The organism is Lichenibacterium ramalinae (genome assembly GCF_004137085.1).
Taxonomy (GTDB): domain Bacteria; phylum Pseudomonadota; class Alphaproteobacteria; order Rhizobiales; family Beijerinckiaceae; genus Lichenihabitans; species Lichenihabitans ramalinae.
The window spans coordinates 55,411-167,444 of sequence record NZ_QYBC01000006.1; the positions used below are offsets into that span (position 1 = coordinate 55,411).

The following is a 112,034-nucleotide window of genomic DNA, read 5'->3' on the forward strand; positions in this document are numbered from 1 at the left end:
GCCGCCACCAAGGCCGACCACCTCCACCACACCAGCCACGACCGTCTGGAATCCATCCTCCGGCTCCTCGTCGCCCGGGCGATCGCCAAGGCCGAGGACGTCGGGGCCAAGATCGACGTCATCGCGCTCGCGGCCGTGCGGGCCACGCGCGAGGCCGCGGTGCGGGACGGACGCGACGCGCTTGACGCCATCGTGGGCACGCCCCTGCCCGGCGAGGTCATCGACGGCCAAACCTTCGACGGGCTGGCCGAGGCCGCGATCTTCCCGGGCGACCTGCCGGGCGACCCGAAGGCGGCCCTGCGCGGCGACGGGCTGGCCCTGGCCGAGGGCGAAAACGACTACCGCTTCGTGCGCTTCCGCCCGCCCGTGCCCGAGGCGGGGCCGGACGGCGCGGCCGTGCTGCCGCATATCCGGCTCGACCGGGCCCTGCAGTTCCTGCTCGGGGACAAGCTGTCATGACCGAGACCACCGACGCCCGGCGTCCCCGCCCCCGCGCCTTCCGGCTCGACCCCGCCGCGGAAGGCGGGCCCGCGCCCCCGGCGCACGCCCCGGCCCGGCCCGCCGTCGTGGTCGAAGCCCAGGAGGACGCCTATGCGCGGGAGGCCGCCCTCCAGGTCCTGCCGCCCGAGGAGGCAGCCGTCGAGGCCGCCCAGGCGCTCGGCATGGAGCGGCGCGGACGGCGAGGCTGGGGGACGCTGTTCGGCGCCGCGCTCGGCGGCCTCGTGTCGCTGTCGCTGTGGCTCTGGATCGACCAGCTCGTCGGCAACCTCTTCGCCCGCGCGCCCGCGCTCGGCTGGTTCGGGCTCGGCCTCCTGGCGCTGCTCGGCGTGGCCGCGCTGGCCCTGCTGGTGCGGGAAACCGTCGGGGTGCTGCGGCAGGCGCGGGTGGCGCGCCTGCATGCGGACCTCGCCGCCGCCCATCTCGCCGACGACCGGGACGCGGCCCGGCGGCTCGTGGCCGACGTCTCGGCCCTCTACGCGGGTCGCCCCGAGACGGCGCGCGGGCGCGCCGAGGTGGGGCGGGCGGCGCGCGAGATCGTCGACGGCCGCGACCTCATCGACATCGCCGAGAGCGCCCTGCTGCGCCCCATCGACCGGGCGGTGGCGGCCGACATCGCGGCGGCGGCGAAGCGCGTCTCGCTCGTCACCGCCATCAGCCCGCGCGCGATCCTCGACCTCCTGTTCGTGGCCGGCCAGATCGTCTGGCTCATCCGCCGCATCGCCGAGCGCTACAGCGGGCGGCCCGGGCTCCTGGGCTTCCTCAAGCTGGCCCGTTCGGTCGGGGCCCACCTCGCCGTCACGGGCGGCATGGCGGTGGGCGACAGCCTGGTGCAGCAGGTGGTGGGCCACGGCATCGCCGCCAAACTGTCGGCCCGGCTCGGCGAAGGGGTGCTCAACGGCATGCTGACGACGCGCGTCGGACTTTCCGCCATGGCGGTGTGCCGGCCCATGCCCTTCGCGGTCGAGAAGCCGCCCGGCGTCAAGGACGTCGCCCCCTTCCTGTTCCGGTCCGAGGGCTGAAGCGCCGCCGGCGCGCTCCCGTCCCCGCCCGGGAGCGCCGGCGCCGGAGGCTCAGAGCCACCCGATGCATCGCACCCTCGGCGACGGCCCCTGGCGTTCGGGGCCTCTCAGGCCGGCAGGCCGGAACCGATGCCCGTCATCTCGGACGACATGTCCCACAGGCGCCGGGCCACGGCGTCGTCCCGCCCGGCACGGCTGGGCTGCAGGGGCCGGCACTTGGCGTGATAGCCGCCGGTCGTTCCCTCGACCTCCGGCGACGTCGCCAGGTGGACCAGGGTCGCGGCGCCGGCCTCGGGCGAGATGGCGAAGAGCGCCTTGGCGAGGCCGAAGGCGCGACGGCCGAGGCCCCGGCCCGCATCGCCGAAACGCGAGGCGACGAAGCCCGGATGGAAGGCGTTCGCCGTCACGCCGGTCCCGGACAGGCGGCGCGCCAGTTCTCGGGTGAACAGGATGTTGCACAGCTTCGCCCGGCCATAGGCGCTGAATCCCCGGTAGCCGGCACGGCCGTGGAGGTCGGCGAGGTCGAGCGCGGCGAAGCGGTGCGCTTCGGACGACGTGGACACGATGCGGGACGGCGCGGCGGCGACCAGCGAGGGCAGGAGCGCGTCGGTCAGCACCATGTAGCTGAGGTGGTCGAGCGCGAAGGTCATCTCGAACCCGTCCTCGGTCTCGATCCGGTCGGGGAACCAGGCGCCGGCATTGTTGACCAGCACGTCCACCCGCGGCTCGGCGGCCGCGATCACGGCGCCGACGCGCCGCATCTCCGACAGCCGCGACAGGTCCGCGATGTGGATGCCGTGGCGGGCTTCGGGCGAGATGCGGCGGAGCTGGATCAGAGCGTCCTCGGCCCGGGCAGGATCGCGCGCCACCAGGACGAGGCGTGCCCCGCGGCGCGCCAACTCCAGCGCGCCCGCGAGCCCGATGCCCGAAGTTCCGCCCGTGATCACCACCGTCCTGCCGTGCATGGCCCGCCCCCGCATCGCTCGCTCCCTCCATGCGCGACGGCAGGGGTCGGGCGCAACGGCCGAATCAGAGCGGCTTCTCGAGCACCAGGAAGTGGAGGTCGTCGCGGTGCGGCAGTCCGAACCGCGTTTCGCCGTAGGGGAAGGGCTTGATGCGGCCCGTGGGGGCGTAGCCCCGACGCTGGTAGAAGGCGAGGAGTTCGGCCCGCCCGTGCAGCACCGTCATCTCGACGGCGACGCAGCCGGCCGCCCGGGCGCGCCGCTCCACCTCGCCGATGAGGAGCGCGCCGAAGCCCTGCCCCTGGCGCTCGGGGTGCACCGTCAGCATGGCGAGGTGGCAGAGCGGGCGTTCCGCTTCGTCCCGGAAGCGCTGCGTCATGACGCATCCGAGGATGGGGCCGTCGGCCGCCTCGCGCAGCAGCAGGACCGTGCTGGGATCGGGGGCGTCGAGTTCGTCGGCGAGCGACGCCGGATCGGTGCGCTGGCCGCCGAGCAGATCGGCCTCGTGCGTCCACCCCCGGCGCGCCGTCTCGCCCCGATAGGCGCCATTGACCATGGCGGCGAGGTCGTCGAGGTCGGCGCGGGTCGCCGGCATGATGACGGGGGACGTCATGGCGCGCCCCCGAGGATCTCGTCGACCCAGGCCGGCACGGCTTCGGTGGCGGGGCCGTAGAGGGCATCGTCGAACAGGCCGGCATTGTCGGCCGGGTCGAGGTTGATCTCCAGCGTCGGGGTGCCGCGGGAGCGGGCCTCCGCGACGAGGCCCGCCGCCGGATAGATGGCGCCCGACGTCCCGATGGCGGCGAAGAGGTCGGCGTGGGCGAGTTCGTCGGCGATGCGGTCGAGGCCCATGGGCACCTCGCCGAACCACACGATGTGCGGCCGCAGCCGGGCGGCGCCGCAGGTCGGGCAGTGCACGAAGACGCCCATGTCGTCGCGCCAGGGCGCAACCGCGCCGCAGGCGAGGCAGCGGGCCCGGCACGACTCGCCGTGCATGTGATGCACCTGCCGGGAGCCGGCCCGCTCGTGCAGGTCGTCGATGTTCTGCGTGCACAGGAACAGGGCGTCGCCCCGCGCCGCGAGCCCGCGCTCCAGCCGGGCCAGCGCCGCATGGGCGGCATTGGGCGCGGCGGCCAAGGCGTCGCGCCGGCGCATGTCGTAGAAGGCGTGGACGGCGACGGGGTCGGCCGCGAAGGCCTCGGGCGTGGCGAGCTTGGAGGGATCGAAGCGCGCCCACAGGCCGTCGCGGTCCCGGAAGGTCCCGAGCCCGCTCTCGGCCGAAACGCCGGCGCCGGTGAGGACGAAGACCCGCATCGTCGTGCCGCGCCTCAGGGCGCGGCGTCGGACACTTCCGCGCCGGACTTCAGGTTCTCCGACCGCGGCATGCCGACCGTGTTGTAGCCGCCGTCGACGAAGTGGATCTCGCCCGTGACGCCGTTCGACAGGTGCGACAGGAGATAGAGCGCCGAGCCGCCGACGTCCTCGATGGTGACGGGGCGGCGCAGCGGGGCGTGGGCGCGGTGGTAATTGTACATGAAGCGCGCATCCGTGATGCCGGCGCCCGCCAGCGTGCGGACCGGGCCGGCCGAGATGGCGTTGACGCGCAGGCCGATGGCGCCGTAATCGGCCGCGAGGTAGCGCACCGACGCCTCGAGCGCCGCCTTGGCGACGCCCATCACGTTGTAGTTCGGCGTGACACGGGTCGCACCCCCGAAGGTCAGCGTCAGCATGGCGCCGCCGGGCGTCATCAATGGCGCGACCCGGCGGGCGATCTCGGTGAAGGAGAAGGCCGAAATCACCATGGTGCGCACGAAGTTCTCGCGCGTCGTGTCGGCGTAGCGGCCCTTGAGCTCGTTCTTGTCCGAATAGGCGATGCCGTGCACGACGAAGTCGATCGTGCCGAAGCGGGCCTGCACGGCTTCGAGCGCGGCGTCGACGGTTTCGAGCTTCTCGACGTCGCAGGCCACGACGAGATCGGAGCCGAGGCTCTGCGCCAGCGGCTTCACCCGCCGCCCCAGGGCCTCGCCCTGGTAGGTGAAGGCGAGTTCGGCCCCCTCGGCCGCCAGGGCCCTGGCGATGCCCCAGGCGATCGAATGATCGTTGGCGACCCCCATGACGAGCCCGCGCTTGCCCCGCATCAGCCCGCCCGTGGCGGAGGCGGAGGTTCCCGTCGTCGTGTCCTGCGCCATGATCAGAGGTCCGGATGCTGGAAGACGAGGGACGCGTTGGTGCCGCCGAAGCCGAAGCCGTTGGACAGCACCGTGCCGAGCTTCACGCCGTCGCGGCGCTCGCGCAGGATGGGCATGTCGGCGAAGGCCGGGTCGATCGTCTCGATGTTGGCGCTCTCGCAGATGAAGTCGTTGTTCATCATCAGCAGCGAGAACACCGCCTCGATGGCCCCCGTCGCCCCCTGGGCGTGGCCGCTCAGGCTCTTGGTGGCGGCGATGGGCGGGCATTTGTCGGCGCCGCCGAAGACGTCGCGCAGGGCGTCGATCTCGGCCTCGTCGCCCTTGGGGGTCGAGGTGGCGTGGGGGTTGATGTAGTCGACCGGCGCCTTGACGCCGTCGAGCGCCATCGTCATGCAGCGCCGGGCTCCCTCGCCCGAGGGCGCCACCATGTCGTGGCCGTCGCTGGCGAGGCCGTAGCCGACGATCTCGCCGAGGATGCGGGCGCCGCGCGACACGGCGTGATCCCGGTCCTCGAGGGCGAGGATGCCGGCGCCGGCCGAGATGACGAAGCCGTCGCGGTCCCGGTCGAAGGCGCGCGACGCCACCGCCGGCCGGTCGTTGAAGTTCGACGACATGGCGCCCATCGCGTCGAACAGCACGGAAAGCGACCAGTCGAGTTCCTCGCAGCCGCCCGCGAACATCACGTCCTGCTTGCCGTACTTGATCGCCTCGTAGGCGTTGCCGATGCAATGGTTCGACGTCGCGCAGGCCGACGCGATGGAATAGTTGATGCCCTTGATCTTGAACCAGGTGGCGAGCGTCGCCGAGCCCGTGGACGACATGGCCTTCGGCACCGCGAAGGGGCCGACGCGCTTCGGCCCCTTGCTGCGGGCGATGTCGGCGGATTCGACGATGGTGCGGGTGGAGGGCCCGCCCGAGCCCACGATGATGCCGGTGCGGGGGTTCGACACGTCCTCGGGCTGAAGCCCGCTCTGCGCGATGGCCTGCTCCATGGCGACCTGCGCCCAGGCGCTGCCGCCGCCGTGGAAGCGCAGCGCCCGACGGTCCAGCACGGCCTCGGGGTCGAGGGCGGGGGCGCCGTGGACCTGGGAGCGGAAGCCGAGCTCGGCGTAGCGCTCGGCCCGCACGATGCCCGGGCGGGCGTTCCTCAGAGAGTCCAGGACCTCATCGGCGGTGCTGCCGATGGACGAGACGATGCCCATCCCGGTGACGACGACGCGACGCATTTCTCATCCACTCCTTGGAGCCGCGCGACGGCCGGTGCAGCCGATCCGCGGCTCGATGTCCCGAACGGGCGCCGGCACCGTCCGGCCCCGGCCCGTGTCCGCCCGTCAGGCCGGCTCGGGCTTGAACAGGCCGACGCGCAGGTCCTTGGCCTCATAGATGCGGCGGCCGTCGGCTTCGAGCCAGCCATCCGCGATGCCGAGCACCAGCCGGCCCCTGAACACGCGCTTGAGGTCGATGCCGTAGACGACGCGCTTCACCGTGGGGAGCACCTGGTCGGTGAACTTCACCTCGCCGACCCCGAGGGCCCGGCCCTTGCCGGGCAGGCCGAGCCAGCCGAGGTAGAAGCCGACGAGCTGCCAGAGCGCATCGAGCCCGAGGCAGCCCGGCATGACGGGGTCGCCCTGGAAGTGGCAGGCGAAGAACCAGAGGTCGGGCTTCACGTCGAACTCGGCGCGGATCACGCCCTTGCCGTTGGCGCCGCCCTCTTCCGCGATCTCGACGATGCGGTCGAACATCAGCATCGGCGGCAGGGGGAGCTGGGCATTGCCGGGGCCGAAGAGTTCGCCCCGGCCGCAGGCCAGGAGATCGTCGTGATCGAAGCTCGAGCGCTTGTCGCCCATGAAGCCCAAAACCTTCTTCGCCGCGCAACCGGGATCGGCACGGGTCTTTGAAGGCGTCTGGTAACACGGCATAAGGCGGGCCGGAAGCCTCGTCCCGCGCCGGGGCGACGCCCGCCGCCTTCCCAGCCGAGAGTCCCGCCGTGACGCTGAAGATCCTGACCGTCGTGGCCGTGGCCCTGGTGGACGCCGACGACCGCGTGCTCATCGCCCAGCGCCCGCCCGGCAAGGCGCTGGCGGGCCTGTGGGAGTTCCCCGGCGGCAAGCTCGACCCCGGCGAGCGGCCCGAGGCGGCGCTGATCCGCGAACTCGACGAGGAGCTCGGCATCGCCGTGAAGGAGGCCTGCCTGGCACCCCTCACCTTCGCCAGCCACGCCTATCCGGAGTTCCACCTGCTGATGCCGCTGTGGATCTGCCGGCGGTGGGAGGGCCATGCCGTGCCGCGCGAGGGCCAGGCGCTCAAATGGGTGCGGCCCGGCCAGCTGCGCGACTATCCCATGCCGCCGGCCGACGCGCCGCTCATCCCGCCGCTGATCGACCTGCTGGGGGTGTAGGGCGGGCCGGCCCGGCGGCCCGTCACTGCAGCCGGAACTCGGCCCCCACGAGGGCGATCTCGGCCGGCTTGATGAGGCCGGAATGGCCCACCCGCACCGAATGCAGCGCGCCGTCGAGCGTGTCGCGCCAGAAGGTCAGGAAGGCGGTGAGGGCCGGGAACAGCGGCGCGAGGTCGTAGGCCTGCCAGATGTAGCTCTGCAGCACCTTGGGGTGGTCGGGGAGGTGGTACAGGATCTCCGCCGTGGTCAGGCCGTAGCCGGCGAGCTGGCGGATGAAGTCGGGTGAAACCTCGCGTGCCTTGGCCATGATGGGTTCTCCGCGATGGAGCCGCGATCGTGCGTCGCGCCAGCGCCCGGAGCTTCGGAACTCTCGCCCGGGGATGTCGCGCCGCCGTCACATTGCGCCTCCGACAGGGTTAACGGACCGTGTACGGCCTTCGGAGCGCCCCGCTGCTTGCATCATATAACAATATCTTTATATCAGCATGTGAACCCATGGAGCACAGCATGAGCCAGGACATCGACGCCCTGTTCGCCGACGGCACGGGCCGCGTCCGGGAGGGCCGCCAGGACGGCGCCGAGATCCTCCGCGCGCTCACCGCCGCGGCGCGCGAGCGCATCCTGGTGCTCGACGGCGCCATGGGCACGCAGATCCAGGGGCTGGACTACGAGGAGAGCCACTTCCGCGGCCATCGGTTCCAGGCCTGCGAGTGCCACCTCAAGGGCAACAACGACCTCCTGACCCTGACCCAGCCCGACGCCATCGAGGCCATCCACTACGCCTATGCGGTGGCGGGCGCCGACATCGTCGAGACCAACACCTTCTCGTCCACCCGCATCGCCCAGGCCGACTACGGCATGGAAGAGGCCGTCTACGAGCTGAACCGCGACGGCGCGCGCCTCGCCAAGCGCGCCCTGCTGCGCGCCGAGCGCGAGGACGGCCGGCGCCGCTTCGTCGCCGGCGCCCTCGGGCCCACCAACCGCACCGCCTCGATCTCGCCCGACGTGAACGACCCGGGCTTCCGCGCCGTGACGTTCGACGAGCTGCGCGACGCCTATGCCGAGCAGGTGCGCGGCCTCATCGAGGGCGGCGCCGACATCATCCTGATCGAGACGATCTTCGACACGCTGAACGCCAAGGCGGCGTATTTCGCCACCCACGCGGTCTTCGACGAGACCGGCATCCACCTCCCCGTGATGATCTCCGGCACCATCACGGACCTGTCCGGCCGCACCCTGTCGGGCCAGACGCCGACGGCCTTCTGGAACGCCCTCAGCCACGCCCGGCCCTTCACCATCGGGCTCAACTGCGCGCTCGGTGCCGAAGCCATGCGGCCGCACCTCGCCGAACTCTCGGCCGCCGCCGACACCTTCGTGTGCGCCTATCCCAACGCCGGCCTGCCCAACGAATTCGGCCTCTACGACGAGACCCCCGAGATGATGGCGGCGCAGGTCGCGGGCTTCGCGGCGGACGGCCTCGTCAACGTGGTGGGGGGCTGCTGCGGCTCCACGCCCGAGCACATCCGCGCCATCGCCGAGGCCGTGAAGGGCAAGGCGCCGCGCGCCCTGCCGACGGTGGCGCCGATGATGCGGCTGTCGGGCCTCGAGCCTTTCGTGCTCACGCCCGACATCCCCTTCGTCAACGTCGGCGAGCGCACCAACGTCACGGGCTCGGCCCGCTTCCGCAAGCTGATCAAGGAGGGCGACCTCGTCGCCGCGCTCGATGTCGCGCGCGACCAGGTCGCCAACGGCGCCCAGATCATCGACGTCAACATGGACGAGGGCCTCATCGACTCCGAGAAGGCGATGATCGACTTCCTCAACCTCGTCGCCGCCGAGCCCGACATCGCCCGGGTGCCGGTGATGATCGACTCGTCGAAGTTCTCCGTCATCGAGGCCGGGCTGAAGCGCGTCCAGGGCAAGGCGCTGGTCAATTCCATCTCGATGAAGGAGGGCGAGGAGGCCTTCCTCAAGGCCGCCCGCCTGGTGCGGGCCTATGGCGCTGCCGTCGTCGTGATGGCCTTCGACGAGCAGGGCCAGGCCGACACGCTGGAGCGCAAGGTCGCGATCTGTTCCCGCGCCTACGCGCTGCTGGTCGCCGACGGCTTCCCGCCCGAGGACATCGTCTTCGACCCCAACGTCTTCGCCGTCGCGACCGGCATCGAGGAGCACGACGGCTACGGCGTCGCCTTCATCGAGGCGACGCGCGCCATCCGCACCACCCTGCCCCACGCCCACGTGTCGGGCGGCGTATCGAACCTCAGCTTCTCGTTCCGCGGCAACGAGCCCGTGCGCGAGGCCATGCATGCCGTGTTCCTGTACCACGCCATCCAGGCCGGCATGGACATGGGCATCGTCAACGCGGGCCAGCTCGCCATCTACGAGACGATCGACCCCGAGCTGCGCCAGGCCTGCGAGGACGTCGTGCTGAACCGCCGGCCGGACGGCACCGAGCGGCTGCTCGCCGTGGCGGAGCGCTACCGCGGCGTGAAGGGGCAGGAGGCCAAGGCGCAGGACCTGTCCTGGCGCGAGAAGCCCGTCGCCGAGCGGCTGAGCCACGCCCTCGTCAACGGCATCACCGACTATATCGAGGCCGACGTCGAGGAGGCGCGCCAGGCGGCCCAGCGGCCGCTGCACGTCATCGAAGGCCCGCTGATGGCGGGCATGAACGTGGTCGGCGACCTGTTCGGCTCGGGCAAGATGTTCCTGCCCCAGGTGGTGAAGTCGGCCCGCGTGATGAAGCAGGCCGTGGCGGTGCTGCTGCCCTTCATGGATGCCGAGAAGGCCGCCAACGGCGGCGGCGAGCGCGAGGCCGCCGGCCGCATCCTGATGGCGACGGTGAAGGGCGACGTCCACGACATCGGCAAGAACATCGTCGGCGTGGTGCTGGCCTGCAACAACTACGAGGTGATCGACCTCGGCGTCATGGTGCCGGCCACTAGGATCCTGGAGGTCGCGCGCGAGAAGAAGGTCGACATCATCGGCCTGTCGGGCCTCATCACGCCCTCGCTCGACGAGATGGTGCATGTGGCGGCCGAGATGGAGCGCCAGGGCTTCGACCTGCCGCTGCTGATCGGCGGCGCCACGACGAGCCGCGTGCACACGGCCGTGAAGGTCCACCCGCGCTACACCTCCGGCCAGGCCGTCTACGTCACGGATGCCAGCCGCGCCGTCGGCGTGGTGTCGAACCTGCTGTCGCCCGACAACCGCGGCGACTTCGTCGCCCGGACCCGGGCCGAATACCGCAAGGTCGCCGACGCCCATGCCAGGAGCGAGGCCGACAAGCAGCGCCTGCCGCTCGCCAAGGCCCGGGCCAACCGGCTGCAGGTCGACTGGAGCGGCTACGAGCCGCCGACCCCGAGCTTCCTCGGCACGCGCGTCTTCGAAACCTACGACCTCGCCGACCTCGCCCGCTTCATCGACTGGACGCCCTTCTTCTCCACCTGGGAGCTCAAGGGCCGCTACCCCGCCATCCTGGACCATGAGACGCAGGGGCCGGCGGCCCGGGCGCTGTTCGACGATGCCAAGGCGATGCTCGGCAAGATCATCGCCGAGGGCTGGTTCAAGCCCAAGGCCGTGGTGGGCTTCTGGCCGGCGGGCGCCGTCGGCGACGACATCCGGCTCTTCACCGACGAGGCGCGCGACGAGGAGGCCGCCACCTTCTACACCTTGCGCCAGCAGCTTTCGAAGGGCGGAGGCCGGGCGAGCCTCGCCCTCGCCGACTTCGTCGCCCCCCAGGACGGCGGCCTCGGCGACTACGTGGGCGCCTTCGTGGTGACGGCCGGCATGGAGGAGGAGGTCCTGTCGGAGCGCTTCTCCCGCGCCAACGACGATTATTCCTCCATCATGGTCAAGGCGCTGGCCGACCGCTTCGCCGAAGCCTTCGCCGAAGCGCTGCACCAGCGCGTCCGCAAGGAGCTCTGGGGCTACGCGCCGGGCGAGCAGTTCGGCCCGGACGAGCTGATCGGCGAGCCCTATCGCGGCATCCGGCCGGCGCCGGGCTACCCGTCCCAGCCGGACCACACCGAGAAGGCGACGCTGTTCCGCCTGCTCGACGCCGAGGCGCGGATCGGCGTCAAGCTGACCGAAAGCTTCGCCATGTGGCCGGGCTCGTCGGTGTCGGGCCTCTACCTCGCCCACCCCGACGCACATTACTTCGGGGTCGCCAAGGTGGAGCGCGACCAGGTGCTGGATTATGCGGCCCGCAAGGGCATGCCGGTGGACGAGGTGGAGCGCTGGCTCGGCCCCATCCTCAACTACGTGCCGGGCCCGGCCGCCGTGGCCGAAGCGGCGGAGTGATGCTCCGTGTCGCAGGCGGCGGCCGTCAGGGCCGCCGGCCGACCTCCAGGGCGGCGCCCGCGGCTTCGCCCGCCGTATAGGCGCCTTCGGCGATGACGCGCCGCGGGCCGCCCTGCCCTTCCACCATCACGAGGCCGAGCTGGGCGAAGGCCTCGTCGACCGCCGAGGTCTTCACGACGGCGAGGTCGCGGCCGGTGCCGCGGTGCCGGGCGTCGCGCGCCGCCTTGAGGGCATCGAGCTTGTCGCCGATGCCCGCCACCATGCCGAGCGTGAAGGAAGCGTTGACGAGGTGCCGGTCGCGCGTGTCGAAGCCCGCATAGGCGGGGCTCGTCTTGTAGCGGCCGAGTTCCGCCCGCACGGCGCCGTCGACGAGGTCGGCGAGATCCCGGGCCGCCGCGGCGTCCTCGGGCAGGCCGAAGAAGGCATGGGCGGTGCGGCCGCCGGCGTCCTTCTCGCGCCAGACGCGACAGTCGCAGAAGGCCGCGATGGCGCCGATGCAGCCGTCGAGCGGCACGCGCTTCTTGTGCCGCGACGCGAAGACGACCCGCTCGCAGGGCGATTCCCGGATCTCGACGTCGCTCATCGCCAGCGCGTGCCGGTCGAGCAGGTCCGCCACCTTGGCGGCGGCGGCCAGGGTCTCCGCCTCGGTGCAGCCGTTCGCGACCGTCTTGGCGAGGAGCGCCGCGATGCGGGCCTTCAGCTTGCCGCGTTCGCTCACGCCGCGCCCCGCCCCGCACCATTACAACCTTGTAACGATACCTTGCGGAACGCCTTCGCCCCCACTACCGTAGCATCAACGCCATCATGGTAGCCATCGCGGTCAGTCTTCGCCGCCATAGGCCGATGATGACGACCGAGAGTAGAGTGAAGGGACTGTGTCATTATCATGGAAGATGCCTGGGGTTCTCGGCTGATCGAACTCGCGACTGAAATCGTTTCGGCCTATGTGGCGCACAATGCGGTTCCGGCGAGCGATCTACCGACGCTGATGAAGACTATTCATACAGCCCTGGATCGCATGCAAGACGGCCCTGCACCTGAGCCGGTCGTCGAACCCCAGGCGCCGGCCGTGCCGATCCGGAAGTCGGTCACGGACGACTACATCGTCTGCCTCGAGGATGGCCGCAAGTTCAAGTCGCTGAAGCGCCATCTGCAGGCCGCCTACGGGCTGACGCCGGAGCAGTACCGGGCGAAATGGGACCTGCCGCGAGACTATCCGATGGTGGCGCCGGCCTATGCCAACAAGCGCTCGGAACTCGCCCGCAAGATCGGCCTCGGCCGCAAGGTCGAGGGCTGACGCCGGGCTGGAGCGCTTCCGCCTTCGGCGACCGCGCTCCAGCTCCGAAGTTCGCGCAATGTCTTCGGCCTGAAAGCGTCGAGGCGGTTCCGCGAAAGCCCATCCTGCTCCAGGCGCGGTCCCGGCCCTTCAGGGCCGGAGAAGCGCGTCGCTCAGCAGCGCCCAGCTGTCCCGGTCGGGCGCGCAGAGCAGGCCGCCCTCGTGCCGGGTCGCGGCGTAGGGCGAGCCGTCGAGGCAGGCCGAATAGCCGCCCGCCTCGCGGTGCAGCAGCCACCCCGCCGCGTGGTCCCAGGGCATGAGCTTCGAATAGAGCGCGAAATCGTAGAAGCCGCCGCAGAGCAGCCGGTACTGGTGGGCGGCGCAGCGGTAATCGCTGGCGTTGGCGACGCGCGGGAAGCGGGCCGGCACGCGAGACCGCTCGTCGCCGGGAAAGAACGTCCAGGACACCAGGCCGGCCATCTCGGCGAGCGACGGGGCGGGTGCCACGTGCAGGTCGTGGCGGCGCCCGTCGGCGCGTTGCAGCCAGGCCCCCTCGCCGCGCAGCGCGAGCGCCCAATCGTCCTCGGCGGGATCCAGGATCACGCCCGCCACGATCTCGCCGCGCCGGAGCACCGCCGCCATGACGCCGAACAGCGGCAGGCTGGAGGCGAAGTTCTTGGTGCCGTCGATCGGGTCGATGACGAAGGCGAGGTCGGGTTCGCCGAGCGCGTCGAGCAGCGCCGGATCGCGCTCCGTCGCCTCCTCGCCGACGACCGCGCACCCCGGAAAGGCCCGCAGCAACGCCGCCGTGATGGCGGCCTCGGCCGCCTCGTCGGCATCGGTGACGAGGTCCTGGCGCGACGTCTTCTCGCGCGTGCGCTTGGGAACGTCGCCGCGGAAGCGGGGCATGATCTCGGCGCGGGCCGCGTCGCGGAGGATCTCGACGACGGTGCCGAGGTCGGCGTGGGAGAAGGTCAACACGGTGATGGTCCCACGGGGGGTGAACGATGCCGGGTGCCTACAGCGGCACCGTGACGGCGGCAAGGCGGCCGGGCGGGACCGCGTCAGGGTCGGTCGCGACCCTGTGCCGGCGTGCTCCTCGGAAGCATCCGCGGGATGCCGTTTCGCCCTCGACGTGACGGCATCCCTCCGCGTCCCCTCAGGTGATGCGGGCCTCGACGGCGTCCCCGGCGGCGACGGGGCGGCTCAGGGCGGCGTTGAGCTGCCTGACGTCGAGCTCGCCCTCCCAGCGGCTGATCACCAGGGCGGCGACGCCGTTGCCGACGAGGTTGGTCAGCGCGCGGCATTCGCTCATGAACTTGTCGATGCCGACCAGGATGGCGACGGAGGCGAGCGGGATCTCGGGGACGATCTCCAGCGTCGCCGCGAGGGTGATGAAGCCCGCCCCCGTGACGCCGGAGGCGCCCTTCGAGGTCAGCGCCGCGATGAGCAGGATCTTCAGCTCCTGGCCGAGGCTGAGGTCGGTGTTGGTGGCCTGGGCGAGGAACAGCACCGCCAGCGTCATGTAGATGTTGGTGCCGTCGAGGTTGAAGCTGTAGCCGGTCGGGATGACCAGCCCCACCACGGGCTTGGACGCCCCGAGCGCCTGCATCTTGCGGATCATGTTGGGCAGCACCGTCTCGGAGGAGGAGGTGCCGAGCACGATGAGCAGCTCGTCCTTGATGTAGACGAGGTAGCGCCAGATGGAGAAGCCCGCCGCCCGGGCGATGAGCCCCAGCACCACGAAGACGAAGAGCAGGCTGGTGCCGTAGAAGGTGGCGATGAGGGCGCCGAGATAGGCGAGGCTCTTGAAGCCGAAGGCCCCGACCGTGAACGCCATGGCGCCGAAGGCGCCGATCGGCGCGAAATGCACGATGATGCCGATGATGCGGAAGAACACCTTGCCGGCGGCGTCGATGCCGGCCGCCACCCGCTCGCCCGTCTCGCCGAGCCGGGAGATAGCGATGCCGGTGAGGATGGCGACGAGCAGCACCTGCAGCAGGTCGCCCTTGGCGAAGACGTCGCCGTAGCTCGACGGGATGATGGCCAGCAGATGCGCCGTGACGCTGTCGCCCTTGGCGGCCGACACGTAGGTGGAGACGGACGCGGGGTCGAGCGTCTTGGGATCGATGTTGAAGCCGGCGCCGGGCCGGACCACGTCGGCGACGATGAGGCCGATGGCCAGGGCCAGGGTCGACACGACCTCGAAATACACCAGGGCCTTGACGCCGACGCGGCCGACGCGCTTCAGGTCCCCCATCGTGGCGATGCCGTGCACGACCGTGCAGAAGATGACCGGCGCGATCATCATCCTGATGAGGTTCACGAAGGCGTCGCCGAACGGCTTCATGTTGGCGGCGAGGCCGGTCTTGCCCGGGAAGGCGACGCCCAGCAGCGCCCCGATCACGATGGCGACCAGCACCTGCACGTAGAGCAGCCTGTACCAGGGCCGGCGCGGCTGCACCGTCAGGACGCGCGGGTCTTCCGCATTCATGGCTGGCCATCTCCCTCGATTTTGCAGGACCGTAGCGACGCTGCGGCAGGGTGGAAAGGGGTTTTCCCGACCCGGCCGCGGTCCTCCCCCGATAACCGGGGGAGGGTCGGCCGTCACTCGTCGCTGCCGGCCTCGGCGGCGGCCAGCGCCGTCATGTTGACGATGCCGCGCGCCGTCACCTTCTGCACCAGCACGTGCAGGGGCTTCTGCAGGCCGAGCAGCATCGGGCCGACCTGGAGTCCGCTGGCCGAGGCGCCGAGCAGCGTCAGGCCGATGTTGGCGGCATCGAGGTTGGGCATGACGAGGAGGTTGGCGGCCCCCTCCAACGGGCTGTCGGCGACCAGCCGGTCGCGCAGGGGGGGGCTCAGCGCGGCATCGGCGTGCATCTCGCCGTCCACCTCGAGGTCGGGCGCCTGCGCCCGGATGAGGGCCAGGGCGCGGCGCATCTTGCGGGCCGAGGGCGAGTTCGAGGCGCCGAAGCTCGAATGGCTGAGCAGCGCCGCCTTGGGTGCCACGCCGAAGCGCCGCACCTCCTCGGCCGCCAGCAGCGTCATCTCGGCGATCTGCTCGGCGCTGGGCTCGTGGTTGACGTGGGTGTCGCAGATGAACAGGGCGCCGCTCTGCAGGATCAGCCCCGACAGCGCGTAGACGCGCCCGCCCTCGACTTCGCTGCGCACGATCGGCAGCGCGTAGGCGAGGTGGCGCGACCAGTCGCCGGTGCCGCCGACCAGCGCGGCGTCGGCCTGCCCCGACTGGAGCAGCATGGCGGCCGGGATGGACAGGCGCGTCCGCATGCGCCGGGCGGCGGCGTCGGGCGGCACGCCGCGGCGGTCGACGAGCTTCTGGTATTCCCGAGTGAGCGGGCCGAAGACGGCCTCGTCCTCCTTGGGATCCAGCACCGTGACGCCGGCGCCGGCGCGGAGCCTCAGCCCCAGCGCCGCCGCCTTGCGGTCGACCACGTCGCGGCTGCCGATGAGGATCGGCTCCGCCAGCTTCTCGTCGATCACGGTCTGCACGGCCCTGAGCACGCGCTCGTCCTCGCCTTCGGCATAGACGACGCGCTGCAGCTTGCGGCGCGCGGCCTCGAAGACCGGGCGCATGAGCTGCCCCGAGCGGAACACGAAGCGCTCGAGGTCGCGCGCATAGGCGTCGAAATCCGCGATGGGGCGGAGCGCCACGCCGGACTGCATGGCGGCCCTGGCGACGGCCGGCGCCACCTGCAGGATCAGGCGCGGGTCGAAGGGCTTGGGGATGATGTATTCGGGCCCGAAGACCGGCGCGTGGCCGCCGTAGGCCGAGGCCACGACGTCGCTGGCCTCGATGCGGGCCAGCTCCGCGATGGCGTCGACGGCGGCGATCTTCATCGCCTCGTTGATCTCCGTCGCGCCGACGTCAAGCGCGCCGCGGAAGATGAAGGGGAAGCACAGGACGTTGTTGACCTGGTTCGGGTAGTCCGACCGGCCCGTGGCGATGATGGCGTCGGGCCGGGCCTCGCGGGCGAGTTCGGGGGTGATCTCCGGGTCGGGGTTGGCGAGCGCCAGGACGAAGGGCTTCGCCGCCATGGTCTTCAGCCATTCGGGCTTGAGCACGCGCGGCGCCGACAGGCCGAGGAAGACGTCGGCGCCCGGCAGGGCGTCGGCGAGGGTGCGGGCCTCGGTGTCGCGGGCATAGCGCGCCATGTTGGGCGCCATCTCGTCGCCGCGGTCCCGGTGGACCACGCCCTTGATGTCGGTGAGGGTGACGTTCTCGATCCTGAGCCCCATCGAGACCAGCAGGTCGACGCAGGCGAGGGCGGCGGCGCCGGCGCCCGACGTGACGAGCCGCACGTCCGAGAGCCGCTTGTCCTGGAGCTTCAGGCCGTTGACCAGGGCCGCCGCGCAGACGATCGCGGTGCCGTGCTGGTCGTCGTGGAACACCGGGATATTCATGCGCTCGCGCAGGCGGCGCTCGATCTCGAAACACTCGGGCGCCTTGATGTCCTCGAGGTTCACGGCCCCGAAGGTCGGCTCCAGCGCCGCCACCACGTCGATGAAGCGCTCCGGGTCCTGCGCGTCCACCTCGATGTCGAAGACGTCGATGCCGGCGAACTTCTTGAAAAGGACCGCCTTGCCCTCCATCACGGGCTTGCCCGCCAGCGCGCCGATGTTGCCGAGCCCGAGCACGGCGGTGCCGTTGGAGATGACGGCGACGAGGTTGCCGCGGGCCGTGAGGTCCCGCGCGGCCTCCGGATCGGCCACGATGGCCTTGCAGGCGGCCGCGACGCCGGGCGAATAGGCCAGCGCGAGGTCGCGCTGCGTCGCCATGCGTTTCGTGGGCTCGACCGACAGCTTACCCGGGGTCGGGAAGCGGTGGTAGTCGAGCGCCGCCTTGTCGAAATCCTCGGCCAAAGTCGCGTCTCCCCTCGTATCCGGGGCGGCTGCTGCCGCGCCTCCGGCACCCGGCGCCACCATGCCACGTCCGACACCGAGGGTGAACCCGGGGCCGGTCGCCGGCCCGGCCGTCACTCGAGGACGAGCGGGTTCGGCAGTTCGGCTTCGAGAGAACCCGCGTCGCCCGTTCCGGCCCGCCGGTCCCGCAGCGGCCGCTCCTCCATGAGGATCAGGAAAGTCCAGGCGAGGCCGAGGCCGAGGCAGGCCGCCCAGAACACCCACCGGAACGTGCCGGCGAGATGGGCGGCGTCCGACCCGCGGATCAGCGCCTCCATGTCATGCACGGCACCGGCATTGCCGGCCGTGCCGCCCAGCACGATCGTGCCGAAGGCCGCCACGATCAGGGCGCCGCCGAGCGAGCGGAAGAAGTTCATCGACGCGGTCGCGATGCCGAGCTCGTGCAGCTCCACGGTGTTCTGAATCGCGATGGTGGACAGCGGCAGGATGGTGCCGAGCCCGATCGACAGGAACAGGAACAGCACCTCCATGAGCGGGAAGGGCAACGCCCGGCCATAGGCGGCGATGAGGGCGCAGCAGGCGACGCTCACCCCCATCATGGCCATGGGCACGCGCTTGTAGCGCTTGAAATAGAGCATCGAGCGGCCCGACAGGGTGGCGCCCGTGACGGTGCCGATCATCAGGGGGACCAGGGCGAGGCCGGACTGGCTCGCCGACAGCCCGAGCACGCCCTCGAAGAAGATCGGCACGTAGATGGTGAGGCCGATGAAGGTGCCCATGGCGAAGCAGGCGGCGAGCGTCGCGCTGTAGACCACCTGGTCCTTGAGGACGTTGGTCGGGATCAGCGGTTCGGCCGCGGTGGCGAGCCGCGCCGCGAAGCCCGTGCCGAGCAGGGCGGCGGCGGCGAGCAGCGACAGCACCACCGTGGAGGTCCAGGGAAAGCGCACCCCGCCCCAGCTCAGGGCCAGCAGCAGGCTGGTCGAGCCGAGGACGAGCAGCGAGGCGCCCGGCCAGTCGAGCCGGTGGCGGCGCTCGTGGCGCGGCAGCAGCTTGAGCTTGCCGTTGGTGAGGGCGAAGGCCAGGAAGCCGATCGGCAGGTTGATCCAGAAGATGTAGGACCAGTGCAGGTGCTGGGCGAAGAAGCCGCCGAGCAGCGGCCCCGCCACGGAGGCGGCGACGAAGACGCCTGCGATGTAGACCTGGTAGCGGGCGCGCTCCTTCGGCGACATGATGTCGCCGATGATGGTCTGCGACAGGGCGATGAGGCCGCCGCCGCCGATGCCCTGCAGCCCGCGCGCCAGGGCCAGCGTCACCATGGTGGGCGCCACGGCGCAGACCAGCGAGCCCAGGCTGAAGGTCGTGATGGCGATCAGCAGCATGATGCGCCGGCCGTGGATGTCGCTGAGCTTGCCGTAGAGCGGCGTCACGGCCGTGGAGGCCAGCAGGTAGGCGGTGACGATCCAGGGCAGGTTGACGGCATCGCCGAGGTCGAGGCCGATGGTCGGCATGGCGGTCGCCACGATCGTCTGGTCGAGGGCGGCGAGCAGCATCGCCGTCATGAGGCCGATCACGATCGACTTGATCTCGGCGTCGTCGAGGCGGCGATGGAGCGTGGCAGCCGGTTGCGGCGCGTTCATGGACTGGCTCCCCCGGCCGTTCCGCGCGGCCCGCTGCAGCGGCACCGGCCGGGCGGCGGCGCGCGGTCCTTATGCGGGAGCGCCCCCTCGCATGCAATATGCGGCGGGGCCGCGCCGCGGACCGGCGCCGGCCTCACACGCCGACGCGGCCGACCGCGGGCAGCTTCAGGCCCGGCCGCCTGAAGTCGAGCCCGATGACGCCGCCGAGGACGTTGAGCTCGAAGCCCTCCACCCAGGCCAGCGTCAGCCCCACATAGCCGCCGAACGACAGCCGGAACCCCGTGCGGGAGGGGGCCGGCCCCAGGATGGCGCCGTCCACCGGGAAGTCCTTGCCGATGGCGGTCGGCGGCAGCACGGCACCGCTTTCCGGCACGGCGGCCAGCACGGTCTGCACGAAGGTGTTCGAGTTGGGGCCCGGCCAGGCGCGGTAGTCGCCGACGTTGCGCCAGCGATAGGCCTGGATCGCCGCCCGCATGCGCGGGATCAGCGCTTCCGCGGCATCGCCGTCGGCCGCGAAGACGGTGTCGGGCGCCTGCCCGAACCAGCGCCCGTCCGGGTCGAAGCCGTTGAGCCGGATCGGGTCGCCCCAGGCGGTGAGGTCGTAACGGTCGTAGCGGGCCGCATCCCTGTCCTTCAGCACGATCCAGGAATGGACCGCCACGATGCCGCGCCAACTCACCGTCCGGGCCGCGAAGACCCGCACGGCGGCGTCGGAATGCAGCCGGGCGGCGGGCAGCAGGCCGGTCGCGGACCGGTCGGCGCCGCGCCAGTCGAAGGCCGGCGCCCGCCAGTAGAGCACCGCCCGCAACGCCGCCGGCGCCAGGAACAGCACGATGAACAGGATGGAGCCGAGGACGAGGACGCGCAGCATGGGTCGGGATCTGCCGGGACGGGACCCCCGACATGGGGATCGACGATGACGTGCGGAAGCCCGGTTGTGCCGGCGGCGCCCCGTCCCCACTTCGGTGTCGCCCCCGTGCCGGAGCCGAGCCATGACCTGGACCACGATCGAACACGACGCCCTCGACGCGGCTTCGGCCGCCGCGCGGCTGAAGCGCCTGAGAACCATCGCCTGGGCGGTGGACGGCCTGTTCCGCCTGCCCGGCACCAAGTTCCGCTTCGGCCTGAACAGCGTGATTGGCCTCACGCCGGCGGCCGGCGACGTCATGCTGGCCGGCATCTCGCTCTATATCGTCAACGAGGCGCGCAAGATCGGCCTGCCGAAGGAGAAGATCGCCCGGATGCTGGCCAACATCGGCGTCGAGGCGGCGGCCGGCGCCGTGCCCCTGCTCGGCAACCTCTTCGACATGGGCTTCAAGGCCAACCTGCGCAACATCGCCATCATCGAGGAACATCTCGGCGCGGCCCCGACGGCGCGCCGCTGGTCCTGACGGCGCGACCGGGACGGGGCGGCTGCGTCTCGACGGCGGCAGGCCGTCAGGTGCCGCGTCCCGTCCCGATCGATCCCGCGGCATGACCGACACGCGCATTCCGCCGCCATCCGCCCGCCGGACTGCCCTGCGGCCGGCCGGGCTCGCCGCCGCCCTGCTGCTCGGCCTCTGGCTGGCGGCCGCCATGCAGGCCTTTACGCCCGACCTGCCCCACGCGGGGCTCGACGCGTCCTGGGTGGCGGTGATGGGGGAGGCCGCCGACCGCGGCCTGCACTGGGGCCGCGACCTCGCCTTCACCTACGGGCCGGCCTCGACGCTCGTCACCCATTACGGCAACGACGCCTACCTGCCCGTCACGCTGCCGCTGCTGCTGGCCTCCGCCCTGCTCTTCGCGGGCTGCGCGCTGCGCCTGGCGTCGGCGGCCGCCGACGCGACCTCGGCGGCGCTGTTCGCCGCCACCCTGGCCCTCGCACTCGTGACCGCCGGGGCCGGGGCGACGCCCGACGCCGTCTTCCTCGTCATGCCGCTGCTGCCCGCGCTCCTGGTGCTGTCCCGCCGGCGCCTCGGCGGCGCCACGGTGCTCCTGGCCGCCGCGACGGCCGCGGCCCTGGGCGCCGTCGGCCTCGCCAAGATGAGCTACCCGGCCGCCGCGCTGCCGGTGATGCTGGTCGCCGATGCCACCCGGACGGCGCGGGGGCGGGTCCCGCTGCTGACCCTGCCCTTCGCGGCGGGGTTCCTCGCGGGCGATCTCGCCTACGGGCAGAGCCTGTCCGACCTGCCGGGCTTCCTGCGCCTGCAGGGCGAGGTGGTGGCGGGCTACAGCGAGGCCATGGCGCTTCCCGGCAGCCTCCGCGAGCTGGCCGCCTTCCTGGCGACGGCGGCGGCGCTCTGGCTCGCCGCCGCCGCCTCCGGCCGCTGGGGCATGCGCTGGCGGGCGCGTGCCCCGGCCGCCGCCTGCCTCGCCTGGGTCCTGTTCATGCTGTTCAAGGCCGGCTTCGTCCGGCAGGACCTCCACACTCTCATCGCCTGGAACGGCCTCGCCCTGGCCGCCGTCGTCCTGGCGCTCGACGGCGGCTGGCGCCCCGCCGTGGCCCGGGCCACGCTGGCCCTGGCGGTCGCCGGCTCGCTCGTGGTCGGCCTCGTCGGCGCCGGCCTGCCGACCGGCCCCTCGGCCGCCAAGCTCCGCGCCGCGCTGGCCGTGGAGCAGACCCGCTTCGTCGCGACGCCCGTGGAGCAGGCCGCCGCGGCCGCGGCGCTGCTCGGCGACCTCGCCGGTGCGCCGGGCGCCCTGCGCCGGGACCGGGAGGGCGCTTGGCGCGACGCCGCGGCGGCCGACCCCCTTCCGGCGCTCGACGGCGGCGTCGACACGATCCCTTCGGTGCAGAATGCCGTGCTGGCGGCGGGGCTCGACTACCGGCCGCGGCCGAGCTTCCAGGAATATTCCACCTACACGGACGGCCTGCTGGCGGCGAACCGGGATTTCCTGGAAAGCCCGCGGGCTCCCGCCTGGGTGCTGGTCGGGCGCGAACCCGGCGCCGACAGCCTGACCATCGACGGGCGCTACCCGAGCCTCGCCGAAGGCTCGCTCTGGCCCGACCTCCTCGCCCTCTACCGGCCGGAGCGACGGATCGGCGATCTCCTGGCGCTGCACCGGCGCGCGTCGCCGCTCGATCTCCACCGCGGCACGCTGCGTCGCGGCACGGCGCGTCTCGGGCAGGAGGTCCCGGTCGACGGGGAAGCCCCGGCCGTCTTCGCCACCGTGGACCTGCGGCCGACGCTGCTCGGGCGGATCGCCGGCCTGCTGTTCCGGCCGGCGCTTTCCAGCCTCAACGTGACCCTGGCCGACGGCACGCGGCGCAGCTACCGGTTCGTGTCGGGCATCGGCCGCAGCGGCTTCGTGCTGAGCCCGCTGGTGACGGATGCCGACGACTTCGCAGCCCTCGCCGAGGCCGCACCGACGCCGCCCGGCCGCCGCGTCGTCGCCTTCGCCGTCTCGGGCAACGCCGCTCTCCTGGCGCCCGACCTGTCCTACACGCTGCAGCCGATGGCCCCCGCGCCGCCGGCAGGGCCCGCGCCGTCCCGGTGAGGCATGGTGGAGGAACACCCGTTTCCCCCGAGACCGGCGGGGACCGCCCGACGTCGCCGGAGCGCAGTCAGGCGGCGTCCGGACCATTCACCGCCCCGCAACCTTTGACGGCGCTCGATGGAGCGGACGAACTGCCTCGGAGGCTCCCCGTGACCGCGACCGTGCCGGCCCTCGCCCTCCGGGGCCTCCGCAAGGGCTTCGGCCCGGGGCGGCCGGCCGTGGACGGGCTCGACCTCGTGGTGCCGGCGGGCGCCTTCTACGCCCTGCTCGGTCCCAACGGGGCCGGCAAGACCACGACGCTGCGCATGGTGGCGGGGCTGCTGCGGCCCGATGCCGGGCATATCGCGATCCACGGCATCGACGCGGTCGCGGACAGCCGCGCCGCCAAGAGCATCACCGCCTGGCTCCCCGACGACCCCCTGCTCTACGACAAGCTGACCCCGATCGAATATCTCGGCTTCGTGGGGGGTCTCTGGTCCGTGCCGCCGGACCGGGCCCGGCGCGGCGCCGAAGCCCTGCTGGAGCGGCTCGGCCTCGCCGACCACCGCGACCAGCGCTGCGAGGGTTTCTCGCGCGGCATGAAGCAGAAGGTGGCGCTGGCCGGCGCCCTGGTGCACGAGCCGCGGCTGCTGATCCTCGACGAGCCGCTCACCGGCCTCGATGCCGGGGCGGCCCGGACCGTGAAGGCCATCCTGGGCGAGTGCGTGGCGTCGGGCGCCACCGTGATCCTGACGACACACATCCTCGAAGTCGCCGAGCGGCTCGCCAGCCGCATCGGCATCATCCGGCGCGGGCGGCTCGCCGCCGAAGGCACGGTGGCGGAGCTCCAGGCCGCCGGCGGCGGCTCGCTGGAAGAGGCCTTCCTGAGCCTGACGGGCTCGGACCGGGACGGCGCCTGATGCCGTCGCCGAATCCGGGGTCGCTGGCCTGGCTCCTCCGCCACGACGTCCGCCTCGGCTGGCGGGACTTCCGGGCCGGCTTCGGCTCGCTGGGTTCCCGTTCCCTCGGCGGCCTCGTGCTGGCGGTGGTGGGCATCATGCATGCGGCGGTCTGGGGCCTCGCCGACGAGGTCGGGACGCTCGCGGCCGACCCGGCGACGCGGCCGGAAGCCCTGGGCCTCGCCCTGCCGGCCGCCGGCTTCGTGCTGCTGCTGATGCTGGCGCAGACGCTCAACGGCGCCACCAAGCTGCTCTACGCCCGCGGCGACCTCGACCTGCTGCTCTCCTCGCCGGCTTCCCCGCCGCGGGTGCTGGGGGCGCGGGCCGCGGCCGTGGCGCTCGGCGCCTTCACGTCGGCGGCCCTGTTCGTGCTGCCGGTGGCCGACGCCGCGGCGCTCGCCGGCCACGGGCGCCTCCTGGCGCTCTACCCCACCCTCGCCGGCGGCGCGCTGCTGGCGGCCGCGCTGGGCCTCGCCGGGACGCTGGCGCTGTTCCGCATCGTCGGCCCGCGCCGCGCCCGCCTCGCCGCCCAGGTGCTGGCGACCTTCGTGGGCGCGGGCTTCGTCATCGTGCTCCAGCTGCGCCGGCTGCTGCCGGGGCTGCTGCCGCAGGCGGGGCCGGCGCCGGGCGGATGGGCCGAAGCCGCCATGCTGCTGCCGGTGCGGGCCGGCCTCGGCGACGCCGACGCCCTGCTGCTGTGGTGCGGCGGCGGGCTCGCCGCATTCGCCGTCGCGGCGCGCCTGCTCGGGCCGGCTTTCGCCGGGAGCGTCCAGGCGGCGGCGGGCGCGGCGGGTCCGGCGCCCCGCAGCGGGACGTCGAGGGGGCGCGGCGGGGCCTTCCCGTCCGGCCCGCTGCCCGCCCTGCGCCGGAAGGAGTGGCGCCTCATCGCGCGGGATCCCTGGGTGGTGAGCCAGGTACTGCTGCAGATCCTCTACATGACGCCGCTTATCGCGCTGCTCTGGTCGGGCAGCGGCGATCCCGCCCTCGCCCTCGCCCCCATGGTGGCGGTGGTGACGTTCCAGGTGTCGTCGTCGCTGACCTGGCTGGGCCTGTCGGGGGAGGATGCGCCGGACCTGCTGGCGAGTTGCCCGGCGCCGGCGCCGGCGCTGCGGCGCGGCAAGGTCCAGGCCGTGGGCTGCGTGACGCTCGGCATCGTGGCGCTGCCCCTCGCCTGGCTGGCCTGGACGTCGCCCGCGGTGGCGGCCGCGACGAGCGCCATCGCGGCGATCGGCCTCGCCGCCGCCGTGACGCTGCAGATGTGGCACGGCCAGCCGGGCCGCCGGTCGAGTTTCGCGGCCCGGCACCGCGAGTCGAAGGTGATGGCGCTGGTCGAGATGGCGCTTTCGGTGCTGTTCGGCGTGGCGGCGGCCCTGGCCGCCTTCGGCAGCCTGTGGACGCTGGCGCCCCTCGCCCTCGTCGGCGTATTGGTCGCGGCGCTCCGGCCGCGCCGGACCCGCGTGCCGGCCTGACGACAACGCCGGGAAGGAGGCTCGAACGTGACCGATCCCGAAACCGCCGGGGACGTGCCGGCCCCCACCACGATCGCCGAGGCCGTGACGTTCGCCTTCGCCGATGCGGTGCCGCGCCCGCTCAGCCGCGCCGTCGCCACCGAGGTGCCGGTCCAGGTCCTGTTCGGCGGCGTGCCCTTCGGCATCATGATGGCCACCCCGGCCGACCTCGAAGACTTCGCCTACGGGTTCGCCCTCACCGAGGGCGTCGTGGCGGATGCGGCGGAGATCCGTGCCGTGGCGGTGGACGGCGCCGCCGGCGCGGTGCGGCTCGGCATCGACGTGACGGGGGCGCGCCTGCAGACCCACCTCGCCCGCAAGCGGGCCATGACGGGCCGCACGAGCTGCGGCCTGTGCGGGGTCGACGACCTCGCCGCCCTGCCCCGCGCCGCCGCGGGACCGCCCGGCGCCGCGCCGCGCGTGGCGCTCGGGGCGATCGGCCGCGCCCTCGCGGCCCTCGACGCTGGCCAGGACCTCAATGCCGCCACCCGTGCCGTGCACGGGGCCGCCTGGGCGACGCTCGACGGCACCGTCGTGGCGGTGCGCGAGGACGTCGGCCGTCACAACGCCCTCGACAAGCTCATCGGCGCCTGCCTGCGCGCCGGCCGGGACCCGGCTTCCGGCTTCGTGGTGGTGACGAGCCGCGCCTCCTTCGAGATGGTGGAGAAGGCGGCGACCTTCGGCTGCCGGACGCTCGTGGCCATCTCGGCGCCGACCGCGCTGGCGATCGACCGGGCGAGTGCCCTCGACGTGACGCTCGTTGGCATCGCCCGGCGCGATTCCGTCACGGTGTTCCACGGCGCGGAGCGGATCGCCGCCGACCCGGCCTGACGCGGGACGCCGAAGCCGCGGGAGCGGCATCGGCGCGGGCGCGTCAGGTCGGATCGGCGTCACCCATCACGCTGGCGGCGGGGCCACGCTCGTCGGAAAGCGGGGTGGGTCGATGACTTGCAACCGGACGCCAGCGACGCCGGCCGGCACGGCTGGAGGTTCCCCCGCCGGCACCGCTGATTGACATGCTTAAAGATCAGGCATTACCTGACGGCGGTCGAGGCCGCACACGGGGCTGCTGACCGCGTCATGGCGGCGGCTGGGCTGCGACGGGGTGCCTCGCGCCTCGGACGGGCGACGCCGGAGACCAAGCGGTGTCCGAACTGTGTCGGCAATGCGATTGCTCCCCGGCATGCCGCTTGCTAGCCTGCCCTCGTCAGCCACGGGCCCGCGCCCTTCCACATGCGCCAGAAGGTTTGCCGCCGCACATGGACATTTTCCTGCAATCGATGATCAACGGCGTCACGCTGGGGTCGATCTACGGTCTGATCGCGATCGGTTACACCATGGTGTTCGGCATCATCGGCATGGTGAACTTCGCCCATGGCGACGTGTTCATGCTGTCGGCCTTCGTCGCCCTGATCCTGTTCCTCGTGCTGACGCAGCTCCTCGGCATCGCCAACGTGGCCCTGGCCTTCGTGGTGGTGCTGGTGGCCGCCATGGCCATCACGGCGCTGTGGAGCTGGACGATCGAGCGCGTGGCCTACCGGCCGCTGCGCGGTTCCTTCCGGCTCGCCCCGCTGATCTCCGCCATCGGCATGTCGATCTTCCTGTCCAACATGGTGCAGGTTATCCAGGGTCCGCGCAACAAGACCATCCCGCCGATGTTCGACCAGGTCATCAAGGTGACGCAGGGCGGCTCCTACGACGTGACGCTGTCCTACAAGCAGATCATCATCATCGTGAGCACGACGGTGCTGATGGCGGGCTTCTGGTTCCTCGTGCAGAAGACGCCGCTCGGCCGCGCCCAGCGCGCCTGCGAGCAGGACCGGCGCATGGCGTCGCTGCTCGGCATCGACGTCGACCGCACGATCTCGCTCACCTTCGTCATCGGCGCGGCGCTGGCCGCCGTGGCCGGCGTGCTCTACCTCAGCTACTACGGCGTGGTGAGCTTCGCCGACGGCTTCGTGCCCGGCGTCAAGGCCTTCACGGCCGCGGTGTTGGGCGGCATCGGATCGCTGCCGGGCGCCGTCCTCGGCGGGTTGCTCATCGGCCTCATTGAAGTGCTGTGGTCCACCTACGTGTCGACCGACTACAAGGACGTGGCGGCCTTCTCGATCCTCGCCATCACGCTGATCTTCATGCCCACGGGCCTGCTCGGCCGCCCCGAGATCGAGAAGGTCTGACGCCATGCTGATGGAGACCGCCAAGCCCGTGCCCGGCGCCCCCACCAAGGCGGCCGCCCCGGCGCCGGCCTTCGACCTCGTGGCCGCGCTGAAGAGCGCCGCCTTTTCCGCCATCGTGACGCTCGGCCTCGGCTTCCCGCTGCTGGCCTACGACACCCACCCCGACATCTCCAACGCCCTCATCGTGGTGCCGCGCTGGTCCTGGGCCATCGTGGCCGCCGTCGTGGTCTTCGCGGGGCGCTTCCTCGGCCTGCTGCTGAACGCCCGCCCCCGCGCCGCCAAGCGGCCGCAGCAGTTGCGCGTGCCGAGCCGCGGCGAAACGCTGCTGAAAGCCAACCTCGTGTGGTTCGCGCTCGCCGCGCTGGTCGCCTTCCCGATCGTCATGCTCGGTCTGCTGGGCTCCGGCGGCTCGCTCAAATGGATCAACAACTACGGCATCCAGATCCTCATCTACGTGATGCTGGGCTGGGGCCTGAACATCGTGGTCGGCCTCGCCGGCCTGCTCGACCTCGGCTACGTCGCGTTCTACGCGGTGGGGGCCTATTCCTATGCGCTGCTGTCCACAACCTACGGGCTCAGCTTCTGGATCTGCCTGCCCCTGGCCGGCATCCTGGCGGCGTTCTGGGGCATGATCCTGGGCTTCCCCGTGCTGCGCCTGCGCGGCGACTACCTCGCCATCGTCACGCTGGCCTTCGGCGAGATCATCCGCATCGTCCTGATCAACTGGACGGACCTCACCAACGGCTATGCCGGCATCGCGTCGATCCCGCGCGCCACCTTCTTCGGCGTCCCCTTCGTCGACGACGAGGGCGGCTTCTCGCGCCTGTTCGGCATCGAGTACAGCCCCATCCAACGCACCATCTTCCTCTTCTACGTCATCCTGGCCCTGGCCCTGCTGACCAACTTCGTCACGCTGCGCCTGCGCCGCCTGCCCGTCGGCCGCGCCTGGGAAGCTCTGCGCGAGGACGAGATCGCCTGCCGGTCGCTCGGCATCAACACGGTCAACACCAAGCTCACCGCCTTCGCGCTCGGCGCCATGTTCGGAGGCTTCGCCGGCTCCTTCTTCGCCGTGCGCCAGGGTTTCGTGTCGCCCGAAAGCTTCACCTTCATCGAATCGGCCACCATCCTGGCCATCGTGGTGCTGGGCGGCATGGGCTCGCAGATCGGCGTCGCCATCGCGGCGACCGTGCTGATCGGCGGCACGGAACTGCTGCGCGAACTCGACTTCCTGAAACGCATCTTCGGCGAAGGCTTCGACCCGGTGCAGTACCGCATGCTGATCTTCGGCGGCGGCATGGTGCTGATGATGATCTGGCGCCCGCGCGGCATCATCGCGACCCGCCAGCCCTCGATCTTCCTCAAGCAACGCAAGGCGATTTCGAGCGACATGGTCAAGGAAGGTCACGGCTGATGCGCTGGCAGAGCGACCCGCTTCTCGTCGTCGAACACGTCTTCATGCGGTTCGGCGGACTCGTGGCGGTGAACGACCTGTCGTTCACCGTCGGGCGCGGCGACATCACGGCCCTCATCGGCCCGAACGGCGCCGGCAAGACCACCGTGTTCAACTGCATCACGGGCTTCTACAAGCCCACCGAGGGCCGCATGGCGCTGGCCCGCCAGGGCATCGCCGATCCGGCCGACGTGCTGAGCCTGACGCGCTCCGGCAAGAAGCACATGCGCGGCACCTCGGGCGACCTGTACCTCCTCGAACGCATGGCCGACCAGGAGATCGCCCGCACCGCCAAGGTGGCGCGCACCTTCCAGAACATCCGGCTCTTCACCGGCATGACGGTGCTGGAGAACATGCTGGTGGCCCAGCACAATGCCCTGATGAAGGCGTCGGGGATGACCTTTCTGGGGGTCCTCGGCATCGGCGGTTATCGGGCCAAGGAGCGCGAAGCCATCGACAAGGCCCGTTTCTGGCTCGACACGATCGGCCTGCTCGACCGCGCCGACGACCCCGCCGGCGACCTGCCCTACGGCGACCAGCGCCGGCTCGAGATCGTCCGGGCCATGTGCACCGACCCCGTCCTGCTCTGCCTCGACGAGCCGGCGGCGGGGCTCAACCCGCGCGAATCGCTCGAACTCAACACCCTGCTGCGCCTCATCCGCGATCACCACGGCACCTCCGTGCTGCTGATCGAACACGACATGTCGGTGGTGATGACCATCTCGGACCACGTCGTGGTGCTGGACTACGGCACCAAGATCGCCGACGGGCGCCCGGCAGAGGTGCGCGACGATCCCAAGGTCATCGCCGCCTATCTCGGCGTCGAGGACGAAGAGGTCGAGGCCATCGAAGCGGAGATCGGCGCGTGACCCTGTTGACAGAAGCCGCACCGGCCCGCGCCGCCGCGCCCGGCCGCGAGGGCGCCGGCAAGCCCATGCTGTCGATCCGCGGCGTGCAGACCTACTATGGCAAGATCTGCGCCCTCAAGGGCATCGACCTCGACGTCAACCAGGGCGAGATCGTCACGCTGATCGGCGCCAACGGGGCCGGCAAGTCCACCCTGATGATGACGATCTTCGGCAACCCGAGGGCGCGCGAAGGCTCCATCACCTACGAGGGCCGGGACATCACCCAGATGGCGACGCACGAGATCGCCCGGCTGGAGATCGCCCAGTCGCCCGAGGGCCGGCGCATCTTCCCGCGCATGACGGTCTACGAGAACCTGCAGATGGGCGCCGCCATCAACAAGTTCGCCTATTTCGACCAGGACCTGGAGCGCGCCTTCACGATCTTCCCGCGCCTGAAGGAGCGGGCCCAGCAGCGCGGCGGCACCCTGTCGGGCGGCGAACAGCAGATGCTGGCGATCGCCCGCGCGCTGATGAGCCGGCCGCGCCTGCTGCTGCTGGACGAGCCCTCGCTCGGCCTCGCGCCCCTCATCGTCAAGCAGATCTTCGACGTCATCCGCGACCTCAACAAGACCGAGGGCCTGACGGTGTTCCTCGTCGAGCAGAACGCCTTCCACGCGCTGAAGCTCGCCGACCGCGGCTACGTCATGGTCAACGGCCTCGTCACCATGTCGGGCTCGGGCCAGGAATTGCTGAGCCGGCCGGAGGTGCGCGCCGCTTATCTCGAGGGAGGCCATTGATGGGCGAACTGCTCTACCCCGACGTGCCCGGCGGGCTCGGCGCCTTCCTCTTCTTCACGATCGTCCTCGGGGTGCTGGGCGGCATCGCGACGGGGCGGGCCTTCGCCAGCAGCTGGACGTCGCTCGTCACGCTGCCCTTCGCCCTGCTGGGCATGGCGGCGGCGGTGCGGTTCCTCCACTATGCGCTGGCGGGCGAGGACCTGTCCTCGGTCCAGTACTTCGTCGTGTCGCTCGTCTTCGTCGCGCTGGGCGGCTTCTACGGCTTCCGGTCGAAGCGCACCGAGCAGATGTGCCGGCAATACCCGTGGCTCTTCGCCAAGGCGGGGCCGGTCGCCTGGTCCCATCGGGCCTGACGGCCGGGCGGTCAGCCGCCGAAGAGCTTGAGCACCAGCTGGCTGTGCTGGTTGGCGATGCACACCGCCTGGGTGCCGAGGAGCTTCTGCGCCTGAAGCGCGCGCAGACGCGCCGCCGACACGTCCATGTCGGCGCGAACCAGCGACCCCACCCCCGACGTGATGGCCTCGGACAGCGACACCACGTAGCTCTGCGAGCTGGACAGGGCACCGGACGGAGCGCCTGACGCGGAGCGAGCCGGCATCGGCGCGGCGGCGCACGCGGGACCCGCTGGCGAAGTCTCGCCGGAGGACGGCCCGTCCCGTGTCGGCCTGCCGTCGGATGCGGGATCGCGCCTGGCCCTCTCACGGCCACCCTGCGCGGAGGCCGTGAGGTTCTTCAGCGCCGTCATCGCCGACGCGGGGGTGAGGAGGCTCGAACTCATCGTCGACGGGATCCTGCAGGGATGGCGAGGTCGTCCGGGCCGCGGTTCGATGCCGGTCCGATGCCGTCGACCCTCGACTCGATCCGGCATCGTCCATGGTGGAGCGAGAACGGTTCGGCGACGTTAACGCGGGCGGCGGCGCGCCGGGCCGGCGTCGAACGCGGTTAACGTCCGCCCCGGGCCGGCGGCCGCGCCGGGTCGAGCGCCACGCTCTTCACCAGGGCGAAGACGGCGGCTCCCGGCACGAGACCCATCTCGGCGAGGGACAGCCGCGTGATGCGGGCCAGGATGACGGCATCGCCGCAGGCGAGCCGCAGGTCCGCCGTCGCACCCGCGGCGTCGATGGGGCGGATCTCCGCCACGGTCGCCGGCAGCACGTTCAGCGCGCTCGTGTGCCGGGGCGCGTCGCGGCTCAGCATCACGTCGCGGGCCGGGATCTGGATGCGCAACGTCGTGCCGAGCGGCGCCGCGACCCGCGGCACGCGCAAGGCGCCGGCCCCGGTGACGAGGGTCGTCAGGGCGAAGTCGTCGTCATGGGCGGCGACCCGGGCTTCGAGCACGGCCCCGGACTCCCGCGCGCCCGACAGCGGCGCCACGTTGAGGCGCGACAGCACCTCCCCCGCCGGACCCGCCGCGGCGACGCGGCCCGCGTCCAGCACCACCAGCGTGTCGGCGAGGCGCGCCACCTCGGCCACCGAATGCGACACGTAGACGATGGGCACGCCGGCCCGGTCGCGCAGGCGCTCGATATAGGGCAGGATCTCGGCCTTGCGGTCGTCGTCCAGGGCCGACAGCGGCTCGTCCATCAGCAGCAGCCGCGGCTTCGCCAGCAGGGCGCGGCCGATGGCGACGCGCTGCTTTTCGCCGCCCGACAGGCCCGCGGGGCGCCGGCCCAGCAGGGGGCCGATGCCGAGCATCTCGACGACGGCACCGACCTCCGCGCCGGGCTCGCCGCGCGGCGCGAACCAGCGGCCGAACAGCAGGTTCTGCCGGACCGTGAGGTGCGGGAACAGCCGTCCCTCCTGGAACACCGTGCCGACCCGCCGGCGGTGGCGCGGCACCGCGACGGACCCCGCCGTGTCGAGCAGCAGGTGGCCGCCGACCGCGACGCGGCCCTCGCGCGGCTGCAGCAGGCCGGCGATGACGTTGACGAGGGTCGTCTTGCCGGAGCCCGAGCGGCCGAACAGGGCGGTGACGCCGGCCGGCGCCTCGAAGGCGACGTCGAGCGCGAAGGCGCCGAGCCGGTGGGCAACCGCGACCGACAGCGCGCTCAAGCGCCGAGCCGGCGCTTCAGGCTGCGGGCCAGAAGCTCGGACAGGACCAGGGCCAGCATCGACACCGCGACCGAGACGAGCGTGAGCCGCAGGGCGTCGCCTTCCCCGCCCGGCACCTGGGTGAAGGTGTAGATGGCGGACGGCAGCGTCTGGGTCTCGCCCGGGATGTTGGCCACGAAGGTGATGGTGGCGCCGAATTCGCCCATGGCGCGCGCGAAGCTGAGGATCGCGCCGGCGATCACCCCCGGCAGCACCAGGGGCAGCGTGACGAGGGCGAAGACCGCGGCCGGCCCCGCCCCGAGCGTGCCGGCCGCCTCTTCCAGTTTGCGGTCCACGCCTTCGATGGAGAGCCGCATGGCCCGCACCATGAGCGGGAAGCCCATGATGGCGCAGGCCAGGGCCGCCCCGGTCCAGCGGAAGGCCAGGACGAGGCCGAGATGGTCGGCCAGCCAACCGCCGACGATCCCGCGACGGCCGAACACGATCAGCAGCAGGTATCCGGTGACGACCGGCGGCAGCACCAGGGGAAGGTGGACCAAGGTGTCGAGCAGCATGCGCCCGGGGAAGCGACCGCGGGCCAGCAGGGTGGCGATCGCCAGGCCGGGCAGCAGGCTGGCGCCCGTGGCCGTCGCGGCGACGAGAAGGCTGAGCCGCAGTGCGTCGCGGGCTTCCGGTCCCAGCCAGCCGGTCACGGGGGCGGGACGCGCGGGTTCAGGGCGCGGCCGCCGGCCGGTCGAGGACCGTGAAGCCCTGCTTGGTGAAGGCGTCCCGGGCCACGGGCCCGCGCAGGAATGCGAGGAAGGCGGCGGAATCCGGGTTGCGGGAAGCCTTGGTGACCGCCACCGGATAGACGATGGCGGGATGGCTCCCGGCCGGGAAGGTGCCGACGATCCTGACCTTCGGCTCGGCGGCCGCATCCGTCGCGTAGACGATGCCGAGCGGCGCTTCGCCCCGCGCCACGAAGGCCAGGGCCGCCCGCACGCTTTCGGCTTCGGCGACATGCGCCTTGACGCCCTCCCAGGCGCCGAGGCTTTCCAGCGCAGCCTTTCCGTATTTGCCCGCCGGCACCGCCGCGACATTGCCCATGGCGAGGCGTCCGCCCCCGAGCGCCTTGGCGAGGTCGAAGCCCGGGCGGATGTCGATCGGCGTGGCGGCGTCGCTCGGCGCCACCAGCACGATGGCGTTGGCGAGGAGGTCGACGCGGGTGCCGGGCGCGATCAGGCCCGCCGCCTGGGCCTTCTCCATCCAGTCCAGGTCGGCGGAGAAGAACAGGTCGGCGGGGGCGCCCTGCTCGATCTGCGCTTCCAGCACGTTGGAGGCCGCGAAGGACAGTTTCGGTGCCGGATGGCCTAGGGCGGCCCAGCGCGCCGCAGCGTCGTCGAGGGCGTTCTTGAGGCTCGCGGCGGCGAACACCGTCGGGCCCTGCCCGCCCTGGGCAGCGGCCGGGCCTGCGGCGAACATCAGGAGGGTCGCCAGGCTCGCCCCGAGGCAACTCCGTCGCGTCAGCCGCATCATGAGGTCCCCGCCCGGTAGCGTCATAGCCGAACCGATATAACGCTCTGCCCGGCGAGTCCATGGCGGGTACGGCACCACGGGACAGGTGCCGGGCTGCCGCCGACGACGCTCACCCGCCGTAGCGGTCGCGATACCAGGCGACGAAGCGCGGCAGGCCCTCGTGCAGGGCCACGCCGGGCGCGTAGCCGGTGAGCGACCGGATGCGGCCGATGTCCGCCCAGGTTTCGGTGACGTCCCCGCTCTGCATCGGCAGCAGGCGCTTCAAGGCCTCGCGGCCGAGCGCGCCCTCGAGCAGGGCGATGAAGTGCATCAGCGTTTCGGGCCGGTCGTTGCCGATGTTGAGCAGCCGCTGCGTGCCACGGTCCGGCGGCCGCGCCAGCACGCCGAGAATGCCGTCGACGATGTCGTCGATGTAGGTGAAGTCCCGGCGCATGCGACCCTCGCCGTAGACGTCGATCGGCTCGCCCGCCAGGATGCGCCGCGTGAAGGCGAAATAGGCCATGTCGGGTCGGCCCCACGGGCCGTAGACGGTGAAGAAGCGCAGCCCGGACTGCGGGATGCCGTAGAGCCCCGCATAGCACTCGCTCATCAGTTCGCAGGAGCGCTTGGTGGCGGCATAGAGCGAGGCCGGCCGGTCCACCCGATCGTCCTCGTGGAACCGACCGCCGGCGTCGGGACGGTCCCCGTAGACCGAACTCGACGAGGCATAGACCAGGTGCTCGAACCCCGGCAGGTGCCGGCAGCATTCCAGCACGGACAGGTGGCCGGCCAGGTTGGCGTGCTGGTAGGCGAAGGGCGCCGCCATGGAATGGCGCACGCCCGCCTGGGCGGCGAGATGGACGACGCGCGTCACGCCGGCCGCCGAAGCCAGCGCCGCGAGGGCGGCGGGCTCGGCGATGTCGAGCGCCCGGACGACGACGCCGGCGGCGGCGAGCCGCGCGGCCCGGTCCCGCTTCAGGGCGGGTTCGTAATAGGGATCGAAATTGTCGACCGCGAGGATGTCGGCCCCGTCGGCGGCCAGCCTCACGCACACCGCATGACCGATGAAGCCGGCGGCACCGGTGACGAGGATCGGCGGCCTCATGCCGACGCCCGACCGGGCGACGGTCTGTTCGGGATCGCAAATGTCGTGATGGCGTCGCCTCGCTTCCGGGCCGAACCACACTGGATGAGCAGGGCAGGCACTTCTGGCGGCGGGCCTTGAACGCGAAGATTTATGGTCGGAGTGAGAGGATTCGAACCTCCGACCCCTAGTCCCCCAGACTAGTGCGCTAACCGGGCTGCGCTACACTCCGACACCGCGATGCGGTGAGGTCGTATAGAATTTTCGCGGGGTGGCCGCAAGCCCGAAGACGGGCTTGGCGGGGAAAAGGCCGCGATCGGCCCACCCGGCCGCTTCAATGGCTTCGAGCATAGTCGTCGCAAGCGTCGGCGAAGCCGGGCCGGTCCGCCAGGATGGTCGGCGCGAAAGCCAGCATGGCGTCCTCGGCGTGGTCGAGCAGCAGGGCCACATCGAGGATATGCAGGCGCATCGCCTCATCCCGCACATAGGCGATCATCCTGTGCAGCACCCGCACGCCTTCGTCGTCCCGGTCATCCCCACTCATGCGCGGTCCCCATGCCATCCCACATGCCCGGCCTGCCGTCGCCGCCGCCAAGGCCGCGCCGATTCCGGGTCGCCCATCCATCGATCGCCACCGTCACTGAGACATCGGACGCTGCGTCGGGTTGTTGAAGACCAGATGTCTCCAAAACGCGCCGCATCAGCAATGAAAATCGCAGCGTCGGCCATCGAAACCTCGATGCTGTCACCGAGATGCAGCGGTAACAGTCACCCGGAGCGTCAATAGTTGAGCAGTAAGATATCAGGTCGATTAGCGCCTGAACTACAATTGTTCAAAGACGCCCACGTCCGGCCTGCGCGGCAGCGAGGATCCGGGCACAATCCGCCAGGTCGAGGGCGAGCGCCTCGAGACGCCCCAGCACGTTCCCGGAGGGCAGCCCGAATGCGGCCGGGTCCGCCGGCGGGGCGGTTCGGCGCGGACGGGGCGCTGCGTCCGGTGCCGCGGGCTTGGCGGCCCTGTCACGATCCTCATCGGCCATGCCGGCCTCCCCGCCCTTCTGCGGCCCAGCCGGCCGGGAAACCTCGTCGATCGCCGGCCCCACGGTCGCGGCGACGCCCCGCGGCCCTTGGTCCTGCAGCAGCCGCTGCACGCCCTTGATGGTGTAGCCCTGCCCATAGAGCAGCGCCTTGATGGCGCGTAGCAGGGCGACGTCGTCGGGCCGGTAGAACCGCCGGCCGCCGGCCCGCTTCAACGGCTTGATCTGGGGAAAGCGCGTTTCCCAGAACCGCAGCACGTGCTGGGGCAGCTTGAGGTCCTCGGCGACCTCGCTGATGGTGCGGAAGGCGTCGGGGCTCTTCTCGGGTCCCGGGCGCTCAGTCATCCTTGGGGATGGGCGTGCCGTTGATGCGGCTCTTGAGGATGTTGGACGGCTTGAACACCATGACGCGCCGGGGCGTGATCGGCACCTCGATCCCGGTCTTGGGGTTGCGGCCGATCCGCTCCCCCTTGGCCCGCACCACGAAGGAGCCGAACGAGGACAGCTTCACGGTCTCGCCCCGGACGATGGCCGCGGAGATCTCCTGGAGCACCATCTCGACCAGTTCGGCCGACTCGCTGCGCGACAGGCCGAGCTGCTGGTAGACAGCCTCGGACAGGTCCGCCCGGGTGATGGTCTTGCCGTCGATGGTGCCGGGGAGTTTCGTCATGAGCGCTCTTGCGGGTCTCCCCGAGCTGGCTGCCGCGATCGGCGCGCGAGCTTAACCTCACTCGCCGCCTTGCGAAAGCTCCGAGATCGGCCCTGCCGCGTCCCGCCCTCACCAGCGCAGGAGCGCGCTGCCCCATGTGAAGCCGCCGCCGACGGCTTCCAGCATCACGAGCTGGCCGGGGCGGATCCGCCCGTCCCCGCAGGCGACGCTAAGCGCCAGCGGGACGGAGGCCGCCGACGTGTTGGCGTGCAGGTGCACGGTCGTGACGACCTTGTCGGGATGGATGCCGAGCTTGGCCGCCGAAGCGTCGATGATGCGGCGATTGGCCTGGTGGGGCACGAACCAGTCGAGGTCGTCGGGCCCGATGCCGGCCGCCGAGAAGGCATCCACCACGACGTCGGTGACGTTGCCGACGGCGTGGCGGAACACGTCCCGGCCCTCCATCCTGAGATGGCCGGTGGTGCCGGTCGTCGAGGGGCCGCCGTCGACGAAGAGCTTCTCGCGGCCGCGCCCGTCGGAACGCAGGTGGGTCGTGACGATGCCGCCCTCGTGCAGCGGGTCCCGGCCCGGCCGGGCTTCCAGCACCACGGCGCCGGCACCGTCGCCGAAGAGCACGCAGGTGGTCCGGTCCGACCAGTCGAGCAGGCGCGAGAAGGTTTCGGCGCCGATCACCAGCGCGCGCCGGTGGGAGCCCGAGCGCAGGAACTTGTCGGCGGTGGCGAGGGCGAAGACGAAGCCCGAACACACGGCCTGGAGATCGAACGCCACGCCGGCCGTGATGCCGAGCGCGGCCTGCACCTGGGTGGCGGTGGCGGGGAACGTGTAGTCCGGGGTCGCCGTGGCGACGATGATGAGGTCGATGTCGGCCGGAAGGCAGCCGGCCTCGTCGAGGGCCGCCCGGGCGGCGGCGGTGGCGAGCTGCGAGGTGGTCTCGCCCGGCGCCGCGAAATAGCGCCGCGTGATGCCGGTGCGCTGCAGGATCCATTCGTCGGTCGTGTCGACGGTGCGGGCCAGCTCCGTGTTGGTCACGCACCGTTCCGGCAGATAGGCGCCCACGCCTCGGACCACGGATCGCCAGCCGCTCGATTCCACCACGAAGCCTCTTCCATCCGTCGACGGGTCGTCTCGCCGGCCGATCCCGCCCCCGTCGGGCGGGGGCCGGGGGGACGTGCCCGCGGGGCTTCCCTATGCGCCCAAACCGGTCCAGCGGCAATCGTCGAAGGCCCGCCGCGGGCGCCCGCGGCGCGGGGCTCGCCCCGTCCGGAGACCGCCACGGCCGCCGGCGCGGGCGGGACCGGGCGACCCTCCTGCCGGTTTCCGACGTCCGACGCGACCGGCGGGCTTCAGGGCGGCCCGGCCGCGTCCGGCGCCGGGCCGGGCAGCGCGGCGGCCGCCGTCTGGGCCTCCTGAGACAGGGCGAGCTGGTCGCGGATGCGTGCCAGCAGGTCGTGGCTCACCATCTCGTGACCGACGCCGATCGCCCGCGCATAGCCCAGCGCATCCGTGCCGCCGTGGCTCTTGATCACGATCCCGTCGAGCCCGAGGAAGACGCCGCCGTTCACGCGGCGCGGGTCCATGCGCTCGCGCAGGGCCGCGAAGGCACCCTTCGCCATGAAGTAGCCGAGGCGCGACATCCAGGTGGCACCCATCACCTCGCGCAGGTACCGGCCGATCTGCACGGCGGTGCCTTCGGCGGTCTTGAGCGCGATGTTGCCGGTGAAGCCTTCGGTCACCACCACGTCGACCGTGCCCTTGCCGAGGTCGTCGCCCTCGACGAAGCCGTGGTAGTCGAGCGAGGGCAGGCCGAGCTCGCGCAGCATGCGCCCCGCCGCCTTGATCTCCTCGAGGCCCTTGATCTCCTCGACGCCGACGTTGAGCAGGCCCACGCTCGGCCGCTCGATGCCGAGCACGATGCGCGCCATGGCGGCGCCCATGATGGACAGGTCGACGAGGTGCTGGGCGTCGGCGCCGATGCTGGCCCCCACGTCGAGCACGATGGAGACGCCCCGCACCGTGGGCCACATGGCGGCGATGGCCGGCCGGTCGACATGCGCCATCGTGCGAAGGCAGATCTTGGACATGGCCATGAGCGCGCCGGTGTTGCCGGCCGACACCGCGACATCGGCCCGGCCGGACTTCACGGCATCGATGGCCATCCACATGGACGACGTGCGGCGGCCGGAGCGAAGCGCCTGGCTGGGCTTGTCGTCCATGCGCACCGACACGGTCGTGTGGACGACGTCGGAGGCGGCGGCCAGGGCCGGCTCGCGCTCCAGCAGGGGGCGGATCTGGGCTTCGTCGCCGACGAGCAGGAAGCGCGTCCCGGGCCGCTCCCGCAGCGCCAGTGCCGCACCCGGCACCACGACGGCAGGCCCGTGATCGCCGCCCATGGCGTCGATTGCGATCCGAACCTGATCCGTCATCCCTCACCCATGTGGTCGCGTGTCGACTCGCGGCGGCGCGGGGGCGACCGCCATGGCCGACGAGGTCCCGCCGGCCGGAAACCGCCGGGAACCCGCCGGGCCCATCGCCCGTCCAATGCCGTCACGCCGCGCCCCGCGTCAACTCGCGGGCGCGGCGATCCGAGGCCCGCCGTCGGTCCCGTCGAGGCCGAAGGACGCTGCCCGGCGCGCATGACGGGACTGCGACGGCGCCGTCATCCGGCGTCGTCCGGCTTCAGCCCGCGCAGCACCGCGAAGGGGGAGGCTTCGGGCATCTCCGGCTCGGCGGGGGTGGGATCGGCGAAGGCGACGCCGGGCTTGCGGGGATAGGGGTCGAGGCCCAGCACCAGGATCTCGGCGACGAGGGATCCGAGATCGATGCGGCCGTTGACGATGGGATCGGGGAGGTCGGGGAGATCCTCGTCGTCCTGGGGCGGGCGCGAGGCCCGCTCGGCTTCGAGGGCATCGACCTCGGCTTCGGGCGCGAAGCGGACATCGACGGCTTCGTCGACGTCAGAGGCGAATTCGTCGAGCGACACCACGCACACCTGGCGGATCCGCGCCCGCACCGAGCCCGTCACGTGCAGGCCGTCGGGCCCGTTCCGGGCCACGCGCAGGTCGGCCGCCAGCGCATCGATGCCGGGCAGCCCGCATTGCACGGCGAGGGCCGAGCATTCGGCCGGCGTCGCCTCGACGGGAACCCGCACGGCCCCGTCGCGGACCGAGGCGGCGTCGAACCTGCGGGACAGGGGACCGGGAGGCAGTGTCTGGGGGCGGATCATGGCGCGGTCCGGAGCGGGATGGAACGAGGGTCGGGAAAGGGCAGCGGCGCCGCCAGGCAGCCTTCGAGCGGCACGGCGTCGAGCGCGGCATCCGTCGCCTCGACGTAGCCGGCCAGCCGCACCGCGCCGGAGCCGGGCGCCTGCCCGCCATAAACGTTACGGGCAAGCGCGTCGACGAGGGCGGCATGGCCCTGCTTCAGGGCGGCGTCATAGGCGGCGGAGCGCCCGAGGAAGGCTTCGCACAGGCGCTTCATGCGCTTGGGCACGGTGATGTCGCCGACCCCGGCCTCGCGCAGGTCGGCGTCGAGGTGGGCGAAGATCGTGTCGACGAGGTCCTGGGCCACATCCGGACCGGGGGGCGCCGCCGCATTGAAGCGCCGCAACACGAGGCCGGCCTGCAGCGCCAGCATCTCGAACCGGCCCTCGAAGGTATCGGGCACGCCGTAGGCGAGGTAGAATTCGGGCTGCCTAACGGCCCCGACGATGTCGGCATGCAGCCGGTCGAGCAGGACGCGGCCGGGAGAGGGGCGTCGGCGCCCGAAGGGAAACACCATGGCGTGAGATCCGGCGGCCGTCGTCCCAAGCACGGCCTCGCGGGGCGCGAGAGGGCGGCGAAACTTGCTTTTCGGACGTGTCGCAGTTACGCACTGCCCTCACCCAATGCAAGGGTTGCGTCCGACGCGAGGGCCGAAGCTCCAGGGCCGACGGCCCGCCGCGAGATCGGACCTGCACCAGGAGGTTCGGATGCCAGGCTTGGACAACGGCACGTCGCGCGCCCGCAGGGTCGCCGGGCTCGCCGCCGCCGGCCTCCTGGCGCTGAGCCTCGGCGGTTGCCTCGGCTACGACGGCGAGGTGACGCGCGGCTACGTCGTGGACCAGCGTTCGCTCGACCAGGTGAAGCCCGGCTCCTCCGCCGAACAGGTGCTGGTCGTGCTGGGCACGCCTTCGACCACCTCCACGGTCGGCGGCACGGCCTGGTACTACATCAGCCAGACCGTGGACCGGACCTTCGCCTTCTCGGCGCCCGCCATCGTCGACCAGCGCGTGCTCGCGGTGTACTTCAGCCGGGACAAGAAGGTCGAGCGCGTGGCCAACTACGGGCTGCAGGACGGCAAGGTGTTCGACTTCATCAGCCGGACGACGCCGACCGGCGGCGCCGAGCAGGGCTTCGTGCGCAACCTGTTCCGCTCGCTGATGCGGTTCACCTGAGGCACCGCGTGCGGACGCCCTCTTCCGAGGGCATCGCTGCACAGGCGCGACGCATTCACGGACTCTGACGGCCCATCGGGCACGGCGGCGGCCGGCCCGCCGCTTGAACCTCCACCCGGCCCGCAGCCGCGGGTCAGGCCGGGCCTTCGGGTCCGGCCGGCGGCGGGGCCGGGTCGAGGGCGGCCTCCGCTTCGGCCGGCACGGGATCGAAGAGCCGGAACAGCGCCAGGCCCGCCACGAAGCCGCCGATATGCGCTTCCCAGGCGATCGGCCCGCTGGCGAGCCCGAGGGACCCCGACCCGAGCCCGAACAGCAGGTTGGTGACGAACCAGGCGACCATGAAAGTGGTGGCGCGGCGGTCGGCCAGGAGGCCGCGCAGCGATCGCGCCGGTTGCAGGAAGGCCTGGCGGCGCCCCTCGCCGGCCGCGTCGATGATGGCCGCCATGGGGACCTGCGGCTGGAACATGAAGCGCAGCGTCGCCCCCATGCAGCCCGAGACGGCGGCCGAGGCCCCGATGACCGGCGCGACGTCGAGCGGATGCGCGGCCCACTGCGCGAGGGCGCCGGCGACGGTCGTGGTCGCCAGCACGGCGAAGAACCGCCCTGCCCCGAAGCGGCGCGCCACCGGCGTGCCGAAGGCGAGGAGCCAGATGGCGTTGAGGCCGATATGCGCCCAATCGGCGTGGAGCAGCCCGTAGCTCAGCAGCGTCCAGGGTTGGGGCGAGCCGTCGCCGATCAGGATGCGCCCGATCTGCGCCTGCCGGTAGGCTTCGGGGCCCTCCCCGGCGAGGCGGACGACGCTGTCGACCACCCGGTCGGGCGCCACCAGATAGGTGAGCCGGCCGGGCACGAAGGCGAGTTTCTTGAACAGCAGGTCGTCCCACGCGTCGGGGATGGCGAGGCGCCCCGCATGGATGGCCAGCAACACCAGCAGGGTCGCCAGGACGGCGCCGGGGATGTTGAGGATCGGCTGGCGCGGTGGGGCCGTCCCTTCGGGGGCGGCGGAACGGTCAAGCACGTCTGAAGTCCCTCGGTGGCGGCGGCCGGCGTCGCGCAACCCTTCCACGGCGGGGGAGCCGCGGCAAGCGACCCCCGCCGGGCACCCGCGGCATGCCTCGTGCTGCCGTACCGACAACTGCGCCCGATGCCCGCCCGGATGTGCCGAAAGGCGACATCGGGCTCGGGGCCGAGGCGCCCGGAGACCGGAATGAAACATCACGTCAGCCAAAGCCTGCATGCCTACTGGGACGGACTCCGCGCGGGCCGGACCGCGCCGGAGCGCGCCGACGTCGATCCCGCGGCCATCCGGCACATCCTGGCCTACACGTTCGTCCTCGAAGTGACCGGCGCGCGCGTGCTGCGGCGGGACGTCCGGTTCCGCCTCTCCGGCACACGGCTCAACGCGCTCTTCGGCCGGGACCTGCGCGGCACGTCCCTGGACGGCGTTCTGGAGGCGGAAGACGGCCCGACCCTGGACGCGCTGCTCGACGGGGTGCTGGACGACCGGGTGCCGCTCGTCGCCTGGACGCGCGGCGGTCCGGCGGGTTCGGACGCCGTCGACCTCGAACTCCTGCTCCTGCCGCTGCGCCACCACGGCCGCACCCACGCCCGCATCCTGGGATCGCTGGCCGCCGTCGGACATCCCGGCTGGATGGGTCTCAAGCCCACGGCGCCGCTGTCCCTCCTGGGTTTCCAGGCCCTTCCCGCCCAGGCCTCGCCGGTGCAAGCCTTGTCGGATCTGGACGTGTCGGAACTCGGCTCGTCGGATCGGGCCTCGCCGCTCCACGCGCCGCCGGCCCTGACCGACGGCTTGCTGCAGCGCCGCAACCGGGCGGAGGTCTTCGGGGCCGCGACGTCTCTCCCGATGGCGGAGGCATTGCCCCCGCGTCGCGCCCCGCCCCGCACCGCGCGGTTCAGGGTCGTCCAGGGCGGCCGGACCGATGCCGCACCGAGTGCGTTTTAGGGCGACGGCCTCGTCCGTGTACGATCGAGTTCAGTGCGCCTTAACGGGTCCGGGGTGATGGTGCGACGGGACATTAACGTCGAGCAATCCGAGGCGGACATCCGGTGGTGCCATCCCCCCTGATCAATGCGGAGCCTCAGACGCAGGAGCGCCGTCGGCACCAGCGCGTGCGGGTCGCCGTCCTGGGGCGTTACATGCTGACGAACCGCCAGGAGTTCCCCTGCCAGACGATCGACATGTCGCCCGGCGGCGTCGCGCTGATCGCCCCGGTGCGGGGCGCCATCCAGGAACGGGTGATCTGCTACGTCGACCAGATCGGACGTCTGGAAGGCACGGTCGCGCGCCTCTTCGAGAACGGGTTCGCCCTCGCCCTCAACGTTCCGCTGCTGAAGCGCGAGAAGTTGGCCGACCAGTTGACCTGGCTCGGCAACCGCCATGCCCTCGGCATGCCGGAAGACCGCCGCCACGAGCGCGTGGCTCCGCGCCACCCGCGCGGCACGCTGCACCTGTCCGATGGGCGGAACGTCCCCGTGCGCCTCATCGACGTGTCGGTGTCGGGCGCGGCCTTCGCGGCGGAAGTCCATCTGCCGGTCGGCACGCCGGTCACGCTGGGGCAGACCCCGGCCCATGTCGTGCGCGGCTTCAACGGGGGCGGAGCGGTGGAGTTCGCCCGGCCCTTCTCGGCCGACAGCGACCCCAGCACGCTTCAGTTCTGAAGCGCGCCCGGCGCGCCCGCCGGGCGCAGGTCAGATCTCCTCGAGGTCGTAGTCGAGGATGGCCATCTGCAGCGTGAAGGACTTGCCCTTGGGATCGTCGGCCGAGACGACGCCCAGAAAGTCGCTGCCGACGTTGAGCTCGACGGAATCGGTCTTCTTGGCCCGCGGCACGACCTTGAACTTGTCGTTGTCGAACAGGAGTCGCAGATAGGATTCGAGGGTCTGGCGCTCGACCGGAATCTTCATCTCGAAGGAGAAGGACCGGTCGCCGTCCTCGTCGTCCACCGCGATCGTGGCGATCCGCCGCTCGCCCAGCATCACGTCGGCCCGGTCTCCGTCGCCCTGGTCGGGCAGCACCTTGATGGCCGTGTTGCCGAAGGTGCGCTGCAGGTAGTCCTGCAGCTTGTGCAATTCGCTCTTGTTCACGCTGTGCTCCGAGGGAGTGGAGGAGGGATGCGCCGGGGGAGAGCCGATCCCGGCGCCCGGCGGGGCATCGGCCGCGGCCTGGCCCGGCCGCTCGGCGCGGCCTGGCGCCGCCCGGCGCGCGCCGCCGGCCCGGGACCCTAGCGGAGGGCCGGGCCGAGCGGAAGCCCCGGGGCGCGGAGCACGGCCGGCCCGGCGGCTCAGCCGTTGCCGACGAGGTCCGGCCCCGGCGTGCGGGTCTGCTGGGCGAAGCTGCGGTCGAAGGCCTTCTGGGCGATAATCTGGTCCATGGTGCGGGCCGGCTCCGCGCATCCCGCCTCGCCGACGACGCGGCCCGGCACGCCCACGACGGTCTTCTTGGGCGGCACCGAGGCCAGCACCACCGAGCCCGCCGCGATGCGCGAGCAGTGGCCCACCTCGATGTTGCCCAGCACCTTGGCGCCGGCCCCGATCAGCACGCCGCGCCTGATCTTGGGATGGCGGTCGCCCGTGACCTTGCCGGTGCCGCCGAGCGTCACGTTGTGGAGCAGCGACACGTCGTCCTCGATCACGGCCGTCATGCCGACGACGAGGCCGGTGGCATGGTCGAGGAAGATGCCCTTGCCGATGGGCGCGTTGGGGTGGATGTCGGTGCCGAACACGCCCGAAGAGCGGCTCTGCAGGTAGAGCGCGAGGTCGCGCCGCCCCGCGTGCCACAGGGCGTGGGCGAAGCGATGGGTCTGGATGGCGTGGAACCCCTTGAAGTGCAGCAGGGGCTCGACAAGGCGCGTGCAGGCGGGGTCTCGGTCGAAGAAGGCCATGATGTCGGCCCGAAAGGCTTCGGCGATGCCGGGATCGTTGCGGGCCACCTCGGTGAAGGCCTGGCTCAGCAGGATGGCGGGGACGTCGCCGTGGTCGAGGCGGGCGGCGATCCGGTAGATGACGGCCGCCTCGAGCGTGTCGTGGTTCAGCACCGTCGTCAGCATCAGCTTCGACAGGACCGGTTCGTGCCGGAGGATCTCGTCGGCCTCCGTCCGCATCCTGGCGAACAGCGGGTCGACGCTGGCCATGTCGACGACCTTGGCGCTTTGACTGTGCCACATGACGCTCATCTCCAGACGCCGGCGCTTCCACACCGGACGCCCTCTCGCGACAAAGATACGGGCTCCCGTGCGGGGAACAAGTGCCGGCAAGTTCCGCCACCCCGAACCGCGAACGCGACGGGCCGACGAGGGGTCCCGGCCGGCACCTGCGGCCCTCAGCCCCGTCGTGCCAGGAAGTCGAGGACGCCGGCCTTGAATGTCCTGTCGCCGACCGCCGGATTGTGGTCCCGGTCGGGGATGTCGAGCACCTCGCCGCGCGGCAGAAGCGCCGCGAGGGCGCGCGCATCGCCGGCGACGGCGTCCTTCGTGCCGACGGCCACCAGGCAGGGCACGGCGATGCGGCCCACCGCCTCGGCCGACAGCGTCTGGCGCGAGCCCCGGATGCAGGCCGCGAGGGCCGCGAGGTCGTTGCCGCCCGCCTCGGCGAAGCGGCGGAACATGCGCTGCATCGGGTCGGTCAGGGCGTCGAGCGAGGGCGCCTCCATGGCATCGCCGATGCCGGACGGCAGCCCGACGCCCGCCACGAGGTGATGGCCCAGGCCGCCGAACACGACCGACCGCACCCGGTCCGGTGCCGCCAGGGCCAGGAAGGCGGCGACGCGCGCCCCCATGGAATAGCCGATGACGTCGGCGCGGGCGATGCCGAGGTGGTCGAGCAGCCGCCGCGCGTCGTCGGCCATCAGCGGCGTCGCATAGGCGGCGGGATCGTGCGGCTTCGCACTCGCGCCATGGCCGCGGTGGTCGAACAGCACGGCGCGACGCCCGTCGTCGGACAGCGTCCGCAGCCAGGACGTGTCGGCCCAGTTGGTGCGCGCCGAGGACGCGAAGCCGTGGATCAGCAGGGCCGGCTCGCCCCGATCGGCCGCCGCGGGAGCCTCGTCGCGGAACGCGATGCGCGTGCCGTCCGAATCGAAATCCATGCGTGGTGCCCCCGGGTCGACGCTGCCGCCGATCCATGCCGCCCCGGCGGCGCGGCCGCAAGCCGCGGCACCGCAAGGCTGCCCTACCCTTTCGCGGCGCTTCCCCCTATGGTGCGCCGCGATCGCCCTCCCCCTCGAGGACTCCATGGCCAGCCATCAGACGCCGCATTTCCACAACCAGCCCGGCGTGCCGACGATCCGCATCGGCGTGCGCGAGTTCATGTGCACGGGTGCGCTGCCGCCGCTCGACCACCCGCACACCTTCATCGACATGGGCGACAGCGACGACGCCATCTGCCCCTATTGCTCGACCCACTACGTCTTCGCCCAGGCGCTCGGCCACCACGCCGATCCGGCCGCATGCGAATACCGGCCCGACACGGCGCCCTGAGGAGGGCCGGCCCTTGGCCGGCATCGCGGTCGCCGGGGCCGGCATCGGCGGCCTTTCGGCGGCCCTGGCCCTGGCCTCCGTGGGCCGCACCGTCACGGTGCACGAGCGCGCCGAGGCGCTGGAGCCGGTGGGTGCCGGCGTGCAGCTTTCGCCCAATGCCTGCCTGGTCCTCGACAGGCTCGGCGTGCTCGAGGCGCTCCGCCCCGCCGCCGTGGCGCCGGGCGAGGTGCTGATCCGCCGCGGGCGCGATGCCGCCGTCCTGGCCCGGATTCCCCTTTCGGCTTCGCGCTACGGCGCGCCCTTCCTGGTGGTGCTGCGGGCCGACCTGCAATCCGCCCTGCTGGCGCGCGCGGCGGCGGAGCCCGCCATCACGCTCAGCTTCGGCGGCGGCGTGTCGGCCTATGCGGCCCAGGGGCGCGGGGTACGGCTCACCCTCGGCGGGCCGAACCCCGGCACGGCCGCGGCGGAGGGGCTGGTCGCGGCCGACGGCATCCGCTCGGCCATCCGCCGCCAGATGACGGGGTCGTCCGCCGACGACACGCGCACCTCCGGGCGCTCGGCCTGGCGCAGCCTCGTGCCGGCGGCGGCGGCCGAGGCGGACGCGCTGGCGCACCGCTCCAACCTGTGGCTGGGGCGGCGCGCCCATCTCGTGCACTACCCGGTCGCGGGCGGCGCCTTCGTCAACCTCGTCGCCATCATCGACGAGGGCTCCACGGCGCAGTCCGGGGCGTCCTGGTCCGAGCCCGCCGCCGCCGAGGCGGTCGAGCGGCGCTTCGCCGGCTGGGCGGCACCGGCGCGCCGCCTCATCGCCGCCGCCCCCGGCTGGCGCAAGTGGCGCCTCGCCGACCGTGCGCCCCTCGCGCGCTGGACCGACGGAGCCGTCGCACTGCTCGGCGACGCCGCCCACCCCATGCTGCCCTTCCTGGCCCAGGGCGCCGCGCAGGCGATCGAAGATGCGGCCGTGCTGGCCGATGCCGTCGCGGGGTCCTCCGGTGATCTAGCTGCGGCATTCTCGACCTATGCCGAGGCGCGCCGCGCCCGGACAGCTCGCGTTCAGGCGCAATCGCGCAGGCAGGGCGACGTCTACCACCTGGGGCCTCCGGCATCGACCATGCGCGACCTCGTGATGTCCAGGCTCGGGCGTGACCGCCTGGTCGCCCGGTACGACTGGCTCTACGACCCGCCCGCCGCGGTGCGCCGCTTCGCCGGCGGCCCCCCTCCCGCGACGGCGCCTGGCTGACGCCGGCGTCCCACGCGCGTCGCGGCTCCGGGCGATCGGCCCGAGGCCGCGCCTCCCTTCCACCGTGATCGCGGGGCTCATCGGCCCAGCGCGGGCGCGCCAACCTCCCGGACCCATGTCGACCGAATCCCAGAAACCGGATCTGCGCTCGGCCCACGTCATCGTCGTGGCGAACGAGAAGGGCGGCACCGGAAAATCGACGGTGTCGATCCACACCACGGTCGGCCTGCTCAAGGCCGGCTATCGCGTGGCGACGATCGACCTCGACACCCGGCAAAGGACGCTGACGCGGTTCTTCGAGAACCGGCTGTCCTGGGCCGAACAGGCCGGCACCACCCTGGAGATGCCGTTTCACCACGCGCTCGACCGCGGCGATTCCGCCGACCTCGGCGACAACGAGACGCGCGAGTTCACGGCCTTCGCCAACGCCATCGAACAGATCGAACACGACTACGAGTTCGTCGTCATCGATACGCCGGCCTCCGACAGCTATCTCATGCGGCTGGCCCATTCCCTGGCCGACACGCTGATCTCGCCGATCAACGACAGCTTCATCGACGTGGACGTCTTCTCCCGCGTCCACCACGACCGGGCGAAGCGCGGCGCCATCGCGCATTACGCCGACCTCGTGCTGGAAGCGCGCCGCCGGCGGCGCCAGGTCGACGCCGGCATGATCGACTGGGTGCTGCTGCGCAACCGCGTGGCGGCACTCCAGTCGAACAACGCCAAGCAGATCGCCGCCAGCATCGAGAAACTCGCGACCGAGTTGCAGTTCCGCACCGCCGAGGGCCTGCACGACCGCGTCATCTTCCGCGAACTGTTCCCGATCGGCCTCACGGCGCTCGACGCCATCGAGGAGGCGGCGCGCGGCGGCGTGCTGACCAACTCGCAATTGGCGGCGCGCCAGGAGATCGGGGAGCTGATCGAGACGCTGCGCCTGCCGGTGCGCGGCCCGGGCGAGTCCCACATCGCGGCGCGGCACGACTGGTTCGAACGCATGTCGCGGTTCTATCGCGAGCGCGACCGGGCGCGCTGACCGGCACGGGAAAGTCTTCCGGCGGCACCCGCCGCCGGTCAGCACCCCCGGTCGACGCTCCGTCCGACGATGGCCTGGCGGGCCCCAGGGGCTCAGCGGGGGGATCTCAACGCCTCCGAGCACGTTCAACCGAGGACGAGCGCGCCGGCGACAACGGTCGCCATCCCCCTCCGCCCCAACTCCGAAGCGTCCCGCCATGAAACTGTTCGATTGTCAGGAGTGTTGCCAGACCCTGTATTTCGAGAACACCGCCTGCGAGAAGTGCGGTCACCGGCTGGGTTACGTCCCGGAGGACCGGGATCTCTACGCGGTGGTGCGGGTGGGGGTCACGGCCGACCACCATTGGCAGATCAAGGGCGACATGTCGCGGACGTTCCGGTTCTGCGCCAATGCCGAGCACGACGTGTGCAACTGGCTGGTCCCGCACGACCAGCCGGGGAACTTCTGCCTCGCCTGCCGCCACAACCACACCGTGCCCAGCCTCGCGAAGCCGGGGAACCTGGAGCTGTGGCGCCTCATCGAGATCGCCAAGCACCGTCTGTTCTACACGCTGATCGAACTCAACTTGCCGCTGGTGACGCGGGCCGAGGACCCCAAGGAGGGGCTCGTCTTCGAGTTCCTGGAGGATACCGTGCCGGGCCAGCACGTGATGACGGGCCACGACGACGGGCGCATCACCATCGCGCTCGCCGAAGCCGACGACGCCGAGCGGGAACGGCGACGCAAGACCATGCACGAGCCCTACCGCACCCTGCTGGGCCATTTCCGGCATGAGATCGGCCATTACTACTGGGATCGCCTGGTCCGCGACGCCCCGGCGCTGAGCGCCTGCCGGTCGGTCTTCGGCGACGACACCGAGGACTATGCCGAGGCGCTGAAGCGCCACTACCGCGAGGGTGCCCCGCCGCACTGGCGCGACCATTTCGTCAGCGCCTATGCCACGACCCACGCCTGGGAGGACTTCGCCGAGACCTGGGCGCATTACCTCCACATCCTCGACACGCTGGAGACCGCGGAAGCCTTCGGCGTCGCCACCCATCCCCGCGGCGTCGCCGAAGCCGAGCTGCTGTCCACGGAGGTGGACTTCGACCCCGACAAGGCGGCCAGCATCGCCCCTCTGGTGAAGGCCTGGTTGCCCCTGACCTTCGCGTTGAACAGCCTGAACCGGTCGATGGGGATGGGCGACCTCTACCCCTTCGTGCTGACGCCCGGCATCATCGACAAGCTCGGCTTCATCCACGACCTCATCCACGGCTGGGTGGGGGCGTCGGCGCCCGAACAGCCCAAGGTGACGCATGCGCCCGTGCCGGAAAACTCGCCGCCCCCGGGCAGCCCGTATTTCGCCGACGTGAACTGACGCGCGCGACACGAGCCGACGCGCGCGCGAGTGGTTCGCGGGCACGACCCTTGCTAGTCTTCCGCTGCCGCGATTCGCCGCGCCTCCGGGGCTGGGCGACACCGACGGTGGAAGAGGGTCCATGCACGCCACCGTCCCGCCCGCCCCCCGCCGCGACCCGGCCAAGGACCAGCCGCTGATCGACGACATCCGCTTGCTCGGCTCGATGCTCGGCGACATCGTGCGCGAGCACGAGGGCGAGACGTGCTTCACCATCGTCGAGAACGTGCGCCGCCTCAGCGTCTCCTACCAGCGCGACAACGACGACCGCGCCGGCCACGCGCTGGAGCTGATCCTGAGGGGCCTGACGCCTTCCCAGGCCGTCTCCGTCATGCGGGCCTTCTCGTATTTCTCGCACCTCGCCAACATCGCCGAGGACCGGCACCGCGTGAGGCGCCGGGCGCTCCACGCCCACGAACCGGGCTCCGCCACCCACCAGGACGGCAGCCTCGCCCGGTCCTTCGAACGCTTCGCCGAAGCCCGCATCCCGCTCGCCAAGGTGGCCGAGACGCTGGGGCGCGCCTGGGTGTCCCCCGTGCTCACCGCCCACCCGACCGAGGTGCAGCGCAAGAGCATCCTCGACGCCGAACTCGCCATCGCGGAACTCCTCGTCGCCCGGGACGGCCTGCACGACCGCCGCGACATCGAGCGCAACGATGCCATGCTGCGGACCCGCATCACCCAGCTGTGGCAGACGCGCCTGCTGCGCGACCGCAAGCTGACGGTGCGCGACGAGATCGAGAACGCGCTGAGCTACTACCGGACGACGTTCCTGCGCGAGATCCCCCGCCTCTATGCCGAGGTCGAGCACTTCCTCGGAACGCCGGCGCCCTCGTTCTTCCGCATGGGCAATTGGATCGGCGGCGACCGCGACGGCAACCCCAACGTCGACGGCACGACGCTCGACGTGGCGCTGCGGCGCCAATGCGAGACCGCCCTCGACTTCTACCTCGGCGAGTTGCACCAGCTCGGGGCCGAACTGTCGATGTCGAACACGCTCGTCGCCTGCTCGCCGGAGCTGACGGCCTTGGCGGCGAGTTCCCGGGACGACAGCCCGCACCGCGAGGGCGAGCCCTACCGCCGCGCCGCCCTCGCCGTGTCGGCCCGCGTGTCGGCGACGCGCGTCGCGCTGACCGGCGAGGCCGGCGCCCATCCGGCGCGCGCCGCGCTGCCGGCCTATGCGGCACCCGAGGACCTCCACGCCGACCTGGAGCTCATGGCGGCCTCGCTTCGCGCCCATCATGGAGGCGCCCTGGTCGACTTCCGGTTGGGGCCGCTGCTGCGGGCCGTGGACGTGTTCGGCTTCCACCTCGCCACCGTCGACCTGCGCCAGTCGTCCGACCGCCACGAGGAGACCCTCGCCGAACTCATGGCATCGGCGGGCGTCGAGCCGGCCTATGCCGCCCTCGACGAGGCGGCCAAGCAGGCGCTGCTGCTGCGCCTGCTCGGCGAGCCGCGGCCGCTGCGCCTGCCGTTCGCGTCCTATTCGGACCGCGCCACCAGCGAATTCGGGGTGTTCGAGGCGGCGCGGCGCCTGCGGGCCGCCTACGGCCCCGAAAGCCTGCGCCACTACATCATCAGCCACACCGAAACGGTCAGCGACCTGCTCGAAGTGCTGCTGCTGCAGAAGGAGTTCGGGCTGATGCACGGCACTTTCGGCGGGCCCGACGCCACGGCCGAGCTGATCGTGTCGCCGCTGTTCGAGACGATCGCGGACCTGCGCAACGCCGAGCCCATCATGCGGGCCTTCTACGCACTGCCGGGGGTCGAGGCGCTCGTCGTCGCGTCGGGCGCCGAGCAGGACATCATGCTGGGCTATTCCGACAGCAACAAGGATGGCGGGTTCTTCACCTCCAACTGGGAGCTGTACCGCTCGTCGACCCAGCTGGCGCGGCTGTTCGATGCCAAGCCCGGCATCACGATGCGGCTGTTCCACGGGCGCGGCGGCACCGTGGGGCGCGGCGGGGGGCCGAGCTACCAGGCGATCCTTGCCCAGCCGCCCGGGACGGTGCGGGGGCAGATCCGGCTCACCGAACAGGGCGAGATCATCTCCTCCAAATATTCCAACCCGGAGATCGGGCGCCGCAACCTCGAGACCCTGGTGGCGGCGAGCCTCGAGGCGACGCTGCTGAGCCCCGCCGACGCCGCGCCCGACGGCTTCCTCGAAGCCGCCGCCTCGCTGTCGGAACTCAGCATGAAGGCCTACCGGGCGGTGGTCTACGACACCCCCGGCTTCACCGATTATTTCTTCGCCGCCACGCCCATCTCGGAGATCGCCGACCTCAACATCGGCTCGCGCCCGGCGTCCCGGAAGGCGAACCGGGTCATCGAAGACCTCCGCGCCATCCCCTGGAGCTTCTCCTGGGGCCAGTCGCGCGTCAGCCTGCCGGGCTGGTTCGGCTTCGGCTCCGCCGTGCGGGACCTGCTGGCCGAGACCGGGACGGAGGACGGCATGGCGCTGCTGCGGCGCATGAACGCCGAATGGCCCTTCTTCAGGACGGTGCTGTCCAACCTCGACATGGTGCTGGCCAAGGCCGACGCGGCCGTGGCGCGGCGCTACGCCGAACTCGTGCCGGACCGGGCGCTGGCCGACCGCATCTTCGACGCCGTCGCGGCCGAATGGGCCCTCACCACGACGGCGCTGAACGACATCCTGCAGACCACGGAGCGCCTGGCCGACAACCCGTCGCTGGCCCGCTCCATCGCCCACCGCTTCCCCTACATCACCCCGCTGAACCACCTGCAGGTGGACCTCATCCGTCGCTTCCGCGCGGGCCAGACGGACGACAAGGTGCAGCGCGGCATCCTCATCTCGATCAACGGCGTCGCGGCCGGCCTCCGCAACACCGGCTGAGGGCCGGCGCGGCCGGCGTCACTGCACCCGCAGCATGGCGATGCCGAATCCGTCCGTGCCGCAGCGCAGGGGCGACAGGCGCAGGCCGGGGCCGTGCGGGGAGGCATGGGCGGCGAGGTCGGGCAACCCGGCCTCGCGCGCCATGTGGGCGGCATCCACCGGCAGCAGGCCCGGATGCGCCTCGATGAGGCGGCGCAGCCGGTCCTCGTTCTCCTCCCGCAGCACCGAGCAGGTGGCGTAGACGAGCCGGCCGCCGGGTTTCACGCAGGCGAGGGCGGTCGCCAGGATCTCGTCCTGCGCCTTGATGCGCTCCTCGAGCGCGCCGGGGCGCAGGCGCCACTTGGCGTCGGGATTGCGGCGCCACGTGCCCGTGCCGGTGCAGGGCGCGTCGACGAAGACCAGGTCGAACCGGCCCTGGATGTCGTCGAGCGCCGTCTGGCGCCCCTTCGGCGCCCGCACCTGGACGTTGCGGACGCCGGCGCGCGCCAGCCGGTCGTAGATGGGCATGAGGCGCCGCCCGTCGAGGTCGGTGGCGAAGATCTGGCCCTTGTTCTCCATCAGGGCCGCCAGCGCCAGCGTCTTGCCGCCGCTGCCGGCGCAAAGGTCGAGAACCTGCTGGCCGGGTGTGGCGCCGCTGAGCAGGGCGGCGATCTGCGATCCCTCGTCCTGCACCTCGACGAAGCCCTTGACGTAGGCGGGCTCGGCGGCGAGCGCCGGGGCACGCCCGTCCTCGCCAACCGCGATCCGCAGGCCGGTCGGCGCGTAGGCGGCCGGCTCCGGGTGGAGGTGCGCCAGCGAGCGCAGCGCCTTGTCGCGGTCGACCTTCAGGGTGTTGACGCGCAGGTCGACGGGGGCGCGGCGTGCCAGGGCCTGGCCCTCCGCGACGGCATCGGGACCGAAGGCCGCCCCGAAGGCTTCGGCGAGCCATTCGGGATAGTCGCCACGCACGTGGTCGGGCGCGCCGTCGAGCGTGCCGGCGGCGTAGCGCTCGCGTTCGGCATCGTCGAGGGGCGCGGGGGCGTAGCCCTCTCCCGTGCACAGGGCCGCCACGGCGTCGAGGTCCTGGCCGCGCAGGCTGCGCAGGGCGCCCAGCAGAACGGCGCGGGCCGAATCGGACCCCATCAGCCAGGCGGCCGAGCTCTTCACGCGGAGCGAATCATAGACGAGGCTGCCGATGGCGGCGCGGTCCTTGGATCCGGCATAGCGATGGCTCGTCCCCCAGTCCTTGAGGGCTTCGGCGGCGGGACGCCGTTGCATTTCGATCACATCCAGGATCTCAATGGCGGCGGAAAGGCGGGCACCGGGGTTCATGCGAGTTTTGCCACAATTGAGCCTGGAATGAGAAGAAAACCGGGCATGCGCTGTCACTTGGCACGCCCGAAGATCGCACGTTTTAGGAAATCACGCGATGACCCGTATCGTTCGCCAGGCGGCCCTCGCCGCCCTGGCTCTGTCGCTCGCGGCCTGCGCCACCACCCCGCCGCCGCCGCCGCCCTTGCTCCCGGCCCCGCCCAAGATGCGCCCGGACGCCAAGACGACGCTCGAAAACCACATGTGAGGCGCCGGCGCCCGCCACCCGCGGGCGTCCCCGGACCGATACGGAACAGGGCGGCTCAGGCCGCCCTTTTTCACGTCCGCCACCGGGCGCGGCCGCGGCCCGCCGGTTCCCGGGTCCGCGCCGATCAGACGCCGCCCGGGTAGTTCGGGCTTTCGCGGGTGATGGCGACGTCGTGGACGTGGCTTTCGCGCAGGCCCGCGTTGGTGATCCTGACGAACTGCGCCTTCTCCTGGAAGTCGCGGATGGTGGCGGCGCCCGTGTAGCCCATGGCGGCCCGCAGGCCGCCCGTCAGCTGGTGCAGGATGGCGCCGACCGGCCCGCGATACGGCACCTGCCCTTCGATGCCCTCCGGCACGAGCTTCAGCTCGTTGCGGACCTCGGCCTGGAAGTAGCGGTCGGCCGAACCGCGCGCCATGGCGCCGACCGACCCCATGCCCCGGTAGGCTTTGAACGACCGGCCCTGGTACAGGTAGACCTCGCCCGGGCTCTCGTCGGTGCCGGCGAAGAGCGAGCCGATCATCACGGCATCGGCACCGGCCGCCATGGCCTTGGCGACGTCGCCCGAGAATTTGATGCCGCCGTCGGCGATCACCGGCACGCCCTGCTCGCGGGCCGCCTCGGCGGCGTCCATGATGGCGGTGAGCTGCGGGACGCCGACGCCCGCCACGATGCGCGTCGTGCAGATGGAGCCCGGCCCGATGCCGATCTTGATGGCGTCGGCGCCGGCGTCGATCAGCGCCTTGGTGCCCTCGGCGGTGGCGACGTTGCCGGCGATGATCGCCACCTTGTTGGACAGCCGCTTCAGCTCGGCCACCTGGTCCAGGACCTGCTGGGAATGGCCGTGCGCGGTGTCGACCACGACGCAGTCGACCCCCGCCTCGATCAGCAGGGCCGAGCGGGCGAAGCCCTTGGCGCCGACGCTGGAGGCGGCGGCGACGCGCAGGCGACCCTCCGGGTCCTTGCAGGCCAGCGGGTGGAGCGTCGCCTTCTCCATGTCCTTGACGGTGAGGAGGCCGACGCAGCGGTCCTCGTCGTCGACCACGACGAGCTTCTCGATGCGGTGCTGGTGCAGCAGGCGCCGGGCCTCGTCGGGGCGCACGCCTTCCCGCACCGTGATGACCTTCTTGGTCATGAAGTCGGTCACGGGCTGGCTCGGGTCGTCGGCGAAGCGCACGTCGCGGTTCGTCACGATGCCGACGATGCGGGCGGGCAGGCCGGCGGGCCCGGCTTCCACCACCGGGATGCCCGAGATGTTGTGGCGCCGCATCAGCTCCAGCGCCTCGGCCAGGGTCGCGCCCGGGTTGATGGTGATGGGGTCGATGACCATGCCGCTCTCGTAGCGCTTGACCTTGCGCACCTCCTCGGCCTGGGCCTCGGGCTCGAGGTTGCGGTGGATGACGCCGATGCCGCCCGCCTGGGCCATGGCGATGGCGAGCCGCGCTTCCGTCACCGTGTCCATGGCGGAGGAGATCAGCGGGATGTTGAGGTCGATGCCGCGGGTCAGCCGCGTCCGGACGTCGACCTGCCCGGGCATCACGAGGGAATGGCCCGGCTTCAGCAGCACGTCGTCGAAGGTGAGGGCCTCGGGGAAGATCGGGCGTGCGGTGATCATGGCCAACTCCGGCGGGTCGCGGTCGGTCGAACTCGCCGAAGCGACGAAACGAGCGGCCCCGGGGGACCACTCAAGTTGGCAGTGGGGACTAGCACGCGGCTGCAACACTGGGAAGACGCCGCGATGCGACGCCGGCCGTCGCCGGGGGCAAGCCGCGGCGCGCTGCGGGACGCCGCGCCGCATGGCGGCCCTCGCCCTCGAAAAACCGCACCCGCGCCATAGGTCCCGCGGCGTGCCGGCGCGCGCGCTGCCATCCCGAACCGAAGGTGCCGTCCCGCCTTGCCCCGTCACATGCTGGTGCCCCTCGTCGTCGCCTGTGCGCTGTTCATGGAGAACATGGATTCGACGGTCATCGCGACCTCGCTCCCCGCCATCGCGGCGGACCTCCACCAGGACCCCATCACGCTGAAGCTGGCGATGACGTCCTACCTCATCAGCCTCGCGGTCTTCATCCCGGCGAGCGGCTGGGCGGCCGACAAGTTCGGGGCGCGACCCATCTTCCGGGGCGCCATCGTGGTCTTCGTGGCGGGATCCATCCTGTGCGGCCTGTCGGGCTCGCTGGCCGGCTTCGTGGGGGCCCGCATCGTCCAGGGGCTCGGCGGCGCCATGATGGTGCCGGTCGGCCGGCTCGTGCTGCTGCGCTCCGTGCCGCGCGAGGAGCTCGTCACGGCGCTGGCCTACCTCACCGTGCCGGCCCTGCTCGGCCCCGTCCTGGGGCCGCCGCTCGGGGGCTTCATCACGACCTATTTCGAATGGCGCTGGATCTTCTGGATCAACGTGCCGATCGGGATCCTCGGCGTGGTCCTGGCCACGCTGTTCATCGCCGACATCCGCGAGGCGGAGGTGTGGCCGCTCGACGTGCCGGGCTTCCTGCTGTCGGGCGCGGGCCTGTCGGCGCTGTCCTTCGGCCTCACCGTGATCGGGCGCGGCATCGTGCCGGCACCGGTGACGGCGGGGCTGATCGTCGGCGGGCTGGCGCTGGTGGTGGGCTACGTCGTCCACGCGCGCCGGGCCCCCCACCCCATCCTCGACCTGTCGCTGCTCCGCATCGCGACCTTCCGGGCCAGCGTGACGGGCGGCTTCGTGTTCCGCCTCGGCATCGGCGCCCTGCCCTTCCTGCTGCCGCTCATGCTGCAGATCGGCTTCGGCCTGAACCCGTTCCAGTCCGGCTGCCTCACCTTCGCGGCCGCCGCCGGCGCCATGCTGATGAAGACCAGCGCCAAGCCCATCCTGCGGCGGTTCGGCTTCAAGCGCGTGCTGGTGCTGAACGCCGCCCTGTCGGCCGTCTTCATGGTGGGCTACGGGCTGTTCCGGCCCTCCACCCCCGAATGGCTGCTCTGGGCGGCGCTGCTCGCCGGCGGCTTCTTCCGCTCCCTGCAGTTCACCAGCATCAACGCGCTCGCCTATGCCGACATCGACGCGCCCGAGATGAGCCGGGCCACCAGCTTCGCCTCCGTGGCGCAGCAGCTGTCGCTGTCGACCGGCGTCGCGGCCGGCGCCGGGGCGATCGAACTGTCGCAATGGTGGCACGCCGATGCCGCGCTGACGACGCGGGACTTCTCCTTCGCCTTCTATGCCGTCGCGCTGGTCTCGGCCTCGGCGAGCCTCGTCTTCGCCCGGCTGCCGGCGGATGCCGGCGACGTGCTGCGCGGCGCCCGCAAGCGGGAAGCCGCCGTCGCCGTGGCGCCGAGCGGCGGGCTCGGCGATCAGCCGGCCGGGCTGGTGCCGGCCTCGCCCGACGGCGGCGGCGCGCCGCGAAACCCCGTCGCCAGCACGTAGAGCTCGGACGAATCGGCGCGGCTGGCCTTGGGCTTCACGTGCTTGACCAGGGTGAAGTCGCGTTTCAGCGCGGCCAGGAGGTCGCCCTCCGTGCCGCCCTGCAGCACCTTGGCGAGGAAGAAGCCGCGCGGCGCCAGCATGCCGCGGGCGAACTCGTAGGCCAGTTCGACCAGCCCCATGATGCGCAGGTGGTCGGTCTTCTTGTGGCCGGTGGCATTGGCCGCCATGTCGGACATCACGCCGTCGGCCCGCCCCCCCATCATGGCGGAGATGCGGGGCACCGCCGTCTCGTCGTTGAAGTCCATCACGGCGAAGTCCACGCCCGACACCGGCTCCATCTCGAGCAGGTCGACCGCCACGACCTTGCCGCCGCCCGACACAGCCTCGACGCGCTGCGCCGCCACCTGCGACCAGCCGCCCGGCGCGGCGCCGAGGTCGACGATGCGCTGGCCTGGCCGCAGCAGCCTGTACTGGTCGTCGATCTCGAGCAGCTTGAAGGCCGCCCGCGACCGGTAGCCCTCGGTCTTGGCCCGGGCCACATAGGGATCGTTGAGCTGGCGGCCGAGCCACAGCGCCGACGACATGGTGCGCTTGCCGGCCGACTTGACCCGCGTCTTGAGCGATCGCCCGCCTTCGCGGCCGGACGACGGCTTGTTCGTGGTCATGGGTCTTCTCCTGGGGCGGCGCGGCGTCGGCCGGTGCGACGGATGGGCGACGCGATGCTGCGTCTTACAGACAAAGCGCCGGCGCCGAAACCGGCTCCGCCCCGCTCAGCCCACGCGCCCGGCCCGCTGCGGCCACACCCCGTCGCGGCACATCATCTGGATCAGGATGCCCTCGCGCAGGCCGCGGTCGGCGATGCGCAGCCGCTCGCTCGGGAAGGTGCGGCGCAGCGCTTCGAGAATGGCGCAGCCGCCGAGCACGAGGTCGGCCCGGTCGGGACCGATGCAGCCATGCGCCACCCGCGCCGTGAAGGGCATGGCGCGCAGCCGGCCGATGGCCTCGTCCACGTCGGCGCGGCTCATCCAGAGCCCGTCGATGCGGCGCCGGTCGTAGCGGCCGAGACCGAGGAACACGCCCGCCACGGTGGTGACGGTCCCCGACGTGCCGAGCAGGTGGAACTGGCCGCAGCGGTGTTGCGCCCGCACCTCGGCGGCGAAGGGCGCCAGGGCGAGTTCGACGTGGGCCACCATGGCGCCGAAGCTGTCGGCCGAAACGTCGACGCCGCCGAAGCGATCGGCCAGGGACACGACGCCGAGGGGCAGCGACGTCCAGGCCCGGATGCGGTCGCGCACCTGCCCGGAGCCGTCCGGCGACCGGTCGCGGTCGAGCCACACGATCTCCGACGAGCCGCCGCCGATGTCGAACAGCACGACGCCCTCGGCGGCCTCGTCGGCCAGGGCCGCGCAGCCCTCGGCCGCCAGGCTCGCCTCCGTGCCGCGGTCGACGATCTCGACGTCGAGCCCGGTGCGCTGCCGCACGCGCTCGAGGAATTCGGGGCCGTTCTCGGCGGCGCGGCAGGCCTCGGTGGCGATGAGGCGGGATTGGGTGACGCCCCGCGCCGCGATCTTGTCGCGACACACCGCCAGGGCCGCGAAGGTGCGGTCGATCGCGGCCTGGCCGAGCCGCCCGGTGGTGGACAGGTTCTCGCCCAGCCGCACGATGCGCGAGAAGCTGTCGACCACCTGCAGCCCGTCCCCGGTGGGCCGGGCGATCAGCAGGCGGCAATTGTTGGTGCCGAGGTCGAGGGCGGCGTAGAGCTCGTGACGAGCACGGGCCACGGGGGTCGGCTCCGTCGCCCGGGTCGGGCAGAGCGCACCCCTGTGATCCACCAGAACCTCCACGGCCGGGCCCGTCTTCGGCCACCCGCGGCCGATGCGTCCCATCGCGGGTCAAGCTTAACGGATGCGAAGGCCCGGCATCAAGCGTCGGCTTCGCCGGGACACGCGCTCAGCGTCGATGCCGGCGTCGCACTCGGGCCCGAACGCCGTTCGACGCAATCGGGGAAGCGCGCGTGGCGATCGGGAAAACGCTTGGGTTCACCGGCCCTCAGGGCCCCGCCGGCCTGCCGTCCGCGACGCGCACGCTTTGCCGGGCGGCGTCCCGGCGGAGGCGGCGGTTGCGCCGCGCCCAGATGTTCAGCACCTCGACGCCGCCGGAGAACACCATGGCGAAGTACAGGTAGCCGCGCGGCACGTCGAAGCCCGTGCCCTCGGCGACCAGCGACAGCCCGATGAGCACCAGGAAGCACAGGGCCAGCACCTTGCTGGTCGGATGCGCCCGGATGAAGCGCGCGACGCCGTTGGCGGCGACGAACATGACCACGATGGAGATGAGGATCGCCGTCACCATGACGACGAGGTCGCGCGCGATGCCGATCGCCGTCAGGATCGAATCGAAGGAGAAGACGAGGTCCATGACGGCGATGTTGAGGATGACGAGGGGTAGCGCCCGGGGCTTGGGCACCGCCTCCTCGTCCTCGTCGTGGCCGTCGTCGATCTCGCCGTGGATCTCCAGCGTCGCCTGCACGATGAGGAACAGGCCCGCCGCCCCCAACACGATGTCGCGCCACGACAGCGGGTGGTCGAACACCGTGACGACGGGACGCGTCAGCGCGATGAGCCAGGTGAGGCCGCCCAGGCTCGCGACGCGGAACACGAAGGCGAGGCCGAGGCCGAAGATGCGGGCGATGCGCGCGCGCGCCGGCGGCAGCCGGGCGCCGATCAGCGACACGAAGATGACGTTGTCGATGCCGAGCACGATCTCCATGGCGGTGAGCGTGCCGAGCGCCAGCCAGCCCGAGGGGGTGAAGACCCAGTCGAGGTCGAGCGCCAGGCCGTTCACGGCAGCGGCTCCGGGGCCGGTGCGCTCGGCGTCGCGCGCGGCATCGCGGCGGTTGCCGCCGGGGCGGGCCGCCCTCTATGTGGGACGCCGATCCCGGCGCGCGCGGACCCCTCGCCCATGACTGCAGCAAGCCCCGAACCCGCCGGCGCGGCCCCGCGCGGGGCCGAAGGTCCCGGCGTCCGCACGGTCGCGGCCGAGGTCGCCATGGTGGGGGCGGGCGCCGTGGGTCTGTCGATCGGCATCGCTCTCGCAACGGCTGGCATCACGGTGGTCCTCGTCGGAACTGTCGACGCACGGCCCAACGGCCGGACCGTCGCGCTTCTGGAAGGGTCCGTGCAGTTCTTGGCACGGCTGGGCGTGTGGCGGCAATTGCGCGACCTCGCCGAGCCCCTGCAGGTGATGCGCCTCGTCGACGACACGGGCTCGCTGTTCCGGGGCCCGCCCGTGGCCTTCGACGCCCGCGAGATCGGCCGCGACTGCTTCGGCTACAACATCCAGAACCACCTCCTGGTCGCGGGCCTGGCCGAGGCGGCCCGCGCCGTGCCCGGCCTGACGCTGTTGCCGGGACGCCTCGAGCGCTTCGCCTTCGGGCCGGACCGCGTCGCCGCGGAGGGCCCCGACGGGCTCTCGGTGAGCGGCACGGTGCTGGTCGCCGCGGATGGACGCCGGTCGGCGGCGCGCCGGGCCGCCGGCATCGGCGTGCGCGAGGTGCCCTACCCCCAGGAAGCCCTGACAGCGACGCTCCACCACGACCGTCCTCACCGCAACGTTTCGACCGAGTTCCACACCCGCCAGGGCCCGTTCACGCTCGTGCCGCTCCCGGGGAGCGCCGAAGCCGAGCACCGGTCGAGCCTCGTCTGGGGCATGGCGCCCGAAGCCGCGGAACGCCGCGCCGCCCTGCCGCCGGAGCGGCTGGCCCGCGACATCGAGCGGCAGAGCCGCATGCTGCTCGGCCGCATCCGGGTCGTCGGGCCGGTGGGCCGCTTCCCCATCGCCAGCCTCAAGGCCGACAGGCTGGTGGGGCCGAGGATCGCGGTGGCGGGGGAGGCCGCGCATGCCATGGCGCCGATCGGCGCGCAGGGGCTCAACCTCAGCCTGCGCGACGCCGCCGCCCTGTCCGAGGTCCTGGCCGACGCGCGGCGCGGGGGCGAGGACCTCGGCGCCCCCGCGGTGCTGGACCGCTACGCCCGCACGCGCCAGGGCGACATCGCGGCGCGGAGCTTCGGCGTCGACTGGCTGAACCGGGCCATCCTCGACGACCGCCTGCCGACCGACCTGCTGCGCGGCGCCGGCCTGCTCGCCATGTCCAGCATCGGCCCGCTGCGGCGGCTCGCCATGCGGCAGGGGCTCATGCCGGGCGCCGACGCGGATGCCGCCGCGACGCGATGATGCCGCCACGGGGTGTGACGCCGCCACGGGGCGGTGACGCCGCCGCAACAGCGCCGCACCGTTCGGCGTGCCCCGGCCTCCCGCGACCATCTCCGGGTTGACGAAGGGGAATGGCTTCGTCCATGCCTCGCCTTCGCCCCGCCCGCCCTCCAGCCCGCGACCTCGACACCGATGCGTTTCGCTTGGCGCCCCGCCCGCCATCGCCTGGAGCACCGTCTGTTCGGCGCGGCCGGCACGCTGTTCCGCCTCATGGGGCTCGAGCGCGCCTCCGCGATATCGGGCGGGATCTGGCGCGCCGTGGCGCCGCTGACGCGGCGGCACGGCCGCGCCTTGAACCACCTCGCCCTGGCCCTGCCCGACACGACGGCGGCCGAGCGCGAAGCCATCGTCCGCACCATGTGGGAGAACCTCGGGCGGACCTTCGCCGAAGCCTTCTTCCTGCGCGAGATCGCCGCCGGCGACCGGGTCACCTTCGAGAACCAAGCCGCCTTCGACGCCTGGCGCGCCTGGCCGGGCGGCAAGGTCGCCTGCGCGGCCCATCTCGCCAACTGGGAGCTCGCCATCGCGCCCGCGACGCGCAGCGGGCTCGCGCCCTGGAGCATCTACAAGCGCCTGCGCAACCCGCTGGTCGACCAGGACGTGCACGCGCTGCGGGCGCATCTCTACACGGGCGGCCTCGTGCCGAAGGACGCCGGCGTGCCGCGCCAGTTCCTGCGCGTCATCCGCGGCGGCGGCACGGTCGGGCTGCTGACGGACCTGCGCGACGGGGCCGGCGATCTCGTGCCCTTCTTCGGCCGGCCCGCCCACACCACGACCTTCCCGGCGCTGCTGGCGCTGAGCGCGGGATCGCCTATCCTGGTCAGCTGCATGCGCCGCGTCGCGGGCGTCCGTTTCGTGCAGAGCTACGAACTCGTCCACATGCCCGCCAGCGGCGACCGCAGGGCCGACCTCCTCGCCGTGACGGCGGAGGTGCAGGCCGTGTTCGAGCGTTTCATCCGGCAATGGCCGGACCAATGGATGTGGGCCCACCGCCGCTGGGGGTGAGGCCCGACGAGGATCGACGACATGCGGATCGCCACCTGGAACGTGAACTCGGTCCGTCAAAGGCTGCCCCACCTGCTCGACTATCTCGGCAAGGCCGCGCCCGACGTGCTGTGCCTGCAGGAGTTGAAGGGCGTCGACGAGAGCTTCCCGCGGGCCGAGGTGGAGGCGGCGGGTTACCACGCGATCGTGCACGGGCAGAAGGGCTTCAACGGCGTCGCCATCCTGACCCGCGCCGCGCTGGCGCCGGCGGAGGCCGACGTGCTGGTCCGCCTGCCGGGCGACGAGGCCGACGTCCAGGCCCGCTACCTCGAGGCCGTGGTGCGCGACGCGGGCGGCGCCGTGCGCGTCGCCAGCATCTACCTGCCGAACGGCAACCCGCCCGACACCGAGAAATACCCGTACAAGCTCGGCTTCATGGACCGGCTCACGCGCCGCGCGGCCGAACTCTTGGCGGCGGAGGAGTGCGTCGTGTTCGCCGGCGACTACAACGTCATCCCGGAGCCGCGGGACGTCTACGACGCCGAGGCCTGGCTCGGCGACGCCCTGTTCCTGCCGGAAACGCGCCGGCGCTTCCGCACGCTGCTGAACCTCGGCCTGACCGACGCCGTGCGGGCCACGACGGATGCGGCCGGCCTCTACAGCTTCTGGGACTACCAGGCCGGCGCGTGGCAACGCGACAAGGGCATCCGCATCGACCACCTGCTGCTCTCGCCCAGGGCCGCGGACCGGCTGCGTTCGGCGACGATCGACCGGCACCTGCGCGCCGCCGACAAGCCCTCCGACCACGTGCCGGTGCGGATCGAGCTCGGTTGAGGCGGGGTCGCGTCAGGCCTCGTCCTCGATCCGGGCCTGCACGATCGGCACGGCGCCGCCGTTGAGGGCGGCACCGGCGAGGTGCCCCACCGCGACGGCGGCGAGGCAGAGCAGCAGCGATACCGCGACGTTGACGGCGGCCCGGCCCATCGCGCCGGCGCGCAGCAGGTCCAGGGTCTGCAGGCTGAAGGACGAGAAGGTGGTGAAGCCGCCGCAGAACCCCACCATCACGAAGAGCCGCGCGGTTTCCGGCACCGGATAGCGCCCGTGGGCCAGCGTCAGCGTCCCGACCAGGCCGATGAGGAACGATCCCGCGATGTTGATGAGGATCGTGCCCCAGGGCAGCGTGCCGCTGATGGGTGCCGCCGCCAGGCCCGCGAAGTAGCGCGCCACCGTCCCGATCGCGCCGCCGAGCGCCACGACCAGCACCGTCACGAGGTTCATGGGCGCCGGGCCCCGTCGCGGCGCCGCGCCGCCGCGGCCTCGATCCAGGCCGCCACCGTCTCGGGCTGGGTGTAGGGGATCATGTGGCCGCCGTCGACGCGCGTCAGCCGGGCGCCCCAGATCTGCGCCGCCGTCTCGGCGCCGTGGCGCTCCGGATCCAGGATAGCGTCCTGCGCGCCGAACAGGATGTCGACCGGCATGGCCAACTCGGCGTAGCGCCGCACCATGTCGGACGCGGCGGCGTTGGCGCCGGCGAGATCGGCCGACGTCGCCTGGAAGTTCGCCGGCCGCAGCCCCAGCGCCCCGCCGCCCGCGACCGCGAAGTCGCCCGGCACGGGCTCGGGCCCGAAGACCAAGCTGGCGGTGCGCTCGGGGTCCCACTGCGCCAGCGGCACGACGGCGGTCCAGGCCAGCAGGCTGCGTAGCAGCGGCGAGCGCAGGGCCAGGAGCGCGAAGGCCGGCGGCACGGCCTCGACCGGCCGCGTGAACGGCGACAGCAGCGCGAGGCCGCCGACACGCTCCGGATGCTGGATCGCCAGCATGAGGGCCAGGGCGCCCCCGAGCGAATGGCCGACCACGACGGGCCGGTCGAGGCGCAAGGCGTCGATCAGGCCGGCGAGGCTCCGGGCCTGGTCGGCGAGGCTGGGCTGCACGAGGGCGTCGGACACGGAATAGCCCGAACCCGGACGGTCGACGAGGACGACCCGGTGGCGGGCCGCCAGGGGCTCCAGGATGCGGCTGAAGTTCCGCAGCTGGCCGCCGAGCCCGTGGATCAGCAGCAGGGCCGGCCCCTGGCCCCGCTCGACGACGTGCAGGCGCGCGCCCTCGACCTCCACGATCGTTCCGTCCTGCGGCACCATGCGCTCGAAGCGCCGCGCCGCGGTGCCCGCATGGAGGGCGAGCCCGCCCGCCGCCACCATCCCAACCCCGACCGCTCCCGTGGCGATCCGCCCGAACCCGCTCATCCTGCCTCCATCGGCGCGGCCCGTGCCGCAGCCTGTTCGACGGCCCGCCGCCCCGTCGGAACGACCTCGGCGCCGCGACCGGTCCCCGGCCTCGCCCCGGACGCCACGCCGGGCCTCGGTGTCGCACCCTGACCCGCGATCCAGGCGGACCGGGTCGGAGGCCGGCCGGTCGTCGGGGTCGGGCCCGGCATTGACGGTGGACCCGCCCTGGTAGTTCCCGGGGACATGCGTGAAAACGTCGGCGTGGACGATGCGGTCGATCCCCTCCGGCCCGACGGCGAACGTCATCAGAAGTTGAATCGCCCGCCACACCATGCCAAGGGACGGGCATGCCGAGCAGCCGAACCTCCAACCGGTACCAGGGCCTGCCGCTGGAGCAGCGCCGCGCCCAGCGCCGCGAGGCGCTGATCCGCGCCGCCATCGCGGTCTACGGCGAGCGAGGCTTCCGGGCCGCGACCGTCAAGGCCGTCTGCGACGCCGCCGGGCTGACGGAGCGCTACTTCTACGAATCGTTCCTCAACAGCGAGGCCCTTCTGGTCGCCTCCTACGAGACCGTGATCGCGGCGATGCTGGGCGAGATGCGCGCGGCGGCGGAGGCCGCGCCGAGCACGGCTCGGGCCGAAGCGGTGCTGCGCAGCTACTACGCGATGCTGCGGCGGGACCCGAAGGGCGCGCGCGTGTTCCTGGTGGAGATCGCCGGCGTCAGCCCCGCCGTCGACCACGTGTCGGGCGCGGCTCTCAAGGGCTTCGGCCTCCTGCTCGATATGGCCGTGAACCCGGATGGCGCGGCTCCGACCAGCCCCGGCCTGCTGCGGGCCGGCGTCATGGGCGGCATCATCCATATCGCGCTGCGCTGGATCGCGGGCGGCTATGCGGAGGACATCGACGCCGTCGTGGCCCAGGCTTCGCGGCTGTGCGGGACGCTGCGGCAGGGCGCCTGACGAACCGGATCATGCGGGGGCGCGGGTGCGACGATCGACGCTGGGCCGATAGGACAGCGCCTCGGCGAGCTGCGCCCGTCCGACGCCGGGCGTGCCGTCGAGATCCGCGAGGGTGCGGGCGAGCTTCAGCACGCGGTGGAAGCCGCGGGCCGAGAGCCGCAGCTGGTCCGCCATGGCACGAACGAAGGCCGTCCCGCCGGCATCCAGCGCCGCCACCTGCTCGATGACGGCGGCGGGTGCCGCCGCGTTGGTCGTCACCTCCGGCAGGCCGAGGCCGGCATAGCGGGCGACCTGCCGGGCCCGGGCCCGGGCCACGCGGGCCGCCACCTCGGCGGAGCCTTCCGCCGGCGGCGGCAGGATGAGGTCGGCGGCCGAGACGGCCGGCACCTCGAGGTGGAGGTCGATGCGGTCGAGAAGCGGACCGGACAGGCGCGACTGGTATTGCGCCATGCAGCGCTCGTTGGGCTGGCGCCGGCAGGCGTAGCCGGGCTCGGTGGCGAGCCCGCAGCGGCAGGGGTTCATGGCGGCGACGAGCTGGAACCGCGCCGGATAGGTGACGCGGTGGTTGGCGCGGGCGATCGACACTTCGCCGGTTTCGAGCGGCTGGCGCAGCGAATCCAGCACCGGAGTGGCGAATTCCGGCAGTTCGTCGAGGAAGAGCACGCCGTTATGGGCCAGCGACACTTCCCCGGGGCGGGCGCCCGTGCCGCCGCCCACGAGCGCCGGCATGGAGGCGGAATGGTGCGGCGCGCGGAACGGCCTGCGATCGGTGAGGGCGCCACCGGCCAGCGCGCCCGCCACCGAATGGATCATCGACACGTCGAGCAGTTCGCGGGGTGTCATGGGCGGCAGGATGGAGGGCAGCCGCGCCGCCAGCATCGACTTGCCGGACCCGGGCGGCCCGTTGAACAGGAGGTTGTGGCCGCCGGCCGCCGCGATCTCGAGCGCGCGCTTGGCGCTTTCCTGCCCCTTGACGTCGCGCAGGTCCGGCAGGTCCGTCCCGGCGGCCCGCATGGCGGGTTCGGGCCGCGCCATGAGCTGCGTGCCCTTCATGTGGTTGGCGAGCTGGATCAGCGAGCGCGGCGCCAGGATCTCGAGGTCGCGCGAGGCCCAGGCCGCTTCCGGCCCGCAGGCGGCCGGGCAGATGAGGCCGTTGCCGGCGGCATTGGCGGCGACGGCGGCGGGCAGCACGCCCGAAACAGCCGAGATGGATCCGTCCAGCGCCAGTTCCCCCAGCACCGTGAAGCCCTGCAGGGCGTCCGACGGCAGGGCCCCGATGGCCGCCATGACGCCGAGCGCGATCGGCAGGTCGTAATGGCTGCCCTCCTTGGGCAGGTCGGCGGGCGCGAGGTTGACGGTGATGCGCTTGGCCGGCAGGGCCAGGCCGGAGGCCGTGAGGGCGGAGCGCACGCGCTCGCGCGATTCCGCCACGGCCTTGTCGCCGAGCCCGACAACGTTGAACACCACGGCGCCGTTGGTAATCTGCACCTGCACGTCGACGGGCCGAGCCTCGATCCCCTGGAACGCGACCGTGGCAACCCGCACCACCATCGCCATCTCCGCCGGCCCACGCCCCACCGTTGAGGACGCTAGCCCGCAGTCGACGGCTAAGCAAGCGACGGTTGAACCCGAGACGGCTCCAGGCCGGCGGTCAGGCCTTGCCCTTGCCGGGCGCCACCGGCGCGACGGGCGAGCCGGTGCGGGACGCACGCTCGTCGAGTTCGTCGTCGATCTCGGCGCCGACGAGCAGCACGAGGGCACTGACCCAAAGCCACAGCAGCAGGATGACGACGGCGCCGAGCGCGCCGTAGGTGGCATCGTAGGAGCCGAACTTGCCGACATAGACGGAGAACAGGATGGAGCCCGCCAGCCACAGCACCGTGGCGATGCCCGACCCCCAGCTGATCCAGCGCCAGCTGGCATCCTTCCGGCAGGGGCCGACGCGGTAGATCAAGGCGAAGCCCAGCGCCACCAGGACGGCCAGGATGGGCCAGCGGGCGAAGTTGAGCAGCGTGCCGGCCACCGAGCCGAACGGCAGGAAGTTGAGCAGGATGGGGATCACCGCGACGGCGAAGACCACGATGATGGCGAACAGGATCGCCCCCAGCGTCAGGCCGAGCGCGATGGCGGTCTGCACGACGAAGGAGCGGGTCTCGATCTCCTCATAGGCGATGTTCAGCCCCGTCATGATGGACGAGATGCCGTTGCGCGCGCTCCACAGCGCCAGGACGAGGCTGGTGGCCAGCGCCCAGGACAGCGTCGAGCCCGCCGTCTTGGCGAAGTTGTGCAGCCCGTCGATGATGAGCTTCATGGCCTCGGGCGGCAGCAGGTAGCTGTAGTCCTGGATGCGGCTGGCCACGTCGTCCGGGTTGCCGACCAGCGCGTAGAGCGACACCATGGCGGCCAGGGCCGGGAAGATCGACAGCATGACGTAGAAGGCGACGCCCGCCGCCACGAGGCTGATGTTGTCGTTGCCGAACCGGTCGTAGACGGACCGGGCGATGCCGAGGAAGCCGGGCGGGTGCTCGGTCGGCTTGCCGTCGGTGCCGGCCTTGGCGTCGTTGATGCGGCCCTTCTCGCCCGCACCCTTCTCGCCCGCACCCTTGCCGCCCGTGCCTTGCCCGCCCGCGGCTCGCATGCCCGTGCGGGCGGCGTCGGGCGGGGCGTTCGCCGGCAGGGGCGGGCGGGGTCCGGCCGGCTCCGTGCCCTGCTGTCGCCGCAGCACGCCCACGAGGGCGAAGCCCAGCACCGCTGCGGCGGTCCAGGCCGAACCCGAAGTCCCGCCCTTCGACATCGGTTCGGTCATGACGTGCATCCCTGTGATGCCAGCTAATGCTTGACCACAGAGTTCGTTTCACCCTGCCGCCATGCCGCCGCCGCTTTTCCCGGCCGTCGGCAGCAGAGGGACGGCCCACGACATTGCAGGGCGCCGCGCCGCTCAGCCTTCGAGGCCCTCGCGCATCATTTCCAGGGTGAGCCACTGCTCTTCGGCGGCGGCGAGCTTCCCATCCAGGTCGGCGAGCGAGGCCGAAAGCTTGGCGAAGCGGGCGGGATCGCGCCCATAAAGGCCGGGATCGTCGAGGGTTGCCTGGGCCTTGGCCTTCCGGGCCCGCATCTCCTCCATCTGCCGGGGCAGGTTGTCGAGCGCGTGCTTGTCCTTGAAGCTGAGCTTGCCGCGGCGGGCCGGGGCCGGGGCGGCGGCGGCCGCGACACCTGCCGAGACGGGCCCGGCCTGCACCTCCCGGGTCCGCGCCGCCACGCCCGAGCCGCGCTGCGCCACCATGTCGGAATAGCCGCCCGCATATTCGGTCCAGCGCCCCTCCCCTTCCGAGTTGATGACGGAGGTCGCCACGCGGTCGAGGAAGTCGCGGTCGTGGCTCACCACCACGACGGTTCCGGGATATTCGGCGAGCAGGTCCTGCAGCAGGTCCAGGGTTTCGAGGTCGAGGTCGTTGGTGGGCTCGTCGAGGACCAGGAGGTTCGAGGGCAGCGCCAGGGCGCGGGCCAGCATCAGGCGGCCGCGCTCGCCGCCGGACAGGCGCGACAGCGGGGTGCGGGCCTGTTCGGGGCCGAACAGGAACTCCTTCATGTAGCCGATGACATGCTTGCTGACGCCGTTGACGATCACCTGGTCGGAGCCGCCCCCGGTGAGGGCGTCGGCCAGGGTCGTGTCGGGCTTGAGGCTCGAGCGCGCCTGGTCGAGCGTCGCGAGCTGGACGTTGGCGCCGAGCTTCACCGTGCCGGTGTCGGGCTCGTCGCGGCCGGTGAGAAGGTTCAGCAGCGTCGTCTTGCCGGCGCCGTTCGGCCCCACGATGCCGAGCCGGTCCCCGCGCAGCACCCGGGTCGACAGGTCGCGCACGATGGGCCGGTCGCCATAGCTCTTCGACACGCCCTCCGCCTCGACGACGAGCTTGCCCGAGGTCTTGCCCTCCGACACCGTCATGGTGGCGAGGCCCACGACGCGGCTGGCCTCGCGCTTCTCGCGGCGGAGATCGCCGAGCTCGGCCATGCGGCGCACGTTGCGCTTGCGGCGGCCGGAAACGCCGTAGCGGACCCAGTCCTCTTCGCGGGCGATCTTGCGGTCGAGCTTGTGGCGCTCGAGCTCCTCCTCCTCGAGCACCTGGTCGCGCCAGTCCTCGAAGGCGCCGAAGCCCTGGTCGATGCGGCGCGTGCGGCCGCGGTCGAGCCAGACGGTGGAGCGCGACAGGTTGGTGAGGAAGCGCCGGTCGTGGCTGACGAGGACGAGGGCCGAGCGCAGCGACTTCAGCTCGTTCTCCAGCCACTCGATGGCCGGCAGGTCGAGGTGGTTGGTGGGCTCGTCGAGGAGCAGGATGTCGGGCTCGGGCGCGAGGACGCGGGCCAGGGCGGCACGGCGCAGTTCGCCGCCCGACAGGTGGCCGGGCTTCTCGTCGCCGGTGAGGCCGAGGTCGTCGAGCAGGGAGCGGGCCCGGTAGGGATTGTCGAGCGGCCCGAGGCCGGCTTCGACGTAGGACAGGACGTCGTCGTAGCCGGCGAGGTCCGGCTCCTGCGGCAGCACCCGCAGCGTGGCGTCGGGCTGGAGGAAGCGCGTGCCGCCGTCGAGGCCGATGTCGCCCGCCACGACCTTCATCAGCGTCGACTTGCCCGAACCGTTGCGGCCCACGAGGCAGATGCGGTCGCCGCGTCCGACCTGGAGGTCGACCCCGTCGAGCAGCGGCTTGCCCCCGAGCGTGTAGCGGATAGAGGTCATCTGCAGCAGCGGCGGCGCCATGAGGGTCCTGGTCCATGCGAGGTCGGTGGCCGCGCGCGGCGGCGGGCGTCGACGGCTGTCCTGCACGGAAAAACCGGAGCCGTCGACCCGGGCTGTTCACGCGGCACCGATGCGGAACGGCCGGCACGCGACTTTTCCGAGCCTTCCCCTGTTATGCTGTCGCAGGGCCGCGACTCACGGGATCGCGGCGGGACCCGACAGGACCGGAGTGAGGATCACGATGGCGCAGGACAAGCAGGACACCAAGTTCGCCGGCCTCCGCGCCGCGGTCGAGCGATCGAAGGGCCGGACCTTGAAGGACCTCTTCGCCGCCGACCCGGAGCGGTTCGACCGCTACCACGTCGCCCTCGGCGACGTCGTCTTCGACTATTCGAAGCACCGGGTCGACGAGGACGTGCTGCACGCGCTCTTCGATCTCGCCCGGGCGCAGAAGCTCGAGGAGAAGCGCGACCGCATGTTCACCGGCGGCGTCGTCAACCCGACCGAGTCCCGCGCCGCGCTGCACACGGCGCTGCGGGCGCCCCAGGGCGCTTCCGTGACGGTCGACGGCCAGGACGTGATGCCCGAGGTGCTCAGCGTGCGCGCCAAGGTCGCGGCCTTCGCCCGCGGCGTGCGCGACGGCAGCATCAAGGGCGCGACGGGGCGCGAGCTCACCGACGTCGTCAACATCGGCATCGGCGGCTCCGACCTCGGCCCCGCCATGGCGGCGCGGGCGCTGGCGCCCTTCGGCCATCCGCGCATCCGCACGCATTTCGTGTCCAACGTCGACGGCGCCGACATCGGCGACACGCTGAAGGGGCTCGACCCCGCGACGACGCTGTTCATCGTGGCCTCCAAGACCTTCACCACCCAGGAAACCATGACCAACGCGCGCTCGGCCCGCGACTGGCTGGCCGGCAAGCTCGGCGACGATGCCGTGCCGCACCATTTCGCCGCCGTGTCGACGGCGCTGGACCTCGTGGGCAAGTTCGGCATCAGCGAAGACCGGGTGTTCGGCTTCAAGGATTGGGTCGGCGGGCGCTATTCCGTCTGGTCGTCGATCGGCCTGTCGGTGGTGATCCAGATCGGGCCGGAGCATTTCGCCGACTTCCTGGCCGGCGGCCACGAGGTCGACACGCATTTCCGCCAAACGCCGCTCGAATCCAACATCCCGGTGCTGATGGGGTTGATCGGCGTTCTGTATCGCAACGCCTGGAGCTTCGCCACGCAGGCGGTGATCCCTTACGACCAACGGCTCGGCCGCTTCCCCGCCTATCTCCAGCAGCTCGACATGGAGAGCAACGGCAAGCACGTGCACGTCGACGGCACGCGCGTGCAGGAGGCGACCGGCCCGGTCGTGTGGGGCGAACCCGGCACCAACGGCCAGCACGCCTTCTTCCAGCTCCTCCACCAGGGCACCGAGGTGGTGCCGATCGACTTCCTCGTCGCCGCCGAGCCGACCGACGCCGACCTCCATCACCACGAGCTGCTCGTCGCCAATTGCTTCGCGCAGAGCCAGGCCCTGATGGTGGGGCGGAGCGAGGCCGAGGTCGAAGCCGTCATGACCAAGGCCGGCGCCAAGCCCGAAGCCATCGCGGCCGTGAAGGCCCACAAGCAGTTCGACGGCAACCGCCCGACCTCGACCTTCCTCTACCGCAAGCTCGACCCGAAGATGTTGGGGCGTCTCATCGCCTTCTACGAGCACCGCGTCTTCACCATGGCGGCCATCTGGGACACCAACCCCTTCGACCAATGGGGCGTCGAACTCGGCAAGGAGCTGGCCAACAAGCTCGCCCCGATCGTGTCGGACGCGGCGGCCTCGCTCGACGGGCTCGACGGGTCCACGGCGGGCCTCGTCGAGCATCGCCGGGCGCTGATCGGGACAGCTTGACGGCGCCGCCGCGCCCGGGTCACGACGCCGCGTCGAGCAGCTCGTCCGACAGCGACTGGATCCGGGCCGCATTGCTGCCCCCGTCGCTCCGGCCGAAGCGCGACGCGGAGCGGATGTCGACGCGCGTCTGGCCCTCGGCGGCGCGGATGCGGATGGCGACGTCGTCGGGCAGCGCCATGACGCGGGTCGGCGCCACGGCATCGATGTGACCGGTGCCGAACTTGCCCTTCGGCGGCATGGCGTCGAGGACCCTCCAGCCGCGCGCCGTGACGGCGTGCAGGGCCAGCCTGTAGGCCTCGTCCTCCGGCACGTCGAGCAGCAGGGGCTGGAGCGTCGGATAGGCCCGCCGCGCCGCCTCCCGGGCCTCGGCCGGAAGCTCGGGATGGACGGTGCCGCCGCGGGCCGCGACGACGCCCGGCGCCGCCGAGAACGTCGGCGGTGCCGCCGGGTCCGTCGACACGTCGCCGACGGCGGGCAGCCGCAGGGCAAGGCCCGCCAGATAGGCCGGATAGGCCAGCACCAGGGCGGACAGGGCGAGGGCGGACAGGGCCCGGGCCGTCCCGCGGCGGCCCGTCCGCCAGATCACCACGGCGGACCAGAGCGCCAGGGCGGCGGCGAGCAGCGCCAAGGCGAGGCCGAAGCCCAGCACCGCCAGCGCCCCGCGCGGGTCGCCTACCCCGCTCCGCCCCATCGCCACCGCGATCGTCGCCAGGACGGCCCCGAAGACCGCGCAGGCGCGGCTGCGGTCCGCCGCGGCGGCGAAGGGCTCGGGCGGAAGGCGCCGCCGCGGCACGGGACGGGTCGCGGCGGCGGCAGGGCGGCGGAGCGCGGGCATGGGCCTTCCGGGTCGGGCGGGCGGAACGCCCGACCCTATCGCATCGACCCCGGAGCCGGTACAGCCTCGGCCGGGAGGAGCCAGATGGGAACGCGCGATCCAGCCCGGCCGGCCGCGACAGGCCTGGCGCTCGGCCGCACGGCCCGCGGCCGTCCGGCCTCGGCGATACTCGCACTCTGGTGCCTGACGTGGTCGCCGGGCCTCGCCCTCGCCGGTCCCCTCCCCGCTCCCGTGCCGGTCCCGCGCCCGCCCGTCGCCGCGATGCCGTCGGCCCCCGCCATCGTTCCGCTGCCGCTGCCGCGACCCGAGGAAGCCGGGCCTCCCTTGCCGCTCCCCTCCGTCCCGCCGCGTCCCGAGGCCGCCGGTGCCGCCCCTCTGCCGCGGGCCGAGGCCTTCGGGCCGCCCCCACCCCGGCGCGCGCCGGACCCCGACGCCCCGCCCGACCCCGACCCCGTCTGCGGGCCGCTGCTGGCGGGCGGCAAGGTCGTGGCGCGTCCCGCCGCCGCCATCGCCGAGGGCGATGCCTGCGGGGTCGCCGCGCCGGTGACGCTGGCCGCCGTCGTGCTGCGCGGCGGCCGGCAGGTCGCGCTGGTACCGCCGGCCGTCATGCGCTGCGACCTCGCCGACCGCCTCGCCGACTGGGTGCGGGACGACGTCGCGCCGGCGACGGCCGCCGAGGGGGACCTCCTCGGCATCGCGGACGCGGCCGCCTACGTCTGCCGCAACCGCAACTGGGCCGCGGGCGCCCGGGTGTCGGAACATGCCCGCGGCAACGCCATCGACATCCTGGCCTTCCGCTTCGCCCGCCGCACCGTGGGGTGGAAGGACCCCGGGGCCCGGGACGTGCTGGCCGCGCTGCGGGCCTCGGCCTGCGCGCGTTTCGCCACCGTGCTGGGCCCCGGCGCCGACGCCTTCCACGAGACCGATCTGCACGTCGACCTCGAGCACCGACGCAACGGCTTCAAGCTGTGCCAATGGACCCTGCCGTGAGCCGCCGTTCCGACTCGGCACAACTGCGGCGGCGCTTGGCTTAGGATTGTGTCAAGGATGTCGCGACATGGTTGCCCTCATGTCCAACACAGCTCCGGCGCCGCCCCAGGGCGGCAGGCCGGATCGGGGGAACCCGCCATGACCGACACCAATTCCGCGCCGAACCGGCAGGACGCCCGCGACCTCCAGGCCCGTCTATACCGCGAGATCGGCATCTCGGCCGTGGCGGCGGCCCTGCGCTTCACCACCCAGCCCGACCCGGCGTCGTCGCCGCGCGGGGTGGACAAGCCGGCCGAAAAGCCCCACCTCGCGCGGACGCGCGCGGCCTGAGGCCGAACCCGGCGGTCCGAGCGGCCGCCGGCCACCCGGCGGAGGGCAACACCCTGACCATCTCACGCAGGACGATCCTGACCGGCGTCGGCGCCCTGGCCCTGGGCCCGGCGGCGTTGGGCACCTATGCGGTCGCCGTCGAGCCCGGCATGACGCCGGCCGTCCGCCGCTACGTCGTGACGCCGCCGGGCTGGACGCCGGGCCTCACGCTGCGCATCGGCGTCATCGCCGACATCCACGCCTGCGAGCCCTGGATGTCGGCCGAGCGCATCCGCGCCATCGCGGACCAGTGCAACGCGCTCGACCCGGACCTCATCCTGCTGCTCGGCGACTTCAACGCCGGGCACCGCTTCGTCAGCGGGCCCGTCATGCCGGCGGCCTGGGCGGACGCGCTGTCGGTGCTGCGGGCACCGCTGGGCACCTACGCCATCCTCGGCAACCACGACTGGTGGCACGGTCCCGTCCCGGGCATGAAGGGCGGCCCCGAGGAGGTCCGCCGCGCGCTGCGCGCCATCGACGTCCGCCTGCTCGAGAACGATGCCGTGCTGGTCGACCGGGGCGGCAAACGGTTCTGGCTGGCCGGGCTGGCCGACCAGATCGCCTATCAGACGGCGTCGCAGGGGCACAAGGGCGCGGACGACCTTCCCGGCACGCTGAAGCTGATCCGCGACGACGCGCCGGTCATCATGCTGGCGCACGAGCCTTACGCCTTCGCCCGCATGCCGGACCGCGTCTCCCTGACCCTGTCGGGCCACACCCACGGCGGACAGATCATCGTGCCGGGCATCGGCCCCATCGTGACGCCGTCGCGCCGATACAACTACGGCCACATCGTCGAGGGGCAGCGCCACCTCATCGTGTCGGGAGGGCTCGGCGAATCCGGCATCCCGGCGCGCCTCGGCGTCCCACCGGAGCTGCTGCACATCACCGTGTCGAGCCCGGGCCTGACCGTCTGAACGACGGCGCGGCCGCGGCCGGCCGCGGCGTCACATCACGACGACGCGGGTGCCGACTTTGGCGCGGCTGTACAGGTCGATGACGTCGATGTCCCGCATGCGGATGCAGCCCGAGGACGCGTCGTGGCCGATCTCGGTCGGCTCGTTGGTGCCGTGGATGCGGTAGAGCGTGTCGCGGCCCTGCGCGTCGTAGAGGTAGAGGGCGCGGGCCCCGAGCGGGTTTTCCGGCCCGCCCGGCATGCCGCCCTCGGCCACCACGGGCTTGAGATGCGGCCAGCGCTTGATCATGTCGGCGGGCGGCATCCAGCGCGGCCATTCCGCCATGCGCTTGACCGTGGCGGTGCCGGTCCAGCCATAGGCCTCGGCCCCGGTCGCCACGCCGTAACGCATCGCCTTGCCGTGGCCCAGCACGTAGAAGAGCAGCTTGTCGTGGGTGTCGACCACGATGGTGCCGGGCGGCTGGCCCGTGGTGTCCTCGACCTCGTAGCGGTCGAAGTTGCGGCCCATGTCGGCCACCGGCACCTTGGAGATGAATTCCTTGTCGCGGGACGAGAGCACCGGGTCGGGCGTCGCCTTGTACTGGCAGCCCGACGCCGCGAGGGCTCCCACCAGCACCGCCGCCGCCCGCAGATAGGTCCGCATTGATCCTGCCCCGCACCGCCCCAGTTCTGCGGCAGCCCATAGCATGACGGGCCGGCCGTTAACGAGCCCTTGTCACACATTCGCCTCATCCGTGTCACCCGCACCACAAGGCGGCGGCCGGCAGCGGCCCGGGAGAGCATGGACGCCGTGAGTACAATCCTGATCGGGCACGAGGCCGGCCTCGGCCACGACATGGGCGAGGGCCATCCCGAACGCCCCGACCGGCTGCGCGCCGTCGCGGCGGCGCTGTCGGGACCGGGTTTCGAGGCGCTGCGGCGCCTGGAAGCCCCCGAGGCCGACCGCGCCGCGCTGGTCCGCGCCCACGAGGAAGCCTATGTCGACGCGCTGCTGGCGGCCCGCCCGGCCGAGGGCGAGCTGCTGCGGATCGACCCCGATACCGCCATCGGCAGCGGCACGATGGCGGCCGTCCTGCGGGGCGCCGGCGGGGCCGTGCTGGCGGTGGACGAGGTGATGGCGGGGCGGGCCGACAACGCCTTCGTGGCCATGCGCCCGCCCGGCCACCACGCCGAACGCGCCACCGCCATGGGATTCTGCTTCTTCAACAGCGCGGCCGTGGCGGCCCGGCACGCCCGCGAAGTCCACGGCGCCGCCCGCGTCGCCATCCTGGATTGGGACGTCCACCACGGCAACGGCACGCAGGACATCTTCTGGAACGACCCCGCCGTGCTCTATTGCTCGACGCACCAGATGCCGCTCTTCCCCGGCACCGGGGCCCGAGGCGAGCGCGGCGACTACGACACGATCGTCAACGCCCCGCTGGCGCCCGGTGACGGCGCGGCGGCGTTCCGGGCGGCGCTGGAGGGGCTGATCCTGCCCCGCATGGCGGCTTTCGCGCCCGACCTCGTCATCGTGTCGGCCGGCTTCGACGCCCACCGCCGCGACCCGCTCGGCCAGATCGCGCTCGACGCGGAGGATTTCGCCTGGGCGACGCGGCGCGTCATGGACCTCGCCGCGGCCCGCGCCGGCGGCCGCGTCGTGTCACTCCTCGAGGGCGGCTACGACCTCCAGGGCCTCGGCCTTTCGGTCGCCGCCCATGTCGCGGCGCTGATGGAAGCGGCCTGACCGTCAGGGCGGCGGCAGCCCGGCGGCGAGGCCCGAGATGGCGTCGAACACCGCCGCCGCCTCGTCGGCCCCGAGCCGCGCCAGCCCGAGCGTGCGGGCGACCTGGAGGCCGATCGTGGCGAAGAGCAGGGCCGTGGCGACGTCGGGCGCCGCCGTCTGCTGGCGGACCTCGTCGAAGATCTCGGCGAACATGCCCTGGAACACCGCCAGCGATTCGGAATGCTCCACCGCCGCCACCAGCATGGGACGGGAAAAGTTGTCGTCCTCGCAGTAGGTCGCCCGCGCGTAATCGACCATGCCGCGGAGCACGGCCTGGGACAGGCCCGCCAACCGCGCCTGCGCGGCGTCGACGCCTTCCTGCAGCCGCTTCAGCTTGCGCAGCGCCATGGCCGAGACCAGCGCGTCCTTCGACCGGAAATGGTGCAGCACGCCGCCCTTGCTGACCGCGGCCTCGAGCGCGACCGCGTCCATGGTGAGGCTGCCGATGCCGTCGCGCGCCAGCAGCGCCTCGGCGGCATCCAGCACCTTGTCGATCGTGGCGAGGCTTCGGGCCTGCGGTGGTCTGCTCATGAAAAAATCCAACTGGACGGTTTGTTATTAGCGGCTTATGCAGCGTGGCACAACGGCTTCCGCTCACCCGGCTCGTACCATGATGTTCCGTCCCCGCGCCCTCCGCGACCGCCGCCGATGCGGAGCCCTGCCGGTGCTCTGCGCGGCGGCGGCATTGTTGTGCCGACCGGCCGCCGGTCCGGCGGTGGCGGCGGAGGCCGGGCTGGTCCCGGTGGAGGCGGTGGTGCCGGCGGCGCGGGACGTCGATGCCGACCTCGCGCTCGCCGGCACGGTCCAGGCTCGCGTGCAGAGCAACATCGCCTTCCGGGTCGACGGCAAGGTGTCGGAGCGCCGCGTCGAGGTCGGCCAGCACGTGGCGGCCGATCAGGTTCTCGCCACCGTGGACGCGACCGAGCAGCACGCCAACGTCGACAATGCCCGGGCGGCGGTCACGGCGGCCCAGGCACTCCTCGTCCAGGCCGAGGCGACCTTCAAGCGCCAGCAGAGCCTCATCGCCTCCGGATACACCACGCGGGCGAGCTACGACCAGGCGCAGGAAACGCTGAACACGGCACGGGCGCAGGTCGAGGCCGCGGAGGCGGCCTTCAACACCGCGGAGGAGCAGCTCTCCTATGCCGAGCTCCGGGCCGGCCAGGACGGCATCGTGGTGTCGCGCAGCGTCGAGGCCGGGCAGGTCGTCCAGGCCGGCCAGACCGTCTTCGTCCTGGCGCAGGACGGGCCGCGCGACGCCGTCTTCGAGATCCCCGAAGCCCTGCTGACGACGCCGCCGCGGGACGACGCCGTCGACATCGCGCTCCAGGCCGACCCCAAGGTGACGGCCGTCGGCACCGTGCGGGAAGTCTCGCCCATCCTCGACGCGGCCTCCAGCACCGTCACGGTGAAGGTGGGGCTGCGCGGGCCGGCGACCGGCATGGCGCTCGGCGCCGCCGTGGTGGGGCGCGGGCGGTTCGAGCGGCAGACCGCCGTCGTGCTGCCCTGGAGCGCGCTCTTCGAGGCCGAGGGCCGGCCGTCCGTGTGGGTGCTCGACGACCAGGACAGGGTGTCGCTGCAGCCGGTCTCGGTGAAGAGCTACGCCACCGGCAGCGTCGTCCTGTCGGGCGGCCTCGACGGGAGCCGGCGCGTCGTCACGGCCGGGGTGCAACTGCTTTATCCGGGACAGAAAGTGGCGGTCGTGAAGGGCAACCTGCCGTGACGGCGCTCCCCCGCTTCCGGGTCTTCGTCCCCCTCGCCGCGGTTGCAGCCCTGCTCGGCGGCTGCGAGCGCAAGCCGGCGGAGGCCGCCGCGCCGGTCCGGCCCGCCCTGACGGTCGTGGTCGAGCCCGCCGCGCCGCCGGCGGAACGGCGCTTCACCGGCACGGTCGCGCCGCGCTACGAGGCGAAGCTCGGGTTCCAGGCGACCGGCCGCATGACGGCGCGCAACGTCGACGTCGGCGACCGGGTCGTCCAGGGGCAGATGCTGGCGACGCTGGACCCGACGGTTCTGCGGCTCGCCGTCGTGGGTTCCAAGGCCGACCTCGCCAACGCGCGGGCGGCCCTGGTCAATGCCAAGGCCACCAACGACCGGCAGCAGGAACTCATCAGGACCGGCAGCGTCAGCCAGGCCCAGGTCGACGCGGCCCTGGCGGCGCGCGACACCGCGCAGGCCAAGGTCGGCCAGGCGCAGGCCAGCCTGCAGAAGGCCGAGGAACAACTCGGCTACGCCTCGCTCCGGAGCGGTTACGACGGCGTGGTCGAGAGCTGGACGGCCGAGGTCGGCCAGGTGGTGACGGCCGGCCAGGCGGTCGTCACCGTGGCGCGGCCCGACCTGCGCGACGCCGTGTTCGACGTGCCGGACGACCGGGTCGCCAGGTTCGCCGCCGGGCGGGCCTTCACGGTGGCGCTGCTCGCCGATCCCGCCGTCTCGGCGCAAGCCACGGTGCGGGAGATCGCGCCCCAGTCCGATCAGCTGACCCGGACGCGGCGGGTGCGCCTGACGCTCGAAGCCGCCCCGGCGGCCTTCCGCCTCGGCACCACGGTGACGCTCGGTCTGGTCGAGGCGGTGCCGGGCCCTGCCCGCATCGTGCTGCCGGCCGGCGCCGCCGTGGAGCGGGACGGCGCCACGACGGTCTGGACCGTCGACCCGCAGAACCGCCTCCGCGCCCGCGCCGTGACGCTCGGCGAACGCGATCCCGGCACCGTCACGGTGGCGACCGGCCTCGCCGCCGGCGACCGCGTCCTGATCGCCGGCGCCCACTCGGCGACCGAGGGCCAGGCCGTCAAGATCGACGCCCCTTAGGGCCCGGATCGGGCGGCGCCGCCGCCCCGCATCGTTTCAACCGGTCCCCTGCCCCGTGGCGCGGCGGGCCCGACGACCCGGATGAGAGCCGTGAAGTTCAACCTGTCGGAATGGGCGCTCGAACACCGATCGTTCGTGTGGTTCCTCATGCTGCTGTCGGCCCTCGCCGGCTACGGCGCCTATACGGGCCTGGGCCGCCAGGAGGACCCGCCCTTCACCATCAAGACCATGGTGGTGAGCCAGGCCTGGCCGGGCGCCACCGTGGACGAGATGACCAGCCAGGTCACCGAGCGCATCGAGAAGGAGCTGACCCAGATCGACGCGCTCGACTATACCAAGAGCTACACGGTGCCGGGGCGCACCACCGTGCTGCTGAACCTCAAGGACACGACCGACCCCAAGCAGGTCCCGTGGATGTTCTACCAGGTGCGCAAGCACGTGCAAGACATCCAGAGCACCATGCCGAGCGGCGTGCAGCCGCCGTCCTTCAACGACGAGTTCGGCGACGTCTACGGCAACATCTACGGCTTCACGGCCGATGGGCTAAGCCAGCGCCAGCTGCGGGACTACGTCGAGGAGGTCCGCTCCGAGATCCTCACGGTGCCGAGCATCGGCAAGGTGCAGGTGGTGGGCGCCCAGGACGAGGTCGTGTACCTGGATTTCTCGACCAAGAAGCTCGCCGCGCTGGGCCTCGACGTCCAGTCGCTGATCCGCACGCTGCAGAACCAGAACGGCGTGCAGCCGTCGGGCGTGCTCCAGGCCGGGCCCGAACAGGTGTCGATGCGGGTCACGGGCGGCTTCACGTCGGAGAACAGCCTCGAGAACCTCAACCTGCGCATCAACGACCGCTACTTCCCGCTCAGCGACATCGCCACGATCACCCGCGGCTACCGCGACCCGCCCGACCCGCTGTTCCGCGTGAACGGCGAGCCCGCCATCGGCCTCGGCATCGGCATGAAGGCCTCGGGAAACCTGCTCCGCTTCGGCGAGGCCCTGAAGGAGAAGATGCGCGACGTCGAGGCGCGCCTGCCGCTCGGGGTCGACATCCACCTCGTGTCCGACCAGCCCAAGATCGTCGAGGAGGCGGTGGGCGGCTTCACGGAGGCGCTGGTCGAGGCCGTGCTGATCGTGCTGGCGGTCAGCTTCGTCAGCCTCGGCCTGCGGGCCGGGCTCGTCGTGTCCTTCTCGATCCCCCTGGTGCTGGCCATCGTCTTCGTGGTGATGGGCCATTTCGGCGTGTCGCTGCAGCGCATCTCGCTCGGCGCCCTCATCATCGCGCTCGGCCTGCTGGTCGACGACGCCATGATCACCGTCGAGATGATGGTGTCGCGGCTGGAACGCGGCGACGACCTCACCAAGGCGGCGACCTTCGCCTTCACCTCCACGGCCTTTCCCATGCTCACCGGCACGCTGGTGACGGTGGCGGGCTTCATCCCCATCGGCTTCAACGGCTCGTCGGCGGGCGAATACACCTACACGCTCTTCGTCGTCATCGCGGCCTCGCTGCTGGTGTCCTGGGTCGTGGCGGTGCTCTTCGCGCCCCTCATCGGCGTCAAGCTGCTCCCCAAGACCATGAAACACCACGACGCTTCGCGGCCGGGCCTCGTCGCCCGGGTCTTCGCCGCCATGCTGGGCGGCGCCATGCGGTGGCGATGGTTCACGGTCGCGGGCTGCATCGCCCTGCTGGCGCTCTCGGTCGTGGGGATGAGCCACGTCCAGCAGCAGTTCTTCCCCTCCGCCGACCGGCCCGAACTGCTGGTCGACATGACGCTGCCGCAGAACAGCACCATCCTCAACACCAAGGCGCAGATGGACCGGTTCGAGCACGAACTGGCGCGGGACCCCGACATCGCCAGCTGGAGTTCCTACGTGGGCGAGGGCGCGATCCGCTTCTACCTGCCGCTCGACCAGCAGCTGCAGAACAGCTTCTTCGGGCAGATCGTGGTGGTGACCAAGGGCCTCGGCGTGCGCGACGCCGTGGCGGCCCGCCTGCGCGGCATCGCGGCCGACGGCTTCGTCGGCATCGACACCTTCGTGCATCCGCTCGACCTCGGCCCGCCCGTCGGCCGGCCCGTGCAGTACCGGCTCGGCGGCCCGGACATCCAGGTGCTGCGCGCCCAGGCGCTCAAGCTCGCCGCGCTGATGGCCGGCAACCCGCACCTCGATCCCCCGACCTTCGACTGGAACGAGCCCGGCAAGGTGGTGCGGGTCGACATCGCCCAGGACAAGGCGCGCCAGCTCGGCATCTCGTCGGCCGACGTCGCCGGGGTGCTGAACGGGCTCGTGGGCGGCACGTCCATCACGCAGATCCGCGACAGCATCTACCTCGTCGACGTGGTGGGCCGGGCCGGCGCGGACGAGCGCGACAGGATCGAGACGCTGCAGGGCCTGCAGGTGCCGACCAGCGGCGGCAAGGTCGTGCCGCTCCTCGCCTTCGCGACGCTGCACTACGACCTCGAACAGCCGATCGTTTGGCGGCGCGACCGCCTGCCCACCATCACGGTCCGGGCAGCGCTGCACGACGACACCCAGCCCGCCACCGTGGTGGACGCGCTCGCCCCCGCGATCGCGACCTTCGAGGGCGCGCTGCCGCGGGGCTTCAAGGTCGCGGTCGGGGGCGCCGTGGAGGAAAGCGGCAAGGGCCAGGGGCCCATCGCCGCCGTGGTGCCCGTCATGCTGCTCGCCATGGCGTTCCTCATCATGGTGCAGCTGCAGAGCTTCCAGAAGCTGTTCCTGGTGGTCAGCGTGGCGCCGCTCGGCCTCATCGGCGTAGTGGCGGCGCTGCTGCTGTCCGGCAAGCCCATGGGCTTCGTGGCGATCCTCGGCATCCTCGCCCTCATCGGCATCATCATCCGCAACTCCATCATCCTGATGGCGCAGATCGACGAGGTGCTGGCGGAGGGCAAGGACCGCTGGACCGCCGTGTTCGAAGCCACGCAGCACCGCATGCGGCCGATCCTGCTCACCGCCGCCGCCGCCAGCCTCGGCCTCGTCCCCATCGCCCCGCAGGTCTTCTGGGGCCCGATGGCCTATGCCATGATCGGCGGCATCGTGGCGGCGACCTTCCTGACGCTGTTCTTCCTCCCGGCGCTCTACGTCACCTGGTACCGGGTGAAGCCGCCGGCGCGGGGGACCGCCGTCTGACGGGTGCCTGCCGGGCGCGAGGCATCGGCGATGGCGACGATCGTGACGGTTGCGGCATGGCTGGCGGAGGGGCTGTCGGGGCGGGACCATGGTCTGCCGCCGTCCTGGGCGTTCTGGCACGCGCGCGCCATGGTGCTCGCCTGGTCGGTCCTGCTGCCCGTCGGCATGCTGGTCGCCCGCTTCTTCAAGGTCACGCCCCGCCAGGCCTGGCCGCGGGTGCTGGACAATCCCGCCTGGTGGCGGTGCCACCTGTCGCTCCAGACCGCCGGCGTGCTGCTGATGACGCTGGGGGCCGCCGCAGCCTACGGACGGGGCGCCGACGCCACGGCCCTGGCCCGGTGGCACCACGGCGCCGGGTGGACCCTCGTCGCCACCGGATGGGTGCAGGTCCTCGCCGGGCTGGTTCGCGGCAGCAAGGGCGGCCCGACCGCGGCGACGCTGCGCGGCGACCATTACGACATGACGCGGCGCCGCATCGCCTTCGAGGTGGTCCACAAGACGCTCGGCTGGGCGGCACTGCCGGTCGTGGTCGCCACCACGGCCGCCGGACTGGTGATGCTCGATGCCCCGCGCTGGATGGCGGTGCTGATCGCGGGCTGGTGGGTCACGGTCGCGGCCGCCTTCGTCGCACTGCAACGGGCCGGTCGCTGCGTCGACACCTACCAGGCCCTGTGGGGCACCGATCCGCGCCACCCCGGCAACGCGCGGCGGCCGATCGGCTGGGGCATCCGGCAGCACCCCGCGCCGGGGCACGCGTCCGACACCGGCCCGCGCTGAAAGCCCTTGGGGCCGTCGGTGGGACCGAGCGTCGACGTGACCGCCGCACCAACCGGACGGCGGGTCGGCCCTCAGGTCGTTTCGCGCTGCAGGATCGCGAAGGGCATGCGGCGGGTTTCGGGCGCCAGCACGGCGTCGGCGCGCCCGGCCGCGATGGCCCGGAGCAGGAGGTCGCCCACGCCGTCCCCGATGGCGGGCGCGTCGACCGAGACGGTGGTCAGCCGCGGGTGGCAGGACCGCGACAGTTCGAAATCGCCGAAGCCCGCGATGGCGAGCCGCCCGGGGACCGACCAGCCCCGCCGCTGGCATTCCGACAGGGCCCCGAAGGCCGACAAGTCGGAGACGCAGACGACGGCGTCGGTTTCCGGGCTGCGCTCCAGCAGGCGCACCACGGCCTCGCTGCCCTGGTCCATGGCGATGGGCGGGGACCCGCAGGCCACCGTCAGCCCCTGCGGCAGGCCGAGGTCGCGCACTGCCCGCTCGTAGCCCCGGCGGCGGTCGGACCCGCGGGTGTCGCGGTCCGTCGAGCCCCCGATATAGCCGATGGCGCGATAGCCCCGGGCATGGAGGTGGTGCACCAGCGCGGCGGCCGCGGCGGCGTTGGAGAAGCCCACGACGTGGCCGATCGGCTCCGGCGGCAGGTCCCACATCTCCACGACCGGGATGCCGGCCGCGCCCAGCAGAAGCCGGGCCCGCTCCGTGTGGCTGCCCCCCGTCACCACCATGCCTTCGGGGCGGCGGCGCAGCAGGGCGGCGATGAGGTCCTCTTCCCGCCCTCGGTCGTAGCCGGTCGCGCCGAGCAGCATCTCGAGCCCGCTGCCCTCGAGCCTGCGCCCGATGCCGCCGGCCGTGTCGGAAAAGTTGGAATTGTTGAGCGAGGGGATCAGCACGGCGACGAAGCCCGAGCGCCGCGACGACAGCGTGCCGGCCGTCCGGTCCAGCACGTAGCCGAGGTCGTCCACGGCCCGCAGGATGCGCCGGCGCGTCAGGTCCGACACGGTGCCGGCGCCCTTGAGGGCCCGCGACACCGTCATGGCGGAGACGCCGGCGCGTCGCGCGACATCCGCCATGGTGGGGGCGGGTCGCGGGGCCTGGCCCGGGTCCCCCGCCTGGGAGCCGCTCCCCTGCTCCGGCAGGCCGTTCGACATGGGCGGGCCCGGGATCGGCGCGACCCTCAACCGGCCCGCGGCGCATCCGGCGCCGGGGCCAGGGCAGGCGCCGGGGCCGGCTCCAGCAGCTGCCGGCGACCCGCGGCGCCGCGGCGGCGCTGGGCATAGCCGGCGATGCCGATGGCGACGAGCAGCGTCACGCCGTTGAAGAGCGGCTCGACCCAGAAGGAGCCGCCGATCTGCTGGATGCCGGCGATCCCCACCGCCAGGATGACGACGCCCACCACCGTGCCCCAGACGTTGACGCGGCCCGGCTTGATGGTGGTCGACCCCAGGAAGGCGCCGACGAGGGCGGGCAGCAGGAACTCCAGCCCGACGCTCGCCTGGCCGATGCGCAGCTTGGCGGCGAGCAGCACGCCCGCGATGCCGGTGAGGGTTCCGGAGGCCACGAAGGCCAGGATGGTGAAGCGCTCGACCGGGATGCCGTTCAGCGCCGCCGCCTTCGGATTGGCGCCGATGGCGTAGAGGTAGCGGCCGAGCGGCACGTGTTCGAGCAGGAACCACAGCACCACGGCGAGGCCGAGCACGTAATAGCCCGTGATGGGCAGGCCGAAGACGAAGGTGGAGTTCAACGCCAGGAAGTCCCGCGGCAGCACGCCCACAACCTGCCGGCCGCCCGTGTACCAGAGCGCCAGCGCATACAGCACCGTGCCGGTGCCGAGCGTCGCGATGAAGCTGTCGATCCGCGCCACCTCGACGAGGAGCCCGTTGAGGAAACCCGTGGCGGCGCTGAGCAGCACGACGATCAGCACCGCCAGGGGCCAGGGCAGGCCCGAAACGGTCTGCAGGCTGATGGCCAGCACGTGCCACAGGACGATGCCGTAGCCGACCGTGAGGTCGATCTTGCCCGTCACCATGGGGATCATGGCGGCGAGCGACAGCAGCGCGATGATGGCCTTGTCGGACACGATCGAGCGCAGGTTGAGCATGGTGGGGAACGTGTCGGGCAGCGCCAGCGAGAACCCGGCGATGAGCAGCAGCGTGAGGAGCGGCAGGCCGTAGACCGGCACGAGGCGGGCCACGCGTTCCGCCGGCCGGGCCGCCCTGAGCTCGGCGCGGGTCGGCTCCAGGGCGTCGGAGCGGATCGAATTGGTGGCCATGGGCGGGTCCTCGCGCGGATGTCGGGGGGAGCGTCAGGCTGCGGCGGGGTGGGTGGCGCGGTCGACGGCGGCCTCGGACGCGGAGGCGGCCGTGATGACGCCCGCCGTCGACAGGGCTGCGCCGGTGAGTTCCGCGATGATGCGGCCCCGATTGAACACGAGGGCCCGGTGGCAGATGTGGGCCACCTCCTCGAAGTCGGTCGACACCACCACGACGGCGAGGCCGGCCTCGAGCGCCAGCGCGATGAGCCGGTAGATGTCGGCCTTGGCGCCGATGTCGACGCCGGCCGTCGGGTCCTCGGCGACGAGCAGGCGACGGCCGGTGGCGAGCCAGCGCCCGACCACGACCTTCTGCTGGTTGCCGCCCGACAGGCCCTCGATGGCGAGGGCCGGATCGTTGGGGCGCAGGCCCACGCGGGCGCCGAGCGCCGAAGCCAGGGCGGCCTCGCGGGCGGGGGACAGAGGCGAGAACAGGCCGCGGCCGGCGGCGCCGGGGTTGAGGAAACAGTTCTCGCGGATGGACAGCGCCGGGCAGATGGATTCTTCCGCCCGGTCCCGCGCCATGAGGCCGGTGCCGGCCCGCATGGCGGCGATGGGCGAGGACAGGTCGGGCACGGCCCCGTCGAGCAGCACCCTGCCCCGGTGCGCCACGGCGCCGAACAGCGCCCGCCCCACCTCCTCCTGCCCGGCGCCGCGCAGGCCCACGAGGCCGAGCAACTCGCCCTGGCGCACGTCGAACGACACCGGGCCGGCGTTCGGCGTCACGAGGTCGGTCACGGAGGCCCGCACCGGGCCGGGCTTCAGCTCCGCCTTGCGGAAGAGTTCGAGGTCGGAGCGGCCGACGATGAGGCTGACGAGGTCCGCCGGGGTCGTGTCGGCCACCGCCATCTCGCCGACCTTGAGGCCGTCGCGCATCACGGCGACGCGGTCGGCGATGCGGAAGATCTCGTCGAGGCGATGCGACACGTAGATCATGCCGACGCCGCGCGCCTTCAGCCGCCGCACCGCCGCGAAGAGCCGCTCCACCTCGTCGGCCGGCAGGCTCGCGGTCGGCTCGTCGAGCACGAGGTAGTCGCAGTCGACCATGAGGGCGCGGGCGATGGCGACGAGGGACTTCTCGGTGCGGCTGAGGCTCGCCACCCGCGTGTCGGGGTCGAAGCTGCAGCCCACCAGCGCCAGCGCGTCGCGCGCGCTCTCGACCGTGCCGCGCCAGTCGATGCCGAACCGGCGCCTGCGGCCGCGGACGCCGAAGCCGCCGGCCAGGCCGATGTTCTCCGCCACCGTCATCCATTCGACGAGGCCGAGGTCCTGGTGGATGAAGGCCACCGGGGACCGGCCGCCGCCGCGCACCTGGTGGCGGTAGGGCGTGCCGTCGATCAGCACCTGGCCGCGGTCGGGGCGGAACAGGCCCCCCAGCACCTTGATGAGCGTGGACTTGCCGGCGCCGTTCTCGCCCAGCAGCGCCACCACCTCGCCGCGGCGGACGTCGAGGCTGACGCCCCGCAGCGCCCGCGTGGCGCCGAAGGTCTTGGCGATGTCGTCGAACCGGAGCAGGCCGTCGGCCATCGCATTCCCCCCCTGGCTTGCGCGACGGCTTCAACCGTTCTCGCCCTCGATGTTATCGATAACAGGGCGGCGATTGTCAACGGCGGGCGCCGGAGCCGCCGCGCCCGTCTACTTGATGTCGGAGCGGATGAACTGCGCCATCTCGGGGGTGCGGGGCGCGTCGAAGAGGTCGCGCGAGGGGCCGCTCTCGTGGATGCGGCCCCGGTGCATGAAGACCGTGGTTGAGGCGACGCGGCGGGCGAAGCCCATCTCGTGGGTGACCAGCAGCATGGTCATGCCGTCGCGCGCCAGGCGCTCCATCACGGCCAAGACCTCGCCGGTGAGTTCGGGGTCGAGCGCCGACGTCACCTCGTCGAAGAGCATGACCTTGGGCCTCATGGCGAGCGAGCGCGCGATGGCGACGCGCTGCTGCTGGCCGCCCGACAGCTGGTCCGGATAGGCGCCGAACTTGTCGGACAGCCCGACCAGCGCCAGCACCTCCTCGGCCACGGTGCGGGCCTCGCCGCGGCCCATCTTCTTCACGATCCGGGGCGCCAGGGTGATGTTGTCGGCGACCGACAGGTGCGGGAACAGGTTGTAGCTCTGGAACACGATGCCGACATCGGTGCGGAGCCTGCGGAGCTTCGCCTTGTCGGCCGTGACGGCGTGGCCCGCGATGGTGATGGCGCCCTTCTGGATCGATTCGAGCCCGTTCATGCAGCGCAGCAGCGTCGACTTGCCCGAACCGGAGCGGCCGATCAGCGCCGTCACCTCGCCGCGCTCGACGCTCATCGTGATGCCCTTGAGCACCTCCACCACGCCGAAACTCTTGTGCACGCCATCAACGACGACTTCCGGCATGGAGCCTCCCTTCCAGCCAGCGCGACAGTTGCGAGAGCGGGTAGCAGATGACGAAGTAGAGGGCCGCCACCACCAGGAAGACCCGGAACGGCTGGAACGTGGCATTGTTGACGAGCTGCCCGGCGCGGGCGAGCTCGACGAAGCCGATCAGCGACGCGATCGAGGTGTTCTTGACCACCTGCACGGCGAAGCCGACCGTCGGTGGCAGGGCGATGCGCAACGCCTGGGGCAGGATGACGTGGCGATATTGCTGGAGCCGCGTCATGGCGAGCGACTCCGAGCCCTCCCACTGCGGCTTCGGCACGGATTGGATGCAGCCGCGCCAGATCTCGGCGAGGTAGCCCGAGCCGTAGACCGCCATGGAGATGCCGGCCGCCACGATGGGCAGCAGCTGGAAGCCCATGAGGGCGAGCCCGTAGAAGCTGAGGAACAGGATCATCAGCACCGGGATGCCCTGGATCAGCTGGATGTAGGTCCCGGCCGCGAGCCGCAGCCAGCCGATCCGCGACACCCGCGCCAGGGCCACGCCGAAGCCGACAATGCCCCCGCCGCCCAGCGCCAGCGCCGTGAGGATCACGGTCCACTGCATGGACTGGACCAGGAACCAGAACTGCGGCCAGCCGAAGGTGTGGAAGATCACGCCGAGGCCTCCACCACCGGCACCAGAGCCCGCCGGGCAGCGCGGCGTCCGAAGAGCCACAGGCCGAGCAGCGCCAGCATGCCGCGCAGGCCGAGCGCGAGCGCGAGGTAGAGGGCTGTGGCGGCGAGGTAGACCTCGAAGGAGCGGTAGCTCTGCGATTGGACGAAGGCCGCCGCCGCCGTCAGCTCCCCGGTCGAAATGGCCGAGCAGATCGAGGAGGCCAGCATCATCAGCACGAATTGCGAACAGAGGGCCGGATACACCTTCTGGATCGCCGGCAGCAGCACGACGTGGCGATAGACCTGGACCTGGGTGAGGCCCAGCGCCTCGCCGGCCTCGATCTGGCTCCTGTGCACGGCCTCGATGCCGGAGCGGACGATCTCGGTCGAATAGGCGGCGAGGTTGACCGTCATGCCGATCAGCGCCGCCGTCACCGCCCCCACCCGCAGGCCCGCGGCCGGAAGCCCGAAGTAGATGAGGAAGAGCTGCACCAGGAAGGGCGTGTTGCGGATCAGCTCCACATAGGTGTCGACGGCGATGCGGGTGCCGCGCCCCGCCATGCTGCGCAGCGAGGCGAGCACGATGCCGAACGCCGTGCCGGCCACGATGGAGACGGCCGAGATCTCCACCGTCAGCCACAAGCCGGCCAGCAACTGGTCCCGGTACTGGTTCAGCACCCCGAACTGGAACGCGTAGGTCATGGGGCGACGGCGACCGGCGGCCGGGTCAGAAGGTCGGCAGGTTCGGCGGCAGCGGCGAGCCGGTCCACTTCACCGAGATCCTGTCGAGCTCGCCCGAGACCTTCATGACGTAGATGGCGGTGTTGAGGTATTGGTGCAGCTCGAAGTCGCCGAGCAGCGTCGCCATGCTGTTGCCCTGGCTGAAGAAGGTGAAGTCCTGCTTCATGGCGCCGGGCATCTGCTTGATGACGCCCTGGGCGACGGTGGACGGGACGATGGCGCAATCGACCTGGCCGGACAGCACAGCCTGGACGGAGGTGGAATCGTCCTCGTAGACCACGATCTCGACGCCCGGTATGGCGGCACGCCGCAGCGCCGCCTCCTGCGAGGAGCCGCGGTTCACCGCCACGTGCTTGCCCTTGAGGTCGTCGGCCTTGGCGAAGGTCTTGTCCGGGGTCGTCACTACGACGAGGTCGAAGGCGCTGTAGGGCGTGGTGAACATGACGGTCTTGGCACGCTCGCCGGTCGGGGCCAGCGTGGCGATGAGGAAGTCCACCTGCCCGGTCTGCAGCGCCGGGATGCGGGCCGGCGGCGTCAGCGGCACGAGCTTCACCGGGAGGGCGAGGTAGCGGCCGAGGACGTTGGCGACGTCGACGTCGTAGCCGCTGGGGTTGCCGTTCTCGTCGATCATGCCGTTCGGCGGCGCGCCCGTCAGCACGCCGATCCGCACCGCGCCCCGGCCCTGGATCTCGGCCAGCGTGACGGCTCCGGCGGGGCTCGCCGGCAGCACCGCCGCGCAGGCGAGGGCGGCCGCCATGACGACGCCGCGAAAGCTCTGGAACATCGGGTCCCTCCCAGGACGGTCGTTGGCCGGCCCTCGTCGGGGCCGTTGCAGCCGGGCCTTGCCGGCCCGATCGCCGGGAGTGTCGAGGCGCGTGCCGGGCTTGTCAACGCGTGCGGTGGCGCGCCGCCCGTCGCCGGCTCACAGGCTCGCCGTGATGCCGCCGTCGACGTAGAGGATGTGGCCGTTGACGAAGCTCGACGCGTCCGAGGCGAGGAAGACGGCCGCGCCGGCCAGCTCCTCGACCTCTCCCCAGCGGCCCATCGGCGTGCGGTTGGCGAGCCAGGCCGAGAAGGTCGCATCGTCGACCAGGGCCTGGTTGAGTTCGGTGCGGAAATAGCCGGGGCCGATGCCGTTGCACTGCAGCCCGTGGCGCCCCCAATCGGTCGCCATGCCCTTGGTCAGCATCTTCACCGCCCCCTTGGTGGCCGTGTAGGGCGCGATGCCGGGGCGGGCGAGTTCGCTCTGGACCGAGCCCACGTTGATGATCTTGCCGCGCCCGCGGCCGATCATGTGGCGGGCCACCGCCTGGCCGACGAAGAAGACGCTGTCGAGGTTGGTGGCGAGGAGCCGCCGCCACGCCTCGTGCGGGAAGTCCTGCAGCGGCGCGCGGTGCTGCACGCCGGCATTGTTGACCAGGATGGCCAGCGGGCCGATCGCGCTCTCGATCCGGTCGACGCCGGCCGCGACCGCGGCCGGGTCCGTGACGTCGAAGGGGACGGCGTGGACGCGATGCCCCTCCGCCGCGAGGGCAGCGCGGCTCGCCTCGAGCCGATCGGCATCGCGTGCGTTCAGCACCACCTCGGCCCCCGCCTGCGCCAGCGCGCGCGCCAGGGCGAGGCCGATGCCCTTGCTCGATCCCGTCACCAGGGCGAGCCGGCCCGTCAAGTCGAAAAGCGTCACGCCATCCTCCCGTTTTGCCGCCGACGGTCATCGATCCGGCCGGCGAGGTCAACCCGCCCCGCCCGGCTTGACACGCGGCGACGCCCCGCCGACGTTATCGATAACAAGATGACAGGCGGGGCGATCGCGGACCCGGCGCGTCCACGGCCGGTCCGTGCGCGGCCGCCCGACGGCGTCGTCCCGCGATCCCGGAGGAAACCCCATGCGCGCCATCGTGATCCATGCCGCCAAGGACCTCCGGGTCGAGGAGCGGGATGCCGCGCCCGTCGCGGCGGGCGAGGTCGCGGTCCGGATCGAGGCCGGCGGCATCTGCGGTTCGGACCTGCATTATTACAACCACGGCGGCTTCGGAGCCATCCGGCTTCGCGAGCCCATGATCCTCGGGCACGAGATCGCCGGCGTCGTGGCGGAGCTCGGCGCGGGCGTCTCGGGCCTCGCGGTCGGCGACCGGGTCGCCGTCAACCCGAGCCGGCCCTGCCGCCACTGCCGGTTCTGCCTGCGCGGCCTGCCCAACCAATGCCTCAACATGCGCTTCTACGGCAGCGCCATGCCGATGCCCCACATCCAGGGCGGCTTCCGCGAGCACCTCGTCTGCGACGCCGTGCAATGCGTGCCGGCCCGCCGGGCCTCGACGTCCGAACTGGCGCTGGCCGAGCCCCTCGCGGTGGCGCTCCACGCGGTGTCGCGCGCCGGCCCGCTGCCCGGACGGCGCGTGCTGGTGACGGGCTGCGGGCCCATCGGCGCCCTGGTGGTGGTGGCGGCACGTCACGCGGGGGCGGCCGAGATCCTGGTGACGGACGTGGTCGACGAGCCGCTCGGCATCGCGCTGCGCCTCGGCGCCGACCGGGCCGTCAACATCGCGACCGACCCCCAGGCCCTCGCCACCGAGGCGGCCGAGAAGGGACGCTTCGGCGTCATGGTGGAATGTTCGGGCAACGAACGGGCGCTCCGGGCCGGCCTCGACATCGTCGAGCCGCGCGGCACCGTCGTGCAGCTCGGGCTCGGCGGCGACGTGAGCCTGCCTCAGAACCTCGTGGTGGCGAAGGAGCTGGCGATCGTGGGCTCCTTCCGCTTCCACGACGAGTTCGCCCAGGCCGTGGCCCTGATCGACAGCGGCCGCGTCGACCTGTCCGCCATGCTGACGGCGCGGTTCGACGCCGCCGACGCCGTCGCCGCCTTCGACCTCGCCTCGGACCGCCGCCGCAGCATGAAGGTGCAGATCGGCTTCTGACGGGCCCGGCCGACCCGAACGCGCGGCGGGCCGCCCCTCAGGCCGGGCCGGACGCGGGCGCGGGCGCACCCGGCCCGCGCGTCAACGCCACGCCGGCGGGCAGCGTCGGCCCCCAGCGGTCCAGCGCGGCTTCGATCGCGCCGATGCGGTCCGGGGCCGTGGCGTAGAAGGTGACGACCTCGCCCCAGGCGGACTCGCGCTGGGCGGCGAGCCGCAACGTCGCGACGCGGGTCCAGGAGGCCGGGACATCGGGAAACCAGGCGTCGTAGACCATGGCGAGCCCGACCCCATGGCGGTCGGCGAGGGTCTTCATCCAAACTCCCGATCGCCCCTCCAGGCGGGCGACCCGCGCCTCCTCGGAGCCGAGGCCCCAAAGGTCGAGCACGGGATAGGGATCGTCGAGCGAGACGAGGCCGATGTCGTTCACCGCCACCGGCCGACGATAGAAGTCGGCGACGAGCCGACGCATCTGAAACTGCTGCTCGTAGATGTTGCGCGCCGCGACGTCGCTGCGCAGCGACCGGTGCACGAGGAGCTGGGCGGGACAGGTCAGGGCGAGCATCAGCACCGGGACGGCCAGAGCCGGGGACCAGCGGTGCCACGCGCCGCGGTCCCGGGGCCTGCGCCGCCCGGTCGCGCAGCCGATCAGCAGCACGCCGGCGTCCAGCGCCATGATATAGATGGTATAGCGGGAGAAACCGTCGACGCGCCCCAGCGTGAGGTGGACCGCGCCGACCGCGACCCCAACGAGGCCGAGCACGGCGGCGGCCCGGTCGTCCGAATCGGCGGAGCCCCATTTCAGGCTCGCCATGGCGGCGACCGCCAGGGTGAGGCAGACCAGGAAAGGCCCTTCCCCGAAGCGCATGTTCGACGCCACCATCTCGTGGAGGTGCAGGACCGCCGCGACGAGCGCCGGCTGGCCGGCGTGGGCCGGCCCGGACGACTTGATCAGCACGGAGCTCGGCAGCAGGGGGAGCCCGAGCGCGTGGAGCATGAGCGAGAAGGCCCCGAGCGCCGCGGCACCGGCCAGGAACAGGCCCAGGGCCGCCCCCAGGCGGCGACGCAGCGCCAGCACCGCGACCGCGGCGAGCCACAGGCTCGCATCCTCGTAGCGGACCAGCGGCAGCACCGCGGCACAGGCGAGCCAGGCGGCCGTGACCGGCCCGCCGCGCAGGAAGCGCCAGGCCCCGACCAGCCAGGCCAGGGTCAGGGCCACCTGAAGCCCGTGTTCCATCCCGGTCATGGCGAGGCCGGCGAGGTTCAGCGCGAGCATGACGCAGGCCGCCAGCGCCGCGACCAGCACGGTCGGCGCCGCCCGCAGGCCCGGCACCGCGTCGACGGCGAGGAGCCCGATCAGGCCGCCGCTCGCCATGGCGGCCAGCGCGTTGACCAGCAGCGCCGCCCAGGACCCGAGGCCCACCTCCATCAGGCCGGCGAGCAGGAACGGGTAGATGATCGACGAGGACGGCGAGGCCGCGACGCCGGGCTGGAGCCCGTAATGCCCCTCGCCGATCTGCCGCGCCAGGGTCAGGTGGATGTAGGGATCGTCGAGCGTGTAGAGGAAGTGACCGTCGAGGCGGCTCACCACGAGCAGGACCTGCGCCAGGACCAGCGCTGCCGCCGTCGCGGCTCCCGCCGCCACGACCCGCGACCGCGGCGAGACGCCGGCGACGGGCCCGGTCCGCCGGGATGGGAGGGCCGCCTCCAACGTCGCTTCCGCTGCGTCCACGGTCTCCACTCCTCGCCCAGGTCCCGGTGCGGCCGGGGGCCATGGTGCGACACGAGGATGAAGGAAACCTTGGCCGGAAAGCCGGCTTGGGGAGGTCGGGCTCGCCCTCGGTCAGGGCACGACGTCGACCTCCACGGTCCAATGCGCCGTGCCGCGCAGCACGCGCCTGGCCATGGATTCCGCGGTGCGCGAGATGACGAACCGGTCGTGGCCGACGAACCCGGGCCGCGACACGTAGCGGATGCGCGATTCGGTGGGGGTCGAGGCCGTGCCGTCGCCCGCCTGGTCGACGACGATCATGCTGGAGGCGCCGATGCCGTCGTTGACCGGCACGGTCATGTCGCAGGGACGCCCGCTCCTCACCGTCCACCGGGTCGTCATGTCGACGCTCGGCACGGTGCTGAACGCCGCGAAGGAGCAGTCGGCGGCCAGCGCGGGCGCGCCCTGCGAGCCGAGCAGCAGGGCGATGACACCCGATCGAACCATGCCGCAGGCCCTCGCCGCTCACCCCAGGATGGCGAAACCTAGCATGACAGAGCGCGATCTTCTACCGCACGTCGCCCGCGGGCCGCAGGTGGGCCGGCCCCAGACCCTACCGCTGCCGGAGGATCATCGGCATGCCGCCGCGCGAGCGGAGCGCGACGCGCTGCACCGGCATGACCTCGTGACCCGGCGCCACGGTGAGCCGGACGTGGCGCATGGCGGTGGCCAGGATGATGACGGCCTCCTGGATGGCGAAGGAAGCCGCGATGCAGATGCGCGGGCCCGCACCGAAGGGCAGGTAGGCGAACCGGTCCACCGAGCCGCGCCGCTCCGGCAGGAACCGCTCCGGCACGAAATGGTCGGGCGCATCCCACAGCAGCTTGTGGCGGTGCAGCACGTAGGGCGACACCACCACCATGGTGCGGGCCTTGATGCGGATGCCGCCGAGAATGTCGGGGCCGAGGGCCTCGCGCGTGATGGAGGCGGCGGGCGGGTAGAGCCGCATCGCCTCGTCCAGCGCCGCCCGCGTGTGGACGAAGGCGTCGACCTGGGTGGGATCGATACGGCCGTCCGGCATCAGGGCGTCCACCTCGCCTTCGACGGCGGCGCGGGCTTCCGGGTGTTCGGACAGGAGATAGAGCGCCCATGTCAGGGCGTTCGACGTCGTCTCGTGGCCGGCGATCAGGAAGGTGATGATGTTGGCCTTTACGTCGTCGTCCGACAGGCCGAGCCCCGTCTCGGGGTCGCGCGCCTCGAGCAGCAGGGTGAGGAGGTCGCGCGGCGCCGCGGCGGCGTCGCCCGCCAGCAGGGCGCGCCGCTTGGCCAGCATGGCCGTCACCTCGTCCTCGAAGAAGCGGATGAGCGGCTTGGTCTGGGCGGACGCCAGGCGCGGCACCCAGGCGGGCAGGTCGAGGATGTCGAGCGGGTCGATCTTGCCGACGGCCTCGAGGTAGCGCGACACCGTGCGGGCGAAATGGTCCTCGGGCCCGTTCATGGCTTCGGAGAAGACCGTGCGGCCGAGGACGCGCAGGGTGACGCGGGCCATCTCGGCGGCGACATCGATGCGCCGCCCGTCCCGCAGGCGGGACCAGCGCTCGCCCATCTCGTCCGCCACCGCCACCATGGCGCGTTTGAAGCCCTCGACGTGGCGCGGCGAGAACAGGGGCGCCAGAGCCCGCCGCTGCGCCTTCCACTCGGCCCCCTCGGCCAGCAGCAGGCCGGTGCCGAGGCCGCCGCCCAGCATGCGCCGCTGCAGCCCGCCCTTGTCGTAGTTGGCGCTGTTCTCGACCAGGACGTGGCGGATCACGGCGGGGTCGCTGACCACGGCAACGCGGCCCAGCACGCTCTTGCCGTGCACGATCGGCTGTTCGAAATGCCAGCGGGTCCAGGTCGCGACGGGGTTGTCGCGCAGGCCCTTCAGCAGGCCGAGGGTGCCGGGGGGCGTGTCGAGCGGGATCGGGGCCGGCGCGCGGGCGCCCCGGACCGCGATGTCGGCGGGGAGGCGGCGCGGCGCCGGGGCGGGATCGAGGACGAGGCTCATGGACACTCCGCGCGGATAGGCACGGGGCTTGAGATGGGCAGCGGCGGCACGGCCGGCAACCGGGACACGATGACATGGGTAGGATGACGGGTGCACGCTGACCGGTGCACGCTGAGCTGGGCGGGCCGGCGCCGCGCGCCGCCCTGCCCCGTCAGCCGAGGTCGAGCATCAGGTCGAGGTTCTGCACCGCCGCGCCCGACGCGCCCTTGCCGAGGTTGTCGAGCGTCGCCACCAGCACGGCCTGGCGCCGCGGCTCGCTGCCGAACACCTGGAGGTGCATGGCATTGCTGTCGTTGTGGACCCGGGGATCCACCTTGCCCTGTCCCGGCATCACCCGCACGTGCGCGCCATCGGCGTAATGGGCGGCAAGCGCGGCTTCGACGTCGGCCAGCTTGGGCCGGGCCGGCAGGACGTCGAGGTGCAGCGGCACGCTCACCGCCATGCCCTGCCGGAAGTTGCCGACCGAGGGGACGAAGATCGGCCGCACGGCGAGGCCGGCATAACGCTGGATCTCGGGCAGATGCTTGTGCTCGAGCTCGAGCCCATAGAGCTGGAAGGCCGGGGCGGTCCCGGCCTCGTAGTCCTCGATCATGCTCTTGCCGCCGCCGCTATAGCCGCTGACGGCGTTGATGGTCAGCGGATGGTCGGCCGGGATCAGCCCGGCGGCGACCAGCGGATGCAGCAGCGCGATGGCGCCCGTGGCGTAGCAGCCGGGGTTGGAGACCCGCCGGGCGGCGCGGATCCGACCCGCCTGGCCGGCATCGAGCTCCGGGAAGCCGTAGGTCCAGTCCGGCGCGACCCGGTAGGCCGTCGAGGCGTCGAGGATCTTCGGGGCCTCGGCCCCGAGGGCGTCGGCGATCCGCACCGTTTCGCGCGAGGCGGCGTCGGGGAGGCACAGGATCACGAGGTCGACCTCGGCCATCAGCTCGGCCTTGGCGGCCGGGTCCTTGCGGCGATCCGGATCGATCGAGCGCAGCGCGACCCCGGCATGGCCGACCAGGCGATCGCGGATGCCGAGCCCCGTTGTGCCGGCCTCGCCGTCGATGAAGATCGTCGCCATCTCGTGCCTCGCTGGAGGGTGCCGGACGCCTGGGTCGCACAGTCCCGTGACAAAAAAAAGCGGCCCGTGGGCCGCTTTCGCATTCCGTCGCCGATGGCTGGATGTCAGCGCTTGGAGAACTGGAAGGAGCGGCGGGCCTTCTTGTGGCCGTACTTCTTGCGCTCGACCACGCGGCTGTCGCGCGTGAGGAAACCCTCGCGCTTCAGCGGGGCGCGCAGCTCCGGCTCGAAATAGGTGAGGGCCTTCGACAGGCCGTGGCGCACCGCGCCGGCCTGGCCCGACAGGCCGCCGCCCGCCACCGTAACGGTGAGGTCGTACTGGTTGGTGCGGCTGACGATGCCGAGCGGCTGCTGCACGATCATGCGCAGCACCGGCCGGGCGAAATACGCGTCGAAGGCGCGGCCGTTGACGGTGATCTTGCCCGAGCCGGGCTTGATCCAGACGCGGGCGACCGCGTCCTTGCGCTTGCCGGTGGCGTAGGCGCGGCCCTGGGCATCGAGCTTCTGGACGTGGACGGGGGCCTCCGGCTGGGTGGAGGCGTTGATATTGGCGAGGTCCTGCAGGGACGACAGCGTCTCGGCCATCAGTTGCTCCTGACGTTCTTGGAGTTCAGGGCGGCGACATCGAGCGCCACGGGGGCCTGGGCCGCATGGGGATGCTCGGCGCCCTTGTAGACGCGGAGGTTGCCGAGCTGCTTGCGGCCGAGCGGACCGCGGGGCAGCATGCGCTCGACGGCCTTCTCGACGACGCGCTCGGGGAAGCGCCCCTCGAGGATGAACTTGGCGGTGCGCTCCTTGATGCCACCCGGATAGCCGGTGTGGTGGTAGTACACCTTCTGTTCCTTCTTGCGGCCGGTGAACACCACCTTGTCGGCGTTCACCACGACGATGTTGTCGCCGTCGTCCATATGGGGCGTGAAGGTGGGCTTGTGCTTGCCGCGCAGGCGCACCGCGATGAGGGACGCGAGCCGCCCGACGACGAGGCCGGTGGCGTCGATCACGACCCACTGCTTCTCGACCTCGGCCGTCTTGGTCGAATGAGTCTTGCCAAACATGAGGTTTCAGGTTCCGTAACGGGAGAGGCGGTCCCCGCCAGGGAACCGCCGCTGGCACCGCTTCTACGGGTCGCCGGCACAGCCGTCAACGCCGGATCGGGCGAAACCGGCAGAAAAACATGAGCTTGGGTGATGTGGTATCTCGATACCAGAGCACCGGGCCGAGGGGAGCGACGATGCCGGAGCGGGAAACGACGGATGCCGTGATCGCCGCGATCCTGCGCGACACCAGGACCATCGCGCTGGTGGGCGCCTCGGCCGACCCCGCGCGGCCGTCCTTCGGGGTGATGCACTTCCTGTCGGGGCGGGGCTACCGGGTCTTCCCCGTGAACCCCGGCCTCGCCGGCGGCACGATCCAGGGACGGCGCGTCTACGGGCGCCTCGCCGACCTGCCGGAGCCGGTCGACATGGTGGACGTGTTCCGGAAGTCCGAGGCGGCCGGGGCCGTGGTCGACGACGCCCTGGCCCTGGCGCCGCCGCCCCGCACCGTGTGGATGCAGATCGGGGTGCGGGACGATGCCGCGGCGGCGCGGGCGCAGGCCGCGGGCGTCACCGTCGTGATGGACCGCTGCCCCAAGATCGAATACCGCCGGCTGCTGGGCGACGCCGGCTGAGCCCGTCCGGGCGTCGTCCCGAGACCGTTCCTTCCCGTACCGCGCCGTCGCCGATGCCGCGACGCGGCCGCATCCCACGAGATGGCTGACCGATCCATGACCGATACGCCCGCGCGATGGACCGAGACCGACGTCCCGGCCCGGCTTGACCGCCTGCCCTGGAGCCGCTGGCACTGGCTGGTGGTGGTGGCCCTCGGCATCACCTGGGTGCTGGACGGGCTCGAAGTGACGCTGGCGGGCTCGGTGGCGGGCGTCCTCAAGGACAAGGCGAGCCTCGGCCTCACCGACACCGAGGTCGGCCTGACGGCGGCGGCCTATCTCACCGGCGCCGTGCTGGGAGCGCTCGGCTTCGGCTACCTGACCGACCGGCTCGGCCGCAAGAAGCTCTTCACCGTCACGCTGCTGCTGTATCTCGCCGCGACGCTGGCCACGGCCTTCTCGTGGAACCTCGAATCCTACCTCGTCTTCCGGTTCTTCACCGGCGCCGGCATCGGGGGCGAATATTCGGCCATCAATTCCGCCATCGACGAGCTGATCCCGGCCAGGGTGCGGGGGCGGGTCGACCTCATCATCAACTCCACCTTCTGGCTCGGCGCCGCGCTCGGCGCCGCCGCCTCCATCCTGCTGCTCGACCCGGCGCGGTTCGGGGTCGACCGCGGCTGGCGCTACGCCTTCGGCATCGGCGCCGTGCTGGGCCTCGCCATCATGTTCCTGCGCCACTGGGTGCCGGAAAGCCCGCGCTGGCTGATGACGCACGGCCGCAACGAGGAGGCGGAGAAGATCGTCGGCGACATCGAGCGCGACGTGTCGGACCACCCCGAGATGTTGAAGCCCGTCACCGACAAGACGCGCATCCGCGTGCGGAGCAAGACGCCGTGGAGCGAGATCTGGCACGCCGTCGTCCACGAGCATCGCTCGCGCTCGCTGCTCGGCCTCAGCCTGATGGTGGCGCAGGCCTTCTTCTACAACGCCATCTTCTTCACCTATGCGCTGGTGCTCGGCACCTTCTACGGCGTCGCGCCCGGGCAGACGGGGCTCTACCTGTTCCCCTTCGCCATCGGCAACTTCATCGGGCCGCTGGTGATCGGCCGCCTGTTCGACACGGTGGGCCGCAAGCCCATGATCGTCATCACCTATGGGCTGGCCGGCATCCTGCTCGCCATCAGCGGCTGGATGTTCCGCGAGAACATGCTCACCGCCACCACCCAGGTCATGGCCTGGACGGCCATCTTCTTCATCGCCTCCTCGGCCGCCAGCGCCGCCTATCTCACGGTCAGCGAGATCTTCCCGCTGGAGATCCGCGGCATGGCCATCGCGGTCTTCTACGCGGCCGGAACGCTGGTCGGCGGCGTCGGCGCCCCCGCCCTTTACGGCGCCCTCATCGGCGCGGGCTCACGCGAGCCGCTGTTCTGGGGCTACGTGGCGGGCGGCGTGCTGATGGTGGCGGCGGCCGGGGTCGAGGCGCTGATCGGCGTCAAGGCGGAAGGGCAGTCGCTGGAGGCCATCACCAAGCCGCTTTCGGCGGCCGAGGGCTGACGAGCGGTCGCGGACGGATGGCCGGGGGCGACGCGCCCCCACCTTCACCGCCGCCGCGAAAAGCGCCAAGATGCCGCGAGGGAGGCGGGCGCCGACGTCCGCCGTCCAGCGGAGAGGAACCCACCATGACGCGAACCGTCGCCCACGGCGCCCTCGACCAGCACGTCCCCGGCTTCGCCACCCTGGCGGTCCACGCCGGAGCCCAGCCCGACCCGACGACGGGCGCCCGCGCCACGCCCATCTACCAGACCTCGTCCTTCGTCTTCGACGACGTCGACCACGCGGCCGCGCTTTTCGGCCTCGAGGCCTTCGGCAACATCTATTCGCGCATCACCAACCCGACCTGCGCGGTGCTGGAGGAACGGGTGGCGGCGCTCGAGGGCGGGACCGCGGCCCTGGCGGTCGCGTCCGGCCATGCCGCCCAGCAGATCGTGTTCCACGCGCTGATGCAGCCCGGCGACGAGTTCATCGCCTCGACCAAGCTCTACGGCGGGTCGATCAACCAGTTCAACCACGCCTTCAAGCGCTTCGGCTGGCAGGTGAAATGGGCCGACCCGGCCGACCCGGAAGCCTTCGCGGCGCTGGTGACGGACCGGACCCGGGCCATCTTCATCGAGGCGCTGGCCAACCCCGGCGGCATCGTCACCGATGTCGCCGCCATCGCGGCCGTGGCCAAGCGCGCCCGCGTGCCGCTGGTCGTCGACAATACGCTGGCGTCCCCCTACCTCATCCGCCCCTTCGAGCACGGCGCCGACATCGTGGTACATTCGGCGACCAAGTTCCTGTGCGGCCACGGCAACTCGATCGGCGGCGTGATCGTCGACGGCGGCACGTTCGATTGGATGGCGGACGACCGCTTCCCGGCCCTGTCGCAGCCGCGGCCCGACTACAACGGCCTGGTGCTGGGCGAAAGCTTCGGCAATTTCGCCTTCGCCGTCGCGGCGCGGGTGCTCGGCCTGCGCGATCTCGGCCCGTCGCTGTCGCCCTTTAACGCCTTCATGATCCTCACCGGCATCGAGACGCTGCCGCTGCGCATGCGGCGCCACTGCGACAATGCATTGGAAGTCGCCACCTTCCTGTCGAAACACCCGGCCGTGTCGCGCGTGAGCTACCCCGGCCTGCCGGACGACCCCTATCACGCCCTGGCGCAGCGCTACTGCCCGAAGGGCGCCGGCGCGGTCTTCACCTTCGGGCTCAAGGGCGGCTACGAGGCGGGGGTGGCGCTGGTGGGCCGACTGAAGCTGTTCTCGCATCTCGCCAACGTCGGCGACACGCGCTCGCTCGTCATCCACCCCGCCTCGACGACCCACCGCCAACTCACCGACGATCAGCGCGTGACGGCCGGGGCGGGACCCGACATGGTGCGGCTGTCGATCGGCATCGAGGATGCGGCCGACCTCGTCGCCGATCTCGACCAGGCGCTGGCGCCGTGAGCACGGCGCTGTGAGTTCGCCCCCCGACCTCGCCCGCCCGGTCAGGCCGGGACGACGCGGAGCGCCGGGCTGCCGAGGCGCCGGCGGTGCAGCACCGCCAGGCCCAGCACCACCATGGCGAAGGCCTGGTGCAGCAGCGCCGCCCAGAGCGGGACGACGAGGAGCAGCGTCGAGATGCCGATGACGGCCTGGGCCAGAACCGCCACCACGAGCAGCGTGGCCCGCCAGGCCGCGCCGGTGCGGGGCGCGTGGCTCCAGGCGTCGGCGGCGTGGAATAGCGCCAGGATCAGCACCGCATAGGCCACCGTCCGATGGTCGAACTGCACCGTGGTGACGTTCTCGAACAGGTTCGACCACAGCGGCGACTGGCGCAGCAGGTCGGCGAGCGGCGGGACGAGGTGGCCGTCCATGAGCGGCCAGGTGTTGTAGATCAGGCCCGCGTGGAGCCCCGCCACGAAGGCCCCGAGGCCGACCTGCACCAGCACCAGGGCGAGCAGCAGCGAGGCGGTCGGGCGCAGGCGCTCGACGGCGGGGTCGCGCCGCACCGCCGCCACCCGCCGCAGCCCTTCGGCGAGCCAGATCGTCCAGACCAGGGTGAGCGATGCCGTGACGAGGTGGAGCGCCAGGAAGTACTGGGACACGTCGACCCGGGCGCTGAGGCCCGACTTGACCATGAACCAGCCGATGATGCCCTGAAGGCCGCCGAGCGCCAGCAGCCCGACGAGCCGCGGCTTCAGCGCCGGCGTCAGCCGGCCCGTGACCCAGAAGAAGACGAGCGGCACCGCCACCAGCGCCCCGATGACGCGGCCGAGCAGGCGATGCGCCCATTCCCAATAATAGATGGCCTTGAACCCCGCGAGGTTCATGTCGGGGTTCATCAGCGCATATTGCGGGATGAGCTTGTAGCGGTCGAACTCGGCCTGCCAGGCGGCCTCGTCCAGGGGCGGCAGCACGCCCATCACGGGCTTCCACTCGGTGATCGACAGGCCGGACTGGGTCAGGCGCGTGGCGCCGCCCACCACCACCATGGCGAAGATGCAGCCCGCCACCAGCCAGAGCCAGGCGCGCACCGGGCCGAGGGCCGCGGCGCGGCGGCCCGGACGCACCGTGGGAGCGGCCTGGAGGCGGCGCTGGGCCGGGGCGAGGCGAGCTTGGGGGATCGACATGGGACGGCTTACACCTGATGATGCCACGCGCCGGATCTAAGCCTCCGGCCCGCCCCCATCCAGGCGCACCCTGTCGCATGGGACGGCGGTGGGCCGAGTGATAGCCATCCCGGCCGGGGACACAAGGGGAACGCCATGCGCCGACGGTCGCGCAAGTTCATCGGCGCCGGGGCCATGCTGCTCTTCGTCATGGTCTACGCGGTCTGCGCCATGGTGGCGGCCGAAGCCAACGCCATCCGCACCGCGCCGGGGCCCGTCCAGGCCATGGTCTATGCCGTGCTGGGCCTGGCCTGGGTGCTGCCGCTCCTGCCCCTCATCGCCTGGATGGAAAAGCCCGACCCCGAGGTCGAGGGCTGAGCTTCAAGCCACGTTGAGCCGGCGCCCGCGGTTCCACAGGGCGAAGGCGGTGCCCGACAGCAGCACTTCAAGGTGGCGCAGGTCCTGCCAGAAACCGTTGACCGAGACGCGCGGTAGCGCCGTGAGATGCCCGGCGTGCTCGCCGTGCAGCAGGCCCGGGCGCGTCGTCACGCCGCTCGCATAGCCGAAGGCCGCGGCGGCGGCGAACTCCCGACGCCCCGCCGAACCGGGATCGCCCACCGGATAGGCGAGATGCACGACGGGGCGCCCCAGCCGCTCCTCCAGGATGGTCTTGGCGGCGCCGAGTTCGGTCCGCATCTCTGCAACGTCGAGGTGGGCCAGGCGCGGGTGGCTCAGCGTGTGGGCGCCCACCGTGGCGAGCGGGTGGCGCGCCAGGGCGGCGATCTCGTCCCAGTCCATGCAGAGTTCGGCGACGAGGGCCGGCCCGTCGACGCCGTGGCGGTCGGCGAGGTCGGCCACGGCGGCGAGCAGCCGGTCCTCTGGCCCCGCCCGCAGCGGCCAGTAGACGGCCTTCCAGGCGGCCGCCTTCTCGGCCGCGCTGCGCGCCGGCAGCGACAACGCGGCCTCGCCGATCGAGAGCTCGACCCGCTCGGCCCGGCGGATCGCCTCTTCGAGCTCGACCCACCAGAGCCGCGCCCGCCGCTCGGCGAAGCCGGTGGTGACGTAGATGGTGAAGGGGGCGGCGTGACGCTCCAGGACCGGCAGGGCGTGGACGAGGTTGTCGCGATAGCCGTCGTCGAAGGTCAGCACGGCGAAGGGCGGGGCGCCGGGCACCCCGCCGGCCCGCAGTTCCGCCACGGCGGCGTCGAGCGGCAGCAGCCGGTAGCCAAGCGCCTTGATGCGCGTCAGGGCGGCGTCGAGGAAGCCGGGCGTGATCTCCAGCATGCCGTTCGGCGCGAAGGCGCTGGGGCTGGCCGGGCGGACGTGGTGGAACATGAGCAGGGCGCCGAGCCCGCGCAGGCGGGGTGCCGCGACGCGGTGCAGCCCGGTGGCGCCGAGGGCGGCGAACCCCGCCCCGATGATCCTGTCGCGCATCGCTGTCCCCCGGGCGGGCCGTTTACCCCGCTTCAGGATAGCGCCGAGGCTTTGCGGATTTATTGCTACACTGCGCTGCGGTCGGCCCGGCGGACGGGAGACGATGGAGTGCCCGGTCCCATGTCAGAGGTCGCGATGGAGGCGGGCCGCTCGGAAGCCGGCGACCGTGGCGCCGGCCTGCGGGACGGGCGCGCGACGCCCGCCGGTCCCTTCGCGTCGGTGACGGTCCACCGCGACCCGCGTGCCGCCCTGGCGGACTGGCAGGACCTCGCCGGCCGGGTCCCCACGACGCCCTACCAGAGGCCCGACTGGATCCTGCCCTGGATCGACTGCGTCGGCCGGGCGGCCGGCGTCGTCCCGCTGATCGTCGTGGCGCATGACGCCGACGGTCGCGCCCAGGCGGTGCTGCCGCTGGGCCTGCAGCGGCAGGGCTGGCTCCGGGTCGCCTCCTTCCTGGGCGCCAAGGACAGCAACTTTAACATGGGGCTGTTCGCGCCCGGGACCGACCTGTCGCGCGCCGCCCTGACGGCGCTGCTGCGCCGCGCCGCGGCCGCGAGCGGCACGACGATCGACCTCTGCCTTTTCCGCAACCAGCCCCATGCCTGGGACGGCGTCGCCAACCCGTTCCTCGCCTTCCCGCACCAGCCGAGCCCGAGCTTCGCCTACCGGGCCACGCTGCAGCCCGACGGCGAAGCCTTCTTCAAGGCGCAGCTGTCGCGCGAGACGCGCAAGAAGCTGCGCCAGAAGACCACCCGCCTGGCGGCGATCGGCCCCGTGGCGGTTTTCGAGGCGCGCGGCGCCGCCGAGATCGCGGAGGTCCTGGACGCCTTCACGGTGCAGCGGACGGCCCGCAACGACCTGGCGGGCATCGACTGCGGCGACATCCCGGGCCTGCGCGCCTTCCTCGCCGCCACGGCGGGCGGCGCCGGCCCCGTGGCCCTCCATGCCCTGCGCTGCGGAGACCGCATCCTGGCGACGCTGGCCGGGGTCCGTCACGGCGCGCGCTTCTCGGGCATGCTGACCTCGTTCACCGCCGATGCCGAGTTCGCCCGCAACAGCCCGGGCGAGCTGCTGCTCGCCGAAACCATGCGGCACTATTGCGCCGAGGGTTTCACGATGTTCGACCTCGGGATCGGCGAGGCGCGCTACAAGGCCACCTACTGTCCGGAAGCGGAGCCGCTCTTCGACAGCCTCGTCCCGCTCACGCTGCGGGGCTGGGCCGCGGCCCGCGCCGAGCGCCTGCGCCTGCAGGCCAAGCGCGCCATCAAGCAGTCGCGCTGGGCCTGGCCGCTGGCACTGCGGCTGCGGCGCGCCCTGTCGTCGGCACGCCGCGGCGCGTCAGGCCGCCCGGCGGACGGCGCTGCGAGGCGCGAGGACTGACGCCGGCACGAGGTGGACGGCGGCGGGCCCGTCCGCCCGCGCCAGCATGTCCCGCGCCGCCGCGATCTCGGCCGAGGCGCTGTCCCCCGCATGCACGATCACCACGGCATCGGCTTCCGGCGCGAGGCGGAGCGTGACCGGGTCGGTCGGTGCCGGGGCGTGCAGCACGAGGTAGTCGTAGGTTTCGCCCAGGGCGTCCAGCACGAGGCCGATCGTGTCGAGGGCCGACCCGTCGATCGGGTCCTGCCCCACCGGCACCACGTGAAGGCGGGACTGGCTGTCGCGGTGGATGACCTCGGCGAAGCTCGCATGGCCGGCCAGCAGCTCGCCGAGACCCATCGGCTCCCCGTCGCCGGGGCCGTAGCTGTCGAGCGCGAGGTGGCGCGGCTCCACGGCCGGCGAGGCCCGGTTGAGGTCGACCAGGATGGTGCGCCCCTCGCCCGACAGGCGGCGGGCGAGGCCGATCACGGCGGCGGGCGCCGCGGCGCGGGGCGAGGGCGGAAGGACGAGGGCGCGGGCGGCGTGGTTCTGGACGCGGCAGTCCCGCAGGGCGTCGAGCGTGGCGAGCAGGCTCGCCTCGCCCTCGGCCGCCAGCGCCGCCTCGCTCATGGCCCGGGCCGGCGCCGGCATCGGCGTCGCCACCGGGAGCGGAAGGGCGTCGGGCGCAGCCACCGCCGCCGCCTCGGCATCGGACGCCGCGAAGGCGCGGCCCGACAGCAGTTCCTGCGCCACCAGGATGCCCAGGGCCAGCACCAGACCCGCGATGGTGGCGATGGCGATGGTCGGCACCTTCTTGGGGAAGGACGGCAGCTGCGGCGCCATTGCCCGCGAGATCACCCGCACGTCCGCCGGGGTCGAGGCGGCATTCTCGCGGGCCACGGCCTCCTGGTACTTCTGGGTGTTGAACTCGAGCTGGTCCTTGAGCAGGCGCGCCTGGGTTTCCAGCGTGTTGAGGTGCACCTGGTCGACGCCGGCCGTGCCCACGGTCTTCTTCTGGACGTCGAGCGCCGCCAGCAGGTTGTCGACCCGGGCCGCCGCGATGTGGCCGTCGTTCTCGAGCGTGCGCGCCATCTTGTCGCCGGCGAGGCGCAGCTGGGCATCGACGTCGGCGAGCTGGGCGTTCAACTCCTGCATGTGGGGGTGGCCGGGCAGCAGCGTGCGGCTCTGCAGGGCGATCTCGGCCTTGAGCGTCGAGCGCTGCTCGGAGATGCGGCGGATGAACTCGTTGTTGGCGACGTCGGGGATCTCGCCGACGCGGTTCTGGGCGATCATCGCCTTGATGATCTTGGCCTTGGCCTGGGCGTCGGCCTGGGAGGTGCGGGCCTGGGCCAGCTGGGTGTTGAGGTCGCCGAGCTGCTGGTTGGTGATGGTCGCGTTGTTGGCGCCCTGCAGCAGGCCGGACTGCGTGCGGTAGGCGTCGGCCTTGCCCTCGGCCTCGGCCACCCGGGTCCGCAGGTCCGTCACCAGCGAGGCCAGCGACGACGCGGCCTGGCGGGCGCTGTCCCGCTTGGCGGCGGACTGGGCCTCGATGACGAGCTCGGCGATGGTGTTGGCGGCCCGCGCGGCGAGGTCGGGATCGGCCGCGCTGAACTCGATGGCGATGACCCGGGACTTCGGCACCGAATACACGGTCAGCCGGTCGAAGTAGTTGGCGAGGATGCGGTCCTCGGGCGAGACGGTCGTGGGATCGCGCGCCAGGCCGAGCAGGATCGTCAGGCGCGACACGACGTCGAGCCCCCGCGCCAGGGGATCGAACTCGACGTTGCCCTTGAGGTCGAGGCGGCGGACGGCCGCGCGGGCGATGTCGCGCGACTGCACCAGCTGGATCTGGCTCTGCACGGTCTCGTCGTCGGGCAGGGTCGCGGAGAGCGGGTCGGTGCGGTCCGGGCGGGTGAAGTAGTTCTCGCCGTTCTCGACCAGGACCTTCGCCTCGGCGGTGTAGCGGGGCGGCACCGTCGAGACGAAGAGCACGGCCCCGACGAAGCAGACCAGGGCCGGCACGATCAACCACCAGCGCCGGCGCGATATCGCCCGCCCGAGACCGACGAGGTCGAGTTCGCGGCCCACGGCAGCCCGTCCCGTCCGGTCGTAGTCCAGTTCGCTCCGCATCGACATCGCCGATCCCCGATCACACGCAGGGTGCCGGCGATCCCGGCGTCCAGGCGGACCGGATCGGGATGCTGTACCCATGCCGCCACTCAACGGCATCAGGGTTCACAGAGACTTAAAAGCGGGCGAAAACCCTTAAGCCGAGGTTCCGGCAGCGTCCAGCACCAGGGCGGCCGCTTCCCGGCTCGGCGTGGAGCCGGAGGCGATGCGCATCAGGGCGTCGAGGCGGCCGAAGGCGTCGAGCTGGGCGGCCCTGGCCGGCGAATCGCCCAGCAGGGGCACGAGGCTCGCCGCCAGCGCGTCCGGCCGGCAGGCGCCCTGCAGGAACTCCGGGACGGCATTCTCGCCGAGGATCAGGTTCGGCAGCACGATCGACGGCACCGTCACGACGAAGCGCAGCCAGGTTTCGAGCGGCGACACCCGATAGGCCACCACCATGGGCACGCCGGCGAGCGCCAGTTCGAGCGTGACGGTTCCCGAAGCCGCGAGCGCGGCCCGGGCGGACCGGAACGCCGCGAGCTTGGCGGCCTCCCCCGTCACGACCCGCGGCTGGACCGGCCAGGACGCGACGCGCGCCCGGATGTCCCCGGCGAGGTCCGCCACGGCGGGCAGCACCACGTCGAGGTCGGGAACGCGGCCGGCCACCCGTGCCACCGTCTCGCCGAACACCTGGGTGAGGCGCCGGATTTCGGACCGGCGCGAGCCGGGCAGCACCAGCAGCGTGGCACGCTCGCGCGCCGGCAGGTCGGCGGGGGCCGGCCGCAGCTCGTGCAGGCGTTCGATCAGGGGATGGCCCACGTAGCTGCAGGGCGGGCCGCCGAGCCGGCGATGGGCCTCGGGTTCGAAGGGCAGCAGCGCCAGCAGGCGGTCGACATAGGCCCGCATGGCCGGGGCGCGACCGGGGCGCCACGCCCACACGGTCGGGCTGACGTAGTCGACGATGGGGACGCCGGGCGCCAGCGCCCGGACCCGACGGGCGACGCGGTGGGTGAAATCCGGGCTGTCGACGATGACCAGCACGTCCGGCCGCGCCGCGACGGCGGCCGCCGCCGTCTCGCGGATGCGCCTCAGCAGGTGCGGCAGGCGGGCGATGACCGGCACGAACCCCATGACGGCGATGTCGGACAGCGGGAACAGCGGGACGAGCCCTTCCCGCGCCATCTCGTCCCCGCCGACGCCCGAGACCGCGAGGCCCGGGACGCGTTCGCGCAGGGCCCGGATGAGGCCGGCGCCGAGATGGTCGCCGGAATGCTCGCCCGCCACGATGAAGACGCGCAGCGACCGCGGCGCGCCTGCCCCCGTCATGGCAGGTCGCGGCCGTCGCGCGGCACGCAGATGGCGCGCTCGCCGCCCTCGCGCAGGAAGGACAGGATCTCCTCGGCCTGGGGATGGCTGCCGAACTCGGCCGCGACGGCCTCGGTCCGCTCCCGCAGCGTGCCGGCGGCCGAGAACAGCAGCTTGTAGGCGCGCCGCAGGTCGTGGATGGTCTCGCGCGGGAAGCCGCGACGCTTGAGCCCCACGACGTTGAGGCCGGCGAGATGGGCGCGGTTGCCGAGCGCGATCCCGTAGGGGATCACGTCGTGCTCGACGCCGGCGAGCCCGCCGATGAAACTGTGGCGGCCGAGCCGCACGAACTGGTGCACGGCGGCGCCGCCGCCCAGGATGGCGTGGTCGCCCACCGTGCAATGGCCGGCCAGCATCACGTTGTTGGAGAAGATGACGTCGCTGCCGACGCGGCAGTCGTGGGCCACATGCGCCTGCGCCAGAAACACGCTGCGGTCGCCCACGCTGGTGAGCAGACCGCCCGACGCCGTGCCGGGGTTCATGGTGACGCCTTCGCGGATGACGCAGTCGCGCCCGACCCGCAGTTCGGAGACTTCGCCCCGGAACTTGAGGTCCTGTGGCTCGTGGCCCAGCGACGCGAAGGGGAAGATGCGCGTCCCCTCGCCGACCGTGGTGTGGCCGGCGATCGCCACATGCGAGACGAGGCGCACCCCCGCGCCCAGGACCACGTCGGGCCCCACGGCGCAGAAGGGGCCGATCTGCACGCCGCGCCCCAGCTGCGCCGCATGGGCCACGACGGCGGAAGGATGGATCTGCGGACCGTCGCGGTCCCGCATGTCCGGGTCAGACATGGTTTCCTCCCGGCGGGACGGCGCCGCTCAATCCATCACCAGCATGGCGCTGACCTCGGCCTCGCAGACCAGTTGCCCGTCGACCTTGGCCTCGCCCTTGTACCACCACATGTTGCGGCGCTGGTTGAGCTTGTGCAGGTGGAACTCCACCCGATCCCCGGGGACGACCGGCTTCCTGAACTTGGCCTTGTCGATGGTCATGAAATAGACGAGCCGCGGCTTGGCGAGCTTCTGGGCATGGACGCAGAGCGCGCCCGCCGTCTGGGCCATGCCCTCGATGAGCAGCACGCCCGGCATCACGGGACGGCCCGGGAAGTGACCTTGGAACTGAGGCTCGTTGAAGGTGACGTTCTTGATGCCGATGCACGACACGTCGTCCTGCATCGCCACGATCCGGTCGACCAGCAGGAACGGATAGCGGTGCGGCAGATATTCGAGGAGTTTCAGGATATCGATCGAGTCGAGCTCCGTCCGCGCCGCTTCGTCCATCCCTCGTCCCCGGTCCAGGCCTCTCGGCCGCACCAGGGCGGCCTCACCCGGGCATGTCGCATGTCTCCGGCCCGCCGCCAAGCCTCGTATCGGGGCGCGACGGGCCGGACGCACGCCGGAACGCCCTGCGATGCCGCAGCGTCATGTCCGGCCGGGCCGGGCCGGC

Annotated in this window: 105 protein-coding genes, 1 tRNA gene and 1 pseudogene (1 of these 107 running past the window's edge); 44 read left to right on the forward strand and 63 right to left on the reverse strand. The window is 72.1% G+C overall.

The genetic code is table 11. The features are described 5' to 3' along the window. Positions 1-459, forward strand: the final stretch of a protein-coding gene (locus D3272_RS08425; RefSeq protein ID WP_129218724.1) for a YcjX family GTP-binding protein. 990 nt of this gene lie to the left of the window's left edge; the window shows 459 of its 1,449 coding nt (coding positions 991-1,449); its start codon lies beyond the left edge, outside the window; its stop codon occupies positions 457-459. Continuing rightward, positions 456-1,520 carry a YcjF family protein gene (locus D3272_RS08430; protein ID WP_129218725.1) on the forward strand — a complete coding sequence of 355 codons (1,065 nt, stop codon included), beginning with the start codon at positions 456-458 and terminating at the stop codon, positions 1,518-1,520. The genes D3272_RS08425 and D3272_RS08430 overlap by 4 nt, the downstream gene beginning before the upstream one ends. A gap of 107 nt (positions 1,521-1,627) precedes the next feature. On the opposite strand, the gene D3272_RS08435 is transcribed toward D3272_RS08430, so the two are convergent. The 6 genes from D3272_RS08435 to fabA form a co-directional block, all read right to left on the reverse strand. Then, on the reverse strand, positions 1,628-2,500 hold the full coding sequence (locus D3272_RS08435) for an SDR family oxidoreductase (protein WP_245496451.1): 873 nt from the start codon (positions 2,498-2,500) through the stop codon (positions 1,628-1,630). A 49-nt stretch (positions 2,501-2,549) separates the two neighbouring features. After that, positions 2,550-3,095: a GNAT family N-acetyltransferase gene (locus D3272_RS08440; protein ID WP_129218726.1), complete on the reverse strand. Its 546-nt coding sequence runs from the start codon at positions 3,093-3,095 to the stop codon at positions 2,550-2,552. After that, on the reverse strand, positions 3,092-3,796 hold the full coding sequence (locus D3272_RS08445; protein WP_129218727.1) for a Sir2 family NAD-dependent protein deacetylase: 705 nt from the start codon (positions 3,794-3,796) through the stop codon (positions 3,092-3,094). Before D3272_RS08445 ends, D3272_RS08440 begins: the two co-directional genes overlap by 4 nt. A gap of 14 nt (positions 3,797-3,810) precedes the next feature. Then, complete coding sequence (gene fabI, locus D3272_RS08450; protein WP_129218728.1) at positions 3,811-4,671, reverse strand: enoyl-ACP reductase FabI; 861 nt, start codon at positions 4,669-4,671, stop codon at positions 3,811-3,813. A 2-nt stretch (positions 4,672-4,673) separates the two neighbouring features. After that, a complete protein-coding gene (gene fabB / locus D3272_RS08455; protein ID WP_129218729.1) occupies positions 4,674-5,897 on the reverse strand; it encodes a beta-ketoacyl-ACP synthase I in 1,224 nt (407 codons plus the stop codon). Positions 5,898-6,002: 105 nt separating this feature from the next. Next, positions 6,003-6,518, reverse strand: a complete 516-nt coding sequence (gene fabA, locus D3272_RS08460) for a 3-hydroxyacyl-[acyl-carrier-protein] dehydratase FabA (RefSeq protein ID WP_129218730.1) — start codon at positions 6,516-6,518, stop codon at positions 6,003-6,005. 146 nt (positions 6,519-6,664) lie between these two features. On the opposite strand from fabA, the gene D3272_RS08465 reads away from it, so the two are divergent. Then, the gene (locus tag D3272_RS08465; protein WP_129218901.1) at positions 6,665-7,069 is read left to right on the forward strand and encodes a (deoxy)nucleoside triphosphate pyrophosphohydrolase; all 405 of its coding nucleotides are present in this window, start codon (positions 6,665-6,667) and stop codon (positions 7,067-7,069) included. A 22-nt stretch (positions 7,070-7,091) separates the two neighbouring features. Here the strand turns inward: D3272_RS08465 and D3272_RS08470 are convergent, their stop codons facing one another. Then, on the reverse strand, positions 7,092-7,376 hold the full coding sequence (locus tag D3272_RS08470; protein ID WP_129218731.1) for an usg protein: 285 nt from the start codon (positions 7,374-7,376) through the stop codon (positions 7,092-7,094). 200 nt (positions 7,377-7,576) lie between these two features. Here D3272_RS08470 and metH point away from each other — a divergent pair, with 200 nt between their 5' ends. Further along, on the forward strand, positions 7,577-11,368 hold the full coding sequence (gene metH / locus D3272_RS08475; protein WP_129218732.1) for a methionine synthase: 3,792 nt from the start codon (positions 7,577-7,579) through the stop codon (positions 11,366-11,368). A 25-nt stretch (positions 11,369-11,393) separates the two neighbouring features. On the opposite strand, the gene D3272_RS08480 is transcribed toward metH, so the two are convergent. After that, on the reverse strand, positions 11,394-12,086 hold the full coding sequence (locus D3272_RS08480) for a DUF7168 domain-containing protein (RefSeq protein WP_129218733.1): 693 nt from the start codon (positions 12,084-12,086) through the stop codon (positions 11,394-11,396). A 168-nt stretch (positions 12,087-12,254) separates the two neighbouring features. Between D3272_RS08480 and D3272_RS08485 the strand changes: the two genes are divergently transcribed. After that, the gene (locus D3272_RS08485) at positions 12,255-12,665 is read left to right on the forward strand and encodes a Ros/MucR family transcriptional regulator (RefSeq protein ID WP_129218734.1); all 411 of its coding nucleotides are present in this window, start codon (positions 12,255-12,257) and stop codon (positions 12,663-12,665) included. A 129-nt stretch (positions 12,666-12,794) separates the two neighbouring features. Here the strand turns inward: D3272_RS08485 and D3272_RS08490 are convergent, their stop codons facing one another. The 5 genes from D3272_RS08490 to D3272_RS08510 form a co-directional block, all read right to left on the reverse strand. Continuing rightward, on the reverse strand, positions 12,795-13,622 hold the full coding sequence (locus tag D3272_RS08490; protein ID WP_129218902.1) for an inositol monophosphatase family protein: 828 nt from the start codon (positions 13,620-13,622) through the stop codon (positions 12,795-12,797). A gap of 181 nt (positions 13,623-13,803) precedes the next feature. Continuing rightward, positions 13,804-15,138 carry a dicarboxylate/amino acid:cation symporter gene (locus D3272_RS08495; RefSeq protein ID WP_129218735.1) on the reverse strand — a complete coding sequence of 445 codons (1,335 nt, stop codon included), beginning with the start codon at positions 15,136-15,138 and terminating at the stop codon, positions 13,804-13,806. A gap of 113 nt (positions 15,139-15,251) precedes the next feature. Next, positions 15,252-17,588: an NADP-dependent malic enzyme gene (locus tag D3272_RS08500; protein ID WP_207210169.1), complete on the reverse strand. Its 2,337-nt coding sequence runs from the start codon at positions 17,586-17,588 to the stop codon at positions 15,252-15,254. A 50-nt stretch (positions 17,589-17,638) separates the two neighbouring features. Then, the gene (locus D3272_RS08505) at positions 17,639-19,162 is read right to left on the reverse strand and encodes an MDR family MFS transporter (RefSeq protein WP_129218737.1); all 1,524 of its coding nucleotides are present in this window, start codon (positions 19,160-19,162) and stop codon (positions 17,639-17,641) included. A 133-nt stretch (positions 19,163-19,295) separates the two neighbouring features. Next, the gene (locus D3272_RS08510) at positions 19,296-20,033 is read right to left on the reverse strand and encodes a DUF3750 domain-containing protein (RefSeq protein WP_129218738.1); all 738 of its coding nucleotides are present in this window, start codon (positions 20,031-20,033) and stop codon (positions 19,296-19,298) included. A gap of 121 nt (positions 20,034-20,154) precedes the next feature. Here D3272_RS08510 and D3272_RS08515 point away from each other — a divergent pair, with 121 nt between their 5' ends. The 10 genes from D3272_RS08515 (at position 20,155) to D3272_RS08560 (ending at position 30,710) form a co-directional block, all read left to right on the forward strand. Next, positions 20,155-20,553 (forward strand): DUF4112 domain-containing protein, encoded by a 399-nt coding sequence (locus D3272_RS08515; protein WP_129218739.1) that lies wholly within the window; start codon positions 20,155-20,157, stop codon positions 20,551-20,553. Positions 20,554-20,635: 82 nt separating this feature from the next. Beyond that, positions 20,636-22,639 (forward strand): hypothetical protein, encoded by a 2,004-nt coding sequence (locus D3272_RS08520; RefSeq protein WP_129218740.1) that lies wholly within the window; start codon positions 20,636-20,638, stop codon positions 22,637-22,639. 149 nt (positions 22,640-22,788) lie between these two features. Next, positions 22,789-23,538, forward strand: coding sequence for an ABC transporter ATP-binding protein (locus D3272_RS08525; protein WP_129218741.1), 750 nt, complete (start codon positions 22,789-22,791; stop codon positions 23,536-23,538). Further along, complete coding sequence (locus D3272_RS27230; protein WP_165361278.1) at positions 23,538-25,046, forward strand: hypothetical protein; 1,509 nt, start codon at positions 23,538-23,540, stop codon at positions 25,044-25,046. Before D3272_RS08525 ends, D3272_RS27230 begins: the two co-directional genes overlap by 1 nt. 27 nt (positions 25,047-25,073) lie before the next feature. Then, the gene (gene fdhD / locus D3272_RS08535; protein ID WP_129218742.1) at positions 25,074-25,916 is read left to right on the forward strand and encodes a formate dehydrogenase accessory sulfurtransferase FdhD; all 843 of its coding nucleotides are present in this window, start codon (positions 25,074-25,076) and stop codon (positions 25,914-25,916) included. A gap of 428 nt (positions 25,917-26,344) precedes the next feature. Beyond that, a complete protein-coding gene (locus D3272_RS08540; protein ID WP_129218743.1) occupies positions 26,345-27,262 on the forward strand; it encodes a branched-chain amino acid ABC transporter permease in 918 nt (305 codons plus the stop codon). A 4-nt stretch (positions 27,263-27,266) separates the two neighbouring features. Beyond that, positions 27,267-28,673 (forward strand): high-affinity branched-chain amino acid ABC transporter permease LivM, encoded by a 1,407-nt coding sequence (gene livM / locus D3272_RS08545; RefSeq protein ID WP_428977973.1) that lies wholly within the window; start codon positions 27,267-27,269, stop codon positions 28,671-28,673. Further along, complete coding sequence (locus D3272_RS08550; RefSeq protein WP_129218744.1) at positions 28,673-29,581, forward strand: ABC transporter ATP-binding protein; 909 nt, start codon at positions 28,673-28,675, stop codon at positions 29,579-29,581. The genes livM and D3272_RS08550 overlap by 1 nt, the downstream gene beginning before the upstream one ends. Positions 29,582-29,646: 65 nt before the next feature. After that, entirely contained in the window at positions 29,647-30,357 is a 711-nt protein-coding gene (locus D3272_RS08555; RefSeq protein WP_129218904.1) for an ABC transporter ATP-binding protein, read from the forward strand. Beyond that, positions 30,357-30,710, forward strand: a complete 354-nt coding sequence (locus D3272_RS08560) for a DUF6867 family protein (protein ID WP_129218745.1) — start codon at positions 30,357-30,359, stop codon at positions 30,708-30,710. The genes D3272_RS08555 and D3272_RS08560 overlap by 1 nt, the downstream gene beginning before the upstream one ends. 11 nt (positions 30,711-30,721) lie before the next feature. On the opposite strand, the gene D3272_RS28295 is transcribed toward D3272_RS08560, so the two are convergent. From D3272_RS28295 to D3272_RS08620, 13 genes are all read right to left on the reverse strand, one after another. Next, positions 30,722-31,225 carry a flagellin gene (locus D3272_RS28295; RefSeq protein ID WP_342634171.1) on the reverse strand — a complete coding sequence of 168 codons (504 nt, stop codon included), beginning with the start codon at positions 31,223-31,225 and terminating at the stop codon, positions 30,722-30,724. Between the two features lie 74 nt (positions 31,226-31,299). Then, on the reverse strand, positions 31,300-32,409 hold the full coding sequence (gene modC, locus D3272_RS08565) for a molybdenum ABC transporter ATP-binding protein (protein ID WP_129218746.1): 1,110 nt from the start codon (positions 32,407-32,409) through the stop codon (positions 31,300-31,302). Then, positions 32,406-33,101: a molybdate ABC transporter permease subunit gene (gene modB / locus D3272_RS08570; RefSeq protein ID WP_129218747.1), complete on the reverse strand. Its 696-nt coding sequence runs from the start codon at positions 33,099-33,101 to the stop codon at positions 32,406-32,408. Before modB ends, modC begins: the two co-directional genes overlap by 4 nt. Positions 33,102-33,120: 19 nt before the next feature. Then, positions 33,121-33,921: a molybdate ABC transporter substrate-binding protein gene (gene modA, locus D3272_RS08575; protein ID WP_129218748.1), complete on the reverse strand. Its 801-nt coding sequence runs from the start codon at positions 33,919-33,921 to the stop codon at positions 33,121-33,123. Between the two features lie 112 nt (positions 33,922-34,033). Then, positions 34,034-35,008, reverse strand: a complete 975-nt coding sequence (locus tag D3272_RS08580) for an NAD-dependent epimerase/dehydratase family protein (RefSeq protein ID WP_129218749.1) — start codon at positions 35,006-35,008, stop codon at positions 34,034-34,036. A gap of 133 nt (positions 35,009-35,141) precedes the next feature. Continuing rightward, a tRNA-Pro gene (locus D3272_RS08585) sits at positions 35,142-35,219 on the reverse strand. Between the two features lie 102 nt (positions 35,220-35,321). Further along, positions 35,322-35,531: a hypothetical protein gene (locus tag D3272_RS08590; protein ID WP_129218750.1), complete on the reverse strand. Its 210-nt coding sequence runs from the start codon at positions 35,529-35,531 to the stop codon at positions 35,322-35,324. A gap of 289 nt (positions 35,532-35,820) precedes the next feature. Beyond that, a complete protein-coding gene (locus D3272_RS08595) occupies positions 35,821-36,369 on the reverse strand; it encodes a MerR family transcriptional regulator (RefSeq protein ID WP_129218751.1) in 549 nt (182 codons plus the stop codon). After that, the gene (locus D3272_RS08600) at positions 36,362-36,673 is read right to left on the reverse strand and encodes an integration host factor subunit alpha (RefSeq protein WP_129218905.1); all 312 of its coding nucleotides are present in this window, start codon (positions 36,671-36,673) and stop codon (positions 36,362-36,364) included. The genes D3272_RS08595 and D3272_RS08600 overlap by 8 nt, the downstream gene beginning before the upstream one ends. A 129-nt stretch (positions 36,674-36,802) precedes the next feature. Then, a complete protein-coding gene (locus D3272_RS08605; protein WP_129218906.1) occupies positions 36,803-37,786 on the reverse strand; it encodes a beta-ketoacyl-ACP synthase III in 984 nt (327 codons plus the stop codon). Between the two features lie 251 nt (positions 37,787-38,037). Further along, positions 38,038-39,117 carry a phosphate acyltransferase PlsX gene (gene plsX / locus D3272_RS08610; protein WP_129218752.1) on the reverse strand — a complete coding sequence of 360 codons (1,080 nt, stop codon included), beginning with the start codon at positions 39,115-39,117 and terminating at the stop codon, positions 38,038-38,040. Between the two features lie 233 nt (positions 39,118-39,350). Next, positions 39,351-39,917, reverse strand: a complete 567-nt coding sequence (locus D3272_RS08615; protein ID WP_129218753.1) for a YceD family protein — start codon at positions 39,915-39,917, stop codon at positions 39,351-39,353. After that, positions 39,914-40,471 (reverse strand): ubiquinol-cytochrome C chaperone family protein, encoded by a 558-nt coding sequence (locus tag D3272_RS08620; RefSeq protein WP_129218754.1) that lies wholly within the window; start codon positions 40,469-40,471, stop codon positions 39,914-39,916. The genes D3272_RS08615 and D3272_RS08620 overlap by 4 nt, the downstream gene beginning before the upstream one ends. A gap of 190 nt (positions 40,472-40,661) precedes the next feature. Here D3272_RS08620 and D3272_RS08625 point away from each other — a divergent pair, with 190 nt between their 5' ends. Next, positions 40,662-41,126, forward strand: a complete 465-nt coding sequence (locus tag D3272_RS08625) for an outer membrane protein assembly factor BamE (RefSeq protein WP_129218755.1) — start codon at positions 40,662-40,664, stop codon at positions 41,124-41,126. A 133-nt stretch (positions 41,127-41,259) separates the two neighbouring features. On the opposite strand, the gene D3272_RS08630 is transcribed toward D3272_RS08625, so the two are convergent. Continuing rightward, a complete protein-coding gene (locus D3272_RS08630; RefSeq protein ID WP_165361280.1) occupies positions 41,260-42,144 on the reverse strand; it encodes a rhomboid family intramembrane serine protease in 885 nt (294 codons plus the stop codon). A gap of 189 nt (positions 42,145-42,333) precedes the next feature. Between D3272_RS08630 and D3272_RS08635 the strand changes: the two genes are divergently transcribed. Beyond that, positions 42,334-43,089 carry a PAS domain-containing protein gene (locus tag D3272_RS08635; protein WP_165361281.1) on the forward strand — a complete coding sequence of 252 codons (756 nt, stop codon included), beginning with the start codon at positions 42,334-42,336 and terminating at the stop codon, positions 43,087-43,089. 107 nt (positions 43,090-43,196) lie between these two features. After that, the gene (locus D3272_RS08640) at positions 43,197-43,805 is read left to right on the forward strand and encodes a PilZ domain-containing protein (protein WP_245496453.1); all 609 of its coding nucleotides are present in this window, start codon (positions 43,197-43,199) and stop codon (positions 43,803-43,805) included. Between the two features lie 30 nt (positions 43,806-43,835). On the opposite strand, the gene D3272_RS08645 is transcribed toward D3272_RS08640, so the two are convergent. The 3 genes from D3272_RS08645 to D3272_RS08655 form a co-directional block, all read right to left on the reverse strand. Further along, entirely contained in the window at positions 43,836-44,231 is a 396-nt protein-coding gene (locus D3272_RS08645) for a DUF3126 family protein (RefSeq protein ID WP_129218758.1), read from the reverse strand. Between the two features lie 197 nt (positions 44,232-44,428). Beyond that, entirely contained in the window at positions 44,429-45,310 is an 882-nt protein-coding gene (cysE, locus tag D3272_RS08650; RefSeq protein WP_129218759.1) for a serine O-acetyltransferase, read from the reverse strand. 155 nt (positions 45,311-45,465) lie between these two features. Then, positions 45,466-46,230 carry an alpha/beta fold hydrolase gene (locus tag D3272_RS08655; protein WP_129218760.1) on the reverse strand — a complete coding sequence of 255 codons (765 nt, stop codon included), beginning with the start codon at positions 46,228-46,230 and terminating at the stop codon, positions 45,466-45,468. Between the two features lie 145 nt (positions 46,231-46,375). Between D3272_RS08655 and D3272_RS08660 the strand changes: the two genes are divergently transcribed. The 5 genes from D3272_RS08660 (at position 46,376) to ppc (ending at position 53,147) form a co-directional block, all read left to right on the forward strand. Continuing rightward, entirely contained in the window at positions 46,376-46,621 is a 246-nt protein-coding gene (locus tag D3272_RS08660) for a zinc-finger domain-containing protein (RefSeq protein WP_129218761.1), read from the forward strand. Positions 46,622-46,634: 13 nt separating this feature from the next. Beyond that, entirely contained in the window at positions 46,635-47,861 is a 1,227-nt protein-coding gene (locus tag D3272_RS08665) for an FAD-dependent monooxygenase (RefSeq protein ID WP_129218762.1), read from the forward strand. 115 nt (positions 47,862-47,976) lie between these two features. After that, positions 47,977-48,897: a division plane positioning ATPase MipZ gene (locus D3272_RS08670; RefSeq protein ID WP_129218763.1), complete on the forward strand. Its 921-nt coding sequence runs from the start codon at positions 47,977-47,979 to the stop codon at positions 48,895-48,897. A 196-nt stretch (positions 48,898-49,093) separates the two neighbouring features. Further along, the gene (locus D3272_RS08675) at positions 49,094-50,254 is read left to right on the forward strand and encodes a zinc-binding metallopeptidase family protein (protein WP_129218764.1); all 1,161 of its coding nucleotides are present in this window, start codon (positions 49,094-49,096) and stop codon (positions 50,252-50,254) included. A gap of 121 nt (positions 50,255-50,375) precedes the next feature. Beyond that, complete coding sequence (ppc, locus tag D3272_RS08680) at positions 50,376-53,147, forward strand: phosphoenolpyruvate carboxylase (protein WP_129218765.1); 2,772 nt, start codon at positions 50,376-50,378, stop codon at positions 53,145-53,147. 18 nt (positions 53,148-53,165) lie between these two features. Here ppc and D3272_RS08685 read toward each other — a convergent pair whose 3' ends face one another. Next, positions 53,166-54,458 (reverse strand): RsmB/NOP family class I SAM-dependent RNA methyltransferase, encoded by a 1,293-nt coding sequence (locus tag D3272_RS08685; protein ID WP_129218766.1) that lies wholly within the window; start codon positions 54,456-54,458, stop codon positions 53,166-53,168. Between the two features lie 97 nt (positions 54,459-54,555). Here D3272_RS08685 and D3272_RS27240 point away from each other — a divergent pair, with 97 nt between their 5' ends. Continuing rightward, positions 54,556-54,705 carry a hypothetical protein gene (locus tag D3272_RS27240; RefSeq protein WP_165359466.1) on the forward strand — a complete coding sequence of 50 codons (150 nt, stop codon included), beginning with the start codon at positions 54,556-54,558 and terminating at the stop codon, positions 54,703-54,705. Between the two features lie 124 nt (positions 54,706-54,829). On the opposite strand, the gene guaB is transcribed toward D3272_RS27240, so the two are convergent. Continuing rightward, complete coding sequence (guaB, locus tag D3272_RS08690; RefSeq protein WP_129218767.1) at positions 54,830-56,317, reverse strand: IMP dehydrogenase; 1,488 nt, start codon at positions 56,315-56,317, stop codon at positions 54,830-54,832. 291 nt (positions 56,318-56,608) lie between these two features. On the opposite strand from guaB, the gene D3272_RS08695 reads away from it, so the two are divergent. Next, positions 56,609-58,096 (forward strand): MFS transporter, encoded by a 1,488-nt coding sequence (locus tag D3272_RS08695; RefSeq protein WP_129218908.1) that lies wholly within the window; start codon positions 56,609-56,611, stop codon positions 58,094-58,096. On the opposite strand, the gene D3272_RS08700 is transcribed toward D3272_RS08695, so the two are convergent. The 3 genes from D3272_RS08700 to D3272_RS08710 all read right to left on the reverse strand — a co-directional run bounded on the left by D3272_RS08700 (position 58,024) and on the right by D3272_RS08710 (position 60,940). Beyond that, positions 58,024-58,761, reverse strand: a complete 738-nt coding sequence (locus D3272_RS08700) for an RlmE family RNA methyltransferase (RefSeq protein ID WP_129218768.1) — start codon at positions 58,759-58,761, stop codon at positions 58,024-58,026. The two genes, D3272_RS08695 and D3272_RS08700, sit on opposite strands and share 73 nt — an antisense overlap. Before the next feature lie 105 nt (positions 58,762-58,866). Beyond that, positions 58,867-59,928 (reverse strand): Ppx/GppA phosphatase family protein, encoded by a 1,062-nt coding sequence (locus tag D3272_RS08705; RefSeq protein WP_428977974.1) that lies wholly within the window; start codon positions 59,926-59,928, stop codon positions 58,867-58,869. Between the two features lie 217 nt (positions 59,929-60,145). After that, complete coding sequence (locus tag D3272_RS08710; protein WP_342634172.1) at positions 60,146-60,940, reverse strand: TerC family protein; 795 nt, start codon at positions 60,938-60,940, stop codon at positions 60,146-60,148. A gap of 117 nt (positions 60,941-61,057) precedes the next feature. Here D3272_RS08710 and D3272_RS08715 point away from each other — a divergent pair, with 117 nt between their 5' ends. From D3272_RS08715 to xth, 3 genes are all read left to right on the forward strand, one after another. Next, a complete protein-coding gene (locus tag D3272_RS08715; RefSeq protein ID WP_129218770.1) occupies positions 61,058-62,329 on the forward strand; it encodes an FAD-dependent monooxygenase in 1,272 nt (423 codons plus the stop codon). Positions 62,330-62,500: 171 nt separating this feature from the next. Then, on the forward strand, positions 62,501-63,373 hold the full coding sequence (locus D3272_RS08720; RefSeq protein WP_129218771.1) for a lysophospholipid acyltransferase family protein: 873 nt from the start codon (positions 62,501-62,503) through the stop codon (positions 63,371-63,373). Between the two features lie 21 nt (positions 63,374-63,394). Further along, a complete protein-coding gene (xth, locus tag D3272_RS08725) occupies positions 63,395-64,186 on the forward strand; it encodes an exodeoxyribonuclease III (protein ID WP_129218772.1) in 792 nt (263 codons plus the stop codon). Between the two features lie 12 nt (positions 64,187-64,198). On the opposite strand, the gene crcB is transcribed toward xth, so the two are convergent. Both crcB and D3272_RS08735 read right to left on the reverse strand, forming a co-directional pair. Beyond that, positions 64,199-64,630 carry a fluoride efflux transporter CrcB gene (crcB, locus tag D3272_RS08730; RefSeq protein WP_129218773.1) on the reverse strand — a complete coding sequence of 144 codons (432 nt, stop codon included), beginning with the start codon at positions 64,628-64,630 and terminating at the stop codon, positions 64,199-64,201. Continuing rightward, positions 64,627-65,883 (reverse strand): alpha/beta fold hydrolase, encoded by a 1,257-nt coding sequence (locus D3272_RS08735; RefSeq protein ID WP_207210171.1) that lies wholly within the window; start codon positions 65,881-65,883, stop codon positions 64,627-64,629. The genes crcB and D3272_RS08735 overlap by 4 nt, the downstream gene beginning before the upstream one ends. A gap of 41 nt (positions 65,884-65,924) precedes the next feature. Between D3272_RS08735 and D3272_RS08740 the strand changes: the two genes are divergently transcribed. Beyond that, positions 65,925-66,536, forward strand: coding sequence for a TetR/AcrR family transcriptional regulator (locus tag D3272_RS08740; protein ID WP_129218774.1), 612 nt, complete (start codon positions 65,925-65,927; stop codon positions 66,534-66,536). Positions 66,537-66,545: 9 nt separating this feature from the next. Here D3272_RS08740 and D3272_RS08745 read toward each other — a convergent pair whose 3' ends face one another. From D3272_RS08745 to D3272_RS08755, 3 genes are all read right to left on the reverse strand, one after another. Continuing rightward, complete coding sequence (locus D3272_RS08745) at positions 66,546-68,087, reverse strand: YifB family Mg chelatase-like AAA ATPase (RefSeq protein ID WP_129218775.1); 1,542 nt, start codon at positions 68,085-68,087, stop codon at positions 66,546-66,548. A gap of 100 nt (positions 68,088-68,187) precedes the next feature. Next, positions 68,188-69,342 carry a YihY/virulence factor BrkB family protein gene (locus tag D3272_RS08750; protein WP_165361282.1) on the reverse strand — a complete coding sequence of 385 codons (1,155 nt, stop codon included), beginning with the start codon at positions 69,340-69,342 and terminating at the stop codon, positions 68,188-68,190. 132 nt (positions 69,343-69,474) lie between these two features. Further along, positions 69,475-71,286 carry an ABC-F family ATP-binding cassette domain-containing protein gene (locus tag D3272_RS08755; RefSeq protein ID WP_129218777.1) on the reverse strand — a complete coding sequence of 604 codons (1,812 nt, stop codon included), beginning with the start codon at positions 71,284-71,286 and terminating at the stop codon, positions 69,475-69,477. Between the two features lie 220 nt (positions 71,287-71,506). Between D3272_RS08755 and pgi the strand changes: the two genes are divergently transcribed. Continuing rightward, a complete protein-coding gene (pgi, locus tag D3272_RS08760; RefSeq protein WP_129218778.1) occupies positions 71,507-73,156 on the forward strand; it encodes a glucose-6-phosphate isomerase in 1,650 nt (549 codons plus the stop codon). A gap of 19 nt (positions 73,157-73,175) precedes the next feature. Here the strand turns inward: pgi and D3272_RS08765 are convergent, their stop codons facing one another. Beyond that, positions 73,176-73,991 (reverse strand): DUF1499 domain-containing protein, encoded by an 816-nt coding sequence (locus D3272_RS08765; RefSeq protein WP_129218779.1) that lies wholly within the window; start codon positions 73,989-73,991, stop codon positions 73,176-73,178. Positions 73,992-74,315: 324 nt separating this feature from the next. Between D3272_RS08765 and D3272_RS08770 the strand changes: the two genes are divergently transcribed. The 3 genes from D3272_RS08770 (at position 74,316) to D3272_RS08780 (ending at position 76,267) form a co-directional block, all read left to right on the forward strand. Beyond that, on the forward strand, positions 74,316-74,981 hold the full coding sequence (locus D3272_RS08770; RefSeq protein ID WP_129218780.1) for an extensin-like domain-containing protein: 666 nt from the start codon (positions 74,316-74,318) through the stop codon (positions 74,979-74,981). Positions 74,982-75,119: 138 nt separating this feature from the next. Beyond that, complete coding sequence (locus D3272_RS08775; protein ID WP_129218781.1) at positions 75,120-75,311, forward strand: hypothetical protein; 192 nt, start codon at positions 75,120-75,122, stop codon at positions 75,309-75,311. 149 nt (positions 75,312-75,460) lie between these two features. Next, the gene (locus D3272_RS08780) at positions 75,461-76,267 is read left to right on the forward strand and encodes a metallophosphoesterase (RefSeq protein WP_129218782.1); all 807 of its coding nucleotides are present in this window, start codon (positions 75,461-75,463) and stop codon (positions 76,265-76,267) included. Between the two features lie 30 nt (positions 76,268-76,297). Here the strand turns inward: D3272_RS08780 and D3272_RS08785 are convergent, their stop codons facing one another. Further along, entirely contained in the window at positions 76,298-76,909 is a 612-nt protein-coding gene (locus D3272_RS08785) for a L,D-transpeptidase (RefSeq protein WP_165361283.1), read from the reverse strand. 147 nt (positions 76,910-77,056) lie between these two features. Between D3272_RS08785 and D3272_RS08790 the strand changes: the two genes are divergently transcribed. Next, positions 77,057-77,992: a histone deacetylase family protein gene (locus tag D3272_RS08790; protein WP_129218783.1), complete on the forward strand. Its 936-nt coding sequence runs from the start codon at positions 77,057-77,059 to the stop codon at positions 77,990-77,992. A gap of 3 nt (positions 77,993-77,995) precedes the next feature. Here the strand turns inward: D3272_RS08790 and D3272_RS08795 are convergent, their stop codons facing one another. Next, positions 77,996-78,562 carry a TetR/AcrR family transcriptional regulator gene (locus D3272_RS08795; RefSeq protein ID WP_129218784.1) on the reverse strand — a complete coding sequence of 189 codons (567 nt, stop codon included), beginning with the start codon at positions 78,560-78,562 and terminating at the stop codon, positions 77,996-77,998. Between the two features lie 79 nt (positions 78,563-78,641). On the opposite strand from D3272_RS08795, the gene D3272_RS08800 reads away from it, so the two are divergent. From D3272_RS08800 to D3272_RS08815, 4 genes are all read left to right on the forward strand, one after another. Continuing rightward, the gene (locus D3272_RS08800) at positions 78,642-79,754 is read left to right on the forward strand and encodes an efflux RND transporter periplasmic adaptor subunit (protein WP_281010695.1); all 1,113 of its coding nucleotides are present in this window, start codon (positions 78,642-78,644) and stop codon (positions 79,752-79,754) included. Then, positions 79,751-80,836 carry an efflux RND transporter periplasmic adaptor subunit gene (locus D3272_RS08805; protein WP_207210172.1) on the forward strand — a complete coding sequence of 362 codons (1,086 nt, stop codon included), beginning with the start codon at positions 79,751-79,753 and terminating at the stop codon, positions 80,834-80,836. The genes D3272_RS08800 and D3272_RS08805 overlap by 4 nt, the downstream gene beginning before the upstream one ends. Positions 80,837-80,983: 147 nt before the next feature. Continuing rightward, the gene (locus tag D3272_RS08810) at positions 80,984-83,980 is read left to right on the forward strand and encodes an efflux RND transporter permease subunit (RefSeq protein WP_428977976.1); all 2,997 of its coding nucleotides are present in this window, start codon (positions 80,984-80,986) and stop codon (positions 83,978-83,980) included. 30 nt (positions 83,981-84,010) lie between these two features. Then, on the forward strand, positions 84,011-84,757 hold the full coding sequence (locus D3272_RS08815; RefSeq protein WP_207210173.1) for a cytochrome b561 domain-containing protein: 747 nt from the start codon (positions 84,011-84,013) through the stop codon (positions 84,755-84,757). A 71-nt stretch (positions 84,758-84,828) separates the two neighbouring features. Here D3272_RS08815 and D3272_RS08820 read toward each other — a convergent pair whose 3' ends face one another. The 8 genes from D3272_RS08820 to D3272_RS08855 all read right to left on the reverse strand — a co-directional run bounded on the left by D3272_RS08820 (position 84,829) and on the right by D3272_RS08855 (position 92,496). After that, complete coding sequence (locus tag D3272_RS08820) at positions 84,829-85,827, reverse strand: LacI family DNA-binding transcriptional regulator (protein WP_129218915.1); 999 nt, start codon at positions 85,825-85,827, stop codon at positions 84,829-84,831. A 104-nt stretch (positions 85,828-85,931) separates the two neighbouring features. Further along, the gene (locus D3272_RS08825) at positions 85,932-87,026 is read right to left on the reverse strand and encodes an ABC transporter permease (RefSeq protein ID WP_129218786.1); all 1,095 of its coding nucleotides are present in this window, start codon (positions 87,024-87,026) and stop codon (positions 85,932-85,934) included. Positions 87,027-87,059: 33 nt separating this feature from the next. After that, complete coding sequence (locus D3272_RS08830) at positions 87,060-88,592, reverse strand: sugar ABC transporter ATP-binding protein (protein ID WP_129218787.1); 1,533 nt, start codon at positions 88,590-88,592, stop codon at positions 87,060-87,062. 108 nt (positions 88,593-88,700) lie between these two features. Then, the gene (locus D3272_RS08835; protein ID WP_129218788.1) at positions 88,701-89,432 is read right to left on the reverse strand and encodes an amino acid ABC transporter ATP-binding protein; all 732 of its coding nucleotides are present in this window, start codon (positions 89,430-89,432) and stop codon (positions 88,701-88,703) included. Further along, positions 89,413-90,072 carry an amino acid ABC transporter permease gene (locus D3272_RS08840; RefSeq protein ID WP_129218789.1) on the reverse strand — a complete coding sequence of 220 codons (660 nt, stop codon included), beginning with the start codon at positions 90,070-90,072 and terminating at the stop codon, positions 89,413-89,415. Before D3272_RS08840 ends, D3272_RS08835 begins: the two co-directional genes overlap by 20 nt. Beyond that, complete coding sequence (locus tag D3272_RS08845; protein ID WP_129218790.1) at positions 90,069-90,773, reverse strand: amino acid ABC transporter permease; 705 nt, start codon at positions 90,771-90,773, stop codon at positions 90,069-90,071. The genes D3272_RS08840 and D3272_RS08845 overlap by 4 nt, the downstream gene beginning before the upstream one ends. A gap of 25 nt (positions 90,774-90,798) precedes the next feature. Beyond that, positions 90,799-91,569 carry a transporter substrate-binding domain-containing protein gene (locus D3272_RS08850; protein WP_245496465.1) on the reverse strand — a complete coding sequence of 257 codons (771 nt, stop codon included), beginning with the start codon at positions 91,567-91,569 and terminating at the stop codon, positions 90,799-90,801. Positions 91,570-91,734: 165 nt separating this feature from the next. After that, the gene (locus D3272_RS08855) at positions 91,735-92,496 is read right to left on the reverse strand and encodes an SDR family oxidoreductase (protein ID WP_129218792.1); all 762 of its coding nucleotides are present in this window, start codon (positions 92,494-92,496) and stop codon (positions 91,735-91,737) included. A gap of 202 nt (positions 92,497-92,698) precedes the next feature. Here D3272_RS08855 and D3272_RS08860 point away from each other — a divergent pair, with 202 nt between their 5' ends. Further along, entirely contained in the window at positions 92,699-93,727 is a 1,029-nt protein-coding gene (locus D3272_RS08860) for an L-idonate 5-dehydrogenase (RefSeq protein WP_129218793.1), read from the forward strand. Positions 93,728-93,764: 37 nt separating this feature from the next. On the opposite strand, the gene D3272_RS08865 is transcribed toward D3272_RS08860, so the two are convergent. From D3272_RS08865 to rplM, 6 genes are all read right to left on the reverse strand, one after another. Then, positions 93,765-95,456, reverse strand: coding sequence for a hypothetical protein (locus tag D3272_RS08865; protein ID WP_129218794.1), 1,692 nt, complete (start codon positions 95,454-95,456; stop codon positions 93,765-93,767). A gap of 111 nt (positions 95,457-95,567) precedes the next feature. Further along, positions 95,568-95,942, reverse strand: coding sequence for a hypothetical protein (locus D3272_RS08870; RefSeq protein WP_129218795.1), 375 nt, complete (start codon positions 95,940-95,942; stop codon positions 95,568-95,570). A 106-nt stretch (positions 95,943-96,048) separates the two neighbouring features. Then, positions 96,049-97,479 carry a cytochrome P450 gene (locus tag D3272_RS08875; RefSeq protein WP_129218796.1) on the reverse strand — a complete coding sequence of 477 codons (1,431 nt, stop codon included), beginning with the start codon at positions 97,477-97,479 and terminating at the stop codon, positions 96,049-96,051. 151 nt (positions 97,480-97,630) lie between these two features. Then, a complete protein-coding gene (argC, locus tag D3272_RS08880) occupies positions 97,631-98,539 on the reverse strand; it encodes an N-acetyl-gamma-glutamyl-phosphate reductase (RefSeq protein ID WP_129218797.1) in 909 nt (302 codons plus the stop codon). A gap of 104 nt (positions 98,540-98,643) precedes the next feature. After that, positions 98,644-99,123 carry a 30S ribosomal protein S9 gene (gene rpsI, locus D3272_RS08885; RefSeq protein WP_129218798.1) on the reverse strand — a complete coding sequence of 160 codons (480 nt, stop codon included), beginning with the start codon at positions 99,121-99,123 and terminating at the stop codon, positions 98,644-98,646. Next, entirely contained in the window at positions 99,123-99,593 is a 471-nt protein-coding gene (gene rplM / locus D3272_RS08890) for a 50S ribosomal protein L13 (protein ID WP_129218799.1), read from the reverse strand. Before rplM ends, rpsI begins: the two co-directional genes overlap by 1 nt. Before the next feature lie 176 nt (positions 99,594-99,769). Between rplM and D3272_RS08895 the strand changes: the two are divergent. The 3 genes and pseudogenes from D3272_RS08895 to D3272_RS08905 all read left to right on the forward strand — a co-directional run. After that, a pseudogene (locus tag D3272_RS08895) lies at positions 99,770-100,204 on the forward strand (CoA-binding protein); the annotation flags it as partial. Positions 100,205-100,303: 99 nt separating this feature from the next. Beyond that, positions 100,304-101,743 carry an MFS transporter gene (locus D3272_RS08900; RefSeq protein WP_245496454.1) on the forward strand — a complete coding sequence of 480 codons (1,440 nt, stop codon included), beginning with the start codon at positions 100,304-100,306 and terminating at the stop codon, positions 101,741-101,743. Between the two features lie 125 nt (positions 101,744-101,868). Continuing rightward, on the forward strand, positions 101,869-103,176 hold the full coding sequence (locus D3272_RS08905) for an O-acetylhomoserine aminocarboxypropyltransferase (protein ID WP_129218802.1): 1,308 nt from the start codon (positions 101,869-101,871) through the stop codon (positions 103,174-103,176). A gap of 41 nt (positions 103,177-103,217) precedes the next feature. Here D3272_RS08905 and D3272_RS08910 read toward each other — a convergent pair whose 3' ends face one another. Further along, positions 103,218-104,342: a COX15/CtaA family protein gene (locus D3272_RS08910; protein ID WP_129218803.1), complete on the reverse strand. Its 1,125-nt coding sequence runs from the start codon at positions 104,340-104,342 to the stop codon at positions 103,218-103,220. A 135-nt stretch (positions 104,343-104,477) separates the two neighbouring features. On the opposite strand from D3272_RS08910, the gene D3272_RS08915 reads away from it, so the two are divergent. Continuing rightward, a complete protein-coding gene (locus D3272_RS08915) occupies positions 104,478-104,699 on the forward strand; it encodes a DUF2842 domain-containing protein (protein WP_129218804.1) in 222 nt (73 codons plus the stop codon). 3 nt (positions 104,700-104,702) lie between these two features. Here D3272_RS08915 and D3272_RS08920 read toward each other — a convergent pair whose 3' ends face one another. Continuing rightward, a complete protein-coding gene (locus tag D3272_RS08920) occupies positions 104,703-105,755 on the reverse strand; it encodes a polysaccharide deacetylase family protein (RefSeq protein WP_129218805.1) in 1,053 nt (350 codons plus the stop codon). 120 nt (positions 105,756-105,875) lie between these two features. Here D3272_RS08920 and D3272_RS08925 point away from each other — a divergent pair, with 120 nt between their 5' ends. Then, positions 105,876-107,135 (forward strand): GNAT family N-acetyltransferase, encoded by a 1,260-nt coding sequence (locus D3272_RS08925; RefSeq protein WP_129218806.1) that lies wholly within the window; start codon positions 105,876-105,878, stop codon positions 107,133-107,135. On the opposite strand, the gene D3272_RS08930 is transcribed toward D3272_RS08925, so the two are convergent. The 4 genes from D3272_RS08930 to fabZ all read right to left on the reverse strand — a co-directional run bounded on the left by D3272_RS08930 (position 107,094) and on the right by fabZ (position 111,868). Continuing rightward, on the reverse strand, positions 107,094-109,250 hold the full coding sequence (locus tag D3272_RS08930) for a GumC family protein (RefSeq protein ID WP_165361284.1): 2,157 nt from the start codon (positions 109,248-109,250) through the stop codon (positions 107,094-107,096). The two genes, D3272_RS08925 and D3272_RS08930, sit on opposite strands and share 42 nt — an antisense overlap. Before the next feature lie 129 nt (positions 109,251-109,379). Beyond that, a complete protein-coding gene (gene lpxB / locus D3272_RS08935) occupies positions 109,380-110,549 on the reverse strand; it encodes a lipid-A-disaccharide synthase (protein ID WP_129218808.1) in 1,170 nt (389 codons plus the stop codon). Beyond that, positions 110,546-111,379, reverse strand: coding sequence for an acyl-ACP--UDP-N-acetylglucosamine O-acyltransferase (gene lpxA / locus D3272_RS08940; RefSeq protein ID WP_245496455.1), 834 nt, complete (start codon positions 111,377-111,379; stop codon positions 110,546-110,548). Before lpxA ends, lpxB begins: the two co-directional genes overlap by 4 nt. A gap of 27 nt (positions 111,380-111,406) precedes the next feature. After that, a complete protein-coding gene (fabZ, locus tag D3272_RS08945; RefSeq protein WP_129218809.1) occupies positions 111,407-111,868 on the reverse strand; it encodes a 3-hydroxyacyl-ACP dehydratase FabZ in 462 nt (153 codons plus the stop codon). Positions 111,869-112,034: the final 166 nt, after the last annotated feature.

What these genes read in the sequence shown, in the direction of transcription:
- D3272_RS08430 (WP_129218725.1), top strand. Translation starts at nt 456, where the DNA reads ATGACCGAGACCACCGACGCCCGGCGTCCCCGCCCCCGCGCCTTCCGG.
- D3272_RS08435 (WP_245496451.1), bottom strand. Translation starts at nt 2,500, where the DNA reads ATGCGGGGGCGGGCCATGCACGGCAGGACGGTGGTGATCACGGGCGGA.
- D3272_RS08440 (WP_129218726.1), bottom strand. Translation starts at nt 3,095, where the DNA reads ATGACGTCCCCCGTCATCATGCCGGCGACCCGCGCCGACCTCGACGAC.
- D3272_RS08445 (WP_129218727.1), bottom strand. Translation starts at nt 3,796, where the DNA reads ATGCGGGTCTTCGTCCTCACCGGCGCCGGCGTTTCGGCCGAGAGCGGG.
- fabI (WP_129218728.1), bottom strand. Translation starts at nt 4,671, where the DNA reads ATGGCGCAGGACACGACGACGGGAACCTCCGCCTCCGCCACGGGCGGG.
- fabB (WP_129218729.1), bottom strand. Translation starts at nt 5,897, where the DNA reads ATGCGTCGCGTCGTCGTCACCGGGATGGGCATCGTCTCGTCCATCGGC.
- fabA (WP_129218730.1), bottom strand. Translation starts at nt 6,518, where the DNA reads ATGGGCGACAAGCGCTCGAGCTTCGATCACGACGATCTCCTGGCCTGC.
- D3272_RS08470 (WP_129218731.1), bottom strand. Translation starts at nt 7,376, where the DNA reads ATGGCCAAGGCACGCGAGGTTTCACCCGACTTCATCCGCCAGCTCGCC.
- metH (WP_129218732.1), top strand. Translation starts at nt 7,577, where the DNA reads ATGAGCCAGGACATCGACGCCCTGTTCGCCGACGGCACGGGCCGCGTC.
- D3272_RS08485 (WP_129218734.1), top strand. Translation starts at nt 12,255, where the DNA reads ATGGAAGATGCCTGGGGTTCTCGGCTGATCGAACTCGCGACTGAAATC.
- D3272_RS08495 (WP_129218735.1), bottom strand. Translation starts at nt 15,138, where the DNA reads ATGAATGCGGAAGACCCGCGCGTCCTGACGGTGCAGCCGCGCCGGCCC.
- D3272_RS08500 (WP_207210169.1), bottom strand. Translation starts at nt 17,588, where the DNA reads ATGGTGGCGCCGGGTGCCGGAGGCGCGGCAGCAGCCGCCCCGGATACG.
- D3272_RS08505 (WP_129218737.1), bottom strand. Translation starts at nt 19,162, where the DNA reads ATGAACGCGCCGCAACCGGCTGCCACGCTCCATCGCCGCCTCGACGAC.
- D3272_RS08510 (WP_129218738.1), bottom strand. Translation starts at nt 20,033, where the DNA reads ATGCTGCGCGTCCTCGTCCTCGGCTCCATCCTGTTCATCGTGCTGTTC.
- D3272_RS08515 (WP_129218739.1), top strand. Translation starts at nt 20,155, where the DNA reads ATGACCTGGACCACGATCGAACACGACGCCCTCGACGCGGCTTCGGCC.
- D3272_RS08520 (WP_129218740.1), top strand. Translation starts at nt 20,636, where the DNA reads ATGACCGACACGCGCATTCCGCCGCCATCCGCCCGCCGGACTGCCCTG.
- D3272_RS27230 (WP_165361278.1), top strand. Translation starts at nt 23,538, where the DNA reads ATGCCGTCGCCGAATCCGGGGTCGCTGGCCTGGCTCCTCCGCCACGAC.
- D3272_RS08540 (WP_129218743.1), top strand. Translation starts at nt 26,345, where the DNA reads ATGGACATTTTCCTGCAATCGATGATCAACGGCGTCACGCTGGGGTCG.
- livM (WP_428977973.1), top strand. Translation starts at nt 27,267, where the DNA reads ATGCTGATGGAGACCGCCAAGCCCGTGCCCGGCGCCCCCACCAAGGCG.
- D3272_RS08550 (WP_129218744.1), top strand. Translation starts at nt 28,673, where the DNA reads ATGCGCTGGCAGAGCGACCCGCTTCTCGTCGTCGAACACGTCTTCATG.
- D3272_RS08555 (WP_129218904.1), top strand. Translation starts at nt 29,647, where the DNA reads ATGCTGTCGATCCGCGGCGTGCAGACCTACTATGGCAAGATCTGCGCC.
- D3272_RS08560 (WP_129218745.1), top strand. Translation starts at nt 30,357, where the DNA reads ATGGGCGAACTGCTCTACCCCGACGTGCCCGGCGGGCTCGGCGCCTTC.
- D3272_RS28295 (WP_342634171.1), bottom strand. Translation starts at nt 31,225, where the DNA reads ATGCCGGATCGAGTCGAGGGTCGACGGCATCGGACCGGCATCGAACCG.
- modA (WP_129218748.1), bottom strand. Translation starts at nt 33,921, where the DNA reads ATGCGGCTGACGCGACGGAGTTGCCTCGGGGCGAGCCTGGCGACCCTC.
- D3272_RS08580 (WP_129218749.1), bottom strand. Translation starts at nt 35,008, where the DNA reads ATGAGGCCGCCGATCCTCGTCACCGGTGCCGCCGGCTTCATCGGTCAT.
- D3272_RS08590 (WP_129218750.1), bottom strand. Translation starts at nt 35,531, where the DNA reads ATGAGTGGGGATGACCGGGACGACGAAGGCGTGCGGGTGCTGCACAGG.
- D3272_RS08595 (WP_129218751.1), bottom strand. Translation starts at nt 36,369, where the DNA reads ATGACTGAGCGCCCGGGACCCGAGAAGAGCCCCGACGCCTTCCGCACC.
- plsX (WP_129218752.1), bottom strand. Translation starts at nt 39,117, where the DNA reads ATGACGGATCAGGTTCGGATCGCAATCGACGCCATGGGCGGCGATCAC.
- D3272_RS08615 (WP_129218753.1), bottom strand. Translation starts at nt 39,917, where the DNA reads ATGATCCGCCCCCAGACACTGCCTCCCGGTCCCCTGTCCCGCAGGTTC.
- D3272_RS08620 (WP_129218754.1), bottom strand. Translation starts at nt 40,471, where the DNA reads ATGGTGTTTCCCTTCGGGCGCCGACGCCCCTCTCCCGGCCGCGTCCTG.
- D3272_RS08625 (WP_129218755.1), top strand. Translation starts at nt 40,662, where the DNA reads ATGCCAGGCTTGGACAACGGCACGTCGCGCGCCCGCAGGGTCGCCGGG.
- D3272_RS08635 (WP_165361281.1), top strand. Translation starts at nt 42,334, where the DNA reads ATGAAACATCACGTCAGCCAAAGCCTGCATGCCTACTGGGACGGACTC.
- cysE (WP_129218759.1), bottom strand. Translation starts at nt 45,310, where the DNA reads ATGTGGCACAGTCAAAGCGCCAAGGTCGTCGACATGGCCAGCGTCGAC.
- D3272_RS08655 (WP_129218760.1), bottom strand. Translation starts at nt 46,230, where the DNA reads ATGGATTTCGATTCGGACGGCACGCGCATCGCGTTCCGCGACGAGGCT.
- D3272_RS08660 (WP_129218761.1), top strand. Translation starts at nt 46,376, where the DNA reads ATGGCCAGCCATCAGACGCCGCATTTCCACAACCAGCCCGGCGTGCCG.
- D3272_RS08670 (WP_129218763.1), top strand. Translation starts at nt 47,977, where the DNA reads ATGTCGACCGAATCCCAGAAACCGGATCTGCGCTCGGCCCACGTCATC.
- D3272_RS08675 (WP_129218764.1), top strand. Translation starts at nt 49,094, where the DNA reads ATGAAACTGTTCGATTGTCAGGAGTGTTGCCAGACCCTGTATTTCGAG.
- ppc (WP_129218765.1), top strand. Translation starts at nt 50,376, where the DNA reads ATGCACGCCACCGTCCCGCCCGCCCCCCGCCGCGACCCGGCCAAGGAC.
- D3272_RS08685 (WP_129218766.1), bottom strand. Translation starts at nt 54,458, where the DNA reads ATGAACCCCGGTGCCCGCCTTTCCGCCGCCATTGAGATCCTGGATGTG.
- D3272_RS27240 (WP_165359466.1), top strand. Translation starts at nt 54,556, where the DNA reads ATGACCCGTATCGTTCGCCAGGCGGCCCTCGCCGCCCTGGCTCTGTCG.
- guaB (WP_129218767.1), bottom strand. Translation starts at nt 56,317, where the DNA reads ATGATCACCGCACGCCCGATCTTCCCCGAGGCCCTCACCTTCGACGAC.
- D3272_RS08695 (WP_129218908.1), top strand. Translation starts at nt 56,609, where the DNA reads ATGCTGGTGCCCCTCGTCGTCGCCTGTGCGCTGTTCATGGAGAACATG.
- D3272_RS08700 (WP_129218768.1), bottom strand. Translation starts at nt 58,761, where the DNA reads ATGACCACGAACAAGCCGTCGTCCGGCCGCGAAGGCGGGCGATCGCTC.
- D3272_RS08715 (WP_129218770.1), top strand. Translation starts at nt 61,058, where the DNA reads ATGACTGCAGCAAGCCCCGAACCCGCCGGCGCGGCCCCGCGCGGGGCC.
- D3272_RS08720 (WP_129218771.1), top strand. Translation starts at nt 62,501, where the DNA reads ATGCGTTTCGCTTGGCGCCCCGCCCGCCATCGCCTGGAGCACCGTCTG.
- xth (WP_129218772.1), top strand. Translation starts at nt 63,395, where the DNA reads ATGCGGATCGCCACCTGGAACGTGAACTCGGTCCGTCAAAGGCTGCCC.
- crcB (WP_129218773.1), bottom strand. Translation starts at nt 64,630, where the DNA reads ATGAACCTCGTGACGGTGCTGGTCGTGGCGCTCGGCGGCGCGATCGGG.
- D3272_RS08735 (WP_207210171.1), bottom strand. Translation starts at nt 65,883, where the DNA reads ATGACGTTCGCCGTCGGGCCGGAGGGGATCGACCGCATCGTCCACGCC.
- D3272_RS08740 (WP_129218774.1), top strand. Translation starts at nt 65,925, where the DNA reads ATGCCGAGCAGCCGAACCTCCAACCGGTACCAGGGCCTGCCGCTGGAG.
- D3272_RS08745 (WP_129218775.1), bottom strand. Translation starts at nt 68,087, where the DNA reads ATGGTGGTGCGGGTTGCCACGGTCGCGTTCCAGGGGATCGAGGCTCGG.
- D3272_RS08750 (WP_165361282.1), bottom strand. Translation starts at nt 69,342, where the DNA reads ATGACCGAACCGATGTCGAAGGGCGGGACTTCGGGTTCGGCCTGGACC.
- D3272_RS08755 (WP_129218777.1), bottom strand. Translation starts at nt 71,286, where the DNA reads ATGGCGCCGCCGCTGCTGCAGATGACCTCTATCCGCTACACGCTCGGG.
- pgi (WP_129218778.1), top strand. Translation starts at nt 71,507, where the DNA reads ATGGCGCAGGACAAGCAGGACACCAAGTTCGCCGGCCTCCGCGCCGCG.
- D3272_RS08765 (WP_129218779.1), bottom strand. Translation starts at nt 73,991, where the DNA reads ATGCCCGCGCTCCGCCGCCCTGCCGCCGCCGCGACCCGTCCCGTGCCG.
- D3272_RS08775 (WP_129218781.1), top strand. Translation starts at nt 75,120, where the DNA reads ATGACCGACACCAATTCCGCGCCGAACCGGCAGGACGCCCGCGACCTC.
- D3272_RS08780 (WP_129218782.1), top strand. Translation starts at nt 75,461, where the DNA reads ATGACGCCGGCCGTCCGCCGCTACGTCGTGACGCCGCCGGGCTGGACG.
- D3272_RS08785 (WP_165361283.1), bottom strand. Translation starts at nt 76,909, where the DNA reads ATGCGGACCTATCTGCGGGCGGCGGCGGTGCTGGTGGGAGCCCTCGCG.
- D3272_RS08795 (WP_129218784.1), bottom strand. Translation starts at nt 78,562, where the DNA reads ATGAGCAGACCACCGCAGGCCCGAAGCCTCGCCACGATCGACAAGGTG.
- D3272_RS08800 (WP_281010695.1), top strand. Translation starts at nt 78,642, where the DNA reads ATGATGTTCCGTCCCCGCGCCCTCCGCGACCGCCGCCGATGCGGAGCC.
- D3272_RS08810 (WP_428977976.1), top strand. Translation starts at nt 80,984, where the DNA reads ATGCTGCTGTCGGCCCTCGCCGGCTACGGCGCCTATACGGGCCTGGGC.
- D3272_RS08815 (WP_207210173.1), top strand. Translation starts at nt 84,011, where the DNA reads ATGGCGACGATCGTGACGGTTGCGGCATGGCTGGCGGAGGGGCTGTCG.
- D3272_RS08820 (WP_129218915.1), bottom strand. Translation starts at nt 85,827, where the DNA reads ATGGCGGATGTCGCGCGACGCGCCGGCGTCTCCGCCATGACGGTGTCG.
- D3272_RS08825 (WP_129218786.1), bottom strand. Translation starts at nt 87,026, where the DNA reads ATGGCCACCAATTCGATCCGCTCCGACGCCCTGGAGCCGACCCGCGCC.
- D3272_RS08830 (WP_129218787.1), bottom strand. Translation starts at nt 88,592, where the DNA reads ATGGCCGACGGCCTGCTCCGGTTCGACGACATCGCCAAGACCTTCGGC.
- D3272_RS08835 (WP_129218788.1), bottom strand. Translation starts at nt 89,432, where the DNA reads ATGCCGGAAGTCGTCGTTGATGGCGTGCACAAGAGTTTCGGCGTGGTG.
- D3272_RS08845 (WP_129218790.1), bottom strand. Translation starts at nt 90,773, where the DNA reads ATGACCTACGCGTTCCAGTTCGGGGTGCTGAACCAGTACCGGGACCAG.
- D3272_RS08850 (WP_245496465.1), bottom strand. Translation starts at nt 91,569, where the DNA reads ATGGCGGCCGCCCTCGCCTGCGCGGCGGTGCTGCCGGCGAGCCCCGCC.
- D3272_RS08860 (WP_129218793.1), top strand. Translation starts at nt 92,699, where the DNA reads ATGCGCGCCATCGTGATCCATGCCGCCAAGGACCTCCGGGTCGAGGAG.
- D3272_RS08870 (WP_129218795.1), bottom strand. Translation starts at nt 95,942, where the DNA reads ATGGTTCGATCGGGTGTCATCGCCCTGCTGCTCGGCTCGCAGGGCGCG.
- D3272_RS08875 (WP_129218796.1), bottom strand. Translation starts at nt 97,479, where the DNA reads ATGAGCCTCGTCCTCGATCCCGCCCCGGCGCCGCGCCGCCTCCCCGCC.
- argC (WP_129218797.1), bottom strand. Translation starts at nt 98,539, where the DNA reads ATGGCGACGATCTTCATCGACGGCGAGGCCGGCACAACGGGGCTCGGC.
- rpsI (WP_129218798.1), bottom strand. Translation starts at nt 99,123, where the DNA reads ATGGCCGAGACGCTGTCGTCCCTGCAGGACCTCGCCAATATCAACGCC.
- rplM (WP_129218799.1), bottom strand. Translation starts at nt 99,593, where the DNA reads ATGTTTGGCAAGACTCATTCGACCAAGACGGCCGAGGTCGAGAAGCAG.
- D3272_RS08900 (WP_245496454.1), top strand. Translation starts at nt 100,304, where the DNA reads ATGACCGATACGCCCGCGCGATGGACCGAGACCGACGTCCCGGCCCGG.
- D3272_RS08905 (WP_129218802.1), top strand. Translation starts at nt 101,869, where the DNA reads ATGACGCGAACCGTCGCCCACGGCGCCCTCGACCAGCACGTCCCCGGC.
- D3272_RS08910 (WP_129218803.1), bottom strand. Translation starts at nt 104,342, where the DNA reads ATGTCGATCCCCCAAGCTCGCCTCGCCCCGGCCCAGCGCCGCCTCCAG.
- D3272_RS08915 (WP_129218804.1), top strand. Translation starts at nt 104,478, where the DNA reads ATGCGCCGACGGTCGCGCAAGTTCATCGGCGCCGGGGCCATGCTGCTC.
- D3272_RS08920 (WP_129218805.1), bottom strand. Translation starts at nt 105,755, where the DNA reads ATGCGCGACAGGATCATCGGGGCGGGGTTCGCCGCCCTCGGCGCCACC.
- D3272_RS08925 (WP_129218806.1), top strand. Translation starts at nt 105,876, where the DNA reads ATGTCAGAGGTCGCGATGGAGGCGGGCCGCTCGGAAGCCGGCGACCGT.
- D3272_RS08930 (WP_165361284.1), bottom strand. Translation starts at nt 109,250, where the DNA reads ATGTCGATGCGGAGCGAACTGGACTACGACCGGACGGGACGGGCTGCC.
- lpxB (WP_129218808.1), bottom strand. Translation starts at nt 110,549, where the DNA reads ATGACGGGGGCAGGCGCGCCGCGGTCGCTGCGCGTCTTCATCGTGGCG.
- lpxA (WP_245496455.1), bottom strand. Translation starts at nt 111,379, where the DNA reads ATGTCTGACCCGGACATGCGGGACCGCGACGGTCCGCAGATCCATCCT.
- fabZ (WP_129218809.1), bottom strand. Translation starts at nt 111,868, where the DNA reads ATGGACGAAGCGGCGCGGACGGAGCTCGACTCGATCGATATCCTGAAA.